We start from the raw sequence: 113566 nt of genomic DNA, 5'->3' as shown, positions 1-113566 counted from the left end.
AGGATCGAGGAGGGGACGCTGGCGAGGGGGTTCGGCAGGCGGGCGACCAGGCTGGGCTAGCCGTCGGGGTCGGGCGGAGCGAGCGCGGCCGAGAGCGCGCGGCCGACGCGACTCTCGCGAAGGTCGGCCCAGGAGCGGCGCTCGCGGACGCCGACGAGCGCCGGGGCGAGCGCGAGGAGGTGCGCCCCAACCGCGATCTCGGTCGGAGCGCCGGCGAGCGTCCGCACGAGGCTGGCGCAGATCGCGACGACGGCGAACAGGCCGGCGAGCCGAACGGGTGCGGCGGCGAACGTCTCGACTCCCGCCGCGAGCGCGCGCCTCGGTCGGGAGGCGCGCCACCGCGGTGCGAGCCACCCGCCGACCCGGTCAAGCGCCGCGACGACCGGACCGACAGTGTACGTCTCCCGGAGGTCGACGACGATCACCTGCGGATCGGGTTCGGCGGTGAGCCAGCGGTGGAGCCGCGACCCTCGAATCCAGCGGCCGACGGTCGATCCCGTGCGGTCGGCGAGGCGGACCAGCGAGCTCCCGGCCCACCAGCGGGCGACGGTCCGTCGGACGCGGTCGAGCCGCCGGAGGAGCACGGACGACGAGACGGGATCCCCGGTCATACGTCCGCGTCTGCGTCGGGGAGGGCGACGACGGTGCCGGTCACGGCGTACGCGTCGGACTCGAAGCGGATCCGCGCGCCGAGTCGAACCGGCGCGTCACCGAAGTAGGCGACGTCGTCGCGGGCGAGGGTGCGCAGCGAGAGGCGGAGACGAACGGTCGAGTTGGAGGAGTTCCCCGCGACCGATTCGACGGTCTCGACGCGAGCGACCGGCCGGCCGGCGACGCGGGATACGTCGCCCGCGTCGATCGCCTCGGCGACCGCCGGGTGGGTGGTCGCCTCGACGACGACCGATCGGTCCTCGACGGGGAGCGTCGGCCCGCCGTCGAGCGCGACGATCCGGCTCGAGAGCCGATAGGTCGGGGTCGTGACGGGGAGTTCCGAGCCGAGACGGAGGGCCTCCTCGCCGGCCGCGCGCGCTCCCGCGTCGCGCGTGGCGTCGGGGAACGCGAGCCGCGCGTAGACGGCGGTGCCGCCCTGGCCGGGAGCGGCGTACACGTCGGTGATCCGGGCGGTCGCGTCGCCGACGGCGACCGTGTCGTTCGACTCCACGGCGGCCGCGAGGTAGTCGGGTTGCGAGCCGAACGACACGGTGGCGTACGTCGCGGCGTCCGTGCCGTTTGCGGACGCTTCCGGTTCGTCCGCCCCCGAGACGAGCGCGACGCCGGCGACGAGCACGCTCGCGACGAGCGCCACCACGAGCGCGTCGACGACGTTGACGCGCCCGAAGACCCGCCCTTCCTCGTCGATGAATCTCATAGAGTCGTGATACTCCCGGAGGGTGGTAAGCGTTCCTCCCCGCGGCCGGGCAGGAAGATATTTGTAGCTCGCAGCCAGTTACTCGCCTGGTGAGTAACTAATGAGCATCATCGTGACGGGGGGTGACGGCTACGTCGGTTGGCCGACGGCTCTCCGCATCGCCGAGCGGTCCGACGAGCGCGTCATTATCGTGGACAACTTCTCGCGGCGCGAGTGGGTGGAGTCCGTGGGCGCGACCAGCGCGACCCCCATCTCGAGCATCGAGGAGCGCCTCGAGGCCGCCCGCGAGGTCCACGGCGTGCGCAACCTCTCGTTCGTCGAGGGCGACCTGACCGACCGCGGGTTCGTCGATCAGCTGCTTCGGGTGCACGAGCCGCGCGCGGTCGTCCACGCCGCCGCCCAACCCAGCGCGCCGTACTCCCAGATCAACGGCGAGCGGGCGAACTTCACGCAGCACAACAACATGCAGGCGACCCGGAACCTCGCGTTCGGCCTGCACGAGAACGACCTCCCCGACACCCACCTCATCGAGACGACGACGACCGGCGTCTACGGCGCGCCGGACTTCCCCATCCCGGAGGGCGGCGCCGTGATGGAGAACGAGGGGCAGAGCGACGAGGTCCCCTACCCGGCAATGGCTGGGTCGTGGTACCACCTCACGAAGAGCCACGACGCGGCGAACCTGCGGCTCGCCCACCGGCAGTTCGGCCTGCCCATCTCCGACGTGCGGACGGCCATCGTCTACGGGACGGAGACCGAGGAGACGCGCGCCGACGACCGCCTGAAGACGCGCTTCGACTTCGACTACTACTTCGGCGTCGTCGCACACCGCTTCTGCGCGCAGGCCGTCGCCGGCTACCCGCTCACGGTGTACGGGAAGGGCGAGCAGCGAAAGCCGTTCGTCTCGCTCGAGGACGCGGTCGAGGGGCTCACGCGGCTGGCGCTCACCGACCACGCCGAGCGCCCCGACGAACACGTCGTCTACAACCAGGTCACCCGGCCCATCAGCATCGTGGGGATGGCCGAGACCATCGCGTCGGTGGGCGACGAGTTCGACCTCGACGTCGAGGTCACGCACGTCGAGAACCCGCGCGACGAGGACGAGACGCACCAGATGGAGATGGCGAACGACCGGTACATGAGCCTCATCGGCGAGCAGCGCCAGAACTTCGAGGGTGGCGTCCGCGACATCCTCGAGACGCTCACGCGCTACTCCGACGCCATCACGTCCCACGAGGACCGCTTCCTCCCCGACGTCCTGGAGGAGTGAGGCATGGACGTCCTCGTCACCGGCGGCCTCGGGTACATCGGCAGCGTGCTGGTCCCGCTGCTGGACGGCGACGAGCGCGTCGACCGGGTCGTGGTCATGGACGACACCTCCACGGGATCGCCGCGCGCGTTGAAGGGCGCGCTGACCGACGGCATCGACTTCCGCCTCGGCGACGTGCGCGAGTACGGCAACGTCGAGAGCGCGATGCGCGGCTGCGACGCCGTCGTCAACCTCGCGGCCATCACCGGCGCGTCGAGCACCCACGACCGCCGCGAGGAGACCTTCGAGACCAACCTCGACGGGACGGAGAACGTCCTCACCGCGGCGGGGAAACTCGGCGTCGGGAACGTCGTCGTCGCCTCCTCGTGTAACCTCTACGGCCGCGCGACGAGCACGGACCTGGACGAGACGGTCGAACCCGATCCGATCAACCCCTACGCCGAGACGAAGTACCAGTGCGAGGGACTGCTGCGCGACGCCTGCGAGGAGTTCGGCCTCGACGGCGTCGCGCTGCGGATGGCGACCAACTACGGCGACGCCCCCGGCGTCCGGTTCAATCTCGTGGTGAACACGTTCGTCTTCCGGGCGCTCACCGGTCGGCCCCTCACGGTCTACGGCGACGGATCGAACTGGCGACCCTTCATCCACGTCCGGGACGCGGCGGCGGCGTACGCCCACGCCGCCCTCGAACCCGACCGCTGGGAGCACCTCGTCTACAACGTCGGGTCGAACGAGGACAACTACCGGATCAGCGAGATCGCGGAGGTCGTCGCCGAGGAGGTCGGCCCCGTGGACGTGACGTACCTCGAGGACGAACACCCCGGCCCGTCCTACCACGTGAACTTCGACCGCATCGCCGAGACGGGCTACGGGACGGAGTGGACGCTCCGCGAGGGCGTCCGCGACCTGGCAAAGGCATTCAAACCCTGACTGTCACTATCTACCCACGATGACATCCCAGAGCGATTCACCGCACGTCGCCGTCACCGGTGCGGCGGGCTACATCGGCAGCCGCGTCGTCTACGAACTATCGCAGGTCCACCCCGACTGGGAGGTGACCGCCCTTGACAACTTCTACCTCGGGGAGGTCCGCCGGATCGGCGACGTGCCGGTGGAGCACGTCGACGTTCGCCACCGCGAGGAACTCGAGGACGCGCTCTCGGGCGCGGACGTCGTCCTGCACCTCGCGGCGCTCAGCGGCGTGGACGACTGCGACGACCACCCCGACCTCGCCTACGAGGTGAACGTCCAGGGGACCGAGAACGTCGCCTGGTTCTGCCGCAAGACCGGCGCGGCGCTCGGGTTTCCGTTCTCCATGGCGGTCATCGGCGACCCCGACGAGTTCCCCATCACGATCGACCTCCCGCGCGACCCGCTCAACTGGTACGGCCGCACGAAGGTCCTCAACGAGACCGCCATCGAGTGGTACGCCGACGGCGCGTTCCCGTCCCACCAGTTCATGGTCGCCAACCTCTACGGCGAACACGAGGTCGACGGCCGGACGGTGTCGAAGGGGACGGTCATCAACTTCTTCGTGAACCGCGCGCTCGACGGCGAGGACCTGACGGTGTACGAACCCGGGACGCAGTCGCGTAACTTCGTCCACGTGAAGGACGTGGCGCGGGCGTTCGTCCGTAGCGCCGAGCGACTGGTGGACCTGCGCGCGGACGACGAGACCGGCGTCGAGAAGTTCGAGATCGCGACCGACGAGGACCCCGGCGTCATCGAGGTGGCCGAACTCGTCCGGGAGATCGCGCTGGAGGAGCGCGGTCTCGACCCCGAGGTGAAGCTCGTCGAGAACCCCAGGAGCGGAGAGACGCTCGTCGACTCCTTCGAGGTCGACACCGGAGCGGCCCGCAGCGTCCTCGGCTGGGAACCGCGGGAGTCCGTCGAGGCGAGCGTCCGGGACCTCCTGCGGGAGTAGGGGTCGAATCCTCGACGCCGGGGCGGAACGCACTCCGTCCCGGACCAGTCAGTACCGCGGCGTCTCTCGGTTTTCGAGTATGGCGATCGGCACGATTAATACGCGGTCGCGATCTACAGCAGCGCACACAACTGTTAGCAACCGACGCGGCGTCGGTGCGCGTGTGGACGCGAGAGTCATGGCAGAAGACGTCGAATTCAGGGGGATAGTCGAACAGGCGGGGCACGCGGTCGTCGTCCTCGACGCGGACGGGACCATCGAGTACGCCAACCGCGCGTTCGAGCGGCTCACCGGGTATCGGGCGAGCGAGGTCGTCGGTCGTCCGTATCGGTTCGTGGTGTCGGAGCACGCCGCGGGGTACGCGGAGGAAGCCCGGCGGACGGCGCTCGCGGGCGAGACGTGGCGCGGCGAGGTGCCCGTCGAGCGGGCGTCGGGCGACTCGTGCGTCGTCCATCAGAGCGTCGCCCCGACGACGACCGACGGAGCGGTCACGGGGCTCGTCGTCGTCGCGGCGGAGCGGGCCGAGCCGACGTCGAAGGAGCGGGTGCTCGAGGAGCGGTTCGAGCGCCTCGAGCGCGTAAAGCGCATCATCGACGCCGTGCGACCGGTGACCGGTATACTGCTCGACGCCTCGACGCGGGAGGAGGTGTACGAACCCGTCTGCGATCGGCTCGTCGAGACGGACGCGTACGACGTCGCCTGGCTCGGCGACTATCACCCGGCGAGCGACGAGGTCGCCCTCCGAGCGCTCTCCGGCGTCGAGGCGGGGGACCTCGGCTCGTTTACCGCCGACCCGACGGACGCCGACGGGCCCGTGGCGCGCGCCGTCCGTACGAGGGAGGCGCAGGTCGTCACCGACCTGGCCGGCCACCTCTCCGCGACGTCCCTCCCGGCGGATCGGTTCCGGGACCTCGCCGCCGGGATCGTCGTCCCGCTCTTCCACGGCGAGACCGTCTACGGCCTGTTGGGCGTCTATACCGCTCGCACGAGCGCCTTCGAGGAGTACGAACGGCTCGTCCTGGCGGAGATCGGTGCCATCGTGGGGTACGCCTACCGCGCCATCGAGAACCGACAGCTGCTCCTCTCGGACACCGTCGTCGAGGTCGAGTTCCGCAGCACGGACACCCGTCTGCACGCCGTCGCCGTGAACGCGGAGCACGGCGGACGCTTCGAGCTTCGCAGCCTCGTGCCCGCCCCGGACGACACGCTGCTCGCCTACGTCGAGGTGCGCGACGTCGATCCTCGGATCGTCCTCGACTCGATGGCCGAGACCTCCGACGTCCGCGAGTGTCGCGTCGTCAGCGAGGACGTCGCCGACCAGGCGGCACTCGTGCAGTGTCGGCTGGTCGCCGGGTTCCTGTCCCTCCCGATCGCCGAGTACGGGGCGAACGTTCGGTCGCTCGTGGTCGAGGACGGCGTCATGGATCTCGTCTGCGAAGTCTCCCCGCACACGGACGTCCGCGCGTTCGTCGAGCACGTGACGACCGCGTCCCCGGAGACGGAGGTCGTGCGCAAGCGCGAGCGGACGGGAGCGGTGACCGACGACCGGCCGCCGGAGGCGCGACAGCTCGCCGAGCAGCTGACCGAGCGCCAGCGCGACGCGCTGGAGGCGGCCTACCGCGCCGGCTACTTCGAGTGGTCCAGAGAGAGTACCGCCGAGGAGGTCGCCGCCGCCATGGGCATCACCGCCCCCACCTTCCACAAACACCTCCGCAAGGGCCTCGACGCCGTCATGACCGCGCTCTTCGAGGCGGACGAACCGTCATGAGTCGCTTTCCGAGAGCTAGTTAGACTAGCTTCCCCATTTATTCCGATCCTTACTCGATGAGCAGATAAGCATGAGCGGGGTACCCGGCAGTCCATCGGAGGCGAGAACGGTCGAGCGCGCGCTACCGGTCGACACCGTGTTCGGACTGCTCAGCGACGGCCGACGCCGACGCGTCCTGACGTACCTGGACCGTCACGAACCGCGTATCGAGGTCGGTCGGCTCGCGGAGCGACTGACCGAGGGCCGGGACGGAGCGACTCCCGAAGCGGTCGCCATCGCGCTCCACCACGTCCACCTCCCGAAACTCGACGCGGCGGGCGTCGTCAGCTACGACGCGGCCGCGCGGACCGTCGAACGCGAGCCGGCGGCCGACCAGCTGCGGCCGTACCTGCTGCTGGCGCGGGCGGACGAGCGCGGCGACGTCGGCACCGGAGGGCGATGACGGCCACCGACACCGCAGGGCGCGACGAGGACCCGGCCGACATCTACCCGACGCGGTACTACGTGATGGTCGTGCTGCGCGAGCACGTCTCGCTGGCGCTGGCGGACCTCGCCGACGAGGTGGCCGTCCGCGAGCACGACCGCCCGCTTTCCGAGATACCACCGGCGGTCGTCTGCGAACACTACCACGAGCTCTACGACGTGCACGTTCCGGCGCTCGCGGCCGTCGGCGTGCTCACCTACGATCAGGAGCGGGACCTGGTCGCGCTCGACGGCTACGGCCCCGCACAGACCGCCCTCGACGAAGCCCACCTGCTCGCCTACGCTCCCCACCGACCCCCCGAGGACTGAGACGGCCCCCGGCTCGCTCCCGAACGCGACCCCGACCTCTCGTGCCGTGACGGTATCACATATGAAGCCACATCGTACCACCTATATACGACTCCGCGGAATCACCCCGTAGACGCGGTCCGTCGATCACCCTCGCCGCGCGTTCGCGAGGGGACAGATCCAGGAACGATGCCGGGGAGCACAAACGACAGGGGGGAAACGTGTCCGAACGACCAACACCTACGCCACGTCGTCGGTAACGGGGCGGTCGGCGCGAGTCGAACCGACGCGGAACTGCGGTACGTCCGGGTGTACCGCCCGCTCGTCGGCGACCTGCCCGAGTCGGAGATGGTGGGGAAACGCGACGACGAGCTCTACGCGACCGACGTCGCGGATCGCCTCCGCGAACCGAAGGAGGCCGCCCGCGAGACGGGGGAACTCGTCGAGCGTCGGGTGACGCTACCGGACGGCGACGAGGATCGGACCTACCGACTCGTCGCCGCGCCGATCCGGGGACGCGACGGGGCGGTCGAGGGCGTGATGGACGTCGCGTACGACGTCACCGCACAGGTCGCCCTCGAAGCGACCGAGCGGAAGCTCCGGCGTCGGTGCGCGCAACTCGAACACGTAGAGCGCGTCGGTAACTGCGTGAGGGCGACGCTCGACGTCCTCCTGCAGGCGTCGACCCGCGAGGAGGCGTACCAGCCGCTCTGCGACCGGCTCGTGAACTCGGAGCTGTACGAGACCGCCAGCATCGCCGATTACCGCCCGGAGCGCGACGAGGCAGTCGTCCGCGCGCAGTCGGGGGCCGGGATCGCCGAGGACGGCGGGACCGCCACCGCGGACGTCGTAGCGTTGAAGGACGGCGCGACGGGCCGCGCCGTTCGGACGCGGGAACCGCAGGTGCTCCCCGCGGGCGACTCCCGCTCGCGGCCGCTCGACTGGCTCCCGGCCGACGCGCGGGGGCACCGCGTCGTCGTCGTGCCCCTCACCTACGGTCGGATCGTCTACGGCGTCGTCGGTCTCACCGCCGACCGCGAGGACGCGTTCGGCGAGTACGAACTGAAGATCCTCCGCGAACTGGGTACCGTCATCGGCTACGCGTACCACACCATCGAGAACAAGCGCCAGCTCCTCTCGGACACCGTCGTGGAGCTCGAATTCCGCAGCACCGACCGACGATCGTTCCTCATCGGCCTCTCGGCGGAGTACGGCTACCGCGGCGAGCTGCAGAGCCTCGTCCCGGCGTCCGACGGCACGCTGCTCGCCTACGAGTTCATCTCCGGCGTCGATCCGCGCGTCGTGGTCGAGGCCGCCGCCGACGAACCGACCATCAGCGAGTGTCGGGTGATCCGCGAGGAGGAGGACGGCGCGCTCCTCCAGTTCCAGCTGGTCGAGTCGTTCATCACGCTCGCGCTCGCGGAGTACGGCGCGACCGTCCGGTCGATCGTCGTGGAGGACGGCGTCGCCGACTTCGTCTGCGAAGTCTCCCCGCACACCGACGTCCGGGCGCTGGTCGAGCAGGTCAAGACCGCGTTCCCGGAGACGGAGCTACGGCGCAAGCGGGAGGTCGACCGGTCGGACCCGGCGAACCGTCCCGACGAGAGGCAACGACTCGGGGAACGGCTGACCGAGCGCCAGCGCGACGCGCTGGAGGCGGCCTACCGCGCCGGCTACTTCGAGTGGTCCAGAGAGAGTACCGCCGAGGAGGTCGCCGCCGCCATGGGCATCACCGCCCCCACCTTCCACAAACACCTCCGCAAGGGCCTCGACGCCGTCATGACCGCGCTCTTCGAGGCGGACGGACGCTGATCGCTGACCGCTGACCCGTCGGCCGTCGAGGAGCCGACCACGTCCGGTGATCCGCCGATCCCGTGGTCCGTCGGGGCTAGCGTGACTAGCTCCCCCGGTTATATCCCCCTCCCTCGACTTCGGGACGATGAGCCGCGTGACACCGACTTCCGAACGGGAGCGAGGGGTTCGCCCGACCATCCGGGTCGACACCGACGGCGGTTCGCTCGACGGTCGTCGCGTCCCGGCCGACGCCGACGGCGACCCCCGTGACCGCGCGGCCGTCACCGGGGATCCGTCGCCGTGACGGTACCCGATGATGCCGACGGCGACGCCCACCTCGAGACGGCGCTCCACCCCGTCCAGCGGTTCGTACTCTCCACCGTCCGGGAGCACGTCTCGGTGACGCTCGCGGACCTCGCCGACGAGGTGTCGGTGAGAGAGCGCGGCCGACCGCTCCCCGAGATCCCGGAGACCGACGTACTGGAACGGTACTTCGACCTCTACGAGACGCACGTCCCGGCGCTCGCGGACCGGGATGTCGTGACCTACGACCCGGCGTCCGACCGCGTGTGGCTCGCGGGACACGACCCCGCGGCGACGGCGCTCGACGAGACGCTCCTGAACCGGTACCAGAGCGGGCGCTGAGGAGAGATCCACCGGAGGAGAGGCGTCGTCCGGTTCGACGGGAATCCCGGCGGACCCCTCGCCCGCGCGTCGACCGCGCCGGCACAACCCTTACAACCGATGTTCGACATCTCTTTGTCATACATGCACACACCACGCGAGGTCCGGTGCGCCGTCGGTCGGGGAACCGCGGGGAGGGCACCCTCGACGACCGGGCGAGCGGCGGGCGCGCGATCGAGATCGCCTCCGGCCGCGTCGGCCGGAGGCACCCCGCGGGGCGAACGGCCGTGAACGTCATCGCCGAGGTGTACGTCGCCCACCCCGACATGGCGCTCGCCCCCACCATCAGGGCCGTCTCGGACGTGGCCGTGCAGGTCGTCCCTCACTCGGGAACGGACCCCGAGACGGGGATGTTCTTCTTCCTGGTCGAGGGGGAGGAGGACGCGCTGCGAGCGTTCGAAGCGTCGCTCGAGGAGGACCACACCGTCGACTCGGCGACGCTGGTCTCGGCGTCGGGATCGACGCGCATCTACAGGTTGTGCCACCCGGAGGGGACGAAGCTACTCTCGCCGAGGACCGCGGAGGTCGGCGGCCTCATGCTCGAGGCCGAGAGCGACAGCGTCGGGTGGGCCGTTCGGCTGCAACTCCCCGACCGGGAGGCGCTCGCGCCGCTGTGGGAGTACTGCGAGGCCGAGGGCATCGCGTTCGAGCTGAGACAGCTCTACCGGCAGGAGGAGTGGACCATCGGCGGCGTCACGGGGTTGACGGAGGCACAGCGGGTCACGCTGCTGATGGCGTACGAACGGGGGTACTTCAGCGAGCCCCGCGAGACGTCGCTCGAGGACCTCGCCGAGGCGCTCGACATCTCGCCCACGGCGGTCGGCGGGCGCATCCGCCGCGGGACGGCAAGGCTCATCGAGGCGACGCTCAAAGAGGAGTGACCGGGGGCACCGGCGGTCAGGTCGCGCGGAGGTGATCGTCCCGCGGCTCGTAGAGCCCCCCGCGCATCCGCAGCGCCCGGATCCGCTCCAGCGTCTCGCCCATCGAGACGCCCCGCGCGCCCAGCGCCGCGGCGACGACCCCGATAGGGACGCCGTCCTCGTGGCGTCCGTCGAGTTCGTCGACGATCGCCGCGAGGTCGCCGTCCGGGAGGGCGTCGTCGCCGTCGAACGCGGCGCGCTCCCACACGACGTCGTGGCCGGTCGCGGCGCGGTGGCGCCGGTAGAAGGCGACGGTCTCGTTCGCGTCGTCCGTCGCCCGCCGCTCCTCGCAGTCGGGGCAGGCGACGACGAACGCCGCGGATCTCCGTTCGCTCATGATCGGACGGACGGGCCGCTCACGCGTCGTACGCCTCCTGGGCGAGGCGGTGGAACTTGTGGAGCGTGTGCTCGTTCGGCCCGAGCTGCGCCTGCGCCATCGCGCCCATCTTCAGCCCCGCGTACTGGCGTTCGACCAGCTCGAAGTCCTCCTCCTGGAGCTGCCGGCTCGTCCGGACGAACTCCTCCTCCTCCTCGCTCAGGTCGGCGTCCCGGAAGTAGTAGTCGGCGATGAGCTGGAACCGCCCCTCGTCGATGGGATCGATGATGTAGGTGCCGTAGCCGTCGGCGGTCCCGTACATGTTGACGGTGAAGTTCGGCCAGAGGTAGTAGAACTTGGCCTCGTGTTCCTCGTGGATGCGTAGCTCGTCGTCCACGTCCTCCTCGTGGGTGTAGTGGAGGACCCAGTGGTAGTCGTCGACCTCGAGTTCGGACTCGTCGAGTCGGATCCCCTTGATCCAGTCCTGGTGATTGGACTGGCAGTGATCGCACTCGGAGTAGTTGCCGCCGAAGGTCTTCCAGTTGCACTCCACCTCCGAGACGTACCGGCGGGCGAGTTCGTACTCCTCGAGCGGCAGCGCCTCCAGTTCGTCCTTCATCTTCCCCGCCTGCTCCGCGAGCGCCATCGGATCGTCGTCGAAGTTGACGAACACCAGCGGGCCGATCGAGTCGGTGTGTACCTCCATCAGCCCGTTTCGCTCGGGGTCGAGCTTCCGCACCTCGTCGTCCTCGAGGTCGGGGTTGAGACTCGCCTCCTCGAAGCTCTTCGGCGTGCTCGCGAGCGTCCCGTCCAGGTCGTACGTCCAGAGGTGGTACGGGCACTTGATCCGCCGCATGTTGCCCGGGTCGGTCATCGGGGTGTCGTCGACCATCTTCGACCCGCGGTGGGCGCAGACGTTGTAGTACGCCCGCACCTCGCCGTCGCGGTCGCGCACGACGATGACCTGCCGGTCGCCGACCGTCCGGGTGAAGAAGTCACCCGGCTCCGGGACGGCGTTCGCGTGCCCCGCGTAGATCCAGTACCGGGAGAACACCGCCTCCTTCTCCATCTCGTGGACCTCGGGGTCGGTGAAGTACCTCGCCGGGAGCGCGTTCGTCTCCTCGGTGATGTCGGCGCTGACGGTGCCGACCTCGTCGGTTCCGTTGTTCCACCGTGTCATGTGCTATTGGTGACCACATTCGTTAAAAAGCCTTGACCGCCAGTATCCCAGACGTATAAGTACGGGGGCGAACTCGGACGAGGGAGTGGAGACCGCAAATACGCCCCGAAAGCCCCCTGGCGCTACGCTCCCACGGTTCGTTGCGCGCTTCGCTCGCTAGCGCTCGCTGTAGTGCTTACGTCGCCGGGGTTCGCGTAGCGCCAGGCCCCTTTCAGTCCTACCCGTCGTGGGCTGCCTGGTCAGCGATCGCTCGACTGGACACCGCGAACCGGGCCGTAGAAGGGTCGCCCACCGACCCCCGCGAACCGACCAGGGGAACGGGGCCTCTCGACCCGTTCGACGGCGGGGCTTGAATGGGTTAGCTATCTCACACGGAGGCTTATGCCGGGGTTGACCGGATCACGATACATGACAGCAGAGGACACGCCGCCGTCGAGGGCGGGAACGGTCATCGTCGGCGCGGGGTGCGTCGGGTGCAGCGCCGCCTACCACCTGACCGACCTCGGCCGCGAGGACGTCGTCGTCGTCGATCAGGGGCCGCTGTTCGAGACCGGCGGCTCGACCTCCCACGCCCCCGGGCTGGTGTTCCAGACGGCCGGGAACGAGCTGATGACGAGGATGGCCGCGTACACCCGGGAGCTGTACGCCGACCTCGACGGCTTTCGCACGTGCGGCGGCATCGAGGTCGCCTACAGCCCGGAGCGCTGGGCGTACCTGAAGCGAAAGCGCGAGCGGGGGATGGCCTACGGGATCGAGGGGGGCGAACTGCTCTCGCCGGAGGCGGTCGCCGAGCGCGTCCCCCAGATCGACGAGTCGGTGATCCGCGGGGGGTACTACGTCCCGACGGACGGGAAGGCCCACGCGGTCGACGTCTCCGCGACGATGGCGGAGCGCGCCAGCGAGCGGGGGGCGGAGTTCTACGGCCACACGACGGTCACCGACGTCGAGGTCGAGGACGGCGCGGTGCGCGCGGTCGTCACCGACCGGGGGCGCGTCGCCGCCGACGAGGTGCTGGTCGCCACGAACATCTGGGGGCCGCTGTTCGGCGACATGGTCGGCGTGGACGTCCCGCTCGTCCCCTGCGCCCACCAGTACCTCGTCTCCGACGAGCTGGACACGCTGGCCGGGGCGACCCGCGAGATCGAACAGCCGATCCTGCGCCACCAGGACTACTCGCTGTACTTCCGCCAGCACGGGGAGCGCTACGGCGTCGGCTCGTACAACCACGCGCCGCTGCTGGTCGACCCGGAGGACATCCTCGCCCCCGAGGAGGCCCCCGAGATGCCCTCGATCCGCGAGTTCACCGCGGAGCACTTCTACGAGAACACCCACCCCGACCACGACCGGTCTGCCCACGACGCGGCGCGCGAACTCGTCCCCGCGCTCGGGGACTGCGAGTTCACCTCGCGGATCAACGGGATGTTCTCGTTCACGCCCGACGGCATGCCCATCCTGGGGGAGACCGAGGAGGTGGACGGCCTCTGGTGGGCGCTCGCGATCTGGGTCACCCAGTCCGGCGGCGCGGGGGAGGTCGTCGCCGAGTGGATGGAGCGGGGCGTCCCGCGGCTCGCCGGCGAGCGCGTGGACGTGACCGGGGCGCACGTCGATCGGTTCCAGCCCCACGCCGGCGCGCGGTCGTACGTCCGCGACCGCGGCGGCCAGCAGTACCGCGAGGTCTACCAGCTCGTCCACCCGCGAGAGCAGCCGCGGGGCCAGCGCGGCCTCCGGCGGAGCCCCTACCACCCCCACCAGCGGGAGCTGGGCGCGGAGTTCTACGACAGCGGCGGCTGGGAGTCGGCGCAGTGGTACGAGGCGAACGAGGCGCTCGGCCCCGAGTACGACGTGCCCGATCGGTCGGGCTGGCTTGGACGGGGCTGGTCGCCGGCCCACGGGATCGAGCACCGGGCCGTCCGCGACCGCGTCGGGCTGTACGACCTGACGTCGTTCACCGTCATCGAGGTGACCGGCGACGGGGCGCGCGACTACCTCCAGGGGCTGCTCTCCAACGACGTCGACGTGTCGCCGGGGCGCGTCCGGTACACGACCATGCTGAACGAGGCCGGGGGCGTCCTCGCCGACCTGACGGTCTCCCGGCTGGCGGACGACCGGTTCCTCCTGCTGACCGGCGGCGGGGCGTCGGGCACCGAGCAGGGCCGCTGGATCCGCGAGCGCGCCCCCGACGACGGCTCGGTGACGGTCGTCGACCGGACCTCGGGCTACTGCGGGCTCGGCGTCTGGGGGCCGAACGCCCGCGCGACCCTCGGGCCCGTCACCGAGGCGGACCTCTCGAACGACGCGTTCCCGTTCTTCTCGGTGCAGGAGACGTACGTCGGGAGCGTACCGGTCACCATGCTGCGCGTCTCCTACGTGGGCGAACTCGGCTGGGAGCTGTACGCCCCGATGGAGTACGGCGCGGGGCTCTGGGAGACCGTCTGGGCGGCCGGCGAGGACCACGGCGTCCTCGCGATGGGCGACGCCGCGCTGAACTCGATGAGCATGGAGAAGGGCTTCCGGCTCTGGGGGTCGGACCTCACGCCGGAGTACGACCCGTACGAGGCCGGACTGGGGTTCGCGGTCGACCTCGACACCGACTTCGTCGGGAAGGACGCCCTGCTCGCGGCGCGCGATCGGGGCATCGACCGGAAGCTCGCGCCGATGACGCTCGGCGATCCGGGCGCGGTGGTCGACGCCGGGCGGCCGATCACGGACGGCGAGGAGACCCTCGGGTACGCCGCGCGCGCCGACTACGGCTACACGATCGACGCGGGGATCGTCTACGGCTACCTGCCGGCGGCGTACGCCGAACCCGGTCGCTCGGTCGAGATCCGGTACGAGGGCGAGCGCTACGGCGCGACCGTGCGGGACGAACCGCTGTTCGACCCGGACCGGGAGAAGCTACTTCGATGAGATCGAAGGGGGAGCCATGAGCGAGAACCCGCGGGGGACGGTCACGTTCGCCGACGTCGAGGCGGCGCTGGAGCGACTCGACGACGAGACGGTGGTGAAGCGCACGCCCGTCGAGCGGAGCACGTCGCTCGATCGGCTGACGGGCGGCGAGATCCACCTCAAGATGGAGCACCTGCAGTGGACGGGGTCGTTCAAGACGCGCGGCGCGTACAACAAGATCAGACAGTGCGTCGAGTCCGACGGGGCGGAGCGGTTCGTGGCGGCCAGCGCGGGCAACCACGCCCAGGGAGTCGCGCTCGCGGCGACCCGCCTCGGCGTCGAATCGACCATCGTCATGCCCCGGGCGGCCCCGCAGACGAAGGTCGACGCCACCCGGGGCTACGGCGCGACGGTGGAACTCGTCGGGCGTGACTTCCAGGAGGCGATGGCCCACGCCCGGGAGCTGGTGGCCGACTCGGACGCGACCTTCGTCCACGCCTACGACGACCCCGCCATCGTCGCGGGGCAGGGGACCCTCGGGATCGAGATGCACGAGGACCTCCCGGGGGTCGACACGGTGATCGTCCCCGTCGGGGGCGGCGGACTCGTCTCCGGGATCGCGACGGCGTTCGCCGAGCTCTCCCCCGAGACGCGGATCGTGGGCGTCCAGGCCGAGGGCGCGGCGACGGTCGCGGACAGCCTGGAGAAGGGCGGACCCGTCACGCTCGACTCGGTGAACACGATCGCCGACGGCATCGCGACCGGCGGGATCTCCGAGCTCACGCTCTCGCTCATCGAGGAGCACGTGGACGAAGTCGTCACCGTCACGGACGGCGAGATCGCTCGCGCCGTACTCCTGCTCTTAGAGCGGGCGAAGCAGGTCGTCGAGGGGGCGGGCGCGGCGTCGGTCGCCGCGCTCCTGAGCGACGGCCTCGACGTCGAGGGCGAGACGGTCATGCCGCTGCTCTGCGGGGGCAACCTCGACATGACGATGCTCCAGACGGTGCTCGTCCACGCGCTCACCGACCGCGAGCAGTTGCTCCGCCTCCGCGTCCGCATCGACGACCGGCCGGGGAAGATGGCGGAGATATCGAGGCTCATCGCCGACCACAACGCCAACATCCAGTCCATCCGCCACGAGCGCGACGCCCCCGAACTCGACGTCGGCGAGGCCTACCTCGTCTTCCGTATCGAGACCAGCGGCGCGGGCCACGCCCGCAACATCATCCGCTCGATACGGAGCCACGGCTACGAGGTCAAACACATCAACGCCTGAGCGGCGTCCCGGTTCGGGGCGACGGTGACGGCGACGACGACGGCGTAGAGGGTCGCCCGCGACGGCGGACCCCGCGGTCGGTTCGACCGATCGCGCACAAAAACACCGCTCCTGATTAACCTCAGGCTTTACCGTGGATGATAGAGACTGCCACATGGAGGCCCATACCATGCTACTACGTGGCAGAGAACGGACGGGCCACCCGATGTCGTCCGAGAGGAGGGTCGGAGCGGAGCGAGGGCGCGCGTCGAGACACCGGGTGCGCCGGCGGAACAGTGCGGTAGAGACGTGCGGCGAGCCGGGAGGGACGCCATGAGGGGCGATCGAGGCGCGTTCGGGCGGTTCGTCGACGAGCTCGATCCGGTCGTCTTCGGCGTCGGGGTGACGGTCTCGCTGCTCGCGGTCGCGGCGTTCGTCCTCCGGCCGTCGGCGTCGGCGAAGACGCTGTCGGGGATCAACACGTTCCTGTGGACGAACCTCGGCTGGTTCTACCTCATCGCGATGTTCGTCCTCGTCCTGTTCGTGCTGTTTCTCACGTTCGGACCGTGGGGGAACATCAAACTCGGCGCGCCGGACGACGAACCGGAGTACAGTTACCTCGCGTACTTCGCGATGCTCTACTCGGCGGGGATCGCCGCCGGCATCGTGTTCTGGGGACCGGCGGAGGCCATCTACCACTTCGACAGCGTCCCGCCGCTGTTCGGCGGGCTCGAGGCGCAGTCGCCCGCCGCGGCCATCGGGGCCATCCAGTACACGTTCTTCCACTGGGGCATCTCGGCGTGGTCCGCGTACTGCATCATCGGCATCCCCGTGGCGTACTACGCTTACCGTCACGGCGCGCCGATGCGCGTCTCGACGGTCATCGCCCCGCTCGTGGGGCTCGACGGCCTCGACGGCGTCTGGGCGAAGCTGGTCGACGTCCTCGCGGTGTTCGCCACCATCGGCGGCATCGCCACGACGCTCGGGCTGGTGGGCAGCCAATTTCTCACCGGCATCGAGTACACGACCGGGGCGAGCGTCGGCGACCTCGGGACCGTGCTGGTCATCACCGGCCTGACGGTCGCGTTCACCCTCTCGGTCGCCGTCGGCGTCGACAGGGGCATCCGACGGGTGTCGAACTTCAACATGGCGCTGTTCGCCGTCGTCACCGTCGCGACGTTCGTCCTCGGACCGACGGTGTACATCACGACCACCGGACTGGAGGCCACCGGGCGGTACGTAAACCAGTTCGTCCAGATGAGCTTCTACATGAACGCCGCCAACGACGTCTCGTGGGTCGGCGGCTGGACCGTCTTCTACTGGGCGTGGTGGTTCTCGTGGGCACCGTTCGTCGGGCTGTTCATCGCGCGCATCTCGCGGGGGCGGACCGTCCGGCAGGTGACCGTCACGGGCGTGCTCGCGTCGACGGGCGTCACCATCCCCTGGTTCGCGACGATGGGCGGCACGTCCCTCTTCCTCCAGAGCACCGGTGCCGCCGACATCCTCGCCGCCATCGGCGAGTACGGCGAGGCCGGCGCGGGCTACCCGCTGTTCGAGGCGCTGCCCGGGGGCGGGGTGTTGACGGTGCTGTTCCTGCTGCTCGTGACGACGTTCTTCGTCACGTCGGCGGACTCCTCGACGCTCGCGCTGGGGATGCTCACGACCGGCGGCGAACGCCACCCCTCGACGATCAACCGCGTCATCTGGGGCGGCTTCATGGGGGCGCTCGCCTCGCTGCTGATGGTCATCGGCGGCGTCGACGCGCTCCAGGCGGCCGCCATCATCACCGGCGGCCCCTTCGCCGCGATCACCCTCGTGGCGGTCGTGGCGATGATCTGGACGTTCGGCGACATCAGACCCGTGTTCCTCGACAGCGAGACGACCTCGAGGACGTCGATCGGCGCGGTGGCCGAGGACGACGACTAGAACGGGGAACTGAACGACCCTCCCCGGTCGCGCCCCGGACGGGCGCGGGGCTCGTCTTCGACCCGACCGGACCGCCGAACGCCGGGGCACCGGCGCGCCCGACGCTCAGTTTCGATACACCGGGAACGCCTCGCAGAGCCGGTCGACCTCGCGTCCGACGCGCTCGCGAACCGCGTCGTCGTCCGGGGCGTCAAGCACGTCGACGATCGACCCGCCGACCGTCTCCATCTCGTCCGTCCCGAACCCGCGGGTCGTCACGCCGGGGGTGCCGACGCGGACGCCCGAGGGGTTGAACGGCGAGCGGGTCTCGCCGGGCACCGTGTTCTTGTTCAGGACGATTCCCACGTCCTCCAGCGCGGACTCGGCGTCCCCGCCCGCAGTGTCGGGGTGTGACTCGCGCAGGTCGACGAGGAGGAGGTGCTTGTCCGTCCCGCCGGAGACGAGCGAGAGGCCGCGCTCGCGGAAGAGCTCGGCGAGCGTCTTCGCGTTGTCGACGACCTGCCGTGCGTAGTCGGCGAATTCGGGTTCGAGCGCCTCCTCGAACCCGACGGCCTTGCCCGCGACATTGTGCATGAGCGGGCCGCCCTGCCCGCCCGGAAAGACCGCTGAGTCGATGGCGTCGGCGTGCTCCTCGTCGCACAGGACGATGCCGCCGCGGCCCGCCCGGATCGTCTTGTGCGTGCTCCCCGTGACGAAGTCGGCGATCCCGACGGGCGAGGGGTGGACGCCGGCGGCGACCAGCCCCGTGACGTGGGCCATGTCCGCCAGGTGGTAGGCTCCGACCCCCTCGGCGGTCTCCTGGATCGTCTCCCACTCGAACGCCCGCGGGTAGGCCGAGGACCCCGAGACGATCACGTCGGGGTCGAACTCGCGGGCGGTCGCGGCCAGGTCGGCGTAGTCGAGGTAGCCGGTCTCGGGATCCACCTCGTACTGCTCGACCTCGTACAGCTGCCCCGAGAAGTTCACCGCGTGCCCGTGGCTGAGGTGGCCGCCGTGGGTGAGATCGAGCGAGAGGATCTTGTCCCCGGGCTCGAGCATCGCGAAGTAGACCGCCATGTTCGCCTGCGTCCCCGAGTGCGGCTGGACGTTCACGTGCTCCGCGCCCCACAGCTCCTTCGCTCGATCGATCGCCAGCCGCTCGACCTCGTCCACGTGCTCGCACCCGCCGTAGTAGCGCTCGCCGGGGTAGCCCTCGGCGTACTTGTTCGTGAGCGCGGTCCCCTGCGCTTCGAGAACCGCCGGGGAGACGTGATTCTCCGAGGCGATCATCCCGAGCGTCGACTCCTGGCGCTCGCGCTCGCGGGCGACGGCCGCCCGCACCTCCGGGTCGACCTCCGTGAGTGGGCCTGACATGGTACACCCATCAGGAGATCGCCGCAAGTACCTTCGTCGCAGGTTATCGAGGCATTGATTAGCCCGCGGCGGGCGCGGGCACCGACGCGGAACGCAGCGGACCGAGCGGAACGGGCCGGGTCGCGTTGAGTCGGATCGCGGCGAGTCGGGTCGCGGCGCGTCTGATCCGCGCTCGATCAGTTGAACCGATCGAGCGCGAACATATCGATCGGGTGGTCGGTCTCCCCGTCCAGCGCGAGGTCGGCCAGAATCTCGCCGATCACGCTCGCGAACTTGAAGCCGTGGCCGGAGAAGCCCGCGCCGACGGCCACCTGCGGGTGGTCGGAGAGCGTGTCGAGGATGAAGTGCTCGTCCGGGGAGTTGGTGAACATGCACGTGGCGAGGCGCATGGTCGGCCCGGCGGCGTCGGGGAAGTACTTCGCCGTGAACTCCCGAAGGAGGCGCTCGTCCTCCGGTTCGAGGTCGCGGTTCCAGTCGTCCGGGTCGACCTCCTCGTCGCGGTGGTGGTACTTCCCGAGCTTGAACCCCGGCACGTCGTAGACCGGTAGGCCGTAGAATCGCCCCTCCGGGACGCTCACGTTCCAGACGGGAAAGTTCTCCGGGCGGAACGTCGCGGGCGTCTCCGGCTGGAACCACGCGAGCACCTGCCGCTCGGGGACTGCGAGCCCCGACAGCTCGTCGGCGAACTTGTCGTTCCACGCGCCCGCGGCGAGGACCAGCCGGTCGGCGCGGTACGTCCCCCGGTCGGTCTCGACGCGGACGCCGCCGTCGGCCGTCTCCGCCCAGTCCGCGACGCGCTCGCGGGCGCGCACCTCGGCCCCCGCGGCCTGCGCAGCCTCCACGTGCCCGACGATGGCCTGCTCCGGGACGACGAACCCCCCGTCGGGCTGGTAGAGCGCCCGGTAGTCCTCCGGCAGCCGGTAGCCGGGGAACCGCTCGGCCAGCTCCGCGCCCGTCAGCACCTCGTGGGGGATGTCGTACTCCTCGCAGGAGCGCAGCGACCCCTCGAAGACGACATCGCCCGCCGGGGCCGCGTCGACCGACCCGGTCCGGTGGACGACCGGCCGGCCGGTCTCCTCGGCCAGGTCGTCCCAGAGGTCATACGCCCGCTCGATCAGCGGGATGTACGACGGGTGCTCGTAGTACGCCCGCCTGATGATGCGCGTGATGCCGTGGGACGACCCGTTCGCGTGCGGGACGTCGAACCGCTCGATGCCGAGGACGTCGACGCCGCGGCGCGCCAGGTGGTAGACGGCGGCGCTGCCCATCCCACCCACGCCGAGGACGATCACGTCGTACTCGCGTTCCGGAGCCATGGTCGTTGTGAGCGATTAGCGGAGGGCACATGACGGTTTCGGGGGAGTGGTGGGGGTTGTGTCGGGAGGAGGAATGAACTGTGGGGAGTCAGTTCGGACGGAACGCGAGGGTGGCAAGTCGGATTCTGAAAAGTAATATTCGGGGCATATAACGGGCGAACTTGTTTCACTGAACGATACCATTTATCATGAAAGGGTGCCACTGATCGGTAGGTTTAGTTTTCTAGTGCCTCCCAAATAGGTGAGTAGAGCATCAGAAAAACCCCATAGGAGAAATGAATATTGCATTAAATGAATAACGAAGACACAATTATCTCCCATCTATCATCCATTGGTCGAGGGGTGGGGCTGTTCGCCGTAGGAAAAGGAATAAGCACCGCCATGGGGTTTCTATTGAATCTCTTACTTACGCGTAGTACAACCACTGCAGCATACGGTGCGTACGCCTACGCGTGGACGCTTATTACCATCATAGAAGTGTTCGCTGACCTCGGTTCGAGTAAATCTGTGCTTCGGTACATGCCAGATTTCAAGGAAGACAGCGAGAATCGGTCCTATATCCTTGGTCTGGGTTATGTAACGGGGGTAAGTACTAGTTTAGTAATCGCTTTGGGGATCTATATAAGTGCACCTGTAATTAGCTCGCTCACGTTAAATAGTTCTCTCTTCGAGGATGTTCTTCGTGTCTTCGCATTAGTGTTACCGTTTAATTCAGTCGGGAATGTAGCGCGAGAGAGCCTAAGAGGATCAGGTCATATTGATGAACACATAATAGCCCGACAAGTAATTCCACCGGTACTACGAGTCTTAACAGTCGGCATTGGTCTCGTGGTAGGTTATTCAATTATCGGTCTGGTTGCCACACTTGTTGTTGCAGCCGCGATCGCAATGGTAGTGGCAGTTGCCATCGCCACGTCTCACGATTTACTACAGCCGTCATTTACAATCTCACGTACAGGTGTAAATAAATTTTATCGGACCGCGGTTCCACTCGCATTTCGAGATATCGGAACGTTTCTTTACAGCCGGGTAGATGTTCTAATGCTCGGGATTCTACTGGGGGCCAATGCAGTTGGGATCTATAATGTGCCAGTACTCCTTGCCGGGGTACTATCTCTACCGCTTACAGGTATTAACCAACTATTCCCAGCGGTCGCTGGAGAGTTATTTGCCAACGATGACAGACAAACACTTCAGATACTCCATCACGTCATCGTCAGATGGTCCTTCTCTACAACCGTCCTAATCGGCGCCGTTATCGGTATATTCCGCACCGATATTCTTGCTCTATTTGGCGTCAAATACGTCGCGGGAGGTACAGTGTTAATGCTATTTATCCTCGCCTATCTGATAGATAGTATTGCGGCCGGTAGCGCTTACGTACTAATGATGTCAGACCACCAATGGATTCTATTCGTTAACCAATGGACATTCGGAATAGTAAATGTCACTCTCAATTATGTCCTTATCCCGCGATTCGGGATTCAGGGAGCCGCTATTGCAACTGTTATATCCTACATTCTCATGAATATGGCTAGGATTATCGAACTCTGGTATTATGAGGGTATCTTTCCATACTCTATTACGCTTGCCAAGCCAATCTTAGCAAATATCGGCGCCTTGATTGCGATACGCAGTACTGCCGCTTTCTTAGAAGGTCTTACGGCAATCGCGACAGGTGGAATTGTAGGCATAATAGTGTTCGGAGTGCTGTTGTATGGACTTGGGATTGAGCAGCAAGATAGAGAAATATTCGCCCAAATTAGGGGTGCTTTCTAAGTAGAAGGATGCGTTGGTCAGGATTCTCATGAAAGAGATCAAGGTTAATGGCGAGTAGCGAAAACAGTATGAATAATCGGGCGCCAGTGATGTCAAGCCCCGGTAATTTTGCGGTTAACTGCTCAAACATTGGGACATCAGCAAAGTGCTCAACATGTTCAAGGCTAAATGGACCCTCTTCGACTAGTTGATTGAGGTATTTATTCCGGGGGCGGTGTTTTACATGCGAGGCAGGACGCCGCGATTTATCAACCCACTCAATTCGGAGCAATAGCCATCCTCCTGGTCGGGTAACTCGCTGAAGTTCGGCAAGACTGTTAATCCATTCATTATCATCAAGTATGTGGTATAGGACACTGAAACAATGGACAAGATCAAACGTCTCGTCAGAGTAGGGTAGATTATCAAGCCGTGCTTGTGTGTACGTTCCGGGTATTCTCGCCGCTCGGATAGCCGTGAGAGATTTACTGGAGATATCAACACCGTGGAGATCAACTCCAGCATTGGCGTAGAACTCCGCATACGCTCCGGTGCCACATCCAGCATCGAGTATGCGCAAGTCGGGGAGTTCTATCGACTGTGCTTTAAGTACCGTATTAATTGTACTGAAAAGTGCCTCCTTACGATATCGGTTGATCGGTTCTGGGTATGCTCGGATACCACTAGCGCTATATCGGGAGTTGGTTTCAGCTGATCGGTCCCAATATTTTTCTCGCTTAGAATTGTAGTCCATTTAATAAGTATGGTATTAGGCATTTAGATTGTCGGTCCATGTTACAAATACCCCAGTTGTTCAAGACGATTTTCCACAATGTCACGGGGGTTATTAGAACTATCATTAGAGGGGGGGGTCCACTCCGTCGAGTCGTGATAGCTAAGATCATGATCAGCCCAAAGCCAGTCAACAAGAGCTTCCCCATCACAATCTCTTGGAATCGCACATCGATTAAGATATAGTAATGTTGGCGCTATGTCAATCAGTCTCGCCTCGGTAGGTGGTAACGTAAATGCTGGGCCGAGACCAACCAGAATACCTGTTTTTGAGTGATGAGCGATCGGAATCGGGGAGAACACTTCTCCAACTGGACCTCGCTGCGGGTGATGAGTTAATCCTGAGACAATGACATCCCCCGCCGCATCAACATATGGCCCTTCATAGAGATCGCTACCTAATGTAGCCGATATGCCTTCTAACTGGTTCAGCTGATTCTGTATTTCTATTGCGAGGCCTTCCCGATCATCTACATTATCGGCTATTCGAATAGCATGTTCATCTTTGGAACGGCAATAAGCACGTGTCCGAGACATATCTACACCAGTATCTGTAATGAATTCTACTCCGATTATGTGCTCGACTAATTGTTTCGCTGGTCGAATAAGGTCATGAACCACTGGATTATGCCGGATCCATCGTCCAATGGTCCCAGCATTAATTGATGATCCACTGTTATCAGATTTTACAGATAGGTGAATTCCGCTTGAATCTCGTTTTAGGTAGTCCTCCTCAGCTAGCCAATCATTAATATAAATCGATCCCTCGTAACGTTTAAATCCATGATCGCTGATAAGAATGAGATTGTCTGTCTCATCAAGCCTGTTCTCAAGGATTGCCACATACTCATCGACATCTCTGAGGAGGCCAGTTGCGGCCTCAGTAATCGCGGTTTCTCTACCATCAATGAGGTCCAAGTAGGCAATATGCTGTAACCAATCAGTGACGCTGACTAGGTGGAATAGGAAATCATGGACTCTGTGCTCCATAATCGACAGGAACAGATCACGATTACGGGCAAAACACGCAGACATCTCAGATATATTTTCTTCACGGTTCCCGTCGAATTCCGGATATATTGGGGGGTCCACGTCCAATTCTGAAGCAAGATCGGAGGGATGAGGCCCTACATCATCATCGTCAAGCCAAGATGGCATAATATCACCCTCAAGACGGGGAGGGAGCGCGAATGGAAGGTTCTGTAAGTAGCATTTGAGTCCAGTTTGTGCTAATGACTCATAGAAAGTCATAGAGCGTAACGATCGTCCGTCAAGAATAGTCCTCTCAAAGTTTTCATCAAAGGTCACGAAGTCATATATACCATGTTTACCCTGAGTCTTCCCAGTCTGGAATGAGGCCCAAGCAGGTGCAGTTACTGGAGGAGAGGTACTTTCAAGTTCGGTACCATTCTTCAGGTAGCGGTCTTGGATCGTCGGAGTATACGGGAGAAGGTCCTTATGGAATCCGTCAAGACCAATGACTACAGTCCGATCCATCTTCATGATTGTTCTTGAGGACGATATTAAATGTAGCGAATAAGCATTGTTGCAATAGAGCTACAATCCACAATAGTGATACTACACCACATGTACACGTCCTAGAGACCACAAATGCAATACCGTGTCCTCCACCTCATTACTCGTTTCCTTGATGGTGGTGCTGAACGCACAACGGAAATCGAACTTGATGCACTCTCGTCAAGCGCCGAAAAATACGACTTACGACTCGGGGTAGGAGCCAAACACGACCAAAAGCGGATTAAATCAGTCAAGTCTTTAGGTGTCACGAGTGTCGTTTTCAGTCTAATGCGACACTATAATCCACTAACATCTTGCTTCGCAGTAGTATCTGTCTGGTACTATCTCAGTCGAGAGAATATTGATGTTCTCCACACCCACAGTACTGAGGCAGGGATAATCGGTCGGTTCGCCGCCGCCCTCGCTAGAACTGACATTGTGATTCATGAGATACACGGAGACCCGATTACAGAGGATCGAAATAGGATATTAAACGCATGTATACTGATTCTCGAGCGAGCTGCTGCTCCATTAGCTGATAAGCTCGTCGTAAAATCAGAACGTATACGCGATACATATCTCGAGCGAAATATTGGAAAGCTGGAACAGTATGAGCTCATTCAGCACGGTGTAGAAGTAGAACAGTTCCAGACAGCCTCCCCAGCATCTGATGTTATGAGTACATCAATTACACTCTTGTATGCGGGAAGACTTGAGGAAGGGAAAGGTCTATTTGATCTAGTAGAAGCCGTCGAACGTCTTCAGATGCACCACGATATCAAGCTGCTTATTGTAGGGAAAGGTTCGTTGAACAGCCGCCTGGTGGAGACGATAGAGAATCGAGGACTCGATAACGTGGTCAAATTACTAGGTTATCGTGAGGACATCCCTCAGATTATGCAAGCTGCGGATATATTTGTCCTTCCATCGTACCGCGAAGGGACACCAAGAGTCATAACAGAAGCATTAGCTGCTCAACTTCCGGTTGTCTCGACGGAGATCGCAGGCATCCCGGACCAAGTCGACAACGGAAATACGGGTTATCTCGTGAAGCCCGGCGATATTGACGGTCTTGTCCACGCTATTGAACAAATTCTAACGTGTCCTAATTGCTTAGAGATGACTACTGATATAGAAGAATACAGCCTCATCCACTCTCAATGCAAATTCCGACACCTGTATGATTCATTACTTGATTGAAAGTTGAATTAGACTGTATTCCCCCGACGATACCTCCTTAGACCGCGGAGAGTGGAATATCCAAGCTCAAAAAATGCTTGGATCGAATTTATATCCTTTACATTCAATCTCTTAGTACCTTCGTAGAATTGGCCATCGGAAATAAAGCACTTCGCGAGTTCAAGACGGTGGCGTGCACGGACGGGATATCCATTTTCCTCCGCCTTGTCGATATCCGTCTTAAACTTCTCAAAGAACACCTTTTTTGACCGTTCAACTGTTTCCGGGTCTGGAGGATCGGTTTCATGTTTCCTAAACAATTCCTCATTCAGATAACATATCCTTCCAAATTTCGACAATCTGATCATAAACTCCCAGTCTTGATGGCGTTGGAACGATTCATCGAATCCATCGATTGACATTGCAGCATCTCGGGTGAGGAGTATTGATGAAGCACCACCAAGAGCGATTTGTCGGGCAAGAATTCGCTCACCGAGATGTCTTTCTTCACCTCCGCGATCACTTTTCGTTAGAAATTGGTCAACAGCTTCAGCTATTAGATATCCACGGTTATGTTCAAAGTCACAGCAAATCCCCACGAATTCATTGGATTGATCCGCAAGTACCTGAATCTGTTTGGCGAGTTTGTTTGGGAACCATTCATCATCTGCATCAAGAAACGCGATATAATCACCGGATGCTGCCTTAATCCCAGTATTGCGTGCTGCGCTCCCACCAAGATTCTGCTCGTGGACTAAATAACGGATTCTGTAATCAGTATACTTCGAGAGCACTGACTCTGGTTCATCTGAGGAAGCATCATCAACAACGATCATTTCGAAATCTTCGAGAGTCTGTGCAAGAACAGACTCTATAGCGCGGCCAAGTACGTCAGCATCGTTATAGACTGGAATTATTACGGATACGATTGGCATATTTGTCAAACATCCATTTACAGTCCGGCCCCCTCAAAATATCGGTCGTTTTCGTTAAATAGTCTTGCTTCGTACTCGTCAGCGATCCTTTGAACGGAGAAGTCCGTAGCGCGATCACTAAGCGTTTTTTCTGGAAGAGGAGAAACAATAGAATCCTCGATCGCCTGGGCGAGTGCCTTGAAATCACCAACTGGAACTAAATGACCGTATGAACCGTCATCAAGTATTTCACATGGACCACCAGGGCACGCTGTTGAAACGACAGACGATCCACAAGCCATAGCCTCAACTAGCACATTACCAAATCCCTCAGACCGCGAACTAACAGCGATTACGTCTGCTTGATACATGAATTTAAATGGGTTAGAGGCCCATCCGGGAAAAGAGGTAAGAGATTGGATACCGAGTCTGCCAGCTAACTGTTCCAAGGCATCACGACACTCGCCCTCTCCAAGTACGACTAAACGAGCCTCACGCGTCTCAGTCAGCCTCTTAAATGCACGAAGAAGTGTTTCAAAGTCCTTCCGGCGGACTAGCCGGCCAACTCCTAGAATAACTGGTGGGGCATCAGCCATGAACCATGGATGGTCAACTGGTGTTTTCGCCTGCTCCTGAATCCGCGCTATATCTACCGGATTATGAATAATTGATATATCCTGTTCAGGAACATTAAAGAAATTCATACAGTCATGTGCGACTTCCTTGGAAACGGCAATCAAGCCATCGGCGTGTGGATAAAGAATACTCGCCAAAGCTGCAGTTGCTCGATCCAGGATGTCGTAATCAAGATACGTCTGACGATCTCGAACGAGGCTGTGTTCGCTAATGATCGTTCTCGGCGGTTGGGGAACAAATAAGCTGGCAAGAAGTGCTAAGACATTAGCGTGGGTGTGTGCAGAGAAGAGAATATCCGGCTTCGTCGTGGATAGATACGAGCGCAATGCAGAAATAGTACCAAGCTTTCCTTGCGCATCAAACGATACCAACGACGCTGTGTCCGGAACATCAGTAACAAACTCACCTTCAGCGCGAGAGACCACAAGGTCAACCATATACCCTCGTCGTCCAAACTCCTCAACCAGGTTTAGGACGACACGTTTTACCCCACCACCTCGTAGCGTTGGTATAAAAATCGAAAGCGATGGTACACTACCCATATTGCGGGATATCACCTACCATAACATAAACTCTTCGTGAAGGGTATCTATTTTATGAATGTACTACCTACTGCTGGTTGCTAATGACTCCGATGAAAATAGCGTTCTTCGTTGGGATCGGAGGACTCACGCTAATATGGGTGATGCTAGTCTGGCTACGTCTAGATCTTGCATTCCTTATACTCATAACTGGTTACGCGACGTTTAACCCTTGGCTCCGGTTTGAGATGACTGAAACCGGACATTTCATCAGTCTACTCGATTTATGGTTTGGGTTACTCATTATAGTTTTTGTTTTAGAATTATTCCATGAATATAGACTATCGTTTGCGAAAGCGTCACGTTCATTGCTTATAAGTATCGCTTTGTTTGTCTCTGTTGTCCTCCTATATCCGCTTATCGCCATAGTACTTGGACGATATCCAATTGGAGCCATTACACCCGGATTGCGCCATCTCCAGTGGATGTTGTTCTTCCCAGTAACGGCAGTCATGTGTCGTAATACTACTACCCGACGGCGGCTCGTAACATCAGTAATTGCGCTCATTGTGCTCACACACACAAGCTACGCTATATTACAGTACCTCGAATTCTACGGATTCGTTAACAATCTCCCTCATCATCGATTAGAAGGCCATCGACAAACTTGGTTCTACTACGGTCGTGCTACAGGATTATTACTTAATCCGAACCATTATGGGATACTAATGGCACTCTGTGCATTAGTCTTGGCCACAATATCCACTTTCAATCGTCAGGATGCGCAGCGATACGGCCTTTACCTTAGTTTTGCAATTGGTGGTATCCTGTTATCGGGGTCACGGACAGGACTAGTAATGTTCATGATACCAGTGACACTATGTTTATTCCAAATTAGATTTCTGCTAAAAAATACCATATGGTTCCCGATATTCGCGGGCCCTATTATAATTGTAGACACGATATTAGGAGGCAAAATAAGCAGCAGATTTGGTCAATTAGCCAGCCTTTTTAAAGGAGGTTTTGAGAATATTCCGCATCTGGCAGGTCGTTTTGAGGCTTGGCGAGCCGCCATAGAGGTGTACCGTCAACAGCCGGTATACGGAACATTGGTCGCATCTTCTATTGCGTCGGACATCATCACCGAAAATTATTATCTTAATCTACTAATACAAGCAGGCCCATTCGGAGTCCTAGGTATACTCTCCGTTTATTTATCGTCTATTCGCTTCGGTATCTTGACTTATACGGCAGAATCTAATCCCTATTCGTTCGCACTCATCCTAGTGACTATCGCAATCGTTATCGGAAATATGACCGCATATCCAATGGGACTGCCACCAGTGACCGTCTTATTTTGGAGCTTGCTTGGTACTGTTCATAGTAAGACAATGGAACTCGGTGGAACCGATAGAGTATCCAACCGTCGAGGAGACACTTCCACAAGTTAATCGTAAGTTACATACCATATCTGTCGGATAGTGATCTTCAAATCGAACCAGAAGGACTGTTTCTGGACATATTCGATATCATAACGTAATTTCTCAGGCGGATCGAAACCAGTCACGCCGCTAATCTGCGCCAATCCCGTCAATCCCGGTTTCACGAACCACCGCCGCCGCCACTCCTCGACGTCCGACTCGATACCCGTGTCCAACTCCGGGCGTTCGGGCCGCGGTCCCACCACGCTCATGTCCCCGAGCAGGATCGACCACAGTTGCGGGATCTCGTCCAGGTGCGTCCGCCGGATGAACGCCCCGACGCGGGTCACTCGCGGATCGACCCCGCCGTCGTCCTCGGCGCTGACCACCGCGCCGGTCTCGGCCTCCGCGTCTTGCACCATGCTCCGGAACTTGTAGACGGTGAACGTCCCCCCGAACTCCGCCGTCCGCTCCTGGGAGTAGAGCACCGGTCCCTCGCTGTCGAGCGTCACCGCCGCCGCGATCACCGCGATCACGGGCAGCAACGCCACTAACCCCACGGTCGCGAACGCGACGTCGAACAGCCGCTTCAGCATCCGGTCCTGCCAGTCCCACGGCTCGAGGTCCACGTCCACCAGCTCCCCGCCGCCGCGACCGGCCACCAGCACGCTCTCGGCGTGCTCGCGGTGGACCTTCGCGCCAACGCCGAACCGGTCGCAGGCGTCGAGCGTGCCGAAGAACTGCTCCCGGTCGGGCCGCGCGAACGCGAGCAGCGCGGTGTCCACGTCGTAGCCGGCGAACACCGACTCCAGGTCCGACAGCGCCCCGAGGCAGGGCAGGTCGGCCAGCGCGCTCCGTCCCGCGTCGACCGCCACCCCGCCGTCGGTCGCGAACGACGGCCGGACGGGGGAGCCGTCGTGGAACTGCGCCGGGGGGGAGACGTAGCCCACGACCTCCAGTTCGGTCGCCGCGAGGATCGCCGCCATCCCGTCCGGGTCGTCCCCGACGACGACGGCGCAGTCGCCGTCGCCGCTCGGCCGCGGCCGCGCCCAGACGAACCAGACGGGCAGCGCGACGGCGAGCGTCACCACCGTCAGCAGGAGCGTCGTCCGGGGCAGGCGGTACGTGTAGTCGAAGTACCCGACGGCCGCGAGGCCCGCGAACGCCACCAGCAGTCGCCGGTGGGTCAGGGCGACGGCGTCGAGGGTCCGTCGGCGCTTCGGCCGGAAGAGCGGGAGCGACGCGAGCGAGACCACGCCCACGGCGGTGACGATCGCCGGGAGGAGGGCCGCGCCGCGCACCGTCGTCGCCGGGAGTCGGGACAGGAACGGAAGCGAGGTGACGAACCCCTGGGCCGCCGGGTGGTTCGCGAGGACGACGGCGAGCGCCGTCACTCCGGCGACGACACCGACGCTGGCCAGCCTGTACCGCCACGCCCCGACCATCGGCAGTATGAAACTACCTCCGCTGGATAAGTTTTGTGTTTAGAGAAAGTACTTATACGAGAACGTTCACCGGGCGCTCTACGTCTTCCCCGTGAGAGCGTCCCCTCTCGCTCGAGGCCGGTACGCCCCGGGCGGAGGTCACGTCGCCGCGGTCGCCGAGCCGACCGACGCCGACGCCGTCGGAGTCAGCGACGTCAGCGAACCCGTCGAACCCGTCGAAGCAAGTCGAGCGACCGCGGCCGTCGAACCGACGGACCGAATCGGAGTCGCCCTCCCGGTGCCGTCGCTCGTCGTCCGGTGGGCAAGAGTGGGGGAAGAGCAGAGCGGAGCGGACGCGTCAGCGCATGTAGCCGAGGTCCTCGAGCTGCGCCTCGACGTCGCGGGTCAGGTCGCGGCTGCCGTCCGCGACCTCCCGGTTCTCCATCCGCCCGAAGATCTCGTCGACGATCCCCGGCTCGTCGCGCTCGGCGCGGTACGCCGTCTGGGCGTCGAGGATGCGGACGGTCGCCCGGTCGGGGCCGTGCGTGACGTACTTGTAGACGACGCCGTCGTTCGCCTGGTACACCGCCCGCCAGGGGCCGACGTAGTCGGCCCGCTCGACGGAGTCGGGCAGGACGTCGCCCGGCGCGGGGACGCGGAACGTGGAGGCGACGACCTCGTCGCGGCCCAGGTCCGAGAACGGATCGCCGTCCGCGTAGCCCTCGACGTAGCCCTCGGCCACGGCCCGGAAGTCAGTGAGGCTGACCGGCGCGTCGACCCGGCGGCCCCGGTGCTGGTTCGGGGCCTTCACGACCAGCGGGACGTGCGTCAGCTCCTCGCCGATCCCCCAGCTGTGATCGACGTGCCTGACGCGGGGGGTGACGAGGCTCCGCTCGCCGAACCCCTCGCCGTGATCGCTCGTGATCACGAGCAGCGTGTCCTCGTACAGGCCCGCCTCCTTGAGGTCCCGAACGAACGACCGGAGCGCGGCATCGATCTGGTGGATGCAGCCGTCGTAGAGCGATTCGAGGGCGGCGAGTTCGCCCCACGGCCGGCCCGTGAGGAACTGCCGCGACTGCGTCCCCGTGATGTCCTCCTGGATCCGCCGGAGGTTCGGCCCGCCCCACCGGTCGTGTTCCTCGCGGGGGACGTAGGGGTAGTGGGCGTCCATGAGGTTGACGCACGCCGCCCACGGTCCCGACCGCTCCTCCGCCCACTCCAGGAAGTGATCGAGGTAGACCGACGCCGACTCCGTCTCGGGGTCGTGGGCCGAGTCGGCGTGGGAGCCGTAGCGGTAGTAGAGGCCGTTGAGGACCGACCGGACGGGCTGGCCGTTCCGCAGGCTCGCTCGCAGGTACTCGCCGGCGGAGACGTGGTCGTCGAAGTCGCTCGGGCTCAGCCCGGCGTCGTACAGTCGCCGGTCGAGCGAGCGCTTCAGCCCGACGCGCGTCCCGAACGGCTCGCTCAGGTTCGACGTCTCCATCACCACCAGGTTCGGCGAGAAGATCCCCGTCCGGTAGCCGAACTCCGTCTCCAGGCGGTGCCAGACCGTCGCCGCGGGGTCGAGCCGCGACTCGTGCTCGGTGACGCCGTGCTCCTCGACGTGATACCCGTTGAAGAGGCTCGCGTGGCTCGCGACGCTGTGGATGCTCGGCGCGCGCGCCTGCGAGTACACCGTCGACTCCCCGGCGAAGTCGAGCAGGAACGGCGTCGTGTCGTTCCGGTGCCCGTGGATGCTCGTGTTCCTCGCCCGAACGCTATCGAGAACGAGTAGTAGAATGTTTGGGTGAGTGTTCATTCAGCCACACCTGATAGTGTGGGAAAGAGCGGTCTGGAGATGAATCCTCCGGCCATACTATCGAATCGGAGAAGTTCTCACAGGAGAGTAAGTCGGCGCTGCCGTCGGCTCACGCGCCTCGGACCGGACGACGGCGGAGGGACCGACGCCTCGCATCCGACGGGTGACGAACGAGGGGCGGCGGACCGGCGGCGGCACGCGGCCACTGATACGTCTGTCGGCTAGCGGGTCGCCGAGTCGCTCGAAGGGGGAGACGGTCCGCGCGGGCGTTCGACCGTCGGCGCGCTCTACCCGCCCTACTCCTCCGTGGCGACCGACTCGTCGGCCTCGGTCGGCGCGCCCTCGCGGAGGCGGCGCTCGGCCTCGTCGCGGTCCTCTGGGTAGCCCACGTCGATGCGCCAGCCGTCCATGCGGATCGCGTCGATGGTGCGCCCGCTCTGGATGAGGAGGTTGACCGCGTCGCTCAGTTCGTACTCCCCGCGGTCGGAGGGCTGGACGAGGTGGCAGGCGTGGAAGATCGCAGGGGTGAAGGTGTAGAAACCGGTCATGACGAGGTTCGTCGGGGGGTCCGCGGGCTTCTCGACGACGGCGACGATCTCGCCGTAGTCGTTCGTGTTGCACACCCCGTACCGCGAGGCCTGCTCGTAGGGCACCTCCTCGACGAGGAACGCCGCGTCGGCACGATCCTCGGCCTGCCGCCGAACCACGTCGGTCAGGTTGGCCTCGAAGATGTTGTCCCCCAGGATGAGCATGAAGTCGTCGTCGATGTGCTCCTCGACGGTCAGGAGGGCGTGGGCCAGCCCGAGCGCCTCGCGCTGGTGACAGTAGGTGATGGGGATGCCGTCGAAGCTGTCCCCGTAGTGTTCGATGATCTTCTCCTTCAGGTAGCCGACGACGATGAAGAGGTCGTCCGCCCCGAGCTCCACGAGCCGTTCGAGACAGTGGGTGAGGATCGGCTTCCCGTCGATCTCCACCATCGCCTTCGGCGTGTCGTCGGTGAGCGGGCGGAGCCGGGTCCCCTTCCCGGCGGCGAGTACGACAGCTTGCATACCTCGCCCGTCATCGCCCGCGGACAAATAGGTTCGTCACCCGAAATCGATACCATCCGTCGAGTGTCAGGACGGTCTAAAGGACGCGCACTGTCGGTCGCTGCCGCCGGCGTCGGCGTGCCCGACGAGGAGCACGGAGGTGGAGAAGGCGTTCGTCGCCCTCGCCGCCGGGTACGAGGTCGTCCCCGACCTCCGCGAGGAGGTGGCGGAACGCCGGACGCGATGACGACTCCCGATCCTCGGCGGGCGCTCTGTCGCGCGGTACGCACGAGCCCTCCACGTTGATGATCACGGGGCGCGTGGTCCGAGGCGTGTGACGCGTAACGTGAGCGAGTATCCGCCGCTCGAAGCCTACGGCCTCGTCGGGAACCTCGAGACGTGCGCGCTGGTGAGCGTCGACGGCTCGGTCGACTGGTGTCCCCTCCCGCACCTCGAATCGCCGAGCGTCTTCGCGCGCCTCCTCGACGCCGAGCGGGGCGGCCGCTTCGGCGTCCGACCGGCCGCCGCCTACGAGTCCACCCAGCGCTACCTCGACCGGACGAACGTCCTCCGGACCGAGTTCCGGACCGCGATGGGCGACCTCGCGGTGACCGACTTCATGCCGATCGTCGAGGACGGGGGCGAGCGGATCCGACCACCCACGATGTGTCGCCGGGTGACCTGCGAGCGCGGTCGGACCGAGGTCGAGGTCGCGTTCGAGCCCCGGTTCGACTACGCCCGGGCGGAGACGACCGTCGAGGCGCGGGACGACGGACTCCTCGCGGCGGGCGGCGAGGAGTCCGCGTTCCTGACGACCGACCGGCCGTTCGACGTGAGCGACGGCGAGGCGACCGCGACCGTCACGCTGACCGAGGGCGACGCCGAGTGGTTCGTGCTCCGGTACGGCGACGCCGAACCGGTCGCGGACGGGACGGCGGGGCGACTCCTCGACGACACCGTCTCCTTCTGGCGCGGGTGGGCACACTCCTGTACCGAGTCCGAGTGCGTCTTCGGCGGCCCGTGGCACGACCAGGTCGTCCGGTCCGGCCTGGTGCTCAAGCTGTTGACCCACCGCGAGACCGGTGCCATCGCCGCCGCCCCGACCACGTCCCTCCCGGAGGACGTCGGCGGGGTCCGCAACTGGGACTACCGGTACAACTGGATCCGCGACGCGGCGTTCACGATCCAGGCGCTCTCGAACCTCCACCACGGGGCGGAGGCGAGGTCCTACTTCGAGTGGTTCCTCGACCGCTGTCGCGCCGAGGACCCCGAGCGGATACAGCCGCTGTACGGCCTCCACGGCGACCCCGATCTCGAGGAGCGGGAACTCGAGCACCTCTCGGGCTACCGTGGCTCCTCGCCCGTCCGCGTCGGGAACGGCGCGATCCACCAGCGACAGCTCGACATCTACGGCGAACTCGTGCTCGCCGTCTACGAGACCGTCAGCGACGACGGCACCCTCGATCGGGACGACTGGGACGCCGTCCGGGCCATCGTCGACTACGTCCCCGAGGTCTGGCGGGAGCCCGACGCGGGGATCTGGGAGGTCAGGGGCGGCCCCCGTCACTTCGTGTTCTCGAAGCTGATGTGCTGGGTCGCGCTCGACCGCGGCATCGCCATCGCCGAGGAGCACGGGTTCGACGCGCCGCTCGACCGCTGGCGCGCAGTGCGGAACGAGATCAGGGAGGCCGTCCTCGAACGCGGCTACAGCGAGGAGCGCGGGGCGTTCGTCCGGGCGTTCGACGACGACGCGCTCGACGCGACGGCGCTTCTCGTCCCGTTCGTCGGGTTCCTCCCGTTCGACGACGAGCGCGTCCAGCGCACCGTCGAGGCGATCCGGACGGGGTTGACGACCGAGGAGGGGCTGGTCCGGCGGTACGACGGCGACGACGGCCTGCCGGGGGAGGAGGGGACGTTCGTGCTGTGCTCGTTCTGGCTGGTCGACGCGCTCGCGCTCTCCGGGCGCGTCGAGGAGGCGCGGGAGGTGTTCCTCGGCGTGCTCGACTACGCGAACCCGCTCGGCCTGCTGGCCGAGGTGATCGACGAGGACGGGGGGGTGCAGGTCGGCAACTACCCCCAGGCGTTCAGCCACGTCGGCCTCGTCAACTCCGCGCTCTACCTGGGGCGCGCGGCGGGTCGCACCGGCGCCGGGATCGAGCCGATGGGTCTGGAACTCGGGCGAGGCACGGGAGCGTCGGAGGAATAGCTCGGACGTCAGCGCCCCTACCTGTCGTGGAGCGTCCTCCAGGACGCCGCGCGTCCTCCGCGGTGACGGGCCGTGGGTTGCAACGCGGCGGGCGCGCCTGCGTCTCGACGGTCTGGGTCGCAAGCCAGTCGAGGTCCTCCTCTTCGACGCCTGCGAGTTCGTGCGGCCCGGAGGGGGGACGTTCGGGTCGCGCTGGAGCCTGACGTCCTCCTCCTCGCCCTGCATCGCGGCGTTGCGGGTGCGACGCGGCCGAAAGCGGCCCTGATAGGGGACCAGAGGACCCGTGATAGTTCGCGGGCGGTGACCCTCCCGGACGGGCAGCCGAACCGCTGAAGTGCTCGCGCGTGGACGGGACGGGTGATGAACGTCTCAGTCGTCGGCAGCGGCTACGTCGGCTCGTCCGTCGCCGCCTGCTTCGCCGACCTCGGACACGACGTGGTCGCCATCGACATCGACGACGGGGTCGTCGAGCGGTTGAACGCCGGCGAGCCGCCGATCCACGAGCCCGGACTCCCGGAACTGCTCTCGGAGCACGCCGGCGACCGCCTGCGGGCGACGACCGAACACGCGGCCCTCCGCGATACGGACCTCACGATGGTCGCGCTCCCCACGCCCTCCCGCGAGGACGGGAGCATCGACCTCTCGATCATGGAGGCCGGCGTCCGCGACATCGGCGAGGCGCTCGCGGAGAAGGACGGCTTCCACCTGGTCGTAATCAAGAGCACCGTCGTCCCCGGGACGACCGACGAGCGCCTCGCCCCCCTGCTCGAGGAGACCAGCGGGAGGACCGTCGGAGAGGAGATCGACGTCGCGGTGAATCCAGAATTCCAGCGCGAGGGAACCGCCGTCGAGGACTTCCTGAACCCCGACAAGATCGTCTTCGGCACCGCCGGCGACGAGCGGTCGCTCTCGCTGCTCGAGGAACTCTACGCGCCGCTCGTGGGCGACCGCGAGATCCCGATCGTCCGGACGGGCCGCCGCGAGGCGGAGATGATCAAGTACGCGAACAACGTCTTCCTCGCCTCGAAGGTGAGTATCATCAACGAACTCGGGAACATCTGCAAGGGGTTCGGCGTGGACTCCTACGAGGTCGCGGAGGCCATCGGGCTGGACGACCGCATCGGCGCGGCCTTCCTCCGCTCGGGCGTCGGCTGGGGCGGCTCGTGCTTCCCCAAGGACACCGACGCGCTCCGGGCGGCCGCGCGGTCCGCGGGCTACGAGCCGGAGCTGCTCGACGCCGTCGTCGGCGTCAACGACCGACAACCCCGGCGCATGCTCGAACTCCTCGACGGTCACGCCGACGTCGCCGGGAAGCGCGTCGCCGTCCTCGGCCTCGCGTTCAAGCCCGGCACCGACGACATCCGTGGCTCGCGCGCCAAACTCGTCATCGAGGGGCTCGCGGAGCGCGGTGCCGAGATCGTCGCCTACGACCCGACGACCGCCGCGGAACACATGCGCGACCTGTACCCCGACGTCGAGTACGTCGACTCGGCGGCCGAGGCCCTGGCGGGCGCACACGGCGCGCTCGTCGTCACCGACTGGGACGAGTTCGCCGCCCTCGACGAGGAGTTCGACGCGATGGCCGACCCGGTCGTGATCGACGGCCGCCGCATCGTCGAGCGCCGCGACGGGATCACCTACGAGGGGCTGACCTGGTAACGGCGGGCGCGTCAAACGAACGTCCGCCCGCACCCGGGACACGCCCCGGCGTCCGCCCCGACGTCGATGCCGCACATGCTGCAGTAGTGTACGGAACCGTCGGATCGCCTGGCCGCCGTCTCTCGGTCCGGATCGGGATGCCCCTCCCCGTAGAACAGGCGGCGGACCGTGTCGGCCGATCGCCGGTAGAACTCGCAGTACCCGCACCTGTCGCACGTGACCACGGTGAAGACGTGGCTCTCCACGTCGGCGAGCGCCGAGAACCCGGGGCTCGTCGTCGTTACCTCCTCCACGCTCGCCTCGGTGCGACCGCACTTCGGACACCCCCTCGCGGACGCCGCGTCCGCCTCTCGATCGTCGCCTCGCTCCGGTGCGTCGGGCATACGCCCCCATCTGCACCAGAGAATGTTAGCTTTTGTCACGATTCCGGGCGACGGCGCTCACGCGCCGACGCGCACGGTCCTCCCCTCCTCGACCGCCGCCTCCGAGACGTACACCGTCTCGCCGCCGACCGAGTAGGTTCCCGGGTAGGCCACCGTCACCCGGAACGTCCCGCCCTCGACCGCCGCGCGCCGCTCGTAGGCGAACGACGCGCCGTCGATCTCGACGCCCGTCTCGACCGTCACCGACTCGCCAGACGCCGGGCCGACGATCGTCGCGCCGGGCACCACGGCGAACGCCACGTACTCGCCGCCGGGGCTGGCGTAGATCGCCCGGTAGTGGGCGAGGCCGGCGACGCCGTCCGCTCGGCTGCCATAGCGTTCGTGCAGGCGCGCGCCGATTACGTTCGAGGGGCGCGCGTCGTCCTCGACGACGACGTAACCGACCCGACCGCGGAACCGCTCGTACCACGGGCCGGGCGTCGTCGACTCGACGAAGGCGTCGTAGTTCGCCCGGGCGTAGCCGTACGACGCCGCCTCGCCGCCGACGAAGTAGTTGTAGACGCGGTTTCGCCCCCACTCGGAGAGCACGTAGCTCTCGGGGTACGCGAGCCCCCGCTCCTCTGCGTGGGCGTCGATGGCCGTCGCGGTCCGGTACTGCCCGTCCGGGACGGTGACGAGCGAGGTCTTCACCGGCACCTGGATCATCCCGAGGCCGCCGACGAGCAGGAAGAGGAGCGCGAGCGCGCCGAGTCGCCGTCGGTCGGGGAGGCGCGGCGACGGCTCGCGGTCGTCGGTCCGCTCCGGCGGGTCGCGGAGGGGGACCGGTCGCGCCGCGAGGTCGACGCGCTCGGCGAGGTGGACGAACCCGAGGCCGGCGAAGACGGCGACGAACGGGGAGAGCTCGCCGGCGAAGCGCGTCTGGACGGCGGCGAGCGCGAGGAAGTACCCGCCGTACGTCCCGACGACGAGCCACCCGAGCGCCCCGCGCCACCCTCGCCACAGCCCCCACGCGAGGTAGGGGAGGGCGAGCACGAGCGCGAACCCGAACAGCAGGAGCCAGCCGGCCGACCCCGAGGCGAACAGCGACTGCACCTCCGCGATGGCCCGCTCCGCGAACAGCGTGCCGAGCCCGCGTCCGAGGTCCGACCAGAACCCGGGGAAGCGCGACCGGACGACGAGGACGACGCCGACGACGGCGACGACCTCGGCCCCGAGGACGGCCGGCGCGATCGGGAGGGCGGGGTTCGAAACCGACGGCGCGAGGCGCGCGAACGCCTCACCGACGACGAGCGCGACGACGACGCCCGCGAGGAGGAGCGACGGCGCGTACGCGACCGTGTCCGTGTGCCAGCCGAGGCCGGCGTGCGCGAGGTGCGAGAGGCCGGCCGCGAGGGCGAGTCCGGCGACGACGGGCGCACCAAGCGCGGCCGGCGAGCGACCCTCGCGGACGGCGACCGGGACCGCGAGGGCGACCGCCAGGCCGACGGGGACGAGCAGGACGGGGCCGTTGTCCCACGCGAGAGTCTGCCCGGCGACGCCGACGCCGAGCGCGACGGCGGCGACGAGGGTCGACCGATCGATCGCGAACCCGCGGGAATCCCGGTCGACCAGCGCGACGACCGCCCACGCGGTGAGCGCGAGCCAGACGTAGTCGAACGCGTGGTGGTCCGCGAAGCCGAGTCCGGTCCGGAGCGCGTGGGCCGGGACGACCGCCAGCAGAGCGACCGCCGCGAGCGCGACGCGGCGGTCGTCGCTCGTGCGGCGGGCCAGCAGATACGTGAACAGCCCGGTCGCGACGGCCGCGACGACGGGATAGACGGCGAGGACGATCCCCGACGCGCCGCCGGCGAGCGCGCTCGCGGACCAGAGCGCGGCGACGAGTAGCGGTTCGCCCGCCGCGACGGCGGGCGGGAGCGCGGAGAGGACCGAGAGGTCGAGCGCGCCGCCCGACTGCGCGAGCAACTGGTCGGTCCAGTGGCGGTAGTAGTACGCGTCGTTCCCCGAGAGGACGACGCGCTCGCGGAACACGAACGGGAACGAGACGAGTCGGAAGAGCGCGAGGAACGCGAGCGTCCCCGCGAGGGTCAGGATCGCGGTCGCGTCCACGTCGGCGAACGGGTGGGACGCGACCGGCGACGCCGACACTCCGGGGGCGGCGACCGTCGGTTCGCCCGCGTCGCCGTCGAGGGCCGCGCGGACCGCGTCGGGGGCGACGACCCGATACCCCCCGTCGCGGCGCTCGACGACGCCGCGCGCGACGAGTTCGCCGAACGCCCCCGAGTCGACGGCGACGTCGTCGAACGTCCACGGCTCGCGCTCGCGGTCGGCGTCGACGGCGAGCGCGGCGCGAACCGCCGGTTCGAGGTCCGGTCGCTCCCGCAGGAGGTCGGCCGCGGCCCGGGCGTCGGTCATTGCTCGACGCTGTCCCGAATGAAAGATAAACGCACCGTTCGACGTTCGGACTGGTATGGGATCGATCACTTCGGGGAGTTCCGTCGCGGGACGACCCGCGACGGGTCGAACGCCACGGAGCGACGGACGTATGCCGCCGGGCGACCGCGGGGGCGTATGCGCCAGTTCATCGTCATCGGTCACGACGCGCCTGCCGACCCCGACTTCTCGCTCGACGACCTCACGGGCGGGGCGGGCCGGCTCGACGTGCTCTGTCGGTGCGTGAACTCGACGTTCTTCCTCTCGCACGCGATACGCGAGGACGTGCGCTGCCGGCTCGTCCTCCGCGACGAGTTCACGCTGCGCTTCGAGGGGAGCGAACTCCGCCGACTGAACCCCGACGAGCGGTCGACGGCGGCGCTGATCAGGAAGGCCCTCGAACGGCGGGACGAGGCGATCGGCCACGCGGAGGTCGAGACCTCCCCCGGCGTCTACCTCTCGCGAAAGGGGTTCGCGGCGACGCTCGACGACGCCGTCCGCGAGGGGACCGTCGTCGAACTCCACGAGGAGGGCAACCCCGTCGTGGACGTCGAACCTCCCGAGGATCCCGTCTTCGTCCTCTCCGACCACCGCGACTTCGCCGAAAGGGAGGCCGCCCTGCTCGCCGAGACGGCGGCCGCGCGGGTGCGACTCGGCCCCAAGCGCCTGCACGCCGACCACGCCATCACCGTGGCGCACAACTACCTCGACACCGGGGGGTACGCGCGGTACTGAGTCCGCGCGGCAGACCGGCACGCTCGAGGGACGGAGGCCGGGAGGCGTGCCACGGCGTCGCGGTACCGGTGTGAAGACGGAAGGATTAACACTGCCCTGGCCCTCGGTTCACCTGCGGGCCGGTGGGGTAGCTTGGTATCCTTCGGCCTTCGGGTGGCCGTAACCGCAGTTCAAATCTGCGCCGGCCCACTTCTCCCGCACTCACCCTGCCGAGCACCGCGAAGCGTGTGCGAGGAACACCGTGAGTGCGGGTGTGTGGGAGACGTGAAGATTTGAGCAGGGAAGTCGCAGCCCGCGCAGCCGAGTGGAACGAGGCGAGCAGGAACGTCTTCACGAGTTCAAATCTGCGCCGGCCCACTTCTCCCGCATCGAATCCCGCAGCCCCCGTATTTTTGTCCGCAACGAGACAACGCGATCGCATGGACGAGGAGTTGCTCATCTACGGTTCGTACGGCTACACCGGGTCGCTGATCGCGCGGACCGCCGTCGATCGGGGGCTCTCGCCGGTGCTCGCCGGGCGGCGCGCGGAGCCGCTCGAGCGGCAGGCGACGACGCTCGGACTCGACCACCGGGTGTTCAGCCTGGAGCACCCGAACGTCGTCGAGGAGCGGGTCGCGGACGTCGACGCGGTGTTGAACTGCGCCGGTCCGTTCTCCGCGACCGCCGCGCCGCTCGTCGAGGCGTGTCTGGCGGCCGGAACGGACTACCTCGACATCGCTGGCGAGATCGACGTGCTCGAGGCCCTCGCCGAGCGCGACAGGGACGCGGAGCGCGCCGACGTGACCCTGCTCCCAGCGGTCGGGTTCGACGTCGTCCCGACGGACTGTCTGGCGGCGATCCTCGAATCCGAGTTGCCGTCGGCGACCCGCCTCGCGCTCGGGATCGACGGCCTCGGGACGTACTCCCCCGGGACCGTGAAGTCGATCGTCGAGGGGCTGTCGAGGCCCGGCGCGATCCGCGAGGGGGGCGCTGTCCGCACCATCCCGGCGGCCTGGCGGACGCGTCGGATCGACTTCGGGGAGGGGCCGAAACCGGCCGTCACCGTCCCCTGGGGCGACGTTTCGACGGCCTACTACGCGACCGGGATCCCGAACGTCGAGGTCTACGCCACGGTCCCGGCGTTCGCCACCGGAGCGCTCCGGCGCGCGGGGACGCTCGCCCCCGTGCTCGGGGCGAAGCCCGTCCAGGGCGCGCTGAAGCGCCTCGCCGACGCGACGATCTCCGGTCCGACCGCGGAGGAGCGCGCGCGGAGCGTGGTCAGGGTGTGGGGCGAGGTCGAGGACGACGAGGGCAACCGCGTCACGGCCCGCCTGCGGACCCCCGACACGTACGACCTGACCGCCGAGACCGCCGTCGAAGCCGCTCGGCGCACGGCGGCGGGCGAGGTTGCGCCGGGGTTCCAGACCCCGGCGTCGGCGTTCGGGCCGGACTTCGCGCTCGAGTTCGAGGGCGTGGAGCGCGAGGCGGTGCGCGGCGAGACGGTCCGCGGGACGAGCGGGCGGGGGGACACCGGCGACTGACTGCCGGTAGCTTATCCGCTATCGGCGACGAGTACCGAGGGGACGAAACCGAATGCTACCACGAGTCATCATCCACAACGCCGCGAGCGTCGACGGACGGATCGACGGCTTCTCGCCGGAGATCGACCGCTTCTACGAGGTCGCGTCGGCGTGGGACGTCGACGCGCACCTCGTCGGGAGCGAGACGCTGTTCGAGGAGTCCGACGCGGTCTACGACGAACGCGACGACGCGGTGGCGGTAGAGGCCCAGAGGCCGCTGGACGGCGCGTCCGAGACGGACGCGCCGTTGCTCGCGGTCCCCGACAGCGAGGGACGGGTCCGCAACTGGGAGGCCCTCGACGAGCAGCCGTACTGGGGGGAGATGGTCGCGTTGATCTCCTCGGCGACGCCCGACGAGTACGTGGAGTACCTCGGCCTCGTCGGGGTCGATTACGTCGAGGCGGGCGACGATCACGTCGACCTCCGCGATGCCCTGGCCGAACTGGCCGCCCGGTACGACGTGGAGACGGTCCTGACCGACAGCGGCGGGACGCTGAACGGCGTGCTCCTCCGCGCCGGACTCGTGGACGAGGTGAGCGTCCTCGTCCACCCGTACCTCGTCGGCGGCACGTCGCCGCGGTCGTTCGTTCGCGGACCCGACCCGTCGGAGAGCGCCCCCACGGCGTCGCTCTCCCTTCTCGACGTCGAGCGGCGAGAGGACGACCTCCTCTGGCTACGATACGCCGTCGAGTGACCCGCGCGCCGCATCGGGAGTCCGACGCTGGGCGCGGCGATACCCCCCGAACGTGCACGCGTGACCCCGACGGTTCACCGCTTGGGCGTGATCTTCCCGGCGAACGTCTGGAGTTCGATCCTCCCGTCGTCGATGACGAAGGTGTCGGTCGCGAACTCGTACGCGTTGTCGGGCGTCTCCGCCTGCCAGACGATGAAGGCGTACTCGTCCTCGACGATCCGCTCGTCGAGGGAGAAGCTGACGTCGGGGTCGGAGAACTCCTCGAACAGTCCCTCGAACAGCTCCTCGATCTCGTCGATACCTCGGTAGATCCCGGCGTGCGTGATGACGACGGCGTCGTCGCCGTAGTCCGCCAGGATCGCCTCCATGTCCTGCGCGCCGAACGCCTCGAGGTGTCGGTCCAGGACGGCTTCTGTCGTGCTCATGGTCGTCCCCGTCCGTCTCCAGCCGGGAGCCCGGACGGGGAGGAGAACTCGGAGCCGAGCGGTATAATCTGTTCCCCAACAGTCACGATTCGCGAGGCGTGTTCCCGGCCGCGAGCGGCAGCACCTGGCCGTCCCGGGATCCGCACGTCGGACCGACGGCCCGCCTACTCGCTCGCGACCCTCACGCGGGATTCGAGTGGACTCCGGCGGCGTCAGAGGGGTTATGCCGTCCGTCGCCCTACCGAAACGGATGACGAAGGGAACGGACGCGGAGGTCGCGGAGGCCGACAGGATCGCCGGACGGCGGGACGAACTCGTCTCGCGGGTGACGGCACACGCGGGGACGATCGCGCGCGAACTCGCCCTGTTGCAGGGGGGCGACTACGGCCGGGCGGCGTTCCGGACGGACGCCGGAACCTGGACGCTCAAGTACGAGGCGGGGGACGTCGAGTACCTCCGGTTCGAGGCCTCGGGCCGGGAGACGTACGTCGTCTCGACGAAGCGCCCCCCGGAGCCGGACGCGCTCGCGACGGCGATGGCGGACTACGACGCGTTCGTCGAGGCGTTCAACCGGCACGTGGCGTCGCTCGACGGGGTGCTCGATGGGGTCTCGACCGACTTCCCCGAGGTCGCGTCGACCGACGCGGTCGTCGCGGAACGCGACCGCGTCGTCGAACGCGTCCGCGCGGTCGGGGACGCCATGGCCGGCGAGTTATCCCGGTACGACGGTACCGACTACGGCACGTTCTCGACGACGGTCGCCGGGACGCGGTGGGAGCTGAAGCGGGACGGGAACCGGGCGTCCTATCTGCGCGTCGGCGGCGAGGGCGGGACGTACCTGCTCTCGCAGTACGAACCGCCGTCCGCGCCCGACCTCCGGACGTACGTCGACGACGTGCCCGCGTTCGTCGAGGCGTTCAACGAGCACGTCGGCGCCCTCGACGCGGACCTCTCGCGGATCTCGCTCCGAGGCGAGCGCGAGTAGCGCCCCGATCCCCGCGACCTCCGCGAAACCCGTGATGCGGCGCGGTTCGAGCGTCGCCTGTTCACGTCTCGAATACGGTCGTTGATTATCGTACGAATACACCGTAGATAGAAGTAATAAACGAACGTTCACCCGATATCTGGCCCCATTCCAGAACATATAACATCTGTCGCCGGGAAGTGGCGACCGCGGATATGGCACACGAGGCACACGACAGCGACACCGAGCAGCCGCGGGTATCGGCGGTCGATCGCCCCGACGCGGGAACCGCGATCGAGGGGCTCCCCTTCCGTTCGAGGACGCTGTACCGGGGGTTCGCCGCGTACCTCGACGGGGGCGGGTGTCGAACGAACTGCGACTACGATCGCACCGACGACGAGCGACTCCCCTGGGACGCCGAGGGACGCTACGGCGGGTGGGGCGGTCACGAGTACTTCGGGACGGCCCCCGGCGCGTCGCGCACGCCCGTCGTCTTCGTCCACGGGAACGGGCGGGACGCCTGCGACTGGGATCCGCACGCCGAGCACTTCCTCGACAACGGCTACCGCGGGGACGAGCTGTGGGCGATCACGTTCTCCGAGACGACGACCGGACACCGGGCGATGATCGAGCAGCTACGGGCGTTCGTCTCGCGCGTACGAGCGTACGCGGGGACCGACGAGGTCGCCGTCGTCGCTCACAGCCTGGGCGTGACCGGCGCGCGCTGGTGGCTGCGGTCCTACGACGCCCACGAGCACGTCGAGACGTTCGTCGGGCTCGCGGGGGCGAACCACGGCCTGCGCCTCGGCACGCTCTGCTGTCAGTTCGGGATGACCGGGGGATCGCTCGCCGTCTGCCGCGTCCTGCGCGACGACTACGAACGGCACGCGGACCACCCGCTGCGGGCGCTCAACGCCGACGAGACGCCCGGCGACGTGGCGTACTACACGATCCGCGGGACGAACGACGACCTCTTCTGGGGCTGTCGGGAGAGCCCCGCGCTCGCCGGCGCGCGCGAGAACCTCGCGCTCCCGACCGACCACGAGGGCGCCCGCGCCTCGGAGGCGGCGATCGAACGGGTGTACGACTGGGTGTCGCCCGCGTCGGCGCCCGCGTCGCCGACGCCGCGGTGCTCCGCCGACCGGGTCCCCGACCCGACCTACCGGGAGCTCTACGGACTGTCCTGAACTCGCGGCGGCGCGGTCGCGGATGCGCCGTCACCGGAACGAGATCTTTTACGCGATGCCGGAGTAGAACGGTCCATGGAGGGCACCGAGGCGCTCGACCCGCGGTTCGACGTCCCGCTCTGCGGCGTCTCGACGGACGGTGAGACCCGCTGCGCGCACTACGCGAGCGAGCGCGACGTGATCGCCGTCGCGTTCCGCTGCTGCGGCGTCTACTACCCCTGTCGCGCCTGCCACGACGCGCTGGCCGATCACGAGGCGGCGCGCTGGCCCCCCGAGCGGTTCGACGAGCCGGCGGTGCTCTGCGGCGCGTGCCGGACGACGCTGACCGTCGCGGCGTACCTCGGATGCGACCACGTCTGCCCGGCCTGCGGCGCGGCGTTCAACCCCGGCTGCGCGCGGCACGCGGACCGGTACTTCGTCGTCGACTGACGGACGAGGGGCTTTTGTGACCCCCCTCCCGAACTCGCACATGACCGACGACGAGTCGCGGGCGCTGGCCTGGGAGACGCTCGACGGGCGCGTGGCCTACACCTGCCCGGGGTTCGACGTCCGACACGAGGACGTGCGGCTCCCCGACGGCACGGAGACGGACTTCGACTACCTGAGCGAACCCGAGGCGGTCGTCGTCCTCCCGTTCACCCCGGCGGGCGACGTGGTCGTCATCGACGAGTGGCGACAGGCGGTCAGGCGCGTCAACCGCGGCCTCCCAGTCGGGACGGTCGAGCCGGGAGACGAGAGCCTCGCGGCCGCCGCCCGGCGCGAACTCCGCGAGGAGACGGGTTACGAGGCGGAGCGCGTCGCGCCGCTCGTGACCGTCGAGCCCGCGAACGGCGTCGCGGACTCGGTCCACCACTACTTCGTCGCGCACGGCTGCGAGCGCGCCGCCGGGCAGGAGCTCGACTTCGACGAGTCCATCCGGCCGACCACGATGGAGTACGGGACGCTACGCGAGGCCGTCCGCGACGGCGACGTGCGCGACGGCCGGGCGGTGCTCGCCGTGCTCTACTACGAAACGTTCGGGGCGGACGGATAGTTAGCGACGGGGCGAGAGGAACGCGCGGGGCGAGCGGCGGAACGCAACCCTTAGTGACGCGCTCGCGGAACCTCGCCCAATGCGCGACTGCTTCGAGCTTCGGGCCTTCGACGCCGGGGGACGCATCGGCGAGCTGCGCGTCCCGCGCGCCGGCGTCACCGTCGAGACGCCCGCGCTCCTCCCGGTCATCAACCCGCACATCCGGACGATCGAGCCGGCCGAGCTGGAGGCGGACTTCGGCGCGGAGATCCTCATCACGAACGGCTACATTCTCGCCGGGAGCGACGACCTCCGCGAGGAGGCGCTCTCCCGCGGCCTCCACGACCTCTATGACTTCTCGGGGGCGATCATGACCGACTCCGGCTCGTTCCAGCTCGCGGAGTACGGCGAGATCGACACCACGACCGAGGAGATCCTCCGCTTCCAGCGCGACGTCGGGAGCGACGTCGGCACGCCGGTCGACATCCCGACGCCGCCCGACGTCTCCCGCGAGCGCGCCGAGGCGGAACTCGCCACCACGCAGGAGCGCCTCGAACTCGCGGGGACGGTCGACGTGGGCGACATGCTCGTCACCGCGCCCGTGCAGGGATCGACGCACCTCGACCTCCGCGAGGCGGCCGCGCGGGACGCCTACGGGACCGGCCTCGACGTGTTCCCCATCGGGGCGGTCGTCCCCCTCCTGAACAGCTACCGCTACGACGACGTGGTGTGCGTCGTCGCCGCCGCCAAGCGCGGCCTCGGGCTCGACGCGCCGGTCCACCTCTTCGGCGCGGGCCACCCCATGATGTTCGCGCTCGCCGTGGCGATGGGCTGCGACCTGTTCGACTCCGCCGCCTACGCGCTCTACGCCCGCGACGACCGCTACCTCACCGTCCGCGGCACCGAGCACCTGGACGACCTCGAGTACTTCCCCTGCTCGTGTCCCGTCTGCGTGGCGCACGACCCCGAGGAGGTCGCCTCGTGCGACGACGACGCGCGCGAGCGACTGCTCGCCCGGCACAACCTCCACGTCACGTTCGAGGAGCTGCGACGCGTGAAGGAGGCGATCCGCCGGGGGAACCTGCTCGAACTGGTGGACGCCCGCGCCCGCGGCCACCCGGCGATGCTCGACGGCTACCGCGCCCTCCTCGACCACGCCGAGCAGCTCGAACGCACGGACCCCGCCGTGAAGGACGCGTTCTTCCACGTCTCCGCCGAGTCGGCCCGCCGTCCGGAGGTCCTGCGCCACCACGAGCGCCTCGCGCGGCTCGCGGTCGAGGGCGATGTCCTCCTCACGGAGGGGGGCGACGACGACCGCTACGACGCCAGCTGGCGGCTCGTCCCGCCGTTTGGCCCGTTCCCGCGCCACCTCTCGGACACCTACCCGTTCACCGCCGAGGTGCCGGAGACCCCGACGCGAGAGGCCTGCGAGCGGGCCGCAGACGGGGTGTGCGCGCTCGCCGAGTCGAACCCCGGGGCGTCGTTCACCGTCGCCCACTGGGAGTGGCCCGAGAGCGCGCTGGCGCGGCTGCCTGAGGGGGTAGACGTGAGATCGCTGGTCGGCCGGGAGAGCGAACGGTAGCCCGCGAGCCGGCGGATCGCGGACGAACAAGACAAGATAGTTCAACGCCGACGCCGGAGTGCCGGCAATGACCGACTACTTCGAGGTCCACGAGCGCGACGGCCCCGCTCGGCTGGGCGAACTGCGCCTCGCCGAGTCGGTGCGGACGCCCGCGCTCGCGGACGGCTACGTGGAGGACGCCGGGAGCCTCTGGCCCGAGGACCGCGAGCGGCCCGAGGGCGACGAGGCCGTCCTCACCGTCCTCCCCCACCGCGCCTTCCCTGCCGGGACCGCGCCGGAGGTGCAGGAGGCCTTCGCCGTCGACTACCCGGACGTCGACTTCCCGAGCGCGGCCGTGATCTCGCGGGAGACCGCGGGCGACCACGGCGCGGACGCCTACGTCCTCTCCGAAGCCCCCGGACTGCGCGGCCACGCCCGGGCGTTCGTCGAGGCGATGGTCGACGTGCGCGGGGCGATCCCGCCGGACACCGCGCTGCTGCTCTCGGGCGTCGCCACGCCGGCGAACGTCGCCACGCTCTGCTACGCGGGCGCGGACCTCGTCGACTCGAACCGTGCCTACGTCCGCGGGCTGGAGGGGTTCTACCAGACGACCGACGGCGAGGCGTTCCTCGAAGATCTAACTGAACTCCCCTGCGCCTGTCCCGCGTGTCGGACGCCGCGCGGGTCGTTCACCCGCGAGGACTGCGCCGAGCACAACGTGAACGCGCTCCGGGCGGCGCTGGCGACGGTGCGCGAGCGGATCCGCGCCGGCCGCCTCCGGGACTACGTCGAGGGACAGGCCCGCCACGGGGCGTGGCTGACCGCGACGTTCCGCCGCCTCGACGGGCAGTACGGCTACGTCGAGGAGCGCACGCCGGTCGTCCGGCGGGCGGAACTGCTCGCCGCCAGCGACGACTCGCTCCGGCGCGTCGAGATCCAGCGGTTCGCCGACCGCGTGACCACGCGCTACCGCAACCGCTTCCAGAGGCCGCTCGTGCTCGTGCCCTGCTCGGCGAGGAAGCCCTACGGCGAGTCACAGAGCCACGGGCAGTTCCACGAGGCGATCGGCTACCGGGCGCACAAGGTGTCGATGACCTCGCCGATCGGCGTCGTTCCGCAGGAACTCGAACTCACCTACCCCGCCCAGCACTACGACTCCGTGGTGACCGGACGCTGGACCGAGACGGAGATCGAGTTCGTCGCGTCGGTGCTCGCGCGCTACCTCGAACGCAACGACTACCCCTACCGCGTCGCCCACGTCCCGCCCGGCGGCTACGTCGACATCGTCGAGCGGGCCGCCGAGCGCGCGGGCGTCGAGTTCGAGTTCACCGTCGAGGACCACCCCACGACCGACGAGTCGCTTGCGGCCCTCCGGTCCGCGCTCGACGGCGAGTCGGCCTATCGCAAACGCACCCGCGAGCACAACACGGTACGCGCGATCGCGGACTACCAGTTCGGCGAGGCGGGCGCGGACGCAGAGACTGCCGCGGGCGACGCGCTGTTCGATCACATACGAACCGGCGGGCGGTGGCCCTCCCTGAGGATCAATCGGGAGGGCGAGCAACTGGCGACGCTCGTCCCGCAGTACGGCACGCTGGCGCTCACGCTGGCCGGCGGGCGGCGCTGGGCGGAGAGCGACGCGCCCACGAAGCGCGTCGAGATCGACGGGTTCGTCCCACAGGGAAGCGTCCTCGCGCCGGGCGTACTCGACGCGAGCGAGTCGATCCGCGTGGGCGACGAGGTGGTCGTCTCCGGCCCGCGGGCGTTCGCCGTCGGACGGGCGGCCATGAGCGGCGACGAGATGATACGGAGCACCCGCGGCGTCGCCGTCGAGGTGCGCCACGTCGAGGAGCGCGACCGCTGACGGTGGCGGTGGCGGAATCCGGTGCCGCCACGGACAGACTTTACCCGCGTCTGATCCTACGACGACCACGGATGCAACGAGCGACCGCCACGGTCGGTGGCCCGGCGTGACGGTGGCACAGCCCGGCGGCGTCGACGCCGTCGTCTCACAGTACGCCGCGTACGGCCCGCTCGTCGCCGCCTTCCTCGTCAACCTGCTCGCGACCGTCGGGGACAAGGGTCAGCTCGTCGTCGTCACGCTCGCCTCGCGCTACGACGCGAAGACGGTCTTCCTGGGCGCGATGGGTGCGTTCGCGCTCTGGAGCGCGCTCGAGGTCGCCCTCGGCGCGTGGCTCGTCCGGGCGCTCCCGGGGGACCTGATCGCACCGCTGACGGGCGGGCTATTTCTCGCCTTCGGCCTCTGGACCGCGCGGAGCGCGTACCGGCGGACCGGCGGTGGGGAAGCGAGCCCGCCCTGACCGGCGGCGGACTCGACGTGGGGCTCACCGGACGGCTCCTCCCCGACGGCCTGCTCCGCCGGGTCGGGGCCCACGGCGGCGTCCTCGCCAGCTTCGCCTTCGTCCTGGTCGCCGAGTTCGGCGACAAGACGCAGCTGCTGACGATCGACCTCGCGGCGACGTTCCCCGACGCGCCGCTGTCGGTGTTCGTCGGCGTGGTCGCCGCCCTCGCCCTCCGGACGGGGGTCGACGCGCTCGTCGGCGAGCGCGTCGAGCGCTGGCTCCCCGAGCGGGCCGTCGAGGCGGCCGCGGCCGCCGTCTTCCTCGCGTTCGGGCTGCTGGTACTCGGCGTCCTCCCGACGACGGGGCTGCTCGTCGTTCTCGCGGGCGTCGCGCTGGGGCTGATCGGGTGGAAAGTCGCGGCGCGGCGGTAATTCGCCCCGACGGGGAGCCTTTTTACCGTCCGCGCGGCATCGCTCACCATGGACGAGATCTCGCTCGGCGTCCCGCAGCCGATCATCGACGTGCTCCCCGACGACGACGGCACCGCGGCCGCGGACATGCGGCGGGCGGTCGAGGGGCTCGAGGACCGCGTCAACCGCGCGATCCGGGAGGCCGACGACGACGCGGAGGCGGCAGGGTTCGCGATGGACGTTGTCGAGCACCTGGAGGAGCGCGCGCGGCGGTACGACGAGTTCATCCCCGAGCTCCGGGCGTGGGGACAGTCGCCCATCTACGCCATCGCGTGGCGCAACCTCCAGGCCGACCTGATCGCCCAGCTCTACGAGCACGAGGAGCTCGCGTCCCGTCTCGACCAGGAGCGCAACTACCGCATCGTCGAGGACGGCATCCGCATGAGCGACGTGTTCAAGGACTGATGCCGGACGCGGCTACACTTTTCCCCGCGACGGTCCTACCCCGACTCGAATGACCGGTCGCCACCGCGATTCGATCCTCCGAGTCGACCTCACGTGCGGGACCGTCGAGCGCGAGCGCGTCCCCGAGGAGTGGCGACGCCGCTTCCTCGGCGGGAAGGGCCTCGGCGCGCGCTACCTCTATGAGGAACTCGCCCCGGGGACCGACCCGCTCGGTCCGGCCAACCTGCTCGCGTTCGCGCTCGGGCCGCTGTCGGGGTACCTCCCCGGGGAGTCGCGCTACGCCGCCGTCACGAAGTCGCCGCTCACGGGGACCTTCCTCGACTCCTACGGCGGCGGCGCGTTCCCGGACGCGCTGGCCGGGGCGCTGTCCGACTGCCTCGCGCTCCTGGTCGTCGGCCGCGCGGACGAGCGGACGACGCTCGTCGTCGAGGACGGCGACGCGCGACTCCGATCCGCCGCGGCTCTCGGGGGCGCGGACGTCGAGGCGACCGACACGGCCTACGACGGGGCGGTCGCCTGCGTCGGCCCGGCGGGGGAATCGCGCGTCGCGTACGCCACCGTCGCCACGGACGGCGGCGACCACCACGCCGGCCGCGGCGGCGCGGGCGCGGTGATGGGCGCGAAGCGCCTGAAGGCGATCGTCGCGCGCGGCGACCCGCCCGAGGGCCACGCCGATCTCCGCGAACGCTACGAGCGCGCCTACGAGGAGAGCGACGTCGGGCGGTGGCAGGCGGCGGGCGAGACGGTGGAGAGCCTCGACTTCGCCAACGAGGTGGGGGCGCTCGCCACCCGCGGCTGGCAGACCGGGCGCTTCGAGGGGGCGGAGGGGATCGGCGTCGAGCCGATCCGCGAGCGCGCCGTCGGCCGCGAGCACCCCGACCGCGGCGTTCCGGGCGGGTTCCGCGTCGAGACCGACGACGGGGAGAGCGTCCCCCGGGGGGCGACGCCGATGAGCCTCGGGGCGGGCCTCGGCATCGACGACGTCGACGCCGTGGCGGCGCTCGGCGCGACCTGCGACCGCCTCGGACTGGACGTCATCAGCGCCGGCAGCGCAGTCGCGTGGGCGATCCGCGCGGCCGAGCGGGGGCTGATCGACCGCGACCTCGCGTTCGGCGACCCCGGGGCGGCCCGTGAACTCGTCCGCGAGATCGCGACCCGGTCGACGCCGCTCGGCGACGCGCTCGCGGACGGGGTGGCCGCGGCGGTGGCGACCTACGGTGGCGACGACCTCGTCCCCACCGTCAAGTCGATGGAACTGCCCGCCTACGACCCCCGGGTCGCCCCGGCGATGGCCCTCGCCTACGCGACGAGCGACCGTGGGGCCTGCCACCGTCGGGCCCGCCCCATCGAGGAGGAGGCGTTCGCGGCGGGGACGTGGACCGACGCGGAGCGCGTTCGTGCCGTCGTGAGCGCGCAAGACGCCCGATCGGTCCGCTGGAGCCTCGTCGGCGACGACTTCGTCGCCGAAACGCTCGACGACCTCGGCGCGGAGTGGCTCGAGGCCGTGGGCCTCGACTACACGCGGGAGGAGCTCGCCCGCCTCGGCGAGCGCGTCTGGAACCTCGCGCGCCTGTTCAACGCCAGGGAGGGGTTCGACCGGGCGGACGACCGGCTGCCCGAACCGCTCCGGGAGCCCCTCGACGGCGACGAGGCGCGGGCCATCGACCCGGCGGCGTTCGAGCACCTCCTCGACGCCTACTACGCGGCGCGCGGCTGGGGCGAGAACGGCCTGCCGACGCGGGCGACGCTCGCCCGCCTCGACCTCCTCGAGACGGCGGACGACGCGACGCCGCTCGACGACCCGCTGACTGACCCATGACCGACAGATTCGACCTCGACGACCTCGACACCGACGACGACCGCGACGAGCGCGACGAGCGCAACCGGGGCGACTGGTTCTGGCGCGGGGAGGGCGATCCGGCGGACGAGCCGGACGCCGCCGCGTCTCCGGAGGCGACCGAAACCGGCGAGGGGGGACGCGATCGCGGCGACCCCGAGAACGAAGTCGGGGGCGACGGGCCGGTCCCTCGCGTCCCCCGGTCGAACGACGACCGGCCCGTCGGCGTCCCCGTCGAGCGCGGGGGCGCGGGCGGGGCGACGGCCGAGCGGACGGCGGAGCGCGAGCGGTCGGCCGACGACGAGCGGTCGGGGTGGGCGGGCCACGGCGGGAGCGGCGATCCCGTCGGGATGACGCTCGCGTTCACGTACGAGGCGCTCCGACGGCTCGCCGAGCCGCGCCTGGCGGTCGCCGACGCGGAGACGTGGAGCGACTACGTCGGCATCGTCGGCGACGTCCCCGCGCACGTCATCAACACGTTCCAGCGCACCCACGGCGTCGACGCGGACTTCTTCAACGGCACGGGGACCGACGCGGCCGAGCGCCTCGCCGCCGTCGATCCGTCCTCCATGTTCTACGCGGAGCGGATGGTCCTCGTCGGCCTGCCGTCCGAGGAGTCCGTCGCGACGACCGCCGGGTGGGAGTTCGTCCCGCTTCCGACGGCCGCCGAGGAGGCCGGGTGGGAGCTGGCGGAATAATTTTTACCGACGGCACCCGTCGTCCCGACGTGTGATAGCAATGAGCATCAGAACCGCGCTCACCGACAACGGGTTGCGTATCGTGCCCTTCGCCGTCCTCCTGGTCATCGCGTGGCTCGGGCTGACGGTACTGAACGTCTGGAACCGCATGGACCCGATCGCCCAACTCGGCGGCGGGTACGTCGGTCACCCGGTCGTCTCGGGCGTCGTCGGCCTGCTCGTGTTGCTCGTCGTCGCCTTCCTGTTCCTCTCGCTCTACGGCGAGGCGACCGAGTCCGGGTCCGGACCCGAGGAGTTCCCGCCGCGGTGATGCCGGCGCGTCGACACCGCCCGCGGCGGGCGTCGAGACGGTGCGCCGACGCGGCGTGGGACGACCGGAGGCCGCCGTGACCCTCTCGTTCGAGCCGAGCGAGCGGTTCCGCGCGGCCGCGGCCGAGTGGGGCGACCGTCGGCACGTGGCCCCCGAGGAGGCGTTCGAGGTGAAGGCCGAGCAGGCGCTTCTGGAGGTAGAGTACCTCGTCTCCGGCGCGACGGAGGTCGAGTTCGACGTCGCGGACGGGACGGTCGCCTACGACCCGTCGCCCGAACTCCGGGCGCTCCTCGAGGAGCGCGCCGAGGAGGTGGGACTCGACCCCGCGGTGCTCCTCGGCCTCTACGTCGACCTGTTCGCGTCGGTCTTCCTCGAGGGGGGCGAGGCGTGATTTCGCCCGGGGCGCCGCGGGCGGGAAAAAGTATAAGCGCACGCCGGTCGACTGCCACGCTATGACACACGGCGACAGCGGGTGGCGACCGACCCTCGGCGCGAACTCGTACAGGGGACAGGGGATCTGGGACCACAACGTCGGGCCCCACGAGGTGAACTGCGGCTGCGTCGATCCCGAGTCGGACGGGGACGAGGCCGAAGCCGAGGACGACGACGAGTAGGGAGGCGGAACCGGCCGGCGAACTACGACCTGACCTGCTGGGAGACGATCTCGTCCTCGAACTCGACGAGCCCCTCGAGGATCTCCCCCGCGGCGAGAAAGAGGTCGCAGTCCGTCTCCTCGCGGAGGTCGGCGGCGAATGCCCCGACCCACCGCCCGAGGTGCTCTTCCAGGAACACGCGCTCGTAGCCGAAGGCGTCCCCGTCGCCGCGGCGCTGTCGGTCCACGAGCGCCCGGAGGAAGGCGAGTTCGACCGCGACGAAGTCGCTCTCCTCGGGGTAGTCCTCGGGGGGCGACCACCCGGCGGCGGCGTAGCTCGACTCCACCGCCGCGAGCCCCGACCCGAGGAAGTCCGAATCCTCGCGGTAGTAGGACTCGTGGGGGAGCACCGGCGGGCGCGGTCCGACGAACGCGCGGCTGTACTCCGCGCGGACGCGCTCGCGAACGGCGTCGGGGTCCGCCCCCTCGTTCGCCGCGACGAACGCCCGGAGGTGCTCGAACCCCCGGTCGAGCCCCTCGTTTACGGACTCCTCGGGCGTTCTGATCTCGCCAGCGAGGAGCGTCCCCAGGAATTCCTCGGTCGGGACGTCCCAGAACACCTCGACGAGGAAGTCGATCAGTTCGATGCGCGCGTCGTAGATGACGTCGTCGTTCATGATTACCAGTCGAACACGAGCGCGGCGCGGCAGTCGCCGCAGTACTCGAAGATGCTCCCCTCGGCGTCGGGCGCGACGCCGGTCACGAGGTCGCCGACCTGTTCCTCTATCTTCGCCGCGCTGGCGGCGCTCGCGAACGGCGCGCCACAGCGGCGACACTCCAGTAGTTCGCCCTCGGCGACCGTCGCCCACGGGTCGCCGTCGCGCCGCTCCGGGAGCAGGTCGAGGTCGAGTCCCGGTTCCATCGAGATGGCGTCCTCGATGCAGCCCTCCTCGCAGAGCCCGCAGTTCACGCACCGCTCGTGGTCGAACTCGAGGGCCGTCTCGGTGCGCCGGATGGCGTCGGCCGGACAGAGGTTGGAGCAGGTGGGCGTGAACGTGCAGTCGTCGCTCACCGTCATGCGGCCGAACGACTCCAGACCCCGGATCACCGTCCGCTCGGGGTCGACGCGGTCGAGGACGGCGCGGACGCTCTCGAGCGCCCAGTCGTGCGTGTCGAACGCGGGTCGGACCGCGGCGCGGTCCGACCCGCCGGTCGCCTCGTGCTCGCCCGCCGGAACGGGCGAGGCGTCGAGCCCCTCGACGAACGCGGTCGCGGCCTCCGCGAACCCGTCGAAGTCGTCGGGATCGGGCGCGAGGAAGGTGACGCGCTCGCCCAGTCCCAGGTCCCCCGTCGCCCGATTGAGGCGCTCGACGAGCGCCGCCTTCGGGTCGGGGCCGGAGTGGAGACACGACTCGCCGCAGCCGACGAGCGCGACGCCGTCCGCCCCGGCCGCGAGCGCGTGGAGGACGTGCGCCTCCCCGACGGTGTCGGCGCAGGGGACCGACACGGGGAGCAGCGGCGGGTAGCACAGGCCCTCGCGGGCGGCGCGGCGGCCGTACTCCCGGAGGGTGCGCGCGGCCCGTTCCGAGCAGACGAACGCGATCACCGGCGTCTCGATGCCCGCCTCGCGCCCGCGGGAGAGCGACGACAGCCAGCCGCCGTCCTCCTCGCCGGGGTCGAGCAGCGCCTCGACCTCGCGGGCGAGCCGACGGTTCGACGGCTCGCGGAGCCGCGTCGCGCCGGTCGGGCAGGCGCTCGTGCACGCGCCACAGCCCTCGCAGGCCACCGGATCGAACGAGACCGAGTCGGGCGTCGGGCGGCCGACGGCGTCGTGGGGACAGGCGTCCGTGCAGGCGGTGCACCCCTCCTGGCTCGACGCGCCGGCGGCGCAGACGTCCATCTCGAGGTCGAGGTACTGCGGTTTCTCGACCCCCCCGAGCAGCGACTCGACGGCGGCGACCGTCCCGGCGTCCACGGGGCCGGCGTAGTAGCCGAGGCGGCCGGCGACCGACATCGCCGGCCCGCCGGGGTAGACGACCTGATCGAACTCGAGGGTGCGCTCGACGCCGTCGAGGTCGATGGCGTCGGTCGGACAGCGGGTCGCCCACTCGCCCCCCGGGGCGTCGGGGGCGATGTCGACGGGCCGGGCGGTCACCGACCCGTCCGGTCCCTCGCGGACGCACTTCATGCAGGAGATGCACTCCTCGGTCACCCGCGCGCGCAGGTGCACCTCGAACGCGCCGAACTCCCCCTCGACGGCGACGACCCGACCGCGCTCGACGGTCACGTCGTCGAGGTCGACGTCGGCGTCCGCGAACTCGCCGCCGTCGGCGATCAGCGTCACGTCGGCGTCCGACGCGAGCGCGGCGGCCGCCGCCGCGTCCCCGACGACCGCGACGCGCTCGCCCGCCTCCCGGGAGACCGAGCGCGTCGTCGCCTCCTCCGCGAGACCGGCGCGTCGAGCGTTGAGGAGCCGAGCGGTCTTCTCCGTCGCGGCGGCCCGGTCGTGCACCCATCCGGCACCCTCCCGGTGATCGACGAAGGCGGTCGCCTCCGGGTGGAGGCCCGACTCCTCGGCGAGTTCGCGGATGCGGCCCTGGCAACTCGGCTCCGGCGTGGTGACGATGAGCTGATCGAGGTCGTACTCCTCGATGACCGACCGCATCGCCGGGCGGCCGTCCCGGCACAGCAGCCGCGAACTCGCGACCACGTCGACCCCGGTGACCCCCTCGCGGGCCGCCTCGAGGTCGATGTCGCACGTGCCCGCACACGAACAGACGAAGGCTCCGACGTTCATCCGTCCGTCAACGGGAGTCGGATCGCCAAATGAGTTGCGACCCGGTGACAACCGACATACTGTTATTTCCTCTGTGTTTTGATCCTACTAATAGGATATCGAGAACAACGTTTATGAAAACGTGACCCGTCGGTCGGTGATAGGAATTAGCATGGTTGTGAGGGTTGACATATGAGCGCCGAACCGGTTTCGCTCGACCTCGACCGCCGGTCGTTCATGAAGGCGAGCGCGCTCGCGGGTGCGCTCGCCCTCGGCGGGGGAGCGGCGGGGCAGGCGCTCGCACAGGACGGCGACGACGGCGTCGACGCGACGGACGACGACGCGGAGCTCGTCAAGACGGTCTGTAACTTCTGCGCCGTCGGCTGCGGCTTCAAGGGCGAGCGGAAGGGGAACGCGTTCGTCGGACAGGAGCCGTGGTTCGAGAACCCGATCAACAACGGGTCGCTCTGCTCCAAGGGCGCAGCGATCTACGAGAGCGAGCACTCGGAGAAGCGACTGAAGCACCCGATGCGCCTCGAGGGCGGCGAGTGGCGGAAGATCTCGTGGAACGAGGCGTGGAAGCAGATCGGCGACGAATTCGGGCGCATCCGCGAGGAGTACGGCCCGGACAGCGTGATGTGGCTCGGGAGCGCCCACCACTGCAACGAGGAGGCCTACGCGTTCCGCAAGCTCGCCGCCTTCTGGGGGACGACGAACGTCGACCACCAGGCGCGTATCTGCCACTCGACGACCGTCTCCGGACTGGCCAACACCTGGGGCTACGGGGCGATGACCAACCCGATGAACGACTACCGGCACTTCGACCTCGACCTCATCATCGGGCAGAACCCCGCCGAGGCCCACCCGATCGCGATGCAACACATCCTCGAGGGCCAGCGCCGCGGCGGAACGATCGTCTCCGTCGACGCCCGGTACACCAAGACCTCGGCGCACGCGGACCACTTCTTCCGCATCCGACCCGGAACCGACGTCGCCCTGATGATGGGGCTGCTGCGCTACCTGCGCGAACAGGGCGAACTCGACCGGCAGATGCTCACCGAGCGGGTGATCGGGTGGCCGGACGTCGAGGCCGAACTCGACGAGTACGACCTGGAGACGGTCGCCGACATCACCTGGATCGACGAGGCGGACATCAGGACGATCGGCGACCTGATCATCGAGAACAAGCCGAACGTCCAGATCGAGTGGGCGATGGGCGGCACCCAGCACAACAACGGGACCCAGAACATCCGCTCGTACGCGCTCACCGGGCTGGCGACCGGCGGGATCGCCCGCGCCGGCGGCGGGATGCAGGTCATGCGCGGCCACTCGAACGTGCAGGGCGCGACGGACCTCGGCCCCAACAGCCACATCCTTCCGGGATACTACTCGGTGACCGCCCCCGGCTCCTGGATGTACTGGGCCGACGTCTGGAACGAGAGCCCCTGGACCAGCGGCAGCGTCAGCTTCGGCCAGCTGTACGACCGCTACGACCTGATGCCGAAGGGGAAGTGGGAACGCCAGGCCGGCGAGGCGACGTCGACGTTCGAGAACGACGGCCGGGAGTTCAGCAACCGGTCGATGATGTTCCAGAAGGGGCTGACCGTCGCGCGCTGGTTCGAGGCGGCGCTCCCCAGGGGGGAGCGGTTGAACGAGTCGCCGCTCTACCAGCCGAACCCGGTGAAGGCCGCGGTGTTCCACGGCCACTCGGCGAACTCCATCAGCGAGATGGACAAGCAGAAGAAGGCGATGGAGAACCTCGACCTGCTGGTCATCGTCGACATGTTCCCGTCGCTCGCGTCGGTCATGGCGGAGCGCGAGGACGGCGTCATCCTGCTGCCCTGTTCGAGCCAGTACGAGCACCACGGAACGCTCACCAACTCCCACCGCGCCGTCCAGTGGCGCAACCCGGTCCGTCCGCCGTCCCACAGCGCCAAGACGGACATGCAGATCATCCAGGAGTTCGCCGCGACCCTCGGCTTCCCCGAGCACTTCGACTGGGGGTCCGGTCCCGGACTGTTCAACGGCAAGACCACCTACGAGGACTGCCTCCGGGAGATCAACCTCGGCGTGCGGACCATCGGGTACCAGCAGTCGCCCGAGCGCCTCCAGCAGCACTACGAGCACGACTACGCGTTCAGCACCGAGACGACCAGGGCAGAGAAGCCGGGGCTGCCGGTCAGCGGCGACTACTGGTGTCTGCCGTGGCCGTGCTGGGGCGAGGGGCACCCCGGAACGCCGATCATCTGGCGCGACGACCTCGACCCGCGCGAGGGCGGCCAGGACTTCCGGGCGCGCTGGGGGACGAAGGCCCCGACGCCCGACGAGTGGCGGGAGATGGCGGAGAGCGGCGAGGTGCCGGAGCAGCGGACGTACCCCCTGGCGCGCACCGTCGAACAGGACGGCGAAGCGGGCCTCGACATGCTGCGCGCGCCCTACGAACCCGACTGGGACACCGACTTCAGCGGGACGGTCCGCGGCGTCCCCGAGTATCCCGGCTGGACGACGACGTGGCCCCAGGACATCACCAAGCCCGACGCCCTGTCGGTCCCCTACGAGTACGCGCTCAGCCCCGACAGGTCGGTGTACGACACCGCACGGCGGCTCAAGGAACTCGACGAGGCGGGGGAACTCAGACCCGAGGGCGCGGCGTCGGACATCGATCCCGCCGAGTACGAGCAGTACGACTACAAGCAGCCCGACCCGCCGACGGGGCGGGGGCGGGCGCGCGGCGTCGCGTGGAACTTCCTCGACACCGTGCCGATCCACCGGGAGCCGATCGAGAGTCCCCGCCCCGACCTCGTCGAGGGGTGGCCCGCGAACGGGGAGCAGACGAACTTCTTCCGGCTGGATCAGAACAACGCCGCCATCCAGCGAGAGGCGACGAAGGCCGCCCAGGAGCAGGGGATGGACCTCGTCATGACGACCGGCCGGCAGGTCGAGCACCAGGGCGGCGGCTCGGAGTCGCGGTCGAACGTCTTCCTCGCCGACCTCCAGCCGCACATGTACGCCGAGATCCACCCCGAGCGCGCCGAGCAGTTGGGCGTCGACGGCGGCGACTTCGTCGTCGTCTCGACGACCGACCGCGGATCGGTCCTCGTGAAGGCGCGGGTGACCCACCGGCCGCGGGAGGACGAGGTGTTCCTCCCCTTCCACTGGGGCGGCGTCTACCACGGCAAGAGCCTGGAGGAGCGCTACCCGGACGGGACGGTCCCCTACGCCATCGGCGACAGCGTCAACATCATCACCTCGCGCGGGTACGACGCGGAGACGCAGATGCAGGAGACGAAGGCGGCGCTTGTCAAGGTCAGGCGGGCGACGCCGGAGCTGTTGCGAGAACTGAACATGGACGTCGACCTCGCGTTCCCGCAGGACCGCGACGGGATCGGCCTCCAGAAGGACTTCGACGTCCGCGACCACAACACAGTTCAATAATCCGTCATTAACATGTCTACCAACGATCCCATCGATGGCGACCGGATGAGCCAGGGCGTGATGAGCACGGGCGAGGGGGCGCGCATCTTCCCCGACGTGGAGGCCTGCATCGACTGCGGCGGCTGCGTCGTCGCGTGCAAGCGGACGTGGGAGTTGCCCCCGGATGAACAGCGCATCTCTATCGCCACGATGTTCGAGGGCCAGCACTCGGAGGAGTTCAACGCCGCGAGCGGGAAGGCGCTCAACGAGCGCTCGTTCCCGGGCGAGACCAGCATCCCGATGCAGTGTTACCACTGCGAGAACGCCCCCTGCGTGTCGGTCTGTCCGACCGACGCCCTCCAGCGGGACGAGGGGGGGTTCGTGCAGGTCAGCGACGACCTCTGCGTGGGCTGTCAGTACTGCCTCTCGGCGTGTCCGTTCGGCGCGCCGCAGTTCCCCGAGTCCAACGACGGGAGCGCGCGGATCTTCGGCACCGGCGGCACGATGGACAAGTGCACGATGTGCGAGGAGCGCCAGGGGATCGGCAAGGGGCCGGCCTGCGCCGAGGAGTGCGCGACCGACGCCATCCTCGTCGGAACCGCGGACGACATCGCGGGCGAACTCGACCGGCGGGGATCCGCACCGGCGTTCAACCAGCAGGCGATGGAGATCGTCTTCGGGAAGGAAGACGCGCGGGTGTTCGAGCGATGAGCCGCGGACGCGAAGCGCTGGCGGTGGCCGTCAGCGCGTTCGTCGGCCTCGCGGTCGCCGTCGCGGCCGTCTGGTACGTCACGGGGAGCGCGGACCTCTTCTACGAACAGCTGTTCCGCGTCCGGCCCACGGTCGAGGGCGGCGGCGTCGGGGCGGACTGGACCGCGGGCAACGCGTCCCCGTGGCTCGCCGCGCTCATCAAGATCACCCACGCCGTGGACGTCCTGATGGGAGTGTTCATCCTGTTCATGGTGTTCGTCCACTGGGGCATCTTCCAGCGGCTCGCGACCCGGATGCGCGAGCCGTACGACCGCCGGGACGCCGACGGCGTCGCCACCGACGGCGGCACCGGCGTCAGTGACGGCGTCGACGGCACCGGCCCATCCGACGGCGACGGGGGTGAGTCGCGGTGACGAGCCTCGACCACGGGAAGTTCACCAAGACGACGACGGTGTTCCACTCGCTGCTGGCGCTCGACGTCTTCCTCCTGTTCTTCAGCGGGTACGCCGTCATGTTCAACGACGAGCTGTGGTGGCTGCTCGCCCTGATGGGCGGGAACACCGGCGTCCTCGCGCTCCACCGCATCGCCGGGTTCGCGCTCATCGCGCTCACCGTCTTCTGGGTCACGTTCATGATCATCGGCCCCGGACGGCGGAGCAACTTCCGCGAGGTCCTCCCGGACCTGCGAAACGACACGCGGGCGTTCGTCCAGGACGTGAAGTTCCTCCTCGGACGGGCGGACGAGCGCCACCCGCACGCCCGGCAGTTCGCGGGCTACACCGCGGACGAGGTGCCGCTGCTGTCGTACGTCGGCAAGGGCGTCGTGTTCATCTTCACCGTCGAGCTGGTGCTGCTGATGATCTCCGGGCTGCTCATCTGGAGCAAGCCCGCGCTGATGCAGTTCTTCCAGACGAAGACGGCGGCGATGGCCTTCGTCGGGTTCCACGGCCTGCTGGGGGTCGTGATGCTGATGGGGGTCATGTTCCACATCTTCGAGCACGGCTTTCACCCGGCGTTCTACCCGGTCGAACTGAAGGCGTTCATCCCGAAGAGCGACATCCCGCACGCCGACCACGACGGCGAGCACGAGGGCACCGGTATCGAGCGGCTCCGGCTGCGCCCTTCCTGGAACTGGGCGGTCAACCTCGGCGGACTGGCCGTCGTCGGCGGCATCGTGGGCGTGCTCCTCGGGAGCATCTACGACTCGGGATACCCGGTGCCGGGGACGCTGACGGTCGGCGGGGGTCCGACGAACGTCTTCCTCACGATCGGCATCAACGTCGGTATCCTCGTGCTGTTCCTCGGGCTGGTGCTGTCGGTGTACGGGAACGTGCTGCGCTCGCGCTACGAGCGCCAGGTGCGCGAGCGCGGGCGCGCCGCCGCGACGGACGGCTCGGGCGACGACTGAGGGCGAGCGCGGTGACGCTTCGCCCCGCGCTCCCCGCCCGCTCCGTCACGTCAGCAGCTCCGCACCCTCCCGGGAGAGTTCGACGGTGACGTCCTGACGGGTGTGGGCGCTGATCTGATCGACGTTCCGCGTGAGGACCTCGAGGATGTCCTTCGGCTCGGGGTAGACGAGCATGTTCCCCTCGTCGTCCTCCATGACGAGCTGCGTGTCGGACAGCGAGATCTGGTCGTTCTCGATACCGGCGACGATGACCGGCAGCGCCTCCGCGCCGCCCGGGTCGCCGTCGCGGACCTTCGTGACGTACAGGGCGTCGAGCTCGATGAGGTCCTTGTACTCCCGGACCCGCTCCGCACACCGGACCATGTCGCGCGTCACCGCCGTCTTCTGCGGGTTACCGTGTTCGCCCTCGTAGCAGTGCTTGCACACCCGGAGTTCCATCCGCATTCCTATCCCCCACCTCGCGACCGACCGTGATATACCTTATCACGTCGAGTGTGTGACAGTAATGTACACACTTAGTACGGTCCGCCCGGTACTGGGGAACATGTCGTCGGTACTCGACCTCCTGTACAGCGTCGTCGTCCTGCTCGTCGCCGTCGGCGGGATCGCGGGCGTCTACCGGATCGGGTGGAACGAGCGGCGGAACGCGCAGACGCCGTGGGGGCTCGTCCTCGCCGGTATCGTCGCCCTGTTCGTCGCCGCGATGGTGCTGAGCATGGTAGTGGGGTGACGCGCACCGTCCGCGTGGCTTTATCACGCCCGGACGACTGGTAGGACCATGGAACTCGAGTTGCGATTCTTCGCGAACTTCCGGGAGGCGGTCGGATCGAAGACCATCCGTCGGGAGTACGAGGAGGGCGCGACGGTCGGCGAGGTGCTCGGCGCGCTCGAATCGGAGTTCGACGGACTGGAGGGCCTCCTGCTCGACGACGAGGGCGACATCCGCCCCCAGCTGAGCGTCCTCAAGAACGGCCGCGAGGTGCTTCACATGGACGGTCCGGAGACGACGCTCGAGGACGGGGACTCGATGTCGGTGTTCCCGCCGGTCGCGGGGGGATAGATGCGCCGAGAGAAGTCCTACCGCGGCATCTCGAAGCGCCTCGCCGTCCAGTACCTCGAGAACCTCGGCGGGGAGCGCGTCGACGACGGGGCCGTCGAGGCGGCGGACTGGCGGGCCGACCTCTCCGCGGAGACGGTCGACGTCGCCGGGTCGATCCGCCTCACCGAGGTGACCGTCGTCTTCGAGGGCGGGGAGGCCGCACTGGAGGAACTGATCGAGGACTTCGACCGCAAGGCGATGCGCGCCGGGGGGTAGCGTGAACCCGATCGACGGCAACGCGCTCCTGCTGGCCGCCGCGAAGGCGAGCGTCGGCCCGCAGTTGCTGCCGGACCTCGTCGAGCACGTCCAGGACGACCTCGGCCCCCGCCTCGGGGAGTACCGCCGCCGGTACGAACTCGTCCACGAGGACGAGGAGTCGTGCGTCTTCTTCGTCGAGGCGGGCCACTGGGAGGAGGTGAGCGCGCGCCTGCGACTCGAACGCCGGGAGACGAACGCCGTCGAGCGCGCGCACACCGAGCACCTCCGCCGCGTCGGGAGCGAACTCGGCCGGCGCGGGGAGTTCGAGACGGCCCTCGAGATCCGCGAGGCGGTCGTCGTCGGGAAGGAGGACTGACCGCGGCGGCGGCTCAGTCGCCGCTCGGCGCGACGACCATGCTCGTGAAGATCCCGAGGACGTTCCGACGGACCCGCTCCACGGAGAGGCCCGCCTCGGCGACGAGGTCGGTCGGCTCCTGGTTCCACCGACAGGCCATCCGTCGGAAGTGCCGCGGGGCCAGCCAGTCCTGCAGGCGGGCGACGGCGGCGACGTCGCTGCGCCCGTGCTCGAACAGGAGGATCTCGCCGTCGGGCGCGCAGACCCGGTCCATCTCGCGGAGGACCGCGACGGGATCGGGAAACGTGCACGTCGAGAGCGCGGAGGCGACGGTGTCGAAGCTGTCGTCCTCGAAGGGGAGGTCCTCGGCGTCAGCCACGCGGAGGTCCGCGTCCAGACCCAGTTCGGCCGTCCGGCGCTCGGCCGCCGCGAGCATCCCCTCGCTGAGGTCGACCGCCGTGAGCGCGACGCCCTCGGGGAAGTGCGGGAAGTTCGGCCCCGTCCCGCAGGCCACGTCGAGGGTGCGCCCCCGCGCCCGGGAGAACAGTCGCTCGCGGTAGCGCCCCACGAGGCGCTCCTCGATCCAGCCGAAGCGCTCGAAGCGAGGGGCCTGCTCGTCGTACAGTTCACGGACCTCCTCGGGGGACTTCGCGGGCCGGTCGGTGGCGGGCGCTGACATGGCCCGCGGTTGGGGCGCGACGCGCAAGAACCCTCCGCGCTCCGGGGCGGCGGGGAGAGGGTTCCGCCGGCGATCAGCCCCGCACGTAGTCCGCCAGCCACGCCCGCGCGACATCGTCGAACCCGACCGTCCGCCCACCGTGCTCATCGACGAACGAGTCGGCGTCGCTCGGATCGGGAAACGGGACGAGCGCCTCGCCCATCCCGCCCAGCACGGCGCTCCCCGCGACGTACGTCACCCTACGCGCGGGCGAGAGGATGTCCGCCGCGGTGAGACTCGGAAGGTACGCCGTCCCGTCTCGCGAGCGAGTACTCAACGGTCGAGCAGTCGGTGACGTAGACGGCGAGCGCCTTCCAGTCGCGGCGCTCGCGCTCGAAGTAGTACGGAAACAGCCCCGCGGTCAGCGACATAAACCACGCGGGACCGTCGCGGCCCGGAGGGCCGCGGTTCCAGCAGAAGATCTGACCGTTCGGACCGAAGTGCTCGCCGATCACCATGCCGCCGACGTCGTCGGTCTTGCCGCCCGACAGATCGATCGGTTCGGGGGGATCGGGGGCCGACCGCTCGCCCGCGCCGGTGCAGCCGACGAGCGCCGTCGCGCCGACGGCACCGAGCGCCCGGAGGACGGCACGGCGGCCGCCGGGCGCGTCCCCCGAGCACCCGCCGGACGGTAGCGGAGCGTGTGCACGCACGGTCAGAACCCCCGCCATCGGATCGCTACCGCCGCGACCGCCACTGGCGCGACGACCCACGCGAGCGCGGCCAGCGCGAGCGCCGGCCCCGACAGCGTCGTGTTCGCGACGACTGCCGCCAGGCCGCCGCCGGTCGAATCAACGCCCGAGAGGACGAGCACGCGGAAGACGGCCGCCGGATCGGAGAGCACCAGCGCGGAGAGGACGGGGTCGGGGAGATCGACTCCGGCCACGAGGCCGAGCGCGGCGAGATCGTGGCCGAAGACGAACCAGACCCAGACGAGCAGCGCCGCGCCGAGCGCGCGGGTCCGCTCGGCGGCGAGCGTCGAGACGAGCACGCCGATCGCGAGGAACGAGAGCCCCAGCGCGATCGCCCCGAGCAGGAACGTCGCATACAGCGACGGTGCGATCCCGCCGGCCCGGACGAACAGCGCGGCCCCGCCGAGGCCGAACCCGATGGCCGTCGCACCCGCGAGCGTGACCGCGCGTCCCAGGTACGTGCCGACGACGACCCGCTCGCGGGGGATCGGCAGCGCGAACACGATGTCGAGCCAGCCGGCCTCCTCGCTACCGACGACGGCGTCGAACCCGTAGACCAGCGCGGCGAGCGGGAGCAGGTACGTCGCCAGCGAGGCGAGGCTGACGATCACGGCGTCGGCGCGGACGGGACCGAGGCTCGACCCGCCGAAACCGACGATCGACACCGCGAGCAGACCGAACAGCGCCGTGAGCGCGAACGCCCATCGGCTACGGATCGAGAGGCGATACTCCAGGCGGGCCACGGCGGCGACCTGTCGCCCGAGGCCACCGACGCTCGCGTCGGCCGCCTCCGGCGGGGCCTCGTGGGCGGTCGCGACCCCGCCGTCGGTCTCCGGGGGAGCGTCGCGGGTCACGCCGACACCTCCGCGGGATCCGACAGCGCGCGCTCGAAGACGCGCTCGAGTCCCGGCTCGCGGACCTCGTACCCCTCTACGGGTACCGCCGCGGCGAGGTCGGCCAGCACCCCCGGGACCGCCGACGCCGAACAGTCGACGGCGATCGCGTCGTCCGTCGATCGCACCGTCGCCTCGCGGGGGGCGATCGCGGAGAGCGCGTCCTCCGTCGCCCCCGGGTCGCGGAGGCGGACGCGAACGCGCACGTCGTCGCTCACGTGCCGCTTCAACCCGGCGACCGATCCGCTCGCGCGCAGGCGTCCGTCGTGGAGGATCGCCACGGCGTCGCAGAGCCGCTCGACCTCCGGGAGCACGTGCGAGGAGAGGACGACCGTCAGGTCGTCGTCCCGATCGAGCTGCCGAACGATCGAGTGGAACGACGCCACGCCCCGCGGGTCCAGGCCGGCAGTGGGTTCGTCGAGGAGGAGGATGCGCGGCCGCGAGAGCAGCGCCGTCGCCAGCCCGAGCCGGCGGGTCATCCCGTTGGAGTAGCCGCCGACCCGGCGGTCGGCCGCGTCGGACAGGCCGACGGTTTCGAGCGCCTCGTCGATGCGTGCGGACGGTTCCGCGAGCCCTCGTATCCGGGCGTGGAACGCGAGCACCTCGCGGCCGGTGAGCGCCGACGGGAAGCCGGCGCGCTCCGGCAGGTACCCGACGGAGCGCCGGATGGCCGCCCCGGCCGTCGTCACGTCCCGTCCGGCGACGGCGACCGCGCCCGAATCGGGACGAACGTGTCCCACGAGGAGCTTGAACAGCGTGGACTTGCCGGCCCCGTTGGTCCCGAGGAGACCGAACGTCGTCCCCGATTCGACGGCGAGCGACAGGCCGTCGAGCGCCGTCACGTCGCCGTACGTCTTCGTCACGTCCGTAACGTCAATCGCGTGCATAGTATCGCCTCCAGTCGTCGTGTGGCGGGTCCGCGAGCGGATAGTAGTCGATCACGCCCGGCGTCTCGACGACCGGAAAGGAACTCTCGGCCGTCCGAACGGCGTCGAACGCCGGGCTGGCGGCGAAGACGGCGGCCTGCGGGTGGCGCTGGACGAGGTGCTCCGCGAGCCCCGCCGGGCGGTGTCGCACCTCGTTCACGCCGTCGCGGTCCACGTCCGCGCGGCGGGCGTCGGACCAGTAGTTGCCCCGGTCGGTCGCGTTCCACGTCACCAGTTCGCCGACGACGGCGAGCACCGCCCGGTCGTTGTTGACGAAGCTGTTCCCGTGGACGCGCTCCTCGACGCTCCCCGCCGTCAGGTGGACCCCGACGCCGTTCCCGAGCACCAGGTTCCCCGCGATGGTGTTGTCGAGGGAGTTGTAGACGTACAACCCCCTCCGGTTCCCGACCAGGTGGTTGTCGCGGATCTCGGTGTGGTCGATCGACTTGAGGAGGATGCCGTGCCCGCTCGTCCCCGAGTTGTTGAACGCGACGTTGTCGACGAGTTCGAGGCGCTCGGAGACCATCAGCGCGTAGCCGACGTCGTTGTCGAACGCCGTGTTGTTCACGAGGCGGTTGTCGTCCGAATACATGTAGTGGACGCCGTACCGGAGGTCCCACATCGCGTTCCCGCGCGCGAGGACGTGCGACGACCACGAGTAGTAGATGCCGTCGCGGACGTCCGTGATGCGGTTGTCCGCGACGAACGTCCCGTCGGTCTTCCAGAGCTGGATGCCGTTGCCGCGGTAGGAGAGCGGACGGACCGCCTCCCGACCGACGATAGTGTTGTTCGCGATCGTGGCGTCGTCCACGCCGTCGACCCAGACGCCGAACGTGACGGCGGTCACGCGGCTGTCGCGGATCGTCGCGTTCGTCCCGTTCACCCAGATCCCGGCGTCATTGCCGGCGGTGTCGCGGCCGGAGTTGCGAACCCACACGCGATCGACGGTCACGCCGTCGGCCTCGATCGTGAGCACGTCGCCGGTCTCGCCCCCGTCGACGAGCGCGAGCCGCCCGGGCGCGCTCGTCAGGGTGACGTTCGGGGTGGTCACCGCGATCCGCCCGTCGAACCGCCCGGCCAGGCGGACCGTGTCGCCCGGTTCGGCCGCGTCCACCGCCGCCTGCGCGGAGTCGAACTCCCGTCCGTCGACGGACGCGACTCCGGGCGTCGCGGGCTCGTCGAACGCGTACTCCGCGGGGACGCCGGGGTCGAACGCGAGCGCGTCATCCGGGGACGCACTCCCCGGCGCGGCGAGCGACGCGACGACGACCGCGACGACGACCGCGACGGCGAGCAGGACGAACCCCCGCTCGACGTCGTCACCCATCGGCGTCCTCCTCCGGAGGGGGTCGGTTCGTCGCCCGCCTCGACCGCGTCACCTCTCCGATCCGCCGACTGACCCGCCCCCGCGCCCGTCTCGCGAGCTCCGGCACCTCGCGGATCGTGGCGTCGGTGTCCCGGCAGGCGTACGCCGCGACGAGCAGGGCGATCGCCAGCGCGGTCAGGTACGCGCCCGTGCCGAGCCCCGAGTAGCTGGTGATGTTCGCCACCTCGTACCGCCCGAGCAGGGGCGGCGTGAAGGGGTCGACGCCCATCACCGGCGCGTCGGGGTCAAGCGAGTGGCCGGCCTGGTAGAGCCGATACTGGATGTCCGCGAGCATCGCGGTGAACACGACGGTCGAGCCGACGAACTGCCTCCTGAGCCCGCGCTCGAGCTTCGTCACGGTCGGGGCGACGGCGACGAACGCGCCCGCCGCCGCGACGGCCACGAACGCGACCGGCCCGAGCGACCACTCGGGGACGTCGACGGCCCTCGAGTGGACCTCGTAGTTCGGCGTCCAGTACACCGGATCGGGGTAGTAGAACCCGATGTACTTGTTCAGCCGGTGGATCTCGACGTAGTCGCCGCCGATGTGCGGGTAGGCGTACAGGTGCAGGTAGAGCGGCTCGCCCGGGTACTGCGCGGCGTGCATCTCGATGGTCCACATCGGGAACGCGAGCGCGACGAGCAGCAGGGCGGCCGCGACGACGGGCAGGAGCCGCCGGAGTTGGAGGAATTCGGCGCGTGACGGCAGTCTCATCGGCGGTTACGACCGGGGTTCGACGATCATCCGCGAGCGCATCTCGAGGTGGAGCGCGCTGCAGAAGTACGTACAGTAGATCCAGTACACGCCCGGCCTGTCGGCCGTGAACGTCACCTCGCGGGTGTCCTTGGGCGCGAGCGCCAGGTTCACGTCGTACTCCGGGATGGCGAGACCGTGGATGATGTCGCGGCTCCCCTCGACGTTCGTGACGGTGAGGGTGACCTCGTCGCCCTCCCGCACGCTGAACTCGCGGGGGCCGTACTCGCTGCGCTTCGAGGACGCATAGACGTGGACCGTCGAGTCGTCGACCCGATCGATCCGCGCCTTGTCCTCGGTGACGTACTCCTTCTCGCCCTCGTAGTCGGCCGGATCCCAGACGGTCGCGGGCTCGATCTTGTCCCTGTGGGCGAAGATGGCGTCGTGGGGTTCCGGATAGACCGGCTCGTCGGCGACCAGTTCCATCCCGCCGGTCTCGTCGGCGGCGTCCTCGCCGATGTAGATGAGCTGGTCGTTGTCCGGGTGGATCGGCCCGACCGGCAGGAATCGGTCCTTCGAGAGCTTGTTCAGTGCGACCAGCCAGTCGCCGGTCGGCTCGGTCGACATCGCCTGTACGGCCTGGATGTGTCCCGGGTTGTAGTGGACGTCGATCTTCCCGAGGATGGCGTCCTCGGATCCCTTCGGCGAGTTCACCGCCGTCTCGATGTCCCACTTGACGACCTGCGAGTCGATGAACAGCGACGTGTACGCCTGTCCGCGGTCGTCGAAGGTCGTGTGCAGCGGGCCGAGGCCGACCTTCGGCTGCCCGACGATGGTCTTCGCGGGGTCGGGCTCCGAGGCGAGCCTCTCGATATCGATGATCGAGACCGTCGGGGAGAGCTTCCCGGCGACCATCGCGTAGGTCCCGTCGGGGGTCACCTCCACGCAGTGCGGGCTCTTCGGCGTCGGGATGTACCGGACGATGGGGTCGTCCCCCTCGTTCAGCGCCGACTCCCGGGTGCCGTCGACCACGGGCACGCCGTTCACCTCCTCGAACTCGCCCGCGTCGACCGCCCCCTGGATCGCGGGGACGTCGAAGGCCTTGACGTAGTCGCGGTCGTCACGGGTCATCCCCTCGACCTCGACGCCCTCCTCGTCGTTGTACGCGGACGCGATGGCCCAGCGGCCGTCCTTGTCGGTGTCGACGATGTCGAGGTTGCCGTCGACCTCGACCTGCCAGAGCACATCCATCGACTCGGGGTCGAGGGCGGTGAACACGGAGGCGTACTTCCCAGGGTCGTTCACGTCCCGGCCGTCGTTGGGCAGCGGAACGCGGAACTCGCTGTTCGCGAAGAGGTAGTCCGTGTCCGGGCTCTGGACGCAGCAGCCGTGCACCGCCTGGACGTTCGGGACGTTCGTGATCGCGTCCGTCTCGAAGTACCTCCGGTTCACGCGGGCGACGCGGCCGTTCGCCTTGTCGTTGACGAACAGGTACTTCCCGTCGTACTTCCCGTCAGTCTCCGAGAGGTTCGGGTGGTGGGAGTCCCCCCAGGTGTACCCGCCCGCGTCCTCGAGCATCCGCCTCGTCCCGTCGTCGTAGCCGTAGCCCCGGGCCGCCTCGTAGTTGAACACCGGGATGCGCATGAGTTCGCGCATCGACGGCACGCCGACGATGCGGATCTCGCCGGAGTGACCGGCGCTCCAGAACCCGTAGTACTCGTCGTGTTCGCCGGGTGCCACCGCGTGCCCGGGGGCGCTCCCGTTCGAATCGTCGGCGTTTCCCCCGCCGGGGAGGCCGGCGCACCCGGCGAGCGCGCCCGCCGCGCCGACCGCCATCCCGGCCTTCACGAAGTCGCGCCGGCCCAGGTTCAGCCCGGCGAGTTCGAGCGAGAGGTCGTCTGCGTCCTCGAGATCCGGGGTCTCGCTCCGAACGTCGGCGAGCACCGAGCGGAGCTTCGCCTCGTGCTCCCGGGCGAAGTCCTCCGGATGCGTCGCCGGCACGGGGCCGGAGTCCGCCGGGGCGTCCGCCTCCGCGTCGTCTTCGGCACCCATCTCAGCTCACCGTCACGGTGCCGACCATCCCGTTCATCTCGTGGGGGATGCAGTAGTACTCGTAGGTGCCGGACGTCTCGAAGGTGTGCTCGTAGGTGCCGCCCTCGGTGATGTTCCCCTGATCGGGGTAGCCGTCCTCGGCGGCCTGCTCGGAGTCGAAGTCGCCGCTCGCGAAGTACGCCGCGTCCTCGGGAATCTCATCCTCGTACGCGGTGACCGTGTGTCCGACCGAGCCGACGTTCTCCCAGACGACCGTCGTGCCGGCGCTCACCTCGATCTCCTTCGGTTCGAAGGTGAGCTCGTCGGTCATCTCGACCGTCTGCGTCCCGCCGCCCCCGCCGTTGCCATCGCTACCGCTTCCGCCACCGCCGTTCCCATCGCCGCCGTCGCCGCCGCCGTTTCCGTCACCGTTCGATCCTTGATCGGACGTGCAGCCGGCGAGCGAGACGACGCTCGCGCCGACGCCCGCAGCGCCGATCGTCTTCAGCCAGTTCCGTCGGGTGTGAGTTCGTGCCATGTGCGTGTTCCTGTGTGGTGTTACGCCCGTTCGTCGGCGACCGGTCGGCGCTCTCGCGATCCGAGTCCGCCCCGAGCGGGGATCGTCTCGCACACTCCGTCCTAGCGCACCGGGAGGCTTGAACCGGCGACCAGCGTCCAAGATACTGGGAAGAGGGTAACACTATTTATACGAGGAGTGACGGGGGCGGGGGCTACGTCGTCGAACGCGACGGACCGCATCGACTGGACATCGAAGTTGACGTGGCGGGTCAGTTGCGCCGTACATGCCCGGTGCCCTCGACTGCGAACGTCGCGTGTGGGTGCTCGAACGGCCCGAAGTGACGTGGTCGAGCAGGTGCCCGATGAGCGTCCGTCGAGGAGACGAAGACGACGGTCGACGGCGTCGAGGCGAAGAGGCGGACGTGGTTACGTTGAACGCGCTTGTGTAGTTGTTCCTGGCGGCGCGACGGATGACCTCTTCGGGATTCTCCGTAGCTTCGGGCAGCCGAACGTCCATACGGGAACGGACGGTTGCTCGGGCAAGGTCCGTTCCCGTACCGATAGGTCGTTACCGACGATTCGCGAGCCGACGAGCACGCGAGGAAAAACGACGGTCCGGCGGCTCTGCTAGAGGTACGACCAGCATCCCGGAGCGAAGCGAGAGGTTCACCGCTCCCAGCGAGCGGCAGCGAGCGAGGAGCGGCTTTTTTGGTCCTTCCAGAACCGCCGGGTGGTTCTGGAAGCCTGTTGGACGCTTCGCGTCCAACAATGCAGGTTTTTCGGCGGGGGTCGAGGCGCGAGCCGCGCCGAGGACCCGCCAAAAAAGGTGGGTTCTAGTCGTCCGCCGGGGCGGGGCTGCTGTCGCTCAGGCTGACGCCCGTGCCGGGGCCGAAGTCGATGCCGAGCTCCTCGAGTTTCTCCTCGCTGACCACGCCGTCGACCCAGCCGCGGTGGTCGTAGTACTCCTCCTTCATCTCCTCGAGTTCGCAGTACTGCCCCTCGCTCGCGCCCTGACCGGGGATGCCGCCCTCGAGGAAGCGCGCGGGCAGGGAGTCGTCGTCCGCGTCGAACCCGTTGAGGTTGTTGTAGTACCGCTCGAGGTTGTAGACGCGCTCGCCGGCCTGCATGAGGTCCTCCTCGCTCACGTCGAGGCCGGTCATGCCGTTGTACTGCAGGACGTACTCCTCGACGCCCTCCGCGAAGGCGTTGAACTTGCAGATGTCGAAGGAGTCGCTGATGGCGTGCATGTCCTGGAAGGTGGCGCAGAGTTCGCCCTTGCCGCGCCACTCGTAGGGGTCGACCTTCTCGGGGATGCCGAGGATCTCGGCGGCGGGCGTGTAGCCGCGCAGGTGGCAGGCCCCGCGGTTCGAGGTGGCGTAGCCGATGCCCATGCCCTTCATGCAGCGCGGGTCGTACGCCGGGATGGTCTGGCCCTTCACGTCGAGGGAGTTCTCCCGCGCGCCGAACTCCTCGGAGAGGTGGTTCGCGCCGCCCGCGAGGTGGTCGGCGAGGTCGCCGTCGCGGTGGCCGATGGCGTCGATGAGGTCGATCATCTCCTCGACGTCGCCCCAGTCGATCCCCTCGCCGAGCTCGTCGAACTTGCCCTCCTCGGTCATCTCCATCGCCATGGCGAGGATGTTCCCCGTCTCGATGGTGTCCATCCCGAGGTCGTTACATCGGTCGATCATGACCGCGATCCGGTCGCGGTCGTCGTGTCCGGAGTTCGGGCCGAGCGCGTACGCCGACTCGTACTCGTAGGACTCCATCCGGACGTTCATGTCCTCGCCCTTGTGGCTGGTGGAGACCTCGACCTCCTTCTTGCAGGCGACCGGACAGGAGTGGCAGGTCGGCTCGTCCACGAGGATGTTCTCGCGGACGTTCTCGCCCGAGATGCGTTCGGCGTCGATATCGACGCCCTCGGCATCCTCGTAGCTGTGCGTCGAGGTGTACCTCCCGTTTTTCACCGGGAGGCCGTCCATCTCCTCGGTGACGTTCATGAGGACGTTCGTCCCGTACAGCGAGAGGCCGCCCTCGTTGGGCGCGGTGACCTCCGACTCCTGGATGACCTGCATGGCCTGCTGGTGGCCCTTGCGGAAGGTCTCCGGGTCCGCCGGCTTCGGCATCTTCGTCGTGGACTTCACCACGACGGCCTTCAGGTTCTTCGAGCCCATCACGCAGCCCGTGCCGCCGCGTCCGGAGGCGCGGTCGTCCTCGTTCACGATGCAGGCGTAGCGCACCAGGTTCTCGCCGCCCGGACCGATGGCCATGATCGAGAGGTTCTTGCCGTAGGACCCCTCGACCTCCTCCTCGATCTGATCGCGGGTCTCGTGGACGCCCTTGCCCCAGAGGTGCGACGCGTCCCGGAGTTCGACCTCGCCGTTCTCGACGACGGCGTAGACGGGCTCCTCGGACTGCCCCTCGAACAGCAGGCCGTCGAAGCCGGCCCACTTCAGGCGCGCACCGGACCAGCCCCCGTGGTGGGAGTCGGTTACGGTGCCGGTGAGCGGTGATTTCGTGCAGACGGCGATGCGCCCGCTCATCACCACCTGCGTTCCCGTGAGGGGACCGTTCGTGAACGCGAGCAGGTTGTCCGGCCCGAGCGGGTCCACGTCCGGCCCCTGGTCGAAGACGTACTTCACGCCGAGGCCGCGCGCCCCGATGAAGTTCTTCGCGTCCTCCTCGTCTATGCTCTCGTAGTTCACGTCGCCCGAGGACAGGTCGACGCGCGCCACGTGGTCTTGGAAGCCGCCGAGTTCAGTCATGATTAACCTCTATCGTTACAATAGGCGCGAACGGTGTTAGTTGTTCCCAGAGGGGTGTAACCGAATTCGGTTTACCGCTCCGGGACACCCCCGGTACGCACGAGGACGGGGAGATACTCCGCACCGGACCCGTTCGGATGCGGACGCGATAGACCGACGGCGGCGTATTCGCGCCGACGATCCTCGGAGGGGTGGCGGTAGACGTCTTCGGACGTCGTCGCGGAAATTCTCGATCGAAAGTGACCGCGTCGGCGCGCTCGCGCCCGGTTGCCGCGACCCCGGCGGACGGGATCTGGCCCACCGGGGTCGGGGATCGAAGCGCCCTCGGCGGTCCGTTACCCCCTGCGGAGCGCCTTCACGGCGCGATCGTAATCGAGATCGATTGCGCGCACCCTCCGGGCGACCGGTGGCGACGGCCGAACGGCGGGGATCGTCCGTCCCGACGCGCAGATCGCGTCCCAGGCCGACGGGGGGTGGACGGCCGCGGCCCCGGAGACGGGAGCGATCGACCACCCGAACGGCGCACGGGCGGTGTGCGGCGCGCCGCGTTCACTCGACGTCGTCGTGGGTGAGGAGTTCGCGCTCCTCGCCCGCGGGCGGCGACTGGTAGGTGACCACCTCGAGCAGATTGCCGTCCGGATCGAGGAAGTAGAACCCCTCGAACTCCCCCCAGTCGTAGGGGCCCTGCCTGGGGAACTGCCCGTCGAGTTCCGCGATCAGCGCCTCGTACGCCTCGCGGTCGGTCGCGAACGCGACGTGCGCCTTGTCGAGGGGGTGATCGAGGCCCGCCTCGTCCCAGTTCTCCGCGCGCCCCGTCTCCGCCAGCGTCACCACGGTGTCGCCGGCCCGGAACATCGCGTGTGCCCCCCGGAAGTCCTCGGGCGGCCGGAGCAGATCGAGATCGAGCACGTCGCGGTAGAACCGGAAACACGCCCCGAGGTCGTCGACGTCGACGTTGATGTGATCGACGGCGTCCATGCGGAGAGGCCCGCGCGTCGACGTAAAGTACTTTCCCCGGGCGAGAGGGACCGATCCGTGGCGGTGAATATCTAGCACAGCTTTATGGGGTCGGCGGTCGCTCTCTCGACCCTGATGCTACACGCCCGGGGCCGACTACTGACCGTGGACGTGGGGGCGGGGACGACCGAGGCGACGGCGATCGACGACGTGCTCGCGGCGTACGTCGGTGGCCGCGGCGTCGGCACCCGCCTCGCCCACGACCGGATCCCGTTCGACGCCGATCCCTTCGGCCCCGACAATCGACTGTTCTTCGCGACCGGGCCGATGCAGACCTCCCGGACGAGTTTCACGGGCCGGATGTCGTGTACGGGGCTCTCGCCGCTGACCGACGGGCTGCTCTCCTCGAACGCCGGGGGGTTCCTCTCGCGGAACTTCGCCGCGACGGGCTACGCGGTCGTGGAGGTCACGGGGACGAGCGACGAGCTCGTGGGGATCCACGTCACCGACGAGGGCGTCGAGGTCGAGGCCGTCCCCGAGTTGGCGGGGGCCGTCGTCTCGGAGGTCACCGAGCACGTGGCCGAACGCCGGGACCTCGGCCCCGAGCACACCGCCGTCGTCGGTCCGGCCGGCGAGAACCGGGTGCGGTTCGCCTCGATCATGACCAGCGAGTCGCGGGCGTTCGGCCGCGGCGGCCTCGGCGCGGTCCTCGGATCGAAGAACGTCAAGTTCCTCACCTTCGACGGGAGCGTCGAACGTTCGCTCGACCTTCCCGCCGTCGCGACGGAGATCCATCGCGAGGCCGCCACCTCCGACAGCGTCATGAAGCGTCAGGGGACGGCGGGACTGACGACGTACGCCGATCAGGTCGGGGCGCTCCCGACGCGGTACTTCTCGGAACTCTCGTTCGAGGGGGTCGAGGGGATCAGCGGGGATCGGGTGGAGGAGCACAAGTACAGGAAGGGCACCTGCTCCGCGTGCGCGTTCGCGTGCAAGCTGCCGACGCGCGACGAGGCGAGCGGCCTCGAGACGGAGGGACCGGAGTACGAGACGGTGATGGCCTTCGGCTCGAACGCGGGGATCGACGACCTGACCGCCGTCATGCGGTCGAACGAGCTGTGCGATCAGCTCGGCGTGGACACCATCTCCTGCGGGGACGTCGTCGCGGCCTACCTGGCGAGCGAGGACGAGTTCGGGAACGCCGATCTCGTCCACCGACTCGTCGAGGACATCGCCTACCGGGAGGGCGTCGGCGACCTGCTCGCGGAGGGGATCGACCGCTGTGCGGACGAATTAGGCGTCGAGAACTGGACGGTCAAGGGCATGGAGTTCGCCGCCCACGACGGCCGGACGCTCAACGGCCAGGGCCTCTCGTTCGCCACCGCGAACCGCGGCGCCGATCACCTCTACGGGAGCATGTACGTCCACGAGTATCCGCTCGTCTCCCCCGAGGCGGCGCTCGACCGGGAGGGCTTCGACGGGAAGCCGTCGCGGTTAGTCGAGAAGGAGAACCACAACGCGGTGCTCGATTCGGCTATCGTCTGTCGGTTCTCGCGCGACGTGGTGACGCCGGAACGCCTGGCGGGGCTGCTCGACGCGGAGTCCGAGGATCTGCTCGCCGTCGGCGCTCGGATCGTCGAACTCGAGCGGCACTTCAACAACCGCCGCGGGTTCGACCGGGCGGACGACGCGCTCCCCTACGACCTCCCCGACTTCGAGGCGGCGCTCGACGCCTACTACGAGGCGCGGGGGTGGAACGCGGACGGGACGGTCCCGTCCGAACGGATCGAGGAGTGACGGCCGTCAGTCGTTCGGTCCCGCGGGCGGCGTCCGTTCCGGGCGCTTCGTCGCCCACCGCGGCTCGTCGCGCGGCGGGCTGAGGACGCCGATCCCGACGGCCGGTTCGTCGCCGCGGTTCTCCGCTCCGTGGAGCTCCTCGCTCGAAAACGCGTACGAATCCCCCGGTTCGAGCGGGCGCTTCCCGTCCTCGAGGATCGCGGTCAGCGTCCCGCTGATAACGAAGCCGATCTGTTCGTTGTGGTGGCGGTGCGAGGGGAGCGTCGCGCCCGGTTCGACCCGCCAGAACTTCATCGACGCCCGTTCGCTCCCCGCGAGATCGGCCAGATAGACGCCCTCGGCGACCTCGGTCAGGTTGCGGTCGTTCTCGCTAACGTGATCCATGGCACTACCCGTCGTGAGCCTATCAGCGACCGCTTATAAATAATCTTGCATTATTTTTATGTGGCTATGATTTTACCCTACTAGGCATGCCAAACAATGGCAAGCTTCGTCTGTTCCACCTCCCGTTCTCGTTCATGCTCCCCCAGCGCGTGGCGAGCGAGCGAGGGTACTTCGCGGACGAGGGACTCGACGTGGAGGTCGTAGAGCGCGACCGCGAGAGCGTCGACTGGAAGTACATCCCGGCGGAGGAGACGCTGACCGGCGACCACGGGATCGACCTCTATCCGGTTTGCAAGTGGGAGTCGATAAAGCGGACGTGGGACATGGGCGACGGTCGCGTCGTCGCCGCTGGGACGTTCGCCGACCAGCCGTACACCGTCTACGTCCGGCCGGAGAGCGACGTCGAGGGGCCGGCCGACCTCGCTGGCGTGCCCGTGGGCGTGAACCGCCGGACCGGCCAGGAGTACACCGTCATCCGGGCGCTCGAGGAACACGTGCCCCCCGAGGCGGTCGCGCTCGAACACCACGGGATGCCGACCGACCGACTACGGGCGCTCCGCGACGGCGAGGTGGAGGCGGTCTCCCTGCTGGAGCCCCAGAGCACGCTCGCCGAGCACCTCGGGTTCAGGGCCGTCCTCCGGTTCGAGAACCACGTGGGCATCGTCGCCGCGGACGGGCTGGACGGCGAGGCGCTCGACGCGTTCATGCGAGCGTACGAGCGGGCGGTTCGGGAGATCAACGCCGACCCCGACGCCTTCCGCGAGGAGTACCTCGCCATGCTCGACGCGGACGCCGACGTCGCGCCCGACCTGTTCGAGGGCGTCGACCGCCGGGCGCTGCTCGCGAGCATCGAGGTGCCGACCTACGAGCCGCCCGAACCGGCCGACCGGGCGGAACTCGGGGCGCACCTCGAGTGGATGAAGCGCCGACAACTCCTCGACGGGAGCGCCGACGTCGACGCCATCGTGGGGCCAGCGCGATGAGCATCGCCGACCAGCAGGCGGCGCTCGACGCCGTCCACGACGACCCGGCGGACCTGCCGGTGATGCGCGCCCGCTTCGAGCACAACGGCAGCCCGCGGTACATGCTCTACGCCATCAAGCGGCTCGGGCTGGACCGCGAACACGGGTTTCACCTCGACGTGCGACTCGTCTCCGACGAGCTCGAGGGCGGCATGGAGACCGTCGAGGCCCGCCTCCAGGACGGCGACGCCGACCTCATCGACATCGACTACATCTCGACGGCCCGCGAGCGAAGCGAGGGGGCCGCCATCGTCGCGATCCACCCCTACGGCCGGACCGTCGGCGGGCTCGTCGCCCTCGACGACACCGACATCGAGGGGCTGACCGACCTTCCGGACCACCGAATCGGCGTCGTCCGCCGGCTCGACAAGAACTGGATCCTGACGCGGGCCGCCTGCCGGGAGTACCACGGCTTCGACCCCGACGTCGAGGCCACGCCGGTCGAGGCCGGCTCCAAGGTCGGCCTGACGGAGCTGCTGTACGACGGCGAGGTCGACGCGATCCTCCAGTTCTGGCCCATCGTCCCCGAGATAACCGAGCGCGGGCCGTACCGGGAAGTGCTGCCGATGGCCGAGCTGGTCCAGCGCCTCTCGGGGACCGACGACCGGCTCCCGATCTCGACGTTCCTGACGAGCGAGTCGTTCCTCGCGGAGCACCCAGAGACGGTGCGGCGCTTCAGGGGAGCCTACCGCGACGTCGTCGATCGACTCGTCGCCGAGGACGACCTCTGGGAGGAGATCGGCGAGACGCTGATGACGTACGACGACCCGGCCGTCGTCCGCGCGGTCCGCGACGGGTGGCGGGACATGGTCGTTCGGGACTGGAACACGGAGACGATCGAGGGGATGGAGCGGCTGTTCGACCACCTGCTGGAGGTCGCCGGCGCGGACGCGCTCGGCGTCGACCACGTCCCGGAGGGGACGTTCCGCCCGGAGGTCGAACCGTGAAGACCGTCACCTTCCAGCTCAACTGGGAGCCCAACGGGTTTCAGGCCCCGTACTTCCTCGCCCGGTCGCGGGGGTTCTACGAGGAAGAGGGGATCGACGTGGCGTTCGTCGAGGGACACGGGTCGCCGTTCGCGGCCGAGCAGGCCGCCCGCGGCCGTGCGGACGTCGCGCTCGCCGGGGCGAGCGCCGTCCTCGCCAAGCAGAGCGAGGGGTTCGAACCGCTCGCCGTGGCCGCGGTGACGAAGAAGACGCCGGCGGCCATCTACACCCTCAGGGACGTCTTCGGCGAACCCCTCGAACGTCCCGAACAGCTGGCCGGTCGGACCGTCGCCCCCTCGGCGACGAAGACGCGCATCCTCGCGGCGCAGCTCTTCGAGAACGTCGGCGTCCGCGACCGCGTGGAACTGCTGCCGGTGGATCCGAACACGCACCACCGCGTCCAGCACAAGCTCCTCGACGGGACGGTCGACGCCGCGGTCGGCGTCGTCACGAACGGGGTCGAACTCGAACGCGAGTACGACCGCGCGGCCGACGAACTCCACGTCGGCGACTACCTGGGCGTCTACGGGATGACGCTCGCGACGAACCGGACGTTCGCGTCCGAGAACGCCGACGCCGTTCGCTCGTTCCTGCGGGCGACGGCGCGGGGCTGGGCGGCGGCGACCGACGATCCGGAGGCGGCGATCGAAGCCCTCGTCGCTCGCAACGCGACGCTCGAACGCCGCCGACCCATCGAGACGCGCAAGTTCGAGGTCGCCGCCGAGAAGCTACAGTTCACCGACCACGTCCGGACGGCCGGCTGGGGTGCCCACGACGGCGATCGGTGGCGTCGGCTGGGGACGATGCTCTCCGCGACCGACCTGCTCGACGGGCCGATCGATCCCGACGCGGCGTGGACGAACGAGTACCTCGACGGCGACGCCGACGTCATCGGTCGGTACGCCGACCGCATCGGCCGAGGGCGGAGGGTGACGGAGGGATGACGCCGTCGACCGCGTTCGTCGTCCTGTCCGCGGCCGCCCTCCTGTTCGCGGTCGGCTGGGGCTGCCGGACGGTTCTGCGTCCCGCCGGCGGCGCGGACCGCATCGAGGACGGCGCGGCCGACGCGGCTCCCCCGTCGATCGCGTGGTGGTCCCGCGACGTGAGCGTGGCCTGTCCGCACTGCGACGCCGAGAACGACGTCTCCACCGTCTACTGCGTCGGCTGTCGCGCCCGACTCTCGCCGGAGTGGCTCACCGAGTGGTGACCCCGCCGCACGCTCCGCCCCCGCCTCCACCTCCTCCCGCTACCGCCCGGCCGCGACGCGACGGTTGCGGCCTCCGTCCGCGGCCCGCGTGAACAAAGATCCGCCCCGAATTACGCGTAAAGTATACGGGGCTCACCGTAGTCCCAACGAGTGAGCCATGTCTGACCAAACCACGGACGACTACCTCATCCTGCGCGAACTCGACGAGCCGATCACGCGGGCCGAGTTGGCCGACGCGGCGGACGCGTCGGGGGAGGCGCTGTCGGAACTCCGAGACGAGGGCGTGGAGATCCGGTGGGTCGAATCGGAGGTGCTGACCGACGACGACGAGCGCGTCGTGGGGACGTTCTGCCACTACCGCGCGGAGGACGAGGACGCCGTCCACGAACACGCAGATCGGGCCGGCCTCCCCGCGACGAAGGTGACGAAACGGGGCGAACCGCTGTCAGGCGAGTAGATCAGCGCGGACCGGCGTCCCGCGTCGGGCCGTCGAACGGGCATCGCCCGGCGGTGCGGTCGTCACCCGCCCGGTGAACCGCGCTCGTCGCGAACGCTAAGGTGCGGGCGGGCGAACCGGCGACCCATGCCCTACTACTTCGGCGTCTACCACTGGCGACGGCGGCTGCGGGCGATCGGCCTCGGCGCGCTCGCCGTCGCCGTCGGCGCGTCCCTCGCCGCCGGCTCCCGGTCCCGACTCCGTCGCCTGCTCGCCGCCGCCCTCGCGCTCTGGGGGGCCGGCACGGGCTGGCGGGCGGCGTCCAAGCTCGCTCGGCCGCCGCCGTGGCGGCTCGATCGGGGGAAGTACGAGGCGTTCGCGGCCGAACTCCCGCTCGACTCGGCCGACCGCGTGCTGGACGTCGGATGCGGGACGGGGCGCTCGCTGGTCGGGATGGCCCCCGCGCTCGATCCGGACGCGACCGTCGTGGGGCTGGACGTGTTCGACGACCGGGTCATCCTCGGCAACGGACCGGCCCTCGCCGCGCGGAACGCGGCGCGTGACGGCCTCGACGCGGCGGTCGTCCGCGGCGACGCGGCCCGCCTCCCCGTCGCGGACGGCTCGGTCGACGTCGTGACCGCCTGTCGGGTGCTCCACGACCTTCCGGCTCCCGCCGCGCGGCGGGCGCTGGCCGAGGCGCACCGCGCGTGCGCCGACGACGGCACGCTCGGCGTGCTCGAACTGCCCATCACGCACGACGGCTCGGCCGACCCGGCGACCTACTGGCGCGAGCGCGTCGCCGAGGCCGGGTTCACCGTCACGACCGTCACCGAACTCGAACGCGAGCGGGGGCGGTACGTCGTCGTCGTCGCCGAGCCGTAACCCGCAGCGGGACCGACGCCCGATCCGCCGCTCTCGCGGAGTCGGGCGAAGCTGTTTGGCCCCGACGCCGACGCCACGGAGATCGGAACGAACCGCGAGCGCGTCGAAGACGCCCCTCTCCGAGCTCACTATCGACCGTGACGCCGTCGAGGCCGTCGTCACGACGCACCTCCACCTGGACCACGCCGGCGGCGCGGGGTACCTCGCGGCGGCGGGGCCGAACCCCACCGTGCTAATCCACGAGGCGCGCCGCATCTCGACGATCCGTACTCGCTATCCGTCGAGACGCGCTATCCGTCGAGGCCGTCGCCGCGGCCGACCGGGTCGCCGCCCGATGCACCCGACCCGACCTCGTCGAGCGCCCGCTCGAAGTGGTCCGCCGTCACGAAGATCTCCTCGACCGCGGTCGCGCCCGATCTGACGAACGACTGCACGGCCGCCGTCGCGGCCTCGCGGCAGACGGCCGCGACGTCCGCGCCGACGTAGCCCTCGGTTCGCGCCGCGAGCGCGTCGAGATCGACGTCCTCGGCCAGCGGCTGCTCGCGCGTGTGGATCTCGAAGACGGCGCGGCGGGCCGCCTCGTCCGGCTCGCCCACCTCGACGTGCCGGTCGAGCCGCCCCGGGCGCAGCAACGCGTCGTCGAGGAGGTCGGGGCGGTTGGTCGCGGCGATCACGACGACGTCCTCGAGTTCCTCGAGCCCATCGAGTTCGGTGAGCAGCTGGGAGACGACGCGCTCGCCGACGCCCGAGTCGCTCGCGTTGCGCCCGCGCTGGCCCGCGATCGCGTCGATCTCGTCGAAGAACACCACCGTCGGCGCGTTCGACCGGGCCTTCTCGAAGACGTCGCGGACGCCCCGCTCGGACTCGCCGACGTACTTGTCCAGCAGTTCGGGGCCCTTGACGGAGATGAAGTTGCTCCGGGACTCGTTGGCGACCGCCTTGGCGAGGAGGGTCTTGCCCGTCCCCGGCGGCCCGTACAGCAGCACGCCGGTGGCCGGCTCGAGCGCCACGCGCTCGAACGCCTCGGGGTACTCGAGGGGCCACTGGACGGTCTCGCGGAGGCGTTCTTTCGCCTCCGTGAGCCCGCCGACGTCCTCCCACGTTACGTCCGGCACCTCGACGAACACCTCCCGCAGTGCCGACGGCTCGACGTTTCGCAACGCTTCCCGCACGTCGTCCGCGGTCACGGAGAGCGACGCCAGCAGGTCGGCCTCGAGTTCCCCGTCGACGTCGAACCCCTCGCGAACTCGGCGCAGCGCGTACATCGCGCTCTCCGTCGCGAGGCTCTCCAGATCGGCCCCGACGAACCCGTGGGTGAGTTCGGCCATCGCCTCGAGGTCCACGTCCTCGGCGAGAGGCATCCCGCGGGCGTGAATTCGGAGGATCTCCTCGCGGCCGTCGCGGTCGGGGACGCCGATTTCGATCTCGCGGTCGAATCGACCTGGACGACGCAGCGCGGGGTCGATGGCGTTCGGACGGTTAGTCGTTCCGACGACGGTGACCCGTCCGCGCTCCTCGAGGCCGTCCATCAGCGAGAGCAACTGCGCGACGATCCGGCGGCCGGCGTCGCCGTCTCCGCCCCGTTCCGGCGCGAGCGAGTCGAGGTCGTCGAGGAGGACGATCGCCGGCTCGTTCTCCCGCGCCTCCTCGAACACATCCCGGAGGCGCTCCTCGCTCTCGCCGTAGTACTTCGACGCGATCTCCGGCCCCGAGATCGTGGTGAAGTACGCGTCGATCTCGTTGGCGACGGCCCTCGCCAGCAGCGTCTTGCCGGTGCCGGGCGGCCCGTGCAGGAGGACGCCCCTCGGCGGCTCGATCCCGAGGACGCGGAACAGTTCGGGGTGGCGCATGGGCAGTTCGATCATCTCGCGGACCTGCTCGAGTTCGTCCTCCAGCCCGCCGATGTCCTCGTAGGTGGCCCTCGCGTCGTTCGTCGCCGGGTACTCCGACGGATCGATCGAGAGCCCCTCGGCGGGGTCGGGGGACACGAGGATCTTCGTCCAGTCCCGGACCACGACCCGGTCGCTCGGCCTCGTTTCGGCGACCCGCACGGGGACGCTTCGCTCCGCGGGCCCCGAGGGCGATTCGAGCCGGAGCGTGACCGGTATCGTCTGGCCGGCGATAAGCGCCTGTCCGACGAGTTCGTCCCGCAGGGTCAGCTTGAGACCCCCCTCGACGCCGATCTCCTCCGGCAGGGCGACCGTGACCCGGTCGGCCGATTCGACCTCGGTTCGCTCCACGGAGACGGTGGCCTCGGGGTCGGCGCGCGCCGTCCGCCGAAGCCGCTCGTCGAGGCGGATGGTTCGCGGGTCGGCGTCGTCCGACGGCAGTACCTGCGCGACCGCGTGGTCCCCGGAGGGGCCGCTGACGACGACGTAGTCACCGCTTCCGAGCCCCAGTTCGTCCATCGCCTCCCGGCTGAGTACGGCTAGTCCGTCGCCGCCGCCCTGTCGCCCCAACCGCCTGACCGTTAGCTCCATAGCATCCGCGTTTCGACAACATCCCCCGCGGACCCCATAAACTCGCGGGTGGCTTTCCGCCTCCGAACGATCGACGCTCGCCCCCTCTCCTCCCGGAAGGATTGTCAGTCCGCGACCACTCATACGGAAATTTATAATATATTTATTTACCAAAAAATTTCGAACGATACGACAAATTATTTCATATCGGGGAACACGGATTGTAGCGGTGGTTCAATGGCCAATGTAAGCACACCTCACATCACTACGGAAGATCAGGAACGGCTGGCGAGGACACTCGGGATAAGCGACGCGGTCGGCGGCGAGACGCTGACGCTCTCGGAGATGAAGACGGCGGTCGACGCGGATACCACCCCGGAGTTCGCCAGCCTGGGCGAGGCCATCCGTAGCGACCTGGAAGGACGGCTCGACGTCGACCTCCTCCGGTCCGCCCTGTCGGATCTGGCGGCGCAGATCGACCGCCTTCCCGAGGTACGCGAGCGAGGGATTCCACGGGGTGAGAGGGAGCCGGAGGTGCTGTATCGGGAGCTCGTCGAACCCGGATGGCGGGTGTACGATCACCTCCAGGAGGTGGACTTCTTCGAGAGCGTCGACGCCAACGCGTCGCGGTTCGAACCGGAGTACATCCGGGATACCGCCCACGAGCTGATCGGCGCGGACGAGCTGACCTCGGCGCTCGCCGAGATCGGATTCGACGACCGGGAGCAGACCGTTCTGGTCATGGACATCGTCAACAACAACACTCGCCTCTCGCGGTGGGTCCCGACCGCGGAGATCCCCGAGGGCGTCGAGTTCAACGTCGAGTTCGTCCCGCCGCTGCACCAGCGGGCGATGGGCGGCGCGCTGCTGTGGATCCGGACGCTCGACGTCCACCTCTGGCAGAAGAGAGTCCTGATCACCGAACGGATCCTCGACGACGGGTTCTGGGACATCAAGGCGATGCTGGGGGGGCTATACCTGTTGACGATGGCCGCGCTCGAGGTCGCTGACGCGACCGAAGCGGCGATCACGGACAGCCAGCTGTCCGCGGCGCTGACCGCCAGCGCCGCGATCCTGATCGTCAACCAGGAGGACATCTGCAGCGACATGTATCACATTACGGAGGAGATGCGCGCACCGAGCGAAGCGAGGTAATCGAGAATGTCAATAGAGGAAGACAGGGCCGTACAGGCCGCACAGGACACCGTCGTTCGAGAGACTGATAACGGCTATCGGGTGCTCGGCGCACCCGAGAAGTCGGTCACCCACCAGCACGACATCGACCGCATCCCGCGGGAGGACGTCACCCAGGAGATGCTGAGCAACTCCGGCGAGAACGCGGAGTGTTGGTTGATGTACGGCGGTAACTACGAACAGCACCGCTACACGACAGCCGACGTCATCACGCCCGAGAACGTCGACGACCTCGAACTGGAGCACGAGATGCGGGTCGGTTCCGGGTCGAGCATGGAGGGGACGCCGCTGGTGATACCGGGCGATCCGCCCGTGATGTACCAGTCGAACGGGCCGAACCACGTGAAGGCCATCGATCCGCGCGCGGGCGACGTGCTGTGGAGCTACACGTACGCCGTCCCGTCGGACGTGGTGCTCTGCTGTGACGACAACAACCGCGGCGTCGCCGTGTGGAAGGACAAGATATTCATGTGCACCCTCGACTCGGGGGTCGTCGCGCTCGACCGCTACACCGGCGAGGAGGTGTGGTACACCAGCACCGCCGACCACGAGCGGGGCTACTCCGCGACGTGGGCACCCATCGTCCACGACGGGACGCTGTACACGGGCAGCGCGGGCGGCGAGTACGGCGTGCGCGGATTCCACACCGCCCTCGACGCCGAGACGGGCGAGCAACTGTGGTTCACCCACACCTGCCCGGAGGAGGAGTGGGTCGGGGAGAGCATCAACCAGGCGGCCGGCACCAACTGGATGACGGCCACGCTGGACGAGGAGCGAAACCGGCTGTACCTGCCGATCGGTAACCCCGGCCCCGACTTCGACGGGTCGGTCCGACCGGGCCCGAACCGCAACACCTGCGGCACGCTGTGTCTCGACGCCGAGACCGGCGAACGGCTCTGGTTCCACCAGGAGTCGCCCCACGACGTCTGGGACTACGACTCGGCCTGTCCCCGCGTGTTCATCAGGGACCTCGAGATCGCCCACCGCAACCAGACCAAGGACGTCGTCGTCGACGCCGGGAAGACGGGCTGGGCGTACACGGTCGACGCCGAGACCGGCGAACTCATCGAACGGAGCGAGCCGGGCGTCCAGCAGCTCAACATGTTCCGGATGATCCCGCACATCGACGAGGGCAGGCGCGGGACGTTCATGCCCGGCGGGATGGGCGGCAACGACTGGCAACCCCCGGCCTACAGCCCCGAGACCCGTCTCATCTACTACAAGATGCACAACAACGCCCAGGAGGCGTGGTGGCGGTTCGAGGAGTTCGAGGAGGGCAAGAAGTACTGGGGCGGCATCCTCGAGGACGAGACCGAGGCGATGCCCGACGAGTACAACGGCCACATCGCCTCCATCGTCGCGATCGATCCGGCGACGGGCGAGCGCGTCTGGCGCGACTGGATCGACAGCGACACCTACCTCTGGGGCGGTTCGATGGCGACCGCGACCGGCCTCGTGTTCGCCGGCACGCAGAACGGCGACCTGATCGCCTACGACGGCGAGACGGGCGAGCGCGTCTGGGAGTTCGACTGCGGCGACGCACCGCTCTCCGCCAGCCCCATGAGCTGGTACGACCCCGGCACCGAGAAGCAGTACATCGCCATCCAGGTCGGCGGCAGCGGCTGGCTCCGCCGGGGGAAGCGCGACGACAGGCTCCTCATCTTCTCGATGGCGGCCTGACGACGGCTCTCAGCCCTATTTTATCGAGTAGCTTCCCGACTACGTTCAAGATGTTCTCCATCTCGATCCAAAATTATTTGTCGTACCGTGCTGCCTGTGAGCACATGACTACACCCATCCCCCGGAGGCGCACACCGGAAGTGGCGGCCGACGAGTCCACGGCGGACCTCGCGACGGAGTCCGAGGCGGACGAAGTCACGATGGAGGCCCTGATCGAGCAGTTGATCGATCGGCGCGTCGCGTCGCTCGAGCGGGAGATCGCGGAACTCGAGCGGACGCTCGAGGAGGTGGACAACTTCGCGCGGATCAGCCTGAACGAGCGGAAGATCAAACAGAGCGAGGAGAACATCGCGGAGTTCTCCGACTCGCTCATGGGGTTCGCGGAGAAGGCGTTCAACAACATAAACGAACTCGAGAACCGCCTCGACACCCACGCGCTGCTGCTCGCGGCGATCCTCGACGCCGTCCACGGCGAGGACATCGATCTCACGCACGCCGAGCGCCATCAGGAGGACCAGCTAGTGATGAACATGACTCCCGACGAACGACTCGAGGAGGCCATCGAACGGCTGTCCTGACGTCCTACTCAGACTTCGCGTTTTCCGACGACCGTCTGAAGGTAGTCGTGGCTCCTGACGTTGTAGACGAGTTTGATCTCGTCCGACCCGGGCGTCCCCACGCAGGTCAACCGGAGTCCCATCTCCTCGACCTCCTCGTCGGTCAGAAAGAGGTTCATGTCCATCTCGATCTCGCCCTCCACGAGGAAGGCGCAGCAGTTCGCACACGAGGCGGCCCGGCACTCGAACGGCCAGGCGTAGCCGGCGTCCTCGGCGGCGTCGAGGATGTACCGATACTCGCCGACCTCGAGCGTCCCGTGGTCGGCGTCGTCCAGGTCGGCCGCGGCCGCCTTCTCGAAGAGGTCGTCGTCCTCCACCTCCCAGCCGCGTCGCTCGAGCACCCGGTAGTTGAGGTACTCCACCGTGGCGGTCTCCTCCTCCTCCCCCTCCCACTCGTCGTCGCGCGCGGCGTCCCGCCCCACCTTGATGTTCGGGAGTTGCTGGTCGGACGTCATGCGTTCACTATCGTCAGGGACGTACTTAGTCATCCGTGTCCCCCGGCGATAGCCCGTCTGGCGCACGCGCCCGGTCCTCGCGGAGACGCTGGGCGACCGGCGCGTCGCTCAGCGGAGGAGGGTCGTCCGGACGGAGTCGACGCCCTCCCGGTCCACGACGGCGGCGTCGGCGAGCGCCGCCCCGCAGTCCCGACAGGCGGACTCCGCCACGAGGTGGGGCTTCTGACAGCAGGGATCGACGCGCTCCTCGGTCACGGACAGCGGGCCGTCGCACGTCGGGCAGCGCCGGAGGAACAGGCGCAGCCCCAGCAGGACGGACTGGCGTCGCTCCCGATCGAACCCGGCCCAGTCGACGTGCTCTCGGAGCACTTCCGCCGCGGCGACGTCCGCGGCGAGGGCCGCGGTCGACTCCCACCGGACCGACTTGTTCCCGTCCACGACGAACGACCGTTCGCCGGGGCTGGAGACGGTGTCCGCGTCGAACATCGCGCGCACGTCGTCGGGTTCGACGCCCCGTTCGAGAACCGTGTTCGTCCGCTCGGCCCACTCCTCGCGGAACGCCGGCGCGAGGTCGATCCCGCCCCCGTCGGCATCGGTCAGGACGCCGGCGGCGAGCAGCGGTTCGGCGGCCCGATCCCCGGCCCCCGCTTCCGCCGCGTCCCCGGCGTTCGAGACCCCCGCGATGGGATCCTTCCCGAACAGTCGGAGCAGCCACGGCGGGAAGTAGCGCCGCGTGATCGTCGGCGTTCCCGGCACGAGATACCCGCGGAGGTAGACGACGAGCGCCGCGGCGGCGAAGACGACGGCCCCGTACGCGGGGCGGCTCACGACGGCGACGACCGCGGCGAGCGCGCCGGCGATGAGCACGTTCAGAGCGGTGCAGGGAACGCAGCGGTTCTCCCCCGTGTACTCCGGCCGTCGCAGCGTGTCCACCGCGCTCGGGACGTTCATAGTCAGCGTGGACGCGGATACACTCCGTCGAACCATAAGCGTGTTCGTAGGTCACAGCCCGCATGCCTCGGGTCGCCGAGTTCCGGCGACCGCCCCGACCGACGAGGCGGTTACGGGGAGCGCGCGGCGGTCGCCGAATGGTATATACCGGTATCGCGTGACTGCTCCAGTCATGCCGCTCGACGTGCCTCCCGCGATCGTCGGCGTCCTGTCCTTCCTGATCGGCGTCGGGCTGGTCATCGGGAGCGTCGAGACGTTCATCGAGGCGGTCGCGGAGAGCGCGCTCGCGCTCGGCGTCTCCGGGTTCTTCCTGACGGTGCTCCTGGCGGGGACCGACCTCGAGAACGCTGTCCTGGGCTTCGTGGCGGTCCTCGACGGCCTTCCGGGCCTCGCGCTCGGAACGGTCTTCGGCGAGGCGCTGTTCGTCCTCGGAGCGGCCGTCGGGGTCGCGGGGGTCCTCACGCCGTTCGAGACGGACGCGCCGCGGTCGTACCTCCTGATGATGCTCGGCGCGCCGGCGCTGTTGCTCGTCCTCGCGCTCGACGGGACGCTCACGCGGTTCGACGGCGTCCTGCTCACGGTCGGCTACCTCCCGCTGCTCGTCGCCGTGTACGGACTCGAACGGCGGGCGAACACGCGGTATCTGAGCGCCGAGGAGGTCGAGGCGTTCGAGGAGCAGGCGCTCGACGGTGGAACCGAGGCGGCCGACGACGACCTCCTCGACCTCGACCTCGACCTCGATATCCGGTGGCTCGACGACCTCAGGGCCCGACACGAGGGGCGATACCGGCTCGGCGTCGCGCTGCTCGCGGTGGGCGGCATGACCGTCGGCTCCGAACTCGCGGTGTCGGGCGCGCAGGTCATGCTCGGCGTTCTCGGGATCACCGGCCTCGCCTTCGGCGCGACCGTGATGAGCTTCGTCGCGTCGCTCGAGGAACTGTTTCTCACCGTCGAGCCGGTTCGCCGGGGCCGACCGCACCTCGGCGTCGGGAACGTCGTGGGGAGCACGCTGTTCTTCGTGACGGCGAACGCGGGCGTCATCGCGCTGGTCCGGCCCATCGACACGGGCGGCGCGGTGCTCGCGGTCCACTGGCCGTTCTTCCTGGTATCGCTCGCGCTCGTCGCGGGGATGCTCGCCCGCGGCCGGGTCAGTCGAGTCGGCGGTGCGACGCTGTTGGCGGTGTACGCCGCCTACTGGGGGGCGAACCTCGTCACGTGAATCCGCGTCGTCGAGGGCGAGTACGCGGAGCCTCGGGGAACCGTCGTCCGGGCGCTCAACCGGAGATCGGCACCTCGCTGATCACGAAGATCGCGACGAGCCAGTAGACGACGTAGAACCCGCCGAGCAGGTATCCGTGCCACCGCTTCAGTCGTCCCCGGTGGAGGAAGTAGGCGGCGAGGGCCGTCACGACGATGACCGCGGGGAGGTGAAACGTGAGCACCGATCGCGAGATCTCGAGATCGCTGATCAGCATGATGATGCCGACGTTTCCGGTCACCGAGAAGAGCACGCTGCCGATGACGTTGCCGACGCCGATCTCGGGGATTCCCCGGCGGACGGGCTCGAGGGTGAGGAGGACGTCCTCGAACGTGAGGATCACCGTGAGGACGGTCGCGCCGAACACGGTCTCCTCGATGGCGAGGTCCTCGACGACGACCTCGGAGCCCGCCTCCAGCAGCATCGCACCGAAGACGACGCCGGCGAGCGCCACGACCGCGAGCGCGAGCCACAGCCAGCCCGCGGCGGGCCGGTCGCCGACGAGTCGATCCTCGAGGATCGGCGACACCGAGCGGGAGACGCGGACGCCCCCGTCGGCCCGTAGCGTCTTCCCGATCTCCGAATCGCGGAACACGGGTCGGTCGCGCTGGTACTCGCGGTAGATGAGGTACCCGAACATCGCGACGAACAGCCCGACGAGGACGACCCCGTGGACGAACGTGAGCGTTTCCAGGAGGACGAACGGGACGAGGAGGAACGGGGACAGCGCGAAGAGCGCGAGATAGTCGGCGGGGAGTTCGACCGGGAACGGCCTGACGATCGCGGTGAGCGCGAGCGTCACGCCGACGATGGCCAGCGCGGTGCCCAGCGCCGTTCCGAGCGCGACCCCCTCCAGGTCCCCGGCGCTCAAGACGAGCGCGAGGATCGTGTCGTCGAACTCGAACCCGGTGAAGACGATGGCGAGCGCGAAGAGCGACACGTTCAACCCGAGGGCCGCGCGGGTCAGGTAGCTGATCAGCTTCTCGACGGCCACCGTCAGCACGATCGCCCCGACGGCCAGAACGATGATCGCCCCCGAGAGCCCCTGGGCCGACACGAACGACTCGATTGCTTCCTCGACCATGCACACCGAATCGAAGTCCACCGGTATGTACCTTGGTAACTAGGTACTCGAATACGTTGAACGCGAATACACGAACGCCGACGTCGGGCGGGTCGGCCGGCGGCGCGTCCGATTCGACGCCGGGAGTGCCCGCGCGGGACCGACGGTACTGTGTGGTACGTCGCGGTGCGCTACGCGTCGTCGTTCACCGAAAACCCGTACTCCGCGTCGCCGTGCTCGGCGTCGTCGCGCCGCCCCGTCTCACGCGCGTGGAGGACGAACGTGCGGTCCGGACGGGGTTCCGCCCGGAGTTCGACGGCCTTGACGAGCCGGTAGTACTTGCGGCGACCGGCCCGGTAGCTCGTGACGAGACCGGCCTCCTCGAGCACGGCGAGGTGATGGACCGCCGTCTTGCCGTCCATGCCGACCCGTTCGGCCAGTTCCGAGACGTACCGCGGACCCGATGAGACCTCCTGGAGGATCTGTAGGCGCGCCTTGCTCCCGAGAACGTCGAACAGCGACATGCCCTGTGCATGTACACCGATTCACAAGAATCTATCTCGGCGACGGGTGCCCGTGCGCGGCGCGCCGCACAGCCATTATCACGTCCCGCGCTAACTACCGACATGGCCAATCTGCCGGGCGAGAAACGGGACGGGCGAACCGTCATCACCGAGGGGTACTTCGAGCGCGAGGTCCATCTGTCGCGTCAGGCCACGGCGACGTTCCTCCGGGAACTCGCCGACCAGATCGAGGCGGACACGCGACTCACCATCTCGAGCGCGGACTGGGAGGTCCCGTTCGAGTACAGGGAACCGATCGAGGTCGAGGTCGAGTTCGTCAGCCAGCAGGAGGGCGAACTCGAGATCGAACTCGAGTTCACCGGCGCGAGCGGGGAGGGCGGACTGTCGGTCGACTGATCGAGGCCACCGGTTCGGGGGACTCCTACATAAATAAACGACCGTATTTTTTATCACCCGGCGTGGATAGCTAACGTCAGTCATGGGACAGTCACGGCGGGCGTTTCTCTCGGCGGCGGGACTCGCGGTGGGTGCCGGGTGCGTGGGCGAGCTGACGACGGGCGGCTCGAACGATCGGACGGCGACCGCCTCGGACCGTCCGAGCGCGACCGACGTCTCGCTACTGCTGAACTGGAAGCCGAGCGGCCTCCACGTCCCGTACTACGCCGCGAAGGCGGAGGGGTTCTACGAAGAGCAGGGGCTCTCGGTGTCGAAGATCGAGAGCGGGCAGGGATCGGACTTCGCGGCCAAACAGGCCGGCCTCGGGAACGCGGCGTTCGCCGTGACGAGCGCCGACCAGGTCCTCAACGTCAACAGCCGCGACGTCTCGCCGCTCTCGGTCGGCGTCGTGATGCAACGGAGTCCAGTGGTGCTGTTCACCGTCCGCGAGAACTTCGGGGCGGAGTTCTCGGCCGTCGGGCAGCTCGCGGGGAAGACCCTCGGCACCGGGCCGGGGATGGTCGGGCTGCTCTCCACGCTCCTGCTCGAACGCGAGGGCGTCCTGGACAGCGTCGAGATGGTCGACACGGGGTACGACACGGTCCAGCAGTTGCTCTCCGGGGAGATCGACGTCGCGGGCGGCGTGTTCGGCGACGTCGTCGACGCGCGACACCAGGGGTACGCGACCGACTCCGTCCGCGTCGCGTCCGCGATCCCCTCCTACGGACACGTCCTCGCCACGAGTGGGACGTTCGCCGACGAGCACCCCGGGACGGTCCGCGCGTTCCTCCGGGCCACGGCCCGGGGGGCCGCGTGGGCGCATCGACACCCCGAGGCGGCGACCGACCACCTCGTCGACGCGGTGCCGGTGCTGGGCGAGTCCCGGGAGCAGCAGCGGGACAAGTGGCGGCTGATGAGCTCCGGGTTCATGCTCTCGGAGACGGTTCGATCGAAGGGGTGGGGGCGGAGCGCGCCGGAGCCGTGGCGGACGATGCACGAGGCGCTGGACGACGCGGACCTGCTCGGCGGGCGCGTCGACCCGGACGAGGTGTGGACCAACGAGTACATCGACGCGGAGTACGAGTACGTCTCCTCGTACGCCGAGGCGGTCTCGAACTCGTGAGGCATGACCGGACACCGGCGCGAGCAGGGCGAGGGCGGTAACCGGTCGCGACCGAACGGCGCGCGCCGCGTCCGAGCCCGCGTTCGTCAGTATCGACCCGCGCTCGCCCTGCTCGCGCTCCTGCTCGTCGCGTGGCAACTCGCGACGGTCCTGTTCGCCGTCCCGACGGTCGTCCTCCCCTCGCCGCTCGACGTCGGCGCGGCGCTCGTCGACGCCTGGCCGACGCTGCTCGGGGACGCGCTCGTCACCGGCGTCACGGCGGCGCTCGGACTCGCCGGCGGCGTGTGCGTCGGCCTCGTCGTCGCGTTCGGGATGACGACCTCCCGGACCGTCGAAGCGGTCGCGCGCCCGTACGTCGTCGGGCTCCGCATCGCGCCGCTCGTCGCCGTCGCGCCGCTGCTGTTTCTCTGGTTCGGACGCGGGATACTCCCCCGGGCGCTGCTGGTGACGACGATGACGCAGTTCCCGGTCGCCGTCGCCTCCGCCGGCGGCCTGCGCGCCGTCCCCCGGGAGTACCTCGACCTGGCCCGGTCCGTCGCGGCCTCCCCCCGGCGGACCTTCCTCCGGATCCGCGTTCCCGCGGCCGCGCCGAGCGTCTTCGCAGGCGTCAAACTCGCCGCGGCGCTGGCGGTCATCGGGACCGTGGTCGCGGAGTTCGTCACCCTCACCGCCGGGCTGGGATACCGTGTGTTCGTCACGGCCGCGAACCTGCAGACCGCGCGGACGTACGCCGCGCTGTCCGTGCTCGTCGCGCTCGGGCTCGCGTTCTACCTCGTCCCCGGCTGGATCGAGCGGCGATCGCGATCGCGGTGATCCCACAGCACGCGCCGCTCGACGGCGACGACGACCCCGTAGAGCGCGAGCCCCTCCAGGATCAGAACGATCAGCGCCGCGAGCGTGATGTCCGTCCGGACGTTCTCGAGCGCGACCAGGATCAGCGCGCCGAGCCCGTCGGTCGAGACGACCCACTCGGCGACGATCGCGCCGACGACCGACAGCGTCGTCGACTGCTTCACGCCCGCGAAGGCGTCGGGGAGCGCGTGCGGGAGGCGCAGGTGGACGAACGTCGCGAACGGACCGGCGTCGACCGACGCGAACAGGTCGAGCTGCCCCACCGGGACGCTCTCTAGCCCGGCGACCGTGCTCACGACCATCGGGAAGAAGGCGACGAGCGCCACGAACGCGATACCCGTCGCCGATCCCGTTCCTAGGTAGATGAGCAACACCGGCGCGACGGCGATCTTCGGCAGGACGCGAGCCGCCACCAGGTACGGAACCAGGGTCCGGCGCAACAGCGGCGCGTGCGCGACGAGCACCGCCAGGACGGCCCCGCTCGCGACGCCCGCCGCGCCGCCGACGAGGACGCGCCGCAGGGTAATCCACGCGTTGACCGCGTACAGTTCCGGGCTGTCGACGAGCCGCGCGCCGACGCTTCCCGGCGACGGGAGGAGATACTGCGGGAGCGCGAGCGCCGCGGACGCGACCCACCACAGCAGGACGCCGACCCCGAGCGCGACGACCGGGAGCGTCAGGTCGGCGGCGGGGACCCGGTCGGCGACGCTCATCGGTCGTCGGTGAGCGCGGCGCGGACGGCCGCTACCCGGCGCTGGAACGCCGGCGATTCGAGCACCGATCGATCGCGCGGTCGGGGGAGGTCGACGTCGAACGTCTCGACCACGCGCCCGGGGCTCCCCCGGACGACGACGCACCGATCGCCGAGGAGGACCGCCTCGGGGATGCTGTGGGTCACGAACACGACCGTCTTCGCCTCCTCGCGCCAGACGCGGCTGACCTCGATGCCCATCGTCTCCCGGGTGAGTTCGTCGAGTTCGCCGAACGGCTCGTCCATCAGCAGCACGTCCGCTCCGAGGTGGAGCGCGCGGGCGATGGCGACTCGCTGGCGCATCCCGCCCGACAGCGTCGCCGGGTACGCCCCCTCGAACCCCGCGAGCCCGACGCGGTCGAGCAACTCGCGCGCGGCGTCCGGCTTCGAGGGCTTCCCCGCGAGCCGCCGGAGGAACGTGACGTTCTCGAGCGCGGTCTTCCACGGCAGGAGCGTGTGCTGCTGGAACACGAACCCGACGTTGCCCCGCCGCTGGGCCCGCTCCGGCGGTTCCCCCGCGACCCGGACGCCGCCGGTCGTCGGGGATTCGAGCCCGCCGATCGTCCGCAGGAGCGTGGTCTTCCCGCAGCCCGACGGCCCGATGACCGTGACGAACCGACCGGCGGCGACGTCGAGGGTGACGTCCTCGATCGCCGTCACGTCACCGTACGACACCGCGAGGTCCTCGACCGAGATCATGGGACGTCGAGGAGGCCGGCGTGTCCGAGCGCCGTGTTCAACCGCCGCCACTCCTCGACCGTGTGCCACCCCCACCCGCGGTTTCGAACGGCCTTGCTCGACCCGAACTCGGAGACGGCGTCGGTCAGGTCGCGACGGCCGCGCTCGAGCGCGTCCGGGGACGCGGACGACCCGACGACCGCCCTGACGGCCTCGCCCGGGTCCGCGAGGACCGTCTCGCGACCGGCGAGCGTGCCCGCGAGGAACCGTTCGAGGTCGTCGTACCGCTCGCGGAGCGTCCCCTCCGTCGTCACGAGCGTCGGTCCGTATATCGGGAAGTGGTCGGCGATCGGGAGGACGTCGACCGTCGTGCCGTCGGCTTCGAGGGTCCGCGGGTCGGCGAACGTCCCGGTCACGACGTCCGCGCGGCGCGAGCGGAGCGCCGCGCGCTCCTCGCCGCCGACGTCGACGACGGTCGTCTCGTCGAGCAGGCCCGACTGCGAGAGGAACAGCCTGACGAGCAATCCCGTCTCCGAACTCCTCGGCATCCCGATGCGACGCCCGCGCAACCGTTCGACGCCGTCGAGCGGACCGCCGAAGGCGTCCCTCGTCGTGTAGAGCACCGCCATCGCCCGCTGGAACAGCGGCGCGAGCGGCACGAGCGGCGCACCGCCGGCGCGCGTTCGAACCGTGGTCGCCGCGCCCGCGACGACCACGTCCGCCTCGCCGGCGCGCAGCGCGTCGAGGGCGCGCCCGGAGCCCTCGAACGACCGGATCCCGACGGTCATCCCTCGGTCCTCGTAGTCGCCCCCCTCGACGGCGGCGAACAGCGGCGCGTGGAGGACGTTCGGACGCCAGTTCAACCCGACCGTGAGGGAACCGTCTCCCCCCGACTGTTCGGATCCGTCTCCGGGCCGTACGTCTTCGGCCCCCGTCTCGGCGGCGACGGCGGCCGCCTGAGTCAGGAGATCCGCCGCGTGGTGGGAGTAGACGCGCTCCACGGTGGCGGGAACGTCCGCGCGCGGTCGCCACGCCTTCGGTGGCCGCCCCCGCCCGTCCCGCTCGACGGTCGAGGCGATGACGAGATCGCGTTCGTCGAGGGCGTTCAACGCCGCGGACACCGCGTTCCGGCTCTCCCCCGTTCCGATCTGGATCTCGAGGCGCGTCGCCGGAGCGGCGGCGAACGCCGGCTGTCGGTCCCGTAGGAGGAGGTACCCGAGGACGCGAGCGGTGCCGTCGCTCGTCCCGATCGCCAGCCGCGCTATCAGCTCGCAGTCCTCGTCGGCGAGCACCGGGTACTCCCGCGTCCGCATCGGTCGATCCTGGCGACCCAGGGTGAAATATCTTGCCAGTAACCCGCATGGTCGTCCGCGCACGTCCCGCCGGCGTACCGGTCTCGGCGGAACGCAGAGAAAGTGCCGCTACCGCCGAGAGACGGTCGGATCGGGCGACGCGTGCCGCCTGCACCAGCAGGCGCTCCCGTTACCCCCGTAGACGGCCAACGTTCGAACGCGATCGGTGAGTGACGCATCTACCCCGTCCACCGTCACTCACCCCCGAAACAGACGATCATGACAGACACGAAGAGCGCAGTCTACGTCGACAAGTGCGCACAGTGCGATACGTACGTCCTCACGGACGCCCCCGACGACCTCGCCCGTCGAATGAACGCCCACGAGCTGGCGTGCCACGGGCGGACGCAGCCGTCGCGCGCCGACCACGGGAAGCGCGACTACCGATGACCGGCCGCGACCGCGGACCGCCGCCCCCTCGTCGAATCCGTCCCCACGGACGCCCCCGGTGGTGCGACGGCACCACCCCGCCGCCACGACAGTGATCCTCGTCGGGACGGTTCCGACCCACTTATCGGTCGGTAGACGCACGTCCGGGCATGGCCCCGCGCCTCCCACTCGCCTCGCGGCGGGTCCGCCGCGCGCTCGTCGTCCTCTGGGCGGGATACGTGCTCGTGGCGAGCACGGTCGATCCGCCCTCCGGCGGACTCCCGCCGATCGGTCCCCTCGGGCTGGTCGGACTCGACAAGTGGCTCCACGCGCTCGCGTACGCCGCGATGGCCCTCCTGGTCGCCTACGCGCTCGCGGCGCGAACGCCCCGGACGCTGGCGCTCGCCGTCGCGCTGACCGCGGCCTACGGCGCGGGGATCGAGGCGGTGCAGGCGTTCCTCCCGCTGCGCGCGTTCGACCCCGCGGACGCGCTCGCCAACGCCGCGGGCGCGGCGCTCGGGGCGGCCGCGTGGAGCGCGCTGACGCGGATCGTCCCGCTCCCCGCCGACCGCGGAGGTTTTACGGGCGCGTCGGATAGCGAGGGGTGATGAGTACACCGAACCCCGAGGTCTACGAGCGGGGTCGCGGGATGGACGCGCACAACGCGGTGATGCGCGAGATCCGATCGCGCAACCGGCGCACCTACGACCCGCGCGAGCCGACCCGCGTCTGGCTCGACGAGGACAACACGCCGAGCGGAGTCTACCAGTCGCTCACGATCATCCTCAACACGGGTGGCTGCCGCTGGGCGCGCGCCGGGGGCTGTACGATGTGCGGCTACGTCGCGGAGTCCGTCGAGGGCGGCACCGTCGCCCACGAGGACCTGATGGCACAGGTCGAGGCCTGTCTGGAGCACGAGCGCGAGAACGCCGACGAACCGTCGGCGCTCGTCAAGATCTACACCTCCGGGTCGTTCCTCGACGAGCGCGAGGTGCCCGCGGAGACGCGGTCGGCCGTCGCCGAGACGTTCGCGGACCGGGAGCGGATCGTCCTCGAGTCCCTGCCCGACTTCGTCGACCGCGAGAAGCTGCGCGACTTCACCGACCGCGGCCTGGACACTGACGTCGCCATCGGTCTCGAGACCGCCACCGACCGCGTCCGCCACGACTGTGTGAACAAGTACTTCGACTTCGCCGACTTCGAGGCGGCCTGCGCCGAGGCGGAGGCCGCGAGCGGCTCCGACGCCGACGCGGACCCCGATTCGGACGCCGATCCCGGGACCGCGAGCGCGGGCGTGAAGGCGTACCTCCTGCTGAAACCCCCCTTCCTCACCGAGTGCGAGGCCATCGAGGACATGAAGCGCTCGATCCGGCGCTGCGCCGCGGTCGACGGCTGTCACACCGTCTCGATGAACCCCACGAACGTCCAGCGCTACACCATGGTCGAGGAGCTGTACCACGCCGGCGGGTACCGCCCGCCGTGGCTCTGGTCGGTCGCCGAGGTCCTCCGGGACACCGCGGACGTGGACGGGATCGTCGTCTCCGACCCCGTCGGCCACGGGAGCGACCGCGGCCCGCACAACTGCGGGGAGTGCGACGACCGCGTCCAGACCGCCGTCAAGGACTTCGACCTCCGGCAGGACCCGACCGTCTTCGAGCAGGTGTCCTGCGAGTGTCGGGCGACCTGGGAGGCCGTCGTCGACCGCGAGCGGAGCTACGGACTGCCGCTGACGCGGTGACGCGGGGTGACCGACGGTACCGCGCACCGCGTGAGGACTGTACACTTAAGTAGATCCATCCGGACGGCCTAGACGGATGGCCGATAGCAACGCGGACGACGAGTTCGTGCGGTTGCTGCGGCGTCGGGGCGACTTCCTCGATCACCTCCGCGGCGAACCACGGAGGAAGCGGGACCTCGTCGAGGCGCTCGACTGTTCCCGGTCGACCGTCGACCGGGCGCTGCGCGAACTCGAATACGCGGGGCTGGTCGAGCGGACCGGCGGCGGATACGAGGCCTCCGTCGCCGGGCGACTCGCCGCCGAGGCGTACGGCGACCTCCTCGAGACGGTCGGCGTCGTCCTCGGCTCGTCGGACCTGCTCGCGTCGCTGCCGAACGACTGCGACGTGGGGCCCGACGCGCTCGTCGGCGGCGAGCGGGTGCCGCTCGACACCGTCACGCCGTACGAACTGCCGCCGATGCTCCGCGAGTGCGTCGAGTCGGCGCGCCGCCTCACCGCCGTCGTCCCGGTCGTGGCCGACCCCCGCCTGCTGGGGGGATGCCAGGAGCGGGTCGCCGACGGCTCGCTCGCGCTCGACCTCGTCGTCGGCCCCGATCTACACGAGACGCTGTGCCGCCGTTTTCCCGACACCCTCCGCGAACTGGCCGACGGCGGAGCGACCATCGCCCGCGCGGAGCGCGCCCCGCCGTGTACTCTCCTCGTCGTCGAACGGCGCGACGGGACGCGGGCGGTCGCCTGCGTCACCTACGACGGCGACGCGAGGGACGGCGTCTACCGCAACGACGCCGACGCCGCCCTCGACTGGGCCACGGACTACGTCGAGCGCGTCCGCGACGCGGCGACCGACGTCACGGACGACGCCCGCTCGCTCGCCCCCGGAGCGCGCCGACTCGCCGCCTTCGACGACGGGTCGGCCCGATCGCCGCGCGACGACCGCCGCGTCCTCGAGCGCGAGGGGTTCGTCGAACTCACCGACGAGTACTTCGCCGCGCGCTCGCCCGCCTCGCCGACGACGAGTTGGCGCACCGGCCTCGACCTCGCGGAGGTGGCGGCGGGCTACGCGGCGGACCGGACCTACACGCGCGACGGGGAGCGGCGCTCGCTCGCGGACGACCTGCTCTCCGACCTGCGGTCGGGCGGCGACCGCGCGCTCGTCGGTCCGCCGGGGTCGGGCAAGAGCACCGTCTGCAAGACGGTCGCCTACCGCTGGTTCGAGGCGGGCGACGGGCCCGTCCTCTACCGCAAGCGCGGCACGGGCGAGGCGTTCGCCTCGATCGACGCGCTCCGCGCGTACCTGCGCGGAACCGACGGTCGCGCGCTCGTGGTCGTCGAGGACGCGCTCCGAGAGGAGGCGGCGGCCGTCTTCGGCGTGATGGCCGAGTACCGCGACGACCCCTCGGTGACGTTCCTCGTCGACGCGCGCGAGCGCGAGTGGGAGGACCCCTCGGCCCTGCCGCCGGACGCTCGCGTCGCCGCCTACCGGAACGAGGCGATCGAACGCGTCCGCATGCCCGGCTTCGCCGCCGCGGAGTGCGAGCGGTTCGTCCGGCACTTCGAGGCGACGACGGGCCGGCGCGTCGACCTCGCCGTGGACGACCTGCTCTCGGGCCTCGACGGGAGCGGCCAGGGGGACCCCGCCGACCTGCTCGTCGTGCTCCACCGCCTCGCGCTGTCGGTCGACCCGCTCGCCTCCTACGGCAGCGCGACGCCGACGACGCTCACTGAGGACGTCAGCCGGACCTACGAGCGCCTCCGCGAGGCGGGCGAGCGCGCACTCGACGTCGGCGCGCTCGTCAACCTCCTCAACGCGGCCGACGTCGGCGTCTACCCCGACCTGGTACACGCGCTCGCCGAGGACGACCACGACGCGATCGCGGACGCGATCGCCCTCCTCGACGGCCGGGTCGTCTTCGAGCGCGACGGCGAGGACGGGGGCGACGCGCCGTACCGGTCGGTCCACGAGTCCTGGTCGGCGCTGTTCCTCCGTCACCTGGCGGACCGCGAGGGCGAGCGCGCCGCCGAACGCCGCTTCGGCCGCGTCGTGACCGCACTGCTGTCGCTCGCCGACGACGAGACGCGCCGGGCGCGCATCGAGTGGGAGTTCCACGGCGCAGCGCCCGCGATCAAGGACGTCTCCGCCGATCCGGGGGGGTGGGCGGACGCGACCGTGGAGCGCGTGTTCGCGCTCGGCCTCTCCCGACCGGGACTCGCCCCGCTGTACGGGTCGAGCGCCTACTCGCGCATCGACCTGCCGGCGGCCTGCTCGCCCGAACTCGCGGTGCGCTGCACCCAGTGGCGCGGCGAGATGTCGCTTCGCGCCGGTCGCCTCGACGACGCGGAGCGCGAGTTCGAATACCTCGCCTCGCTCGCCGACGGCCTCGACGACGACGTCGAGGCCGCGACCCTCCACGCGCGCAGCCTGAAGTTCCGCGGGACCGTCGCGCTCAGGCGCAGCGAGTTCGACGAGGCCGAGTCGTTCTACGAGCGGGGGCTCGCCGGCTACCGCGCGCTCGGCGACGAGCAGGGCGAGGCCGACGCGATCAACAACCTCGGCATCGTCGCCTGGTCCCGCGGCGACCTCGGCGAGGCGGAGGCCTACCTGCGCGACTGTCTCGAGCGCTACCGCGCGATGGACGACCGGCGGGCGGAGGCGGACGCGCAGTTCAACCTCGCGACCATCCTCGACTCGCTGGGCGACCTCGACGCGGCCGCCGATCACTACCGGTCGTGCCTCGATCACTACCGCGCCGCGGGCGACCGCCGGACCGAGGCTGACACGCTGAACAACCTCGGGAACCTCCGACGGACGCGCGGCGACCTCGACGCCTCCGAGCGCAGCCTCACGCAGGCGCTCGACACCTACCGCGACATCGGCGACCGCCTCGGGGAGGCGAACTGCCTGCACAACCTCGGTCACGTCGCCCAGCTCCGCGGCGAGTACGACGGCGCGGTCGAGTACCACGAGCGCGGCCTCGACGCCTACCGCGAGGTGGGCGACACGCAGGGGATCGCCCACTGCCTGAACAAGCTCGGCGACGTGGACCGGCGGCGCGGCGACCTCGCGTCCGCCGAGTCGTACTACCGGCGGAGCCTGGAGCACCGCCGCGACATCGGCGACGGCATCGGCGAGGCCCAGAGCCTCCTCAACCTCGGACGCGTCGCCCACCGCCGGGGGGACGACGAGACCGCGGCCGAGTACGCGGAGCGCGGCCTGGAGCGCTACCGCGAGAGCGGCGAGGTCCGCGGCGAGGCGGAGGCCCTCCGCCTGCTCGGTCGGCTCGCCCGCGAGCGCGGCGCGTTCGAGACCGCCCGCGAGCGCCTCCGCTCGGCCCTCACGCGCTGTCGCGACAGCGGCCACCGGTACGGCGAGGCCCGGACGCTCGTCGAACTGGGTCTGCTCGCGGCCGACCGGGGCGGGTACGACGTCGCCCGCGAGCGCCACGAGGCGGCGCTCGCCGCGTTCACCGCCATCGGCGCGGTGCCGGACGTCGTCGAGACGCACCTCCACCTCGCCGCGGCGCTCGTCGAACTGGGCGATCCGTCCGCGGCGCTCGCCCAGTGCGAGGAAGCGGTCACGCTGGCGGAGCACGACGGCCTCGACGCGTCGGAGGCGATCGCCAGGCGGGACCGCCTCGTCCTCCGCGTCCGTCGGGACGGGTGAGCGCCGTCCGGGTAAGGGGAGGCGAGCGCGTCGGCCTCGTCGAACCGCGTCGACGCCCCGTACAGGCCGCGGTCGGTGCGGAGAGCGGGATCAGTCGTCGTCCGCGCGGTCCGTCTTCGGGTTGACGCTGCCGGTCTGGACGTAGATACCGCCGAGGAGGACGAGGCCGCCGAGGAGCGGGAGGACCGCGCAGGCGGCGTAGATCGGCGCGAAGCCGACGGCGTCGATCAGCGGGAGCGTCACCATCGGCCCGAGTCCCCCGCCGAGGTCGCCGAGGACGTTGTTCGTCCCCATCGCGCGACCCATCCGCCTGTCGGGGGTCAGGTCGGCCAGCAGCGCCATGAGCGGTCCGCTCGTGCCGCCCTGCCCCGCGCCGATGAACAGGCACGCGACGAGCAGGACCCCGAGGGACTCGGCCGACGCTAACGTGACGAACCCGACGAACGACACGCCGAGAAACGCGAAGAGGACCGGAACGCGCGACCCGTGGACGTCGCTCGCCTTGCCGCCGCCGAGCATGAACCCCGAGGCGGCGACGACCGTGACGGCCATCAACAGCCCGGACATCCCCTGGGGACCGTACCCCCAGACGCCGATGTCGTGGGCGTCGACGAACAGCACGAGGGTGGCGAACAGCGCGCCCAGGTACGCGAAGAACAGGCCGAAGTTCACGAACCCGACCGCCACCGTCGGAACGCTGGTGTCGAACTCCCACGGACGGACCGCAGTGCGGGACGCGGAGACGTGGGTCTCCGGCACCATCGCGTACGCGATGAGGCTCGCCAGGAGCGCGAACCCCGCGGCGACGACGAACGCGGTCGAGATACTGTAGAGGTCGCTCACGACGCCCCCCAGGACCAGTCCGGCCGGAAACCCCAACGTGATGCCCCCGCGGACGACGCCCATGCTCGTCCCCCTCGAGTCCCCGTCGCTCACGTCCGCCGCGATCGTGTAGGCGGTGGCGAACACGATCGCGCTCCCGATCCCCCAGATCACCCGCGCGCCCAGGAACCACGCCTCCGGGAGCGGCGAGCCGAGCGCGACCACGTAGCCGAGCGTCGCGACGGCCTCGACGAACAGCCCCGCGATGAGGGGGGCGCGGGTGCCGATCCGATCGATGACCGACCCGGCGGGGGCGTTCGCGACGATCCGCGTGAACCGATTGGCGCTCAGGATGAGCCCGACGAGGAACGGGGAGATACCGAGGACCGCCCCCAGATTCGGCAGGATCGGGAAGACCACCCCGCCGCCGAAGCCGACGAAGAACGTGCTGGCGACCACGGCGAGCACGACCGACTGTGTTCGTTTCATCCGGTGACCTGACCTCGAATAGCGCCTCGGACGCACCTCATCGAGGGTCCGCTCGTACGTTCCGACGCACGGGGTATTAGCGCTACCGTCGAGATCGGACGAGGGCGAGGCCGAGGGCGCAGTCGACGCCTACGCGCCGTCCTCGAACCCGCGCAGGATGCCCTGCCCGTCGGTCCCGCCGAGATCCGGGAGCGTGGCGCGCTCGGGGTGGGGCATCAGCACGGCGACGGTGTCGCGCTCGCCGAGGACGCCCGCGACGTTCCCCCTGGAGCCGTTGGGGTTCGCCGCGTCGGTGACCTCGCCGTCGGCGTCGCAGTAGCGAAACAGGACGCGGTCCTCCTCGACGAGTCGGTCGTACGCCGCCTCGTCGATCTCGAAGCGCCCCTCGCCGTGGGCGATGGGGATCGAGAGCACCTCGCCCTCGTCGTAGGCGCGGGTCCAGGGCGTGTCGGCGTTCTCGACGCGGAGGTGGACGCGCTCGCACTGGAAGCGCGCGCTGGCGTTGGTGGTGAACGCGCCGGGGGTCAGCCCCGACTCGCAGCCGATCTGCGCGCCGTTGCAGACGCCGAGGACGGGGACGCTCGCCTCGGCGCGGGCGCGCACCTCGTCCATCACGGGCGCGCGGGCGGCCATCGCCCCGGCGCGGAGGTAGTCGCCGTAGGAGAAACCGCCGGGCAGGAGGATCCCGTCGGCGTTCTCGGGCAGGCCGTCCTCGTACCAGACGCGCTCGGCGTCCATCCCGAGGTGCTCGAGCGCGCGCTCGGCGTCGCGGTCGCAGTTCGACCCGCCGAACTGGAGGATGGAGATCATCGCTCCTCGACGCTGACCTCGTAGTCGTGGATGGTCGGGTTCGCGAGCAGACGCTCCGCCATCTCCTCGGCGCGAGCGGCGGCCGCGTCCGCGCTCTCGGCGTCGAGGTCGACCTCGTACCGGTCGGTCGACCGGAGCCCCTCCAGTTCGAACCCGAGGCGAGAGAGCGCGCGCTTCGTCGTCTCGGCCTCCGGGTCGAGAACGCCCCGCTTCAGCCTGACCGTGACGGTCGCCGTGTAGGCGGTCATCGGTCGAATGACCGCGGTCGTGCATCAAAACCCTTGTGTTGTCGTTCTGCTATACACGAACGTGGGTATCGACGCGCGATCCGACGTTTGCGCGGAACGTCGCGTTTTTCACCGTCCGGGAGCGTTCGGGGGAACATGGGCGAGTCCGCCGGTCGAGCGACGGAGGAGTACCGATGACGAGCGACCTCACCGAGGTCACGGTCATCGGGAGCGACAAGAAGGGCATCATCGCGCGGGTGACGACGCTGCTGTTCGAGCGCGGCGTCAACGTCGAGGACCTGGACCAGGCGGTCCAGGACGGGGTCTTCCGGATGACCCTCCACGTGGACACGAGCGACATGGTCGTCAAGCCCGAGACGCTCCGGGAGGCGCTGCACGACCTCGGGGAGGAGCTGGGCCAGGAGATCCGCGTGCGCTTCCCGAGCGACCGCGAGACGCGCCGCATCGCCGTGCTCGTCACGAAGGAGTCCCACTGCCTGGAGGCGCTGATCGCGGCACGCGACGCCGGGGGGATCGACGCCGAGTTGAGCGTCGTCGTCGGCAACCACGACGACCTCGCGCCGGTCGCCGAGGCGGCGGGCATCCCCTTCTACGACGTCGGCGACGGGGCGGGCGTGCCCGACGAGGAGTGGCTCATCGACGTGCTCGACGAGCACGACGTGGACCTCGTGGTGCTTGCGCGCTACATGCGCATCCTGGGGCCGAACGTCGTCTTCCGCTACGAGGGGCGCATCATCAACGTCCACCCGTCGCTCCTGCCCGCCTTCCCCGGCGCGGAGGCGTACCGACAGGCCCGCGAGGAGGGCGTCCGCATCGCGGGCGTCACCGCCCACTACGTCACGACCGACCTCGATCAGGGACCGGTCATCGCCCAGCGCGCCTTCGACGTCCCCGACGGCGCGACCGTCGAGGAACTCGAGGCCCGCGGACAGCCCCTGGAGGCCGAGGCGCTGGTCGAGGCCGTGAAGCTCCACCTCGACGGCGCGCTCGCCGTCTACCACGGACGCACCCACCTCCGGGAGGGGGCCGACGGGGAGCACCAGCTCGGCCTCCCCGCGGAGGCGCAGGCGGCCAACCCGGAGACGCCGGTCGACGCGAACAAGCGCGACCGTGAGGGCGAGGGGGCGACCGCCGGGGTCGAGGCCGGGTCGGACGACGACTGAGCCGTCGACAGATGCTGTAGGTCAGACGGAGCACGCCGGCGGCGGCGAAGGAGACGGCAGGCACACCGGGGGTCAAACCGTCGCTTGAGCCGCTACAGCTCCCGCGCCGCCTCGACCGCCTCCGCGAGCGGGGGCGCGTCGAACAGGTCGCGCCCGAGGTAGGCGTTCGCGCCGGCGCGGTAGAGGTCGCTCGCCACCCGGAGGACGCCCTCGGGGAGCGGTTCGGGGTCGCGCGCACAGAGCGTCCGCCAGTCGGCGACGTCCCGGGCCTTCGCCTCCTCCTTCGCGCGGGCCACCGCTTCGACCCACTCCGGTTGCTCCCGTCTGTGGTACTGGCGGACGACCTCCTTCGAGACCTGCTGGCCGGCGTAGGAGAAGCGGTTCTCGTCGAACGTGCCGACCACGTCGGCGACGCGCACCTCGCCGTCGAAGTAGAGGCACTCGATCTTGCCGTCCTCGTGGGTCAACCCCGCCTCCGCGGCGCGCTCGGTCACGAGCGCGTTCACCTCGCGCGCGATCGATTCGAGGTCGGCGACGCTCGCCCGCCCGGCGATGCGGTCGGCCTCCTCCCGTGAGAGGTAGCGGTCCGACTCCTCGTACTTCGTCGAGAACTCCACGACCGGCTCGGGGAGGGCCACCGGCTCGTCGGGCCACGAGCCCCGGTCCAGGCCGAAGTCGGCCGGGGCGCCCCGCGAGCGGAGGCTGGAGCCGACGGGGACCGTGTTGCGGAAGACGATCTCGAGCGGGATCAGGTAGTTCCCGCCCGCCGCAGCGTGGAAGGCGTCGTAGTCGTAGTCCCGGCCCTCGTGGGGGAGGGCCGGAACCTGCGTGAGGTCGATCGCCATCTCGCGGGGCGGTCGAGCGGCCTCGGCGAGGGGACCGACCTCCCCCCCGGCCACCACGCCCCGATAGTGCGTGGGGATCCCGCGCTCCTCCAGCAGTTCGAAGTTGGCCGCGCCCATGGCACAGAGCGCCGCCCCCTTGCCCGGGATCTCGTCGGGCATCTTCCCCCAGTCGAACACGGAGTAGTCGTCGGTGAACCGGAACGCGCCGCGGCCGAGCCGCTCCGGGGTCGCCGCCTCCTCCACCCGGAACTCCTTGACGCTCGTCATCGAGTGGGGGTCCCGACGGGCGGTACAAAGCGGTTTCCATGCCGACCCGCGCCGACCGCCGGTTTTGTCCACGTTCGCGTATATCTCTATCACCGGACGAGGTAGTATCACCGAAAACGTGCATCGAACACCGACGGTCAGCGGACGCGTCGAGACCGTCGGGACGACGCGCCGGCCGGAAGGACGGGGACGGAGGAACCGGGACCGACAGGGGCACCCGCGTGTCAGACCGTCGGCTCGACGTTCTGGTTCATCCGGAACAGGTTCTCGGGGTCGTACTCGTTCTTGAGTTCGATCATCCGGTCGTAGTTCTCGCGGTAGGCGGCGCGCTCCTCGCCCACCTCCTCCGGGACGAAGTTGACGTAGACGCCGCCGGTGGCGTGGGGCGTCATCGCGTCGTAGAGTTCGCGAGCCCACGCGATGCACTCCTCGTCCCGCGCCGGGTCCTCCCACCGGGTGTGGAGGTTCATGACGAACTCGGCGTCGCGGTGCGGGTAGGCGGTCGCCTCCACCGGGACGCGGTTGATCGCGCCGCCCAGTTGCGCGCAGGCGATCTCGGAGAGCGGCGTCGGCATCGACGCCGCGTACTCGACGAAGTTCTCGATCATCCCGTCGGTGATCTCGACGAAGTTGTGGGACTTCCAGTAGTTGCGCGCGCCCTCGGTGAGCAGCGCGTCGAACGCCTGCTGCCAGGCGGCGTACTGGTGAGGCGAGACGACGTCCACGATGGGGTCGCCGATCTCGCGGAACGGCCGGAGCGCCCCCTCGCCCGCGTCCACGTCGCCGGCGTAGAACGCCGCCAGAATGAGCACCTTCCGCCCGTGCCACTCCTCGGGGATGAACGGAAGCGGCGGGGCGTGTCGGAGCACGAACCACACCGCGGCCTCGTCGGGCGCTTCGGCGGCGACCTCGCGGTACTCCCGCAGGACGTCGGCCGCGTCCGCGAGCGGGTGGATGAGAAGTCCCGACAGCACCTCCGGGCCGACCGGATGGAGGTCGAACTCGAAGGAGGTGACGACGCCGAAGTTGCCGCCGCCGCCGCGGACGCCCCAGAACAGGTCCCCGTTCTCGGTCTCGCTGGCGTGACGGAGTTGGCCGTCGGCGGTTACGACGTCCACCGAACGGAGGTTGTCGACCGTCATGCCGTACTTCCGCGAGAGCCAGCCGAAGCCGCCCCCGAGCGTGAGTCCGGCGATCCCCGTCGTGGAGTTGTAGCCCACCGGCGTCGCGAGGCCGAACGCCTGGGTCTCGTGGTCGACGTCGGCGAGTATCGCGCCCGGTTCGACGCGCGCCGTCCTCGCCTCCGGATCCACCCGCACCGCGTGCATCGGCGAGAGGTCGATCACCAGGCCGTCGTCGCAGACGGCGTTGCCGGCGATGTTGTGCCCCGCGCCCTTGACCGCGACGAGCACGTCCTGCTCGCGCGCGAAGTTCACCGCGTCGATCACGTCCGCCACGCCCGCACACTGCGCGACGAGCGCCGGACGTCGGTCGATCATCCCGTTCCAGACGGCCCGCGCCTCGTCGTATCCCGGGTCGTCCGGGCGAAGCACCAGCCCCCGGAACCCGTCTTTCAACGCCGTTACCGCCTTCTCGCCGGGTATGCTCTCTGCAGCCATGGTCGACTGGCCAGGAGGCACCAGAAGAATATAATGATTCCTCACGGAAAGCGGTACTACCCGGTGCGATCATCGTCGGGACCGCGGGCCCGTCACCCACAGTCATTATAGCGATCGGCACGCACCTACCGCCAATGAACCGCCTCCCGACGAACGTCCCGCGCGGTCGATTCGACTTCGAGTACCTGCCGGAGACGGACCAGTCGTTCGAGAACGCGCTGGCGAAGGCGCGCTCGGGCGAGCGCCTGACCGTCGCCGACGGGGTGGAGCTCCTCACGACCGGCACCGGGTTCGAGGGGATCGACCCCGTCCGGAAGGAGCAGGTGCTCGAGGCCGCGGACCGACGGCGCGCCGAGGTCGTCGGCGAGGAGGTGACGTTCGTCGTCAACCTCAACAACAACGTCACCACCGCCTGCAACACGGGCTGTCTGTTCTGTAACTTCAAGGACCCGGCGGGCGAGTTCGAGCGCCCTGCGGAACGCGCGAGCGGGGAGCGGGCGCGAGACGCGATCGACGGGAGCGTCTCGGGTAAGCGAACGGCGAGCGATGCGAGCCGTGAGCAAGGCGACCCGCGAGCGGAGCGCGACGGGGCCGGCGGGACGGACGGCTTCTCGAAGACGCCCGAGGAGTCCCGCCGCATCGTGAGAGACGCCGTCGCCCGCGGCGTCTACGAGGTGACGTCCGTGTCGGGGCTCCACCCGGCGCTCGCGCTGAACGACGAGCACCTGGAGATCCTCGCGGCGAACGGCGGCCCGAACTACAAGCCGGCGAGCGCCTACCGGGTCGATCCGGGGACCTACGTCGAGCAGATCGAGGCGATGAACGTCGACGGCGTCCACGTCCACTCGATGACGCCGGAGGAGGCCGCCCACGCGCGCCGGGGCACCGACTGGTCCTACGAGTCGGTCTACCGCGAACTGACGGACGCCGGGCTGGCGTCCGTTCCGGGGACGGCCGCCGAGATCCTCGTCGACGAGGTACGCGACGTCATCTGCCCCCAGAAGATCGACTCCGCGGAGTGGGAGGCGGCGATGGAGGCCGCCGCCTCGGTGGGCCTCGACATGACCGCGACGATCATGTACGGCCACGTCGAGAACGAGATGCACCGCGTCCTGCACCTCGATCGGGTTCGCGACCTGCAGGAGCGCACCGGCGCGATCACCGAGTTCGTCCCGCTCTCGTTCGTCCACCGGAACACCCCGCTCACGGAGAAGGGGATGGTGACCGACGGCGCGACCCGCGAGGAGGACGAACTGATGATCGCCGTCTCGCGGCTCTACCTCGACAACGTGCCGAACATCCAGTCCTCGTGGGTGAAGTACGGGGACGCGTTCGGGTTGAAGCTCCTCTCCTGCGGCGCGAACGACTTCATGGGGACGATCCTCTCGGAGGAGATCACGAAGCGCGCCGGCGGCGAGTACGGCGAGTTCCGCTCCGTGCGCGACTACGTGGAGATGATCACCGCGATCGGGCGCGTCCCCGTCGAGCGCTCGACCGACTACCGCGAGCGGCGGGTCGTCGATCCCGACGAGGGCCCGATCGGCCCGATGCTCGGGCCGAAGGCCGACGGGACGCCGCTCACGGCGGGGCGACCAGCGCCGGCCGACGACTGAAGTTCGACCTCAGGCGACCCGCCTGCGGTCGTCGGTGGGGTCCTCGAGTTCGCCCATGACCGCCTCCAGCGCGTCGGTCGCGGTGAGCAGGCCGACGACCTCGCCGCCCTCGACGACGAGCGCGAGCTCCTGGCGCTCCGCCTGGAACCGGTCTACGGCCTCGCTGATCGAGACGTCCGGTTCGAGCGTCATCGGCTCGGCCGCGACCGCCTCGAGGTCGGTCTCGCCGTCGCGCAGCGCGTCGAACTCGCGGGTGACCGCGGGGATGTAGACGATCCCGCGGAAGTCCTCGAGCGAGTCGCCGACCAGCGGAAAGCGGGTGTGGGGGTTCGCCGCGATGGTCTCGAAGTTCTCGGCGGGGGTCGCCGCCGTCGAGAGCGCCGCGATCTCCCCCCGCGGTATCATCTCGTCGCGGACGGTCATCCGCTCGATGTCGAAGGCGGCGAGGACCTCCTCGCGGCGCTCCTGCGAGAGGTCGCCGTCCTCGAGGACGGCGCCGAGTTCGTTCCGGAGTTCGGCCCGCGACTCGGCGGCGTCGGCCTCCGTCTCGACCCACGAGCGGGTGAGCTCGACGCCCACGAGTCGGAGGGTCGCCTTCGCCACCCGGTCGCCGAGCAGGATGAGCGGGTAGATGGCCATCGTGAAGTAGTAGAGCGGGGTCGCGCCGTAGCGGGCGACCTGTTTGGTCCGCTCGACGCCGAGGTACGTCGGCGTCTGCTCGCCGTGGGTGAGGTGGAGGAGGTTGATGAGGAAGAACGCGAGGCCCGCCGCGATGATGTGCGTCGAGCCCGGAACGGCCGATCTGAGGCCCGTCGCCTCGAACAGGGGCTCGAACAGCGCGACGAGCGCCGGTTCGGCGACGATGCCGACCGCGATGCTCGACGCCGTGATGCCCACCTGACACGCCGTCAGGTAGATCTCGAGGCGCCCGGTCATCTCCCACGCCCTGCGCAACCCCGGTCCCTCGAACTCCTCCGCCGCGTACTGCCGGACGCGCGTCAGCGCGAACTCGATCGCGACGAAGAACCCGTTGGCGAGGATGAGCAGCAGCCCGGCGACGAGGCGGAGGGCGATTATCGCGTCGACCATCGTGTTCCCGTCGGGTTTCTCGCGTCACCGATTTATATCCCCGGAAGGCGGATCGGC

The 113566-nt window shown here is 68.7% G+C and carries 106 protein-coding genes, 1 tRNA gene and 4 pseudogenes (1 of these 111 running past the window's edge); 65 read left to right on the top strand and 46 right to left on the bottom strand.

The window, feature by feature from the left end; genetic code table 11:
• Positions 1–60: the 3' portion of a DNA mismatch repair endonuclease MutL gene (gene mutL, locus P1K31_RS15395; RefSeq protein WP_276304210.1), read on the top strand. The gene continues 1674 nt to the left of window position 1, outside the view; the window shows 60 of its 1734 coding nt (coding positions 1675–1734); its start codon lies beyond the left edge, outside the window; its stop codon occupies positions 58–60.
• On the opposite strand, the gene P1K31_RS15390 is transcribed toward mutL, so the two are convergent.
• Both P1K31_RS15390 and P1K31_RS15385 read right to left on the bottom strand, forming a co-directional pair.
• Complete coding sequence (locus P1K31_RS15390) at positions 57–611, bottom strand: hypothetical protein (RefSeq protein ID WP_276304209.1); 555 nt, start codon at positions 609–611, stop codon at positions 57–59. The genes mutL and P1K31_RS15390 overlap by 4 nt on opposite strands.
• Entirely contained in the window at positions 608–1369 is a 762-nt protein-coding gene (locus tag P1K31_RS15385) for a DUF4330 family protein (protein WP_276304208.1), read from the bottom strand. The genes P1K31_RS15390 and P1K31_RS15385 overlap by 4 nt, the downstream gene beginning before the upstream one ends.
• A gap of 100 nt (positions 1370–1469) precedes the next feature.
• Between P1K31_RS15385 and P1K31_RS15380 the strand changes: the two genes are divergently transcribed.
• From P1K31_RS15380 to P1K31_RS15335, 10 genes are all read left to right on the top strand, one after another.
• Positions 1470–2639, top strand: coding sequence for an NAD-dependent epimerase/dehydratase family protein (locus P1K31_RS15380; protein ID WP_276304207.1), 1170 nt, complete (start codon positions 1470–1472; stop codon positions 2637–2639).
• 3 nt (positions 2640–2642) lie between these two features.
• The gene (locus tag P1K31_RS15375; RefSeq protein ID WP_276304206.1) at positions 2643–3569 is read left to right on the top strand and encodes an NAD-dependent epimerase/dehydratase family protein; all 927 of its coding nucleotides are present in this window, start codon (positions 2643–2645) and stop codon (positions 3567–3569) included.
• 19 nt (positions 3570–3588) lie between these two features.
• Positions 3589–4563 carry an NAD-dependent epimerase/dehydratase family protein gene (locus tag P1K31_RS15370; RefSeq protein WP_276304205.1) on the top strand — a complete coding sequence of 325 codons (975 nt, stop codon included), beginning with the start codon at positions 3589–3591 and terminating at the stop codon, positions 4561–4563.
• A gap of 178 nt (positions 4564–4741) precedes the next feature.
• The gene (locus tag P1K31_RS15365) at positions 4742–6331 is read left to right on the top strand and encodes a bacterio-opsin activator domain-containing protein (protein ID WP_276304204.1); all 1590 of its coding nucleotides are present in this window, start codon (positions 4742–4744) and stop codon (positions 6329–6331) included.
• A 70-nt stretch (positions 6332–6401) separates the two neighbouring features.
• On the top strand, positions 6402–6773 hold the full coding sequence (locus tag P1K31_RS15360; RefSeq protein WP_276304203.1) for a DUF7344 domain-containing protein: 372 nt from the start codon (positions 6402–6404) through the stop codon (positions 6771–6773).
• Positions 6770–7123, top strand: coding sequence for a DUF7344 domain-containing protein (locus tag P1K31_RS15355; protein ID WP_276304202.1), 354 nt, complete (start codon positions 6770–6772; stop codon positions 7121–7123). Before P1K31_RS15360 ends, P1K31_RS15355 begins: the two co-directional genes overlap by 4 nt.
• 168 nt (positions 7124–7291) lie before the next feature.
• Complete coding sequence (locus P1K31_RS15350) at positions 7292–8914, top strand: bacterio-opsin activator domain-containing protein (protein ID WP_276304201.1); 1623 nt, start codon at positions 7292–7294, stop codon at positions 8912–8914.
• Between the two features lie 127 nt (positions 8915–9041).
• The gene (locus P1K31_RS15345) at positions 9042–9200 is read left to right on the top strand and encodes a hypothetical protein (protein ID WP_276304200.1); all 159 of its coding nucleotides are present in this window, start codon (positions 9042–9044) and stop codon (positions 9198–9200) included.
• Complete coding sequence (locus P1K31_RS15340; RefSeq protein WP_276304199.1) at positions 9197–9541, top strand: DUF7344 domain-containing protein; 345 nt, start codon at positions 9197–9199, stop codon at positions 9539–9541. The genes P1K31_RS15345 and P1K31_RS15340 overlap by 4 nt, the downstream gene beginning before the upstream one ends.
• Before the next feature lie 266 nt (positions 9542–9807).
• Positions 9808–10461, top strand: coding sequence for a helix-turn-helix domain-containing protein (locus P1K31_RS15335; RefSeq protein ID WP_276305752.1), 654 nt, complete (start codon positions 9808–9810; stop codon positions 10459–10461).
• A gap of 16 nt (positions 10462–10477) precedes the next feature.
• On the opposite strand, the gene P1K31_RS15330 is transcribed toward P1K31_RS15335, so the two are convergent.
• Together P1K31_RS15330 and P1K31_RS15325 are read right to left on the bottom strand one after the other, a co-directional pair.
• Entirely contained in the window at positions 10478–10837 is a 360-nt protein-coding gene (locus tag P1K31_RS15330; RefSeq protein ID WP_276304198.1) for a hypothetical protein, read from the bottom strand.
• A gap of 19 nt (positions 10838–10856) precedes the next feature.
• Complete coding sequence (locus tag P1K31_RS15325; protein ID WP_276304197.1) at positions 10857–11996, bottom strand: aromatic ring-hydroxylating oxygenase subunit alpha; 1140 nt, start codon at positions 11994–11996, stop codon at positions 10857–10859.
• A 408-nt stretch (positions 11997–12404) separates the two neighbouring features.
• Here P1K31_RS15325 and P1K31_RS15320 point away from each other — a divergent pair, with 408 nt between their 5' ends.
• From P1K31_RS15320 to P1K31_RS15310, 3 genes are all read left to right on the top strand, one after another.
• Entirely contained in the window at positions 12405–14903 is a 2499-nt protein-coding gene (locus P1K31_RS15320; protein ID WP_276304196.1) for a GcvT family protein, read from the top strand.
• 16 nt (positions 14904–14919) lie between these two features.
• Positions 14920–16158, top strand: coding sequence for a threonine ammonia-lyase (gene ilvA / locus P1K31_RS15315; protein ID WP_276304195.1), 1239 nt, complete (start codon positions 14920–14922; stop codon positions 16156–16158).
• A gap of 312 nt (positions 16159–16470) precedes the next feature.
• The gene (locus P1K31_RS15310; protein WP_276304194.1) at positions 16471–18063 is read left to right on the top strand and encodes a BCCT family transporter; all 1593 of its coding nucleotides are present in this window, start codon (positions 16471–16473) and stop codon (positions 18061–18063) included.
• 105 nt (positions 18064–18168) lie between these two features.
• Here P1K31_RS15310 and glyA read toward each other — a convergent pair whose 3' ends face one another.
• A complete protein-coding gene (glyA, locus tag P1K31_RS15305) occupies positions 18169–19416 on the bottom strand; it encodes a serine hydroxymethyltransferase (RefSeq protein WP_276304193.1) in 1248 nt (415 codons plus the stop codon).
• 176 nt (positions 19417–19592) lie between these two features.
• A complete protein-coding gene (gene solA / locus P1K31_RS15300) occupies positions 19593–20732 on the bottom strand; it encodes an N-methyl-L-tryptophan oxidase (RefSeq protein WP_276304192.1) in 1140 nt (379 codons plus the stop codon).
• A 342-nt stretch (positions 20733–21074) separates the two neighbouring features.
• On the opposite strand from solA, the gene P1K31_RS15295 reads away from it, so the two are divergent.
• Positions 21075–22511: an oligosaccharide flippase family protein gene (locus tag P1K31_RS15295; RefSeq protein WP_276304191.1), complete on the top strand. Its 1437-nt coding sequence runs from the start codon at positions 21075–21077 to the stop codon at positions 22509–22511.
• On the opposite strand, the gene P1K31_RS15290 is transcribed toward P1K31_RS15295, so the two are convergent.
• Both P1K31_RS15290 and P1K31_RS15285 read right to left on the bottom strand, forming a co-directional pair.
• Complete coding sequence (locus tag P1K31_RS15290; protein WP_276304190.1) at positions 22495–23244, bottom strand: class I SAM-dependent methyltransferase; 750 nt, start codon at positions 23242–23244, stop codon at positions 22495–22497. The genes P1K31_RS15295 and P1K31_RS15290 overlap by 17 nt on opposite strands.
• Before the next feature lie 41 nt (positions 23245–23285).
• Positions 23286–24779, bottom strand: coding sequence for an alkaline phosphatase family protein (locus tag P1K31_RS15285; protein ID WP_276304189.1), 1494 nt, complete (start codon positions 24777–24779; stop codon positions 23286–23288).
• 114 nt (positions 24780–24893) lie between these two features.
• Between P1K31_RS15285 and P1K31_RS15280 the strand changes: the two genes are divergently transcribed.
• Positions 24894–26000, top strand: coding sequence for a glycosyltransferase (locus P1K31_RS15280; RefSeq protein ID WP_276304188.1), 1107 nt, complete (start codon positions 24894–24896; stop codon positions 25998–26000).
• Between the two features lie 8 nt (positions 26001–26008).
• Here P1K31_RS15280 and P1K31_RS15275 read toward each other — a convergent pair whose 3' ends face one another.
• From P1K31_RS15275 to aglF, 5 genes are all read right to left on the bottom strand, one after another.
• Positions 26009–26914, bottom strand: a complete 906-nt coding sequence (locus P1K31_RS15275; protein WP_276304187.1) for a glycosyltransferase family 2 protein — start codon at positions 26912–26914, stop codon at positions 26009–26011.
• 17 nt (positions 26915–26931) lie between these two features.
• Entirely contained in the window at positions 26932–28071 is a 1140-nt protein-coding gene (locus P1K31_RS15270) for a glycosyltransferase (RefSeq protein ID WP_276304186.1), read from the bottom strand.
• A gap of 1426 nt (positions 28072–29497) precedes the next feature.
• Positions 29498–30916, bottom strand: coding sequence for a sugar transferase (locus tag P1K31_RS15265; protein WP_276304185.1), 1419 nt, complete (start codon positions 30914–30916; stop codon positions 29498–29500).
• A gap of 337 nt (positions 30917–31253) precedes the next feature.
• On the bottom strand, positions 31254–32693 hold the full coding sequence (locus P1K31_RS15260) for a sulfatase-like hydrolase/transferase (RefSeq protein WP_276304184.1): 1440 nt from the start codon (positions 32691–32693) through the stop codon (positions 31254–31256).
• Between the two features lie 296 nt (positions 32694–32989).
• Positions 32990–33742, bottom strand: a complete 753-nt coding sequence (aglF, locus tag P1K31_RS15255) for a UTP--glucose-1-phosphate uridylyltransferase AglF (RefSeq protein WP_276304183.1) — start codon at positions 33740–33742, stop codon at positions 32990–32992.
• 313 nt (positions 33743–34055) lie between these two features.
• On the opposite strand from aglF, the gene P1K31_RS15250 reads away from it, so the two are divergent.
• Positions 34056–35927 carry a glycoside hydrolase family 15 protein gene (locus P1K31_RS15250; protein WP_276304182.1) on the top strand — a complete coding sequence of 624 codons (1872 nt, stop codon included), beginning with the start codon at positions 34056–34058 and terminating at the stop codon, positions 35925–35927.
• A gap of 49 nt (positions 35928–35976) precedes the next feature.
• On the opposite strand, the pseudogene P1K31_RS21915 reads toward P1K31_RS15250, so the two are convergent.
• A pseudogene (locus P1K31_RS21915) lies at positions 35977–36167 on the bottom strand (hydroxyacid-oxoacid transhydrogenase); the annotation flags it as partial.
• 120 nt (positions 36168–36287) lie between these two features.
• Here P1K31_RS21915 and aglM point away from each other — a divergent pair.
• Entirely contained in the window at positions 36288–37586 is a 1299-nt protein-coding gene (gene aglM, locus P1K31_RS15245; RefSeq protein ID WP_276304181.1) for a UDP-glucose 6-dehydrogenase AglM, read from the top strand.
• Positions 37587–37597: 11 nt separating this feature from the next.
• On the opposite strand, the gene P1K31_RS15240 is transcribed toward aglM, so the two are convergent.
• Positions 37598–37969 (bottom strand): zinc ribbon domain-containing protein, encoded by a 372-nt coding sequence (locus P1K31_RS15240; RefSeq protein WP_276304180.1) that lies wholly within the window; start codon positions 37967–37969, stop codon positions 37598–37600.
• A gap of 57 nt (positions 37970–38026) precedes the next feature.
• The gene (locus P1K31_RS15235) at positions 38027–40381 is read right to left on the bottom strand and encodes an STT3 domain-containing protein (RefSeq protein ID WP_276304179.1); all 2355 of its coding nucleotides are present in this window, start codon (positions 40379–40381) and stop codon (positions 38027–38029) included.
• A 156-nt stretch (positions 40382–40537) separates the two neighbouring features.
• Here P1K31_RS15235 and trmY point away from each other — a divergent pair, with 156 nt between their 5' ends.
• From trmY to P1K31_RS15215, 4 genes are all read left to right on the top strand, one after another.
• The gene (gene trmY / locus P1K31_RS15230) at positions 40538–41134 is read left to right on the top strand and encodes a tRNA (pseudouridine(54)-N(1))-methyltransferase TrmY (RefSeq protein ID WP_276304178.1); all 597 of its coding nucleotides are present in this window, start codon (positions 40538–40540) and stop codon (positions 41132–41134) included.
• Between the two features lie 116 nt (positions 41135–41250).
• A tRNA-Pro gene (locus P1K31_RS15225) sits at positions 41251–41323 on the top strand.
• Between the two features lie 230 nt (positions 41324–41553).
• A complete protein-coding gene (locus tag P1K31_RS15220; RefSeq protein ID WP_276304177.1) occupies positions 41554–42654 on the top strand; it encodes a saccharopine dehydrogenase family protein in 1101 nt (366 codons plus the stop codon).
• A gap of 52 nt (positions 42655–42706) precedes the next feature.
• Complete coding sequence (locus P1K31_RS15215; protein WP_276304176.1) at positions 42707–43387, top strand: dihydrofolate reductase family protein; 681 nt, start codon at positions 42707–42709, stop codon at positions 43385–43387.
• Between the two features lie 74 nt (positions 43388–43461).
• Here P1K31_RS15215 and P1K31_RS15210 read toward each other — a convergent pair whose 3' ends face one another.
• Positions 43462–43812: a nuclear transport factor 2 family protein gene (locus P1K31_RS15210; RefSeq protein ID WP_276304175.1), complete on the bottom strand. Its 351-nt coding sequence runs from the start codon at positions 43810–43812 to the stop codon at positions 43462–43464.
• Positions 43813–44062: 250 nt separating this feature from the next.
• On the opposite strand from P1K31_RS15210, the gene P1K31_RS15205 reads away from it, so the two are divergent.
• The 14 genes from P1K31_RS15205 to P1K31_RS15140 all read left to right on the top strand — a co-directional run bounded on the left by P1K31_RS15205 (position 44063) and on the right by P1K31_RS15140 (position 55173).
• The gene (locus tag P1K31_RS15205; protein WP_276304174.1) at positions 44063–44797 is read left to right on the top strand and encodes a profilin-fold protein; all 735 of its coding nucleotides are present in this window, start codon (positions 44063–44065) and stop codon (positions 44795–44797) included.
• 194 nt (positions 44798–44991) lie between these two features.
• Positions 44992–45963, top strand: a complete 972-nt coding sequence (locus P1K31_RS15200) for an esterase/lipase family protein (protein WP_276304173.1) — start codon at positions 44992–44994, stop codon at positions 45961–45963.
• Positions 45964–46038: 75 nt separating this feature from the next.
• The gene (locus tag P1K31_RS15195; RefSeq protein WP_276304172.1) at positions 46039–46392 is read left to right on the top strand and encodes a CHY zinc finger protein; all 354 of its coding nucleotides are present in this window, start codon (positions 46039–46041) and stop codon (positions 46390–46392) included.
• A 40-nt stretch (positions 46393–46432) separates the two neighbouring features.
• On the top strand, positions 46433–46996 hold the full coding sequence (locus P1K31_RS15190) for an NUDIX hydrolase (RefSeq protein WP_276304171.1): 564 nt from the start codon (positions 46433–46435) through the stop codon (positions 46994–46996).
• A gap of 79 nt (positions 46997–47075) precedes the next feature.
• Entirely contained in the window at positions 47076–48557 is a 1482-nt protein-coding gene (gene tgtA / locus P1K31_RS15185) for a tRNA guanosine(15) transglycosylase TgtA (protein ID WP_276304169.1), read from the top strand.
• 67 nt (positions 48558–48624) lie between these two features.
• Positions 48625–50400 (top strand): archaeosine synthase subunit alpha, encoded by a 1776-nt coding sequence (gene arcS, locus P1K31_RS15180; RefSeq protein ID WP_276304168.1) that lies wholly within the window; start codon positions 48625–48627, stop codon positions 50398–50400.
• A gap of 106 nt (positions 50401–50506) precedes the next feature.
• Positions 50507–50857 carry a TMEM165/GDT1 family protein gene (locus P1K31_RS15175; protein ID WP_276304167.1) on the top strand — a complete coding sequence of 117 codons (351 nt, stop codon included), beginning with the start codon at positions 50507–50509 and terminating at the stop codon, positions 50855–50857.
• Positions 50858–50874: 17 nt separating this feature from the next.
• Entirely contained in the window at positions 50875–51270 is a 396-nt protein-coding gene (locus P1K31_RS15170) for a TMEM165/GDT1 family protein (RefSeq protein ID WP_276304166.1), read from the top strand.
• A gap of 48 nt (positions 51271–51318) precedes the next feature.
• A complete protein-coding gene (locus tag P1K31_RS15165) occupies positions 51319–51714 on the top strand; it encodes a DUF7971 family protein (RefSeq protein WP_276304165.1) in 396 nt (131 codons plus the stop codon).
• Between the two features lie 49 nt (positions 51715–51763).
• Positions 51764–53533 carry an aldehyde ferredoxin oxidoreductase family protein gene (locus P1K31_RS15160; protein WP_276304164.1) on the top strand — a complete coding sequence of 590 codons (1770 nt, stop codon included), beginning with the start codon at positions 51764–51766 and terminating at the stop codon, positions 53531–53533.
• Positions 53530–54249, top strand: coding sequence for a DUF7124 domain-containing protein (locus tag P1K31_RS15155; protein WP_276304163.1), 720 nt, complete (start codon positions 53530–53532; stop codon positions 54247–54249). The genes P1K31_RS15160 and P1K31_RS15155 overlap by 4 nt, the downstream gene beginning before the upstream one ends.
• A gap of 40 nt (positions 54250–54289) precedes the next feature.
• Complete coding sequence (locus P1K31_RS15150) at positions 54290–54559, top strand: hypothetical protein (protein WP_276304162.1); 270 nt, start codon at positions 54290–54292, stop codon at positions 54557–54559.
• A gap of 55 nt (positions 54560–54614) precedes the next feature.
• Complete coding sequence (locus tag P1K31_RS15145; RefSeq protein ID WP_276304161.1) at positions 54615–54950, top strand: hypothetical protein; 336 nt, start codon at positions 54615–54617, stop codon at positions 54948–54950.
• Positions 54951–55011: 61 nt separating this feature from the next.
• Positions 55012–55173, top strand: a complete 162-nt coding sequence (locus tag P1K31_RS15140; protein ID WP_276304160.1) for a hypothetical protein — start codon at positions 55012–55014, stop codon at positions 55171–55173.
• 22 nt (positions 55174–55195) lie between these two features.
• On the opposite strand, the gene P1K31_RS15135 is transcribed toward P1K31_RS15140, so the two are convergent.
• Both P1K31_RS15135 and P1K31_RS15130 read right to left on the bottom strand, forming a co-directional pair.
• On the bottom strand, positions 55196–55828 hold the full coding sequence (locus tag P1K31_RS15135; protein WP_276304159.1) for a TorD/DmsD family molecular chaperone: 633 nt from the start codon (positions 55826–55828) through the stop codon (positions 55196–55198).
• Between the two features lie 2 nt (positions 55829–55830).
• Complete coding sequence (locus tag P1K31_RS15130; RefSeq protein WP_276304158.1) at positions 55831–57948, bottom strand: hydrogenase iron-sulfur subunit; 2118 nt, start codon at positions 57946–57948, stop codon at positions 55831–55833.
• Between the two features lie 171 nt (positions 57949–58119).
• Here P1K31_RS15130 and P1K31_RS15125 point away from each other — a divergent pair, with 171 nt between their 5' ends.
• Genes P1K31_RS15125 through P1K31_RS15110 form a run of 4 tightly spaced genes read left to right on the top strand, consistent with a single transcriptional unit; the run spans position 58120 to position 63460 of the window.
• The gene (locus tag P1K31_RS15125) at positions 58120–61362 is read left to right on the top strand and encodes a formate dehydrogenase subunit alpha (RefSeq protein ID WP_276304157.1); all 3243 of its coding nucleotides are present in this window, start codon (positions 58120–58122) and stop codon (positions 61360–61362) included.
• A 12-nt stretch (positions 61363–61374) separates the two neighbouring features.
• Positions 61375–62052 carry a 4Fe-4S dicluster domain-containing protein gene (locus P1K31_RS15120; RefSeq protein ID WP_276304156.1) on the top strand — a complete coding sequence of 226 codons (678 nt, stop codon included), beginning with the start codon at positions 61375–61377 and terminating at the stop codon, positions 62050–62052.
• On the top strand, positions 62049–62465 hold the full coding sequence (locus P1K31_RS15115) for a hypothetical protein (protein ID WP_276304155.1): 417 nt from the start codon (positions 62049–62051) through the stop codon (positions 62463–62465). Before P1K31_RS15120 ends, P1K31_RS15115 begins: the two co-directional genes overlap by 4 nt.
• The gene (locus tag P1K31_RS15110; protein ID WP_276304154.1) at positions 62462–63460 is read left to right on the top strand and encodes a cytochrome b/b6 domain-containing protein; all 999 of its coding nucleotides are present in this window, start codon (positions 62462–62464) and stop codon (positions 63458–63460) included. The genes P1K31_RS15115 and P1K31_RS15110 overlap by 4 nt, the downstream gene beginning before the upstream one ends.
• A gap of 45 nt (positions 63461–63505) precedes the next feature.
• On the opposite strand, the gene P1K31_RS15105 is transcribed toward P1K31_RS15110, so the two are convergent.
• Positions 63506–63904, bottom strand: coding sequence for a hypothetical protein (locus tag P1K31_RS15105; RefSeq protein ID WP_276304153.1), 399 nt, complete (start codon positions 63902–63904; stop codon positions 63506–63508).
• Between the two features lie 100 nt (positions 63905–64004).
• Between P1K31_RS15105 and P1K31_RS15100 the strand changes: the two genes are divergently transcribed.
• The 4 genes from P1K31_RS15100 to P1K31_RS15085 are packed head-to-tail and all read left to right on the top strand — an operon-like array spanning position 64005 to position 65133.
• A complete protein-coding gene (locus P1K31_RS15100; RefSeq protein ID WP_276304152.1) occupies positions 64005–64190 on the top strand; it encodes a hypothetical protein in 186 nt (61 codons plus the stop codon).
• A gap of 48 nt (positions 64191–64238) precedes the next feature.
• Positions 64239–64520 carry a ubiquitin-like small modifier protein 1 gene (locus tag P1K31_RS15095; RefSeq protein ID WP_276304151.1) on the top strand — a complete coding sequence of 94 codons (282 nt, stop codon included), beginning with the start codon at positions 64239–64241 and terminating at the stop codon, positions 64518–64520.
• Positions 64521–64775: a MoaD-like domain-containing protein gene (locus P1K31_RS15090; protein ID WP_276304150.1), complete on the top strand. Its 255-nt coding sequence runs from the start codon at positions 64521–64523 to the stop codon at positions 64773–64775. It abuts the gene before it with no gap.
• A 1-nt stretch (position 64776) separates the two neighbouring features.
• On the top strand, positions 64777–65133 hold the full coding sequence (locus P1K31_RS15085; RefSeq protein WP_276304149.1) for a DUF8048 family protein: 357 nt from the start codon (positions 64777–64779) through the stop codon (positions 65131–65133).
• Positions 65134–65146: 13 nt separating this feature from the next.
• Here P1K31_RS15085 and P1K31_RS15080 read toward each other — a convergent pair whose 3' ends face one another.
• The 11 genes and pseudogenes from P1K31_RS15080 to P1K31_RS15025 all read right to left on the bottom strand — a co-directional run bounded on the left by P1K31_RS15080 (position 65147) and on the right by P1K31_RS15025 (position 76691).
• Positions 65147–65791 carry a class I SAM-dependent methyltransferase gene (locus tag P1K31_RS15080; protein ID WP_276304148.1) on the bottom strand — a complete coding sequence of 215 codons (645 nt, stop codon included), beginning with the start codon at positions 65789–65791 and terminating at the stop codon, positions 65147–65149.
• 73 nt (positions 65792–65864) lie between these two features.
• Positions 65865–66501 (bottom strand): annotated as a pseudogene (locus P1K31_RS15070) (nitrous oxide reductase accessory protein NosL).
• Entirely contained in the window at positions 66486–67376 is an 891-nt protein-coding gene (locus P1K31_RS15065; RefSeq protein ID WP_276304145.1) for an ABC transporter permease, read from the bottom strand. The pseudogene P1K31_RS15070 and the gene P1K31_RS15065 overlap by 16 nt, the downstream one beginning before the upstream one ends.
• The gene (locus tag P1K31_RS15060; protein ID WP_276304144.1) at positions 67373–68302 is read right to left on the bottom strand and encodes an ABC transporter ATP-binding protein; all 930 of its coding nucleotides are present in this window, start codon (positions 68300–68302) and stop codon (positions 67373–67375) included. The genes P1K31_RS15065 and P1K31_RS15060 overlap by 4 nt, the downstream gene beginning before the upstream one ends.
• A complete protein-coding gene (nosD, locus tag P1K31_RS15055) occupies positions 68289–69668 on the bottom strand; it encodes a nitrous oxide reductase family maturation protein NosD (RefSeq protein WP_276304143.1) in 1380 nt (459 codons plus the stop codon). Before nosD ends, P1K31_RS15060 begins: the two co-directional genes overlap by 14 nt.
• Positions 69661–70422: a hypothetical protein gene (locus tag P1K31_RS15050; protein ID WP_276304142.1), complete on the bottom strand. Its 762-nt coding sequence runs from the start codon at positions 70420–70422 to the stop codon at positions 69661–69663. The genes nosD and P1K31_RS15050 overlap by 8 nt, the downstream gene beginning before the upstream one ends.
• A 6-nt stretch (positions 70423–70428) precedes the next feature.
• Positions 70429–72453 carry a TAT-dependent nitrous-oxide reductase gene (gene nosZ / locus P1K31_RS15045; protein ID WP_276304141.1) on the bottom strand — a complete coding sequence of 675 codons (2025 nt, stop codon included), beginning with the start codon at positions 72451–72453 and terminating at the stop codon, positions 70429–70431.
• A 1-nt stretch (position 72454) separates the two neighbouring features.
• Positions 72455–72970, bottom strand: coding sequence for a plastocyanin/azurin family copper-binding protein (locus P1K31_RS15040; RefSeq protein WP_276304140.1), 516 nt, complete (start codon positions 72968–72970; stop codon positions 72455–72457).
• Positions 72971–73149: 179 nt separating this feature from the next.
• Positions 73150–73324, bottom strand: a pseudogene (locus P1K31_RS22100) (FAD-dependent thymidylate synthase); the annotation flags it as partial.
• 460 nt (positions 73325–73784) lie between these two features.
• Positions 73785–75713, bottom strand: a complete 1929-nt coding sequence (locus P1K31_RS15030) for an aldehyde ferredoxin oxidoreductase family protein (RefSeq protein ID WP_276304139.1) — start codon at positions 75711–75713, stop codon at positions 73785–73787.
• A 549-nt stretch (positions 75714–76262) separates the two neighbouring features.
• Positions 76263–76691 carry a VOC family protein gene (locus tag P1K31_RS15025; protein ID WP_276304138.1) on the bottom strand — a complete coding sequence of 143 codons (429 nt, stop codon included), beginning with the start codon at positions 76689–76691 and terminating at the stop codon, positions 76263–76265.
• 114 nt (positions 76692–76805) lie between these two features.
• Here P1K31_RS15025 and P1K31_RS15020 point away from each other — a divergent pair, with 114 nt between their 5' ends.
• Positions 76806–78467: an aldehyde ferredoxin oxidoreductase family protein gene (locus tag P1K31_RS15020; protein ID WP_276304137.1), complete on the top strand. Its 1662-nt coding sequence runs from the start codon at positions 76806–76808 to the stop codon at positions 78465–78467.
• A 6-nt stretch (positions 78468–78473) separates the two neighbouring features.
• Here the strand turns inward: P1K31_RS15020 and P1K31_RS15015 are convergent, their stop codons facing one another.
• Positions 78474–78851, bottom strand: coding sequence for a cupin domain-containing protein (locus tag P1K31_RS15015; RefSeq protein WP_276304136.1), 378 nt, complete (start codon positions 78849–78851; stop codon positions 78474–78476).
• 86 nt (positions 78852–78937) lie between these two features.
• Here P1K31_RS15015 and P1K31_RS15010 point away from each other — a divergent pair, with 86 nt between their 5' ends.
• The 7 genes and pseudogenes from P1K31_RS15010 to P1K31_RS14980 form a co-directional block, all read left to right on the top strand.
• Positions 78938–79834 (top strand): ABC transporter substrate-binding protein, encoded by an 897-nt coding sequence (locus P1K31_RS15010; RefSeq protein ID WP_276304135.1) that lies wholly within the window; start codon positions 78938–78940, stop codon positions 79832–79834.
• A complete protein-coding gene (locus P1K31_RS15005; protein WP_276304134.1) occupies positions 79831–80820 on the top strand; it encodes an ABC transporter substrate-binding protein in 990 nt (329 codons plus the stop codon). The genes P1K31_RS15010 and P1K31_RS15005 overlap by 4 nt, the downstream gene beginning before the upstream one ends.
• Positions 80817–81803 (top strand): ABC transporter substrate-binding protein, encoded by a 987-nt coding sequence (locus P1K31_RS15000; protein ID WP_276304133.1) that lies wholly within the window; start codon positions 80817–80819, stop codon positions 81801–81803. The genes P1K31_RS15005 and P1K31_RS15000 overlap by 4 nt, the downstream gene beginning before the upstream one ends.
• Positions 81800–82066, top strand: coding sequence for a hypothetical protein (locus P1K31_RS14995; RefSeq protein ID WP_276304132.1), 267 nt, complete (start codon positions 81800–81802; stop codon positions 82064–82066). The genes P1K31_RS15000 and P1K31_RS14995 overlap by 4 nt, the downstream gene beginning before the upstream one ends.
• Before the next feature lie 157 nt (positions 82067–82223).
• Positions 82224–82523: a DUF4242 domain-containing protein gene (locus tag P1K31_RS14990; protein WP_276304131.1), complete on the top strand. Its 300-nt coding sequence runs from the start codon at positions 82224–82226 to the stop codon at positions 82521–82523.
• Between the two features lie 126 nt (positions 82524–82649).
• A complete protein-coding gene (locus P1K31_RS14985; RefSeq protein WP_276304130.1) occupies positions 82650–83384 on the top strand; it encodes a class I SAM-dependent methyltransferase in 735 nt (244 codons plus the stop codon).
• 55 nt (positions 83385–83439) lie between these two features.
• Positions 83440–83622, top strand: a pseudogene (locus P1K31_RS14980) (MBL fold metallo-hydrolase); the annotation flags it as partial.
• A 52-nt stretch (positions 83623–83674) separates the two neighbouring features.
• On the opposite strand, the gene P1K31_RS14975 reads toward P1K31_RS14980, so the two are convergent.
• Positions 83675–85864 (bottom strand): CDC48 family AAA ATPase, encoded by a 2190-nt coding sequence (locus P1K31_RS14975; protein ID WP_276304129.1) that lies wholly within the window; start codon positions 85862–85864, stop codon positions 83675–83677.
• 216 nt (positions 85865–86080) lie between these two features.
• Between P1K31_RS14975 and P1K31_RS14970 the strand changes: the two genes are divergently transcribed.
• From P1K31_RS14970 to P1K31_RS14960, 3 genes are all read left to right on the top strand, one after another.
• Positions 86081–86998, top strand: coding sequence for a hypothetical protein (locus tag P1K31_RS14970; RefSeq protein WP_276304128.1), 918 nt, complete (start codon positions 86081–86083; stop codon positions 86996–86998).
• Positions 86999–87004: 6 nt separating this feature from the next.
• Positions 87005–88717, top strand: coding sequence for a pyrroloquinoline quinone-dependent dehydrogenase (locus P1K31_RS14965; RefSeq protein WP_276304127.1), 1713 nt, complete (start codon positions 87005–87007; stop codon positions 88715–88717).
• Between the two features lie 104 nt (positions 88718–88821).
• On the top strand, positions 88822–89295 hold the full coding sequence (locus P1K31_RS14960; RefSeq protein ID WP_276304126.1) for a hypothetical protein: 474 nt from the start codon (positions 88822–88824) through the stop codon (positions 89293–89295).
• Positions 89296–89303: 8 nt separating this feature from the next.
• Here the strand turns inward: P1K31_RS14960 and fer are convergent, their stop codons facing one another.
• Together fer and P1K31_RS14950 are read right to left on the bottom strand one after the other, a co-directional pair.
• Complete coding sequence (gene fer, locus P1K31_RS14955) at positions 89304–89789, bottom strand: ferredoxin Fer (protein ID WP_276304125.1); 486 nt, start codon at positions 89787–89789, stop codon at positions 89304–89306.
• Between the two features lie 108 nt (positions 89790–89897).
• Positions 89898–90740 (bottom strand): DUF8054 domain-containing protein, encoded by an 843-nt coding sequence (locus P1K31_RS14950; RefSeq protein WP_276304124.1) that lies wholly within the window; start codon positions 90738–90740, stop codon positions 89898–89900.
• Positions 90741–90912: 172 nt separating this feature from the next.
• Here P1K31_RS14950 and P1K31_RS14945 point away from each other — a divergent pair, with 172 nt between their 5' ends.
• Entirely contained in the window at positions 90913–91959 is a 1047-nt protein-coding gene (locus P1K31_RS14945) for a sodium:calcium antiporter (RefSeq protein ID WP_276304123.1), read from the top strand.
• 55 nt (positions 91960–92014) lie between these two features.
• Here P1K31_RS14945 and P1K31_RS14940 read toward each other — a convergent pair whose 3' ends face one another.
• Both P1K31_RS14940 and P1K31_RS14935 read right to left on the bottom strand, forming a co-directional pair.
• A complete protein-coding gene (locus tag P1K31_RS14940) occupies positions 92015–93082 on the bottom strand; it encodes a sodium:calcium antiporter (RefSeq protein ID WP_276304122.1) in 1068 nt (355 codons plus the stop codon).
• Between the two features lie 170 nt (positions 93083–93252).
• Complete coding sequence (locus P1K31_RS14935; protein WP_276304121.1) at positions 93253–93585, bottom strand: ArsR/SmtB family transcription factor; 333 nt, start codon at positions 93583–93585, stop codon at positions 93253–93255.
• A 102-nt stretch (positions 93586–93687) separates the two neighbouring features.
• Between P1K31_RS14935 and P1K31_RS14930 the strand changes: the two genes are divergently transcribed.
• The 3 genes from P1K31_RS14930 to P1K31_RS14920 all read left to right on the top strand — a co-directional run bounded on the left by P1K31_RS14930 (position 93688) and on the right by P1K31_RS14920 (position 95956).
• A complete protein-coding gene (locus P1K31_RS14930) occupies positions 93688–93981 on the top strand; it encodes an amphi-Trp domain-containing protein (protein ID WP_276304120.1) in 294 nt (97 codons plus the stop codon).
• Positions 93982–94063: 82 nt separating this feature from the next.
• A complete protein-coding gene (locus P1K31_RS14925; protein ID WP_276304119.1) occupies positions 94064–95143 on the top strand; it encodes an ABC transporter substrate-binding protein in 1080 nt (359 codons plus the stop codon).
• Between the two features lie 3 nt (positions 95144–95146).
• Positions 95147–95956 carry an ABC transporter permease gene (locus P1K31_RS14920; protein ID WP_276304118.1) on the top strand — a complete coding sequence of 270 codons (810 nt, stop codon included), beginning with the start codon at positions 95147–95149 and terminating at the stop codon, positions 95954–95956.
• Here P1K31_RS14920 and P1K31_RS14915 read toward each other — a convergent pair.
• From P1K31_RS14915 to P1K31_RS14905, 3 genes are read right to left on the bottom strand one after another with little or no spacing between them, the layout of a single operon-like run.
• A complete protein-coding gene (locus tag P1K31_RS14915) occupies positions 95911–96708 on the bottom strand; it encodes an ABC transporter permease (protein ID WP_276304117.1) in 798 nt (265 codons plus the stop codon). The two genes, P1K31_RS14920 and P1K31_RS14915, sit on opposite strands and share 46 nt — an antisense overlap.
• Positions 96705–97445, bottom strand: coding sequence for an ABC transporter ATP-binding protein (locus P1K31_RS14910; protein WP_276304116.1), 741 nt, complete (start codon positions 97443–97445; stop codon positions 96705–96707). The genes P1K31_RS14915 and P1K31_RS14910 overlap by 4 nt, the downstream gene beginning before the upstream one ends.
• A complete protein-coding gene (locus tag P1K31_RS14905; RefSeq protein WP_276304115.1) occupies positions 97442–98737 on the bottom strand; it encodes an ABC transporter substrate-binding protein in 1296 nt (431 codons plus the stop codon). Before P1K31_RS14905 ends, P1K31_RS14910 begins: the two co-directional genes overlap by 4 nt.
• A gap of 258 nt (positions 98738–98995) precedes the next feature.
• Here P1K31_RS14905 and P1K31_RS14900 point away from each other — a divergent pair, with 258 nt between their 5' ends.
• The 4 genes from P1K31_RS14900 to P1K31_RS14885 all read left to right on the top strand — a co-directional run bounded on the left by P1K31_RS14900 (position 98996) and on the right by P1K31_RS14885 (position 104544).
• Positions 98996–99166 (top strand): hypothetical protein, encoded by a 171-nt coding sequence (locus P1K31_RS14900; protein WP_276304114.1) that lies wholly within the window; start codon positions 98996–98998, stop codon positions 99164–99166.
• Positions 99167–99315: 149 nt separating this feature from the next.
• Positions 99316–99753, top strand: a complete 438-nt coding sequence (locus P1K31_RS14895; protein ID WP_276304113.1) for a VanZ family protein — start codon at positions 99316–99318, stop codon at positions 99751–99753.
• Complete coding sequence (locus tag P1K31_RS14890; protein WP_276304112.1) at positions 99753–100883, top strand: archaeosine biosynthesis radical SAM protein RaSEA; 1131 nt, start codon at positions 99753–99755, stop codon at positions 100881–100883. The genes P1K31_RS14895 and P1K31_RS14890 overlap by 1 nt, the downstream gene beginning before the upstream one ends.
• A 76-nt stretch (positions 100884–100959) precedes the next feature.
• The gene (locus tag P1K31_RS14885; RefSeq protein ID WP_276304111.1) at positions 100960–104544 is read left to right on the top strand and encodes a tetratricopeptide repeat protein; all 3585 of its coding nucleotides are present in this window, start codon (positions 100960–100962) and stop codon (positions 104542–104544) included.
• A gap of 90 nt (positions 104545–104634) precedes the next feature.
• Here P1K31_RS14885 and P1K31_RS14880 read toward each other — a convergent pair whose 3' ends face one another.
• From P1K31_RS14880 to purS, 3 genes are all read right to left on the bottom strand, one after another.
• Entirely contained in the window at positions 104635–105855 is a 1221-nt protein-coding gene (locus P1K31_RS14880; RefSeq protein WP_276304110.1) for an MFS transporter, read from the bottom strand.
• Positions 105856–105984: 129 nt separating this feature from the next.
• Entirely contained in the window at positions 105985–106665 is a 681-nt protein-coding gene (gene purQ, locus P1K31_RS14875) for a phosphoribosylformylglycinamidine synthase I (protein ID WP_276304109.1), read from the bottom strand.
• Positions 106662–106913, bottom strand: coding sequence for a phosphoribosylformylglycinamidine synthase subunit PurS (gene purS / locus P1K31_RS14870; RefSeq protein ID WP_254545732.1), 252 nt, complete (start codon positions 106911–106913; stop codon positions 106662–106664). The genes purQ and purS overlap by 4 nt, the downstream gene beginning before the upstream one ends.
• 173 nt (positions 106914–107086) lie before the next feature.
• On the opposite strand from purS, the gene P1K31_RS14865 reads away from it, so the two are divergent.
• Positions 107087–108076, top strand: a complete 990-nt coding sequence (locus tag P1K31_RS14865; protein ID WP_276304108.1) for a formyltetrahydrofolate deformylase — start codon at positions 107087–107089, stop codon at positions 108074–108076.
• 92 nt (positions 108077–108168) lie between these two features.
• Here P1K31_RS14865 and P1K31_RS14860 read toward each other — a convergent pair whose 3' ends face one another.
• Together P1K31_RS14860 and P1K31_RS14855 are read right to left on the bottom strand one after the other, a co-directional pair.
• Positions 108169–109188 (bottom strand): phosphoribosylaminoimidazolesuccinocarboxamide synthase, encoded by a 1020-nt coding sequence (locus tag P1K31_RS14860; RefSeq protein WP_276304107.1) that lies wholly within the window; start codon positions 109186–109188, stop codon positions 108169–108171.
• A 224-nt stretch (positions 109189–109412) separates the two neighbouring features.
• Entirely contained in the window at positions 109413–110807 is a 1395-nt protein-coding gene (locus P1K31_RS14855) for an FAD-binding oxidoreductase (protein WP_276304106.1), read from the bottom strand.
• Between the two features lie 134 nt (positions 110808–110941).
• Here P1K31_RS14855 and cofH point away from each other — a divergent pair, with 134 nt between their 5' ends.
• On the top strand, positions 110942–112420 hold the full coding sequence (gene cofH / locus P1K31_RS14850; protein WP_276304105.1) for a 7,8-didemethyl-8-hydroxy-5-deazariboflavin synthase subunit CofH: 1479 nt from the start codon (positions 110942–110944) through the stop codon (positions 112418–112420).
• 9 nt (positions 112421–112429) lie between these two features.
• Here the strand turns inward: cofH and P1K31_RS14845 are convergent, their stop codons facing one another.
• Positions 112430–113509, bottom strand: a complete 1080-nt coding sequence (locus tag P1K31_RS14845) for a CNNM domain-containing protein (protein ID WP_276304104.1) — start codon at positions 113507–113509, stop codon at positions 112430–112432.
• Between the last annotated feature and the right edge of the window lie 57 nt (positions 113510–113566).

The organism is Halomarina halobia, from assembly GCF_029338575.1.
GTDB classification, from domain to species: Archaea; Halobacteriota; Halobacteria; order Halobacteriales; family Haloarculaceae; genus Halomarina; species Halomarina halobia.
This window is presented reverse-complemented; position numbering and strand designations above follow the sequence as displayed.

Excerpts from the sequence above, each read along its gene's own strand:
- P1K31_RS14995 (WP_276304132.1), top strand. The coding sequence starts at position 81,800 with ATGACGCCGTCGACCGCGTTCGTCGTCCTGTCCGCGGCCGCCCTCCTG.
- P1K31_RS15190 (WP_276304171.1), top strand. The coding sequence starts at position 46,433 with ATGACCGACGACGAGTCGCGGGCGCTGGCCTGGGAGACGCTCGACGGG.
- P1K31_RS15060 (WP_276304144.1), bottom strand. The coding sequence starts at position 68,302 with ATGCACGCGATTGACGTTACGGACGTGACGAAGACGTACGGCGACGTG.
- P1K31_RS15090 (WP_276304150.1), top strand. The coding sequence starts at position 64,521 with ATGCGCCGAGAGAAGTCCTACCGCGGCATCTCGAAGCGCCTCGCCGTC.
- arcS (WP_276304168.1), top strand. The coding sequence starts at position 48,625 with ATGACCGACTACTTCGAGGTCCACGAGCGCGACGGCCCCGCTCGGCTG.
- P1K31_RS15040 (WP_276304140.1), bottom strand. The coding sequence starts at position 72,970 with ATGGCACGAACTCACACCCGACGGAACTGGCTGAAGACGATCGGCGCT.
- P1K31_RS15010 (WP_276304135.1), top strand. The coding sequence starts at position 78,938 with ATGCCAAACAATGGCAAGCTTCGTCTGTTCCACCTCCCGTTCTCGTTC.
- P1K31_RS15375 (WP_276304206.1), top strand. The coding sequence starts at position 2,643 with ATGGACGTCCTCGTCACCGGCGGCCTCGGGTACATCGGCAGCGTGCTG.
- P1K31_RS14845 (WP_276304104.1), bottom strand. The coding sequence starts at position 113,509 with ATGGTCGACGCGATAATCGCCCTCCGCCTCGTCGCCGGGCTGCTGCTC.
- P1K31_RS15015 (WP_276304136.1), bottom strand. The coding sequence starts at position 78,851 with ATGGATCACGTTAGCGAGAACGACCGCAACCTGACCGAGGTCGCCGAG.
- P1K31_RS14950 (WP_276304124.1), bottom strand. The coding sequence starts at position 90,740 with ATGAACGTCCCGAGCGCGGTGGACACGCTGCGACGGCCGGAGTACACG.
- P1K31_RS15310 (WP_276304194.1), top strand. The coding sequence starts at position 16,471 with ATGAGGGGCGATCGAGGCGCGTTCGGGCGGTTCGTCGACGAGCTCGAT.
- P1K31_RS14970 (WP_276304128.1), top strand. The coding sequence starts at position 86,081 with ATGGCCAATGTAAGCACACCTCACATCACTACGGAAGATCAGGAACGG.
- P1K31_RS14905 (WP_276304115.1), bottom strand. The coding sequence starts at position 98,737 with ATGCGGACGCGGGAGTACCCGGTGCTCGCCGACGAGGACTGCGAGCTG.
- P1K31_RS15080 (WP_276304148.1), bottom strand. The coding sequence starts at position 65,791 with ATGTCAGCGCCCGCCACCGACCGGCCCGCGAAGTCCCCCGAGGAGGTC.
- P1K31_RS15155 (WP_276304163.1), top strand. The coding sequence starts at position 53,530 with ATGACCGACAGATTCGACCTCGACGACCTCGACACCGACGACGACCGC.
- ilvA (WP_276304195.1), top strand. The coding sequence starts at position 14,920 with ATGAGCGAGAACCCGCGGGGGACGGTCACGTTCGCCGACGTCGAGGCG.
- P1K31_RS14985 (WP_276304130.1), top strand. The coding sequence starts at position 82,650 with ATGCCCTACTACTTCGGCGTCTACCACTGGCGACGGCGGCTGCGGGCG.
- P1K31_RS14930 (WP_276304120.1), top strand. The coding sequence starts at position 93,688 with ATGGCCAATCTGCCGGGCGAGAAACGGGACGGGCGAACCGTCATCACC.
- P1K31_RS15350 (WP_276304201.1), top strand. The coding sequence starts at position 7,292 with ATGCCGGGGAGCACAAACGACAGGGGGGAAACGTGTCCGAACGACCAA.
- P1K31_RS14865 (WP_276304108.1), top strand. The coding sequence starts at position 107,087 with ATGACGAGCGACCTCACCGAGGTCACGGTCATCGGGAGCGACAAGAAG.
- P1K31_RS15195 (WP_276304172.1), top strand. The coding sequence starts at position 46,039 with ATGGAGGGCACCGAGGCGCTCGACCCGCGGTTCGACGTCCCGCTCTGC.
- solA (WP_276304192.1), bottom strand. The coding sequence starts at position 20,732 with ATGGCTCCGGAACGCGAGTACGACGTGATCGTCCTCGGCGTGGGTGGG.
- cofH (WP_276304105.1), top strand. The coding sequence starts at position 110,942 with ATGAACCGCCTCCCGACGAACGTCCCGCGCGGTCGATTCGACTTCGAG.
- P1K31_RS15215 (WP_276304176.1), top strand. The coding sequence starts at position 42,707 with ATGCTACCACGAGTCATCATCCACAACGCCGCGAGCGTCGACGGACGG.
- tgtA (WP_276304169.1), top strand. The coding sequence starts at position 47,076 with ATGCGCGACTGCTTCGAGCTTCGGGCCTTCGACGCCGGGGGACGCATC.
- P1K31_RS15205 (WP_276304174.1), top strand. The coding sequence starts at position 44,063 with ATGACGAAGGGAACGGACGCGGAGGTCGCGGAGGCCGACAGGATCGCC.
- P1K31_RS15320 (WP_276304196.1), top strand. The coding sequence starts at position 12,405 with ATGACAGCAGAGGACACGCCGCCGTCGAGGGCGGGAACGGTCATCGTC.
- P1K31_RS15140 (WP_276304160.1), top strand. The coding sequence starts at position 55,012 with ATGACACACGGCGACAGCGGGTGGCGACCGACCCTCGGCGCGAACTCG.
- P1K31_RS15365 (WP_276304204.1), top strand. The coding sequence starts at position 4,742 with ATGGCAGAAGACGTCGAATTCAGGGGGATAGTCGAACAGGCGGGGCAC.
- P1K31_RS14935 (WP_276304121.1), bottom strand. The coding sequence starts at position 93,585 with ATGTCGCTGTTCGACGTTCTCGGGAGCAAGGCGCGCCTACAGATCCTC.
- P1K31_RS15390 (WP_276304209.1), bottom strand. The coding sequence starts at position 611 with ATGACCGGGGATCCCGTCTCGTCGTCCGTGCTCCTCCGGCGGCTCGAC.
- P1K31_RS14975 (WP_276304129.1), bottom strand. The coding sequence starts at position 85,864 with ATGGAGCTAACGGTCAGGCGGTTGGGGCGACAGGGCGGCGGCGACGGA.
- P1K31_RS15115 (WP_276304155.1), top strand. The coding sequence starts at position 62,049 with ATGAGCCGCGGACGCGAAGCGCTGGCGGTGGCCGTCAGCGCGTTCGTC.
- P1K31_RS15290 (WP_276304190.1), bottom strand. The coding sequence starts at position 23,244 with ATGGACTACAATTCTAAGCGAGAAAAATATTGGGACCGATCAGCTGAA.
- P1K31_RS15285 (WP_276304189.1), bottom strand. The coding sequence starts at position 24,779 with ATGGATCGGACTGTAGTCATTGGTCTTGACGGATTCCATAAGGACCTT.
- P1K31_RS15240 (WP_276304180.1), bottom strand. The coding sequence starts at position 37,969 with ATGCCCGACGCACCGGAGCGAGGCGACGATCGAGAGGCGGACGCGGCG.
- P1K31_RS15270 (WP_276304186.1), bottom strand. The coding sequence starts at position 28,071 with ATGGGTAGTGTACCATCGCTTTCGATTTTTATACCAACGCTACGAGGT.
- P1K31_RS15360 (WP_276304203.1), top strand. The coding sequence starts at position 6,402 with ATGAGCGGGGTACCCGGCAGTCCATCGGAGGCGAGAACGGTCGAGCGC.
- P1K31_RS15025 (WP_276304138.1), bottom strand. The coding sequence starts at position 76,691 with ATGGACGCCGTCGATCACATCAACGTCGACGTCGACGACCTCGGGGCG.
- P1K31_RS15130 (WP_276304158.1), bottom strand. The coding sequence starts at position 57,948 with ATGAACGTCGGAGCCTTCGTCTGTTCGTGTGCGGGCACGTGCGACATC.
- aglM (WP_276304181.1), top strand. The coding sequence starts at position 36,288 with ATGAACGTCTCAGTCGTCGGCAGCGGCTACGTCGGCTCGTCCGTCGCC.
- glyA (WP_276304193.1), bottom strand. The coding sequence starts at position 19,416 with ATGTCAGGCCCACTCACGGAGGTCGACCCGGAGGTGCGGGCGGCCGTC.
- P1K31_RS15050 (WP_276304142.1), bottom strand. The coding sequence starts at position 70,422 with ATGAGACTGCCGTCACGCGCCGAATTCCTCCAACTCCGGCGGCTCCTG.
- P1K31_RS14855 (WP_276304106.1), bottom strand. The coding sequence starts at position 110,807 with ATGGCTGCAGAGAGCATACCCGGCGAGAAGGCGGTAACGGCGTTGAAA.
- P1K31_RS15200 (WP_276304173.1), top strand. The coding sequence starts at position 44,992 with ATGGCACACGAGGCACACGACAGCGACACCGAGCAGCCGCGGGTATCG.
- nosZ (WP_276304141.1), bottom strand. The coding sequence starts at position 72,453 with ATGGGTGCCGAAGACGACGCGGAGGCGGACGCCCCGGCGGACTCCGGC.
- P1K31_RS14940 (WP_276304122.1), bottom strand. The coding sequence starts at position 93,082 with ATGGTCGAGGAAGCAATCGAGTCGTTCGTGTCGGCCCAGGGGCTCTCG.
- P1K31_RS15280 (WP_276304188.1), top strand. The coding sequence starts at position 24,894 with ATGCAATACCGTGTCCTCCACCTCATTACTCGTTTCCTTGATGGTGGT.
- P1K31_RS15380 (WP_276304207.1), top strand. The coding sequence starts at position 1,470 with ATGAGCATCATCGTGACGGGGGGTGACGGCTACGTCGGTTGGCCGACG.
- P1K31_RS15260 (WP_276304184.1), bottom strand. The coding sequence starts at position 32,693 with ATGAACACTCACCCAAACATTCTACTACTCGTTCTCGATAGCGTTCGG.
- P1K31_RS15355 (WP_276304202.1), top strand. The coding sequence starts at position 6,770 with ATGACGGCCACCGACACCGCAGGGCGCGACGAGGACCCGGCCGACATC.
- P1K31_RS14965 (WP_276304127.1), top strand. The coding sequence starts at position 87,005 with ATGTCAATAGAGGAAGACAGGGCCGTACAGGCCGCACAGGACACCGTC.
- P1K31_RS14895 (WP_276304113.1), top strand. The coding sequence starts at position 99,316 with ATGGCCCCGCGCCTCCCACTCGCCTCGCGGCGGGTCCGCCGCGCGCTC.
- P1K31_RS14960 (WP_276304126.1), top strand. The coding sequence starts at position 88,822 with ATGACTACACCCATCCCCCGGAGGCGCACACCGGAAGTGGCGGCCGAC.
- P1K31_RS15235 (WP_276304179.1), bottom strand. The coding sequence starts at position 40,381 with ATGACCGACGCCCGGGCCGCGGCCGACCTCCTGCGGGAGCGACCGGAC.
- P1K31_RS14990 (WP_276304131.1), top strand. The coding sequence starts at position 82,224 with ATGTCTGACCAAACCACGGACGACTACCTCATCCTGCGCGAACTCGAC.
- P1K31_RS15165 (WP_276304165.1), top strand. The coding sequence starts at position 51,319 with ATGGACGAGATCTCGCTCGGCGTCCCGCAGCCGATCATCGACGTGCTC.
- P1K31_RS15120 (WP_276304156.1), top strand. The coding sequence starts at position 61,375 with ATGTCTACCAACGATCCCATCGATGGCGACCGGATGAGCCAGGGCGTG.
- P1K31_RS15135 (WP_276304159.1), bottom strand. The coding sequence starts at position 55,828 with ATGAACGACGACGTCATCTACGACGCGCGCATCGAACTGATCGACTTC.
- P1K31_RS15220 (WP_276304177.1), top strand. The coding sequence starts at position 41,554 with ATGGACGAGGAGTTGCTCATCTACGGTTCGTACGGCTACACCGGGTCG.
- P1K31_RS15385 (WP_276304208.1), bottom strand. The coding sequence starts at position 1,369 with ATGAGATTCATCGACGAGGAAGGGCGGGTCTTCGGGCGCGTCAACGTC.
- P1K31_RS14890 (WP_276304112.1), top strand. The coding sequence starts at position 99,753 with ATGAGTACACCGAACCCCGAGGTCTACGAGCGGGGTCGCGGGATGGAC.
- purS (WP_254545732.1), bottom strand. The coding sequence starts at position 106,913 with ATGACCGCCTACACGGCGACCGTCACGGTCAGGCTGAAGCGGGGCGTT.
- P1K31_RS14880 (WP_276304110.1), bottom strand. The coding sequence starts at position 105,855 with ATGAAACGAACACAGTCGGTCGTGCTCGCCGTGGTCGCCAGCACGTTC.
- fer (WP_276304125.1), bottom strand. The coding sequence starts at position 89,789 with ATGACGTCCGACCAGCAACTCCCGAACATCAAGGTGGGGCGGGACGCC.
- P1K31_RS14860 (WP_276304107.1), bottom strand. The coding sequence starts at position 109,188 with ATGACGAGCGTCAAGGAGTTCCGGGTGGAGGAGGCGGCGACCCCGGAG.
- P1K31_RS15020 (WP_276304137.1), top strand. The coding sequence starts at position 76,806 with ATGCTACACGCCCGGGGCCGACTACTGACCGTGGACGTGGGGGCGGGG.
- P1K31_RS15150 (WP_276304162.1), top strand. The coding sequence starts at position 54,290 with ATGAGCATCAGAACCGCGCTCACCGACAACGGGTTGCGTATCGTGCCC.
- P1K31_RS15105 (WP_276304153.1), bottom strand. The coding sequence starts at position 63,904 with ATGCGGATGGAACTCCGGGTGTGCAAGCACTGCTACGAGGGCGAACAC.
- P1K31_RS15005 (WP_276304134.1), top strand. The coding sequence starts at position 79,831 with ATGAGCATCGCCGACCAGCAGGCGGCGCTCGACGCCGTCCACGACGAC.
- purQ (WP_276304109.1), bottom strand. The coding sequence starts at position 106,665 with ATGATCTCCATCCTCCAGTTCGGCGGGTCGAACTGCGACCGCGACGCC.
- P1K31_RS14925 (WP_276304119.1), top strand. The coding sequence starts at position 94,064 with ATGGGACAGTCACGGCGGGCGTTTCTCTCGGCGGCGGGACTCGCGGTG.
- nosD (WP_276304143.1), bottom strand. The coding sequence starts at position 69,668 with ATGGGTGACGACGTCGAGCGGGGGTTCGTCCTGCTCGCCGTCGCGGTC.
- P1K31_RS15125 (WP_276304157.1), top strand. The coding sequence starts at position 58,120 with ATGAGCGCCGAACCGGTTTCGCTCGACCTCGACCGCCGGTCGTTCATG.
- P1K31_RS15370 (WP_276304205.1), top strand. The coding sequence starts at position 3,589 with ATGACATCCCAGAGCGATTCACCGCACGTCGCCGTCACCGGTGCGGCG.
- P1K31_RS15100 (WP_276304152.1), top strand. The coding sequence starts at position 64,005 with ATGTCGTCGGTACTCGACCTCCTGTACAGCGTCGTCGTCCTGCTCGTC.
- P1K31_RS15210 (WP_276304175.1), bottom strand. The coding sequence starts at position 43,812 with ATGAGCACGACAGAAGCCGTCCTGGACCGACACCTCGAGGCGTTCGGC.
- P1K31_RS15095 (WP_276304151.1), top strand. The coding sequence starts at position 64,239 with ATGGAACTCGAGTTGCGATTCTTCGCGAACTTCCGGGAGGCGGTCGGA.
- P1K31_RS15345 (WP_276304200.1), top strand. The coding sequence starts at position 9,042 with ATGAGCCGCGTGACACCGACTTCCGAACGGGAGCGAGGGGTTCGCCCG.
- aglF (WP_276304183.1), bottom strand. The coding sequence starts at position 33,742 with ATGCAAGCTGTCGTACTCGCCGCCGGGAAGGGGACCCGGCTCCGCCCG.
- P1K31_RS15030 (WP_276304139.1), bottom strand. The coding sequence starts at position 75,713 with ATGACTGAACTCGGCGGCTTCCAAGACCACGTGGCGCGCGTCGACCTG.
- P1K31_RS14915 (WP_276304117.1), bottom strand. The coding sequence starts at position 96,708 with ATGAGCGTCGCCGACCGGGTCCCCGCCGCCGACCTGACGCTCCCGGTC.
- P1K31_RS14945 (WP_276304123.1), top strand. The coding sequence starts at position 90,913 with ATGCCGCTCGACGTGCCTCCCGCGATCGTCGGCGTCCTGTCCTTCCTG.
- P1K31_RS14910 (WP_276304116.1), bottom strand. The coding sequence starts at position 97,445 with ATGATCTCGGTCGAGGACCTCGCGGTGTCGTACGGTGACGTGACGGCG.
- P1K31_RS15265 (WP_276304185.1), bottom strand. The coding sequence starts at position 30,916 with ATGGTCGGGGCGTGGCGGTACAGGCTGGCCAGCGTCGGTGTCGTCGCC.
- P1K31_RS14885 (WP_276304111.1), top strand. The coding sequence starts at position 100,960 with ATGGCCGATAGCAACGCGGACGACGAGTTCGTGCGGTTGCTGCGGCGT.
- trmY (WP_276304178.1), top strand. The coding sequence starts at position 40,538 with ATGCGCCAGTTCATCGTCATCGGTCACGACGCGCCTGCCGACCCCGAC.
- P1K31_RS15330 (WP_276304198.1), bottom strand. The coding sequence starts at position 10,837 with ATGAGCGAACGGAGATCCGCGGCGTTCGTCGTCGCCTGCCCCGACTGC.
- P1K31_RS15325 (WP_276304197.1), bottom strand. The coding sequence starts at position 11,996 with ATGACACGGTGGAACAACGGAACCGACGAGGTCGGCACCGTCAGCGCC.
- P1K31_RS14920 (WP_276304118.1), top strand. The coding sequence starts at position 95,147 with ATGACCGGACACCGGCGCGAGCAGGGCGAGGGCGGTAACCGGTCGCGA.
- P1K31_RS14900 (WP_276304114.1), top strand. The coding sequence starts at position 98,996 with ATGACAGACACGAAGAGCGCAGTCTACGTCGACAAGTGCGCACAGTGC.
- P1K31_RS15160 (WP_276304164.1), top strand. The coding sequence starts at position 51,764 with ATGACCGGTCGCCACCGCGATTCGATCCTCCGAGTCGACCTCACGTGC.
- P1K31_RS15275 (WP_276304187.1), bottom strand. The coding sequence starts at position 26,914 with ATGCCAATCGTATCCGTAATAATTCCAGTCTATAACGATGCTGACGTA.